Genomic DNA, 111739 nt, shown 5'->3' with positions numbered 1-111739 from the left:
TCTTCTTCGTGGTCATGGCCATGCTGCTGGCGATATTCTCCAGCCTGATCGATTATCGGGAACGAGGGCTGGCGTGAAAGGAGCGAAGGGCAAGTGAGCGTCGACATCGAATGCGTAGTGGTCGGGACCGGAGTGGTCGGGCTGGCGGTCGCCAGGGCCCTGGCCCGGAGCGGGCGGGAAGTGATCCTGGTCGAGGCGGGCGAGGGCATTGGCGTGGGGATCAGTTCGCGCAATTCGGAAGTGATCCACGCCGGCATTTACTACCCGAGCGGCAGCCTCAAGGCGCAATTGTGTGTGGAGGGCAAACAACGCCTTTACGCCTTTTGCGATGAGCGCGGCGTCGATTACCAGCGCTTGGGCAAGCTGATCGTGGCCACCGATGACCCGCAGCGTGAGGCTTTGCGCAGCTTGCTGAAGCAAGGCCAGCGCAACGGCGTCGATGACCTGCAATGGCTGGACGCCGAACAGGCGCGCGAACTTGAACCGGCAGTGTCCTGCGTCGCAGCGCTCTGGTCGCCTTCCACCGGGATTGTCGATTCCCATGCCTTAATGCTGGCGCTTCAGGCGGATGCTGAGGCCAGCGGCACTTCGCTAGCCTTTCATACGCCGCTGGCGTCGGCCCGTTGCACCGAGCAAGGTTTCGAACTGCAGATGGGCGGCGCCCAACCGATGACCTTGAGCTGCCGTGAGTTGATCAATTGCGCCGGACTGTCCGCGCCTGAGGTGGCGAGCCGGATTGAAGGTCTGCCAACTCAGTACGTTCCCGAGGCACGATTGTGCAAGGGCAGCTATTTCAGTTTCAGCGGCCGGGCGCCGTTCCGGCATTTGGTGTATCCGGCCCCGGAAAGTGCGGGGCTGGGCGTGCACATGACGCTGGATCTGGGCGGCCAGGCGCGCTTCGGGCCGGACGTCGAATGGGTCGAACACGTTGATTATCGTGTTGATCCACGCCGAGCCGACGGGTTCTACGGGGCGATCCGGCGCTACTGGCCGGCGTTGCCCGATGACAGCCTGCAACCGGCCTACAGCGGCATCCGCCCGAAAATCACCGGGCCGACCGAACCGGCTGCCGACTTCGTCATCAGTGGCCCGGCCGAGCATGGTGTGCCGGGGCTGGTGAACCTGTTCGGTATCGAATCACCGGGTTTGACCAGTTGCCTGGCGCTGGCCGATCGGGTGGTGCAGCGGCTTTCCACAATTTAAATCGCTACGCGATCTGTGTAATTGGATGGACTCGCCCAAGCCGAGGCGTCAATGCGCCACGATGGCAGTCTAAACAGCCAACGACAGCGAGGGCGAGTTCATGAAAAAGCATACTTCGATTGATCAATCCCTGTCTTCTTCCGATTTGTCGGCCTGCACAACCGTGGCGGTCGATCTGGCCAAGCAGGTCTTTCAGGTCGCCGGTGAAGACGTCCTCGGCCAGGTGCACTACGAGCAACGGATCAAGTCGCGCGAGGCGTTTTATGAGTTTCTACGCCAGTTGCCGCCTCATGTCGTGGTTCTGATGGAGACCGGTCCGGGTGCTCAAGCCTGGGCCCGGCAGCTGCAAGACCAAGGCAATCTGGCGCGGATTCTTCCAGCCGGTTTGGTGGCCACACATCGCAGCGGGCCTAAAAATGATCGCAACGATGCGCTGGCGATTCTGCGGGCTGGTCGCGATGAAAAGATCTACGCAGTGCCGGTCAAAAGCGTTGCGGCGCTGGCAATGCAGGCGTTGCATCGCGCCCGCCAAGGCTATGTGCGTCGACGCACGGCGGTGAGTAATCAGATGCGCGGCCTGCTGCTCGAGCATGGCGTGGCCTTGGCGCAGGGCGATGTTGCGATCAGCCAGAAAATTCCGCGGGTACTGGAAGATGCCACCCAGCCGGTGCCGGGCCTGCTGCGTGAACTGATCGACGAACTGTTGGCCGAGTGGCGCCATTTGGGCGAACGCATCAGCGTGCTGACGGGGCGCCTGGAAGTGGCCGCCAACGCCGACATGACGGCGAAGCGACTGATGACTGTGCGCGGCATCGGCCCAGTCACTGCCACGGCACTGGTGGCCAAGGAAACCAAGCCTGAGCGATTTCCCAATGCCCGCAAGTTTGCCGCGTACTTTGGCATGGTGCCTGACCAGCACAGCAGCGGGCAGACGGTCCGGCTGGGGGACATGACCAAGCGCGGCGATGTTTATTTACGCAGCCTGATGATCCAGGGAGCCCATGCGGTACTGCAACAACTACGACCTGATTCCCAGCAACCCGATGACCGCCGCTTGTTGCGCTGGATGAGCCGACTGGGCCGTAAGGAGGCTGCGGTCAGGTTAGCCAACCGCAACCTGCGAATCGTCTGGGTGCTTCTACAGAATGACCAGACTTATCGTCGCCAGGCTGGTGATGGCCAGCAAGCGACGATGAGCCACTGAGCGACAGAGTTCTGCCACCGAGGTACTAACTGTCCGGCCCTTTGCTGAAAAAAATTGACCCCAGGTAAGACCGGCGTGGATTGATGCCTTAGCTGCTACTGGCCTTCGAGGCCTGACTGTAATCGGCATACCACGAGCTCTTCCAATTTTGGCCAGAAGCCGAAGACGGCTTCCTCGAATAGGCCTAATACATAGATGCAACGGGGCGGCGGTTTTTCAAAAGCGGGTAGACAGTGGGGGCGAGTCCATACATAGCAGCTGCCGAGCCTGCGAGGCTGCGTTCGGCGGCGTAGCCGTCGTAAAACCTGCGCACTCGGTTTATCTGACACACCGCAGCGTATGGTTTAGCGACTGCTTCGCAGCCGAACGCAGCCTCGCAGGCTCGGCAGCTGCTACACAGGTCGCGTTACGGCTTAAGTACCGGTAATCAGCGTTTGCAATGCCGCTCCCTGTGAGGGGTATGCTTGGAATTACGCCCATTGCAATGGGGGACCTCTGATGATCAACGTACGCACTGCCCGCATGCTTGCCGATTACAAACGCTGGGCCAATCAGCGCCTCTTTGATAGCCTGGCCGCGCTGCCGCCGGGTGAGGTCAACAAAGAGCGCGTGTCGGTGTTCAAGAACATGATCGGCACCCTGAACCACATCTACGTGGTGGACTGCATTTGGAAGGCCCACCTCGAAGGCCGAGGGCACGGCTTCAAGACGTCACACGATCTGCTGCATCCCGACCTCGCTGAGCTGCGCATGGCGCAAAAGGACATCGATCGCTGGTACTGCGACTGGAGCGCCCGGCAGACCGATGCCTCGCTGGATAAACCCGTCGAGTTCACCTTTGTCTCAGGGGAAAGCGGCACCATGAGCGCCGGCGCGATACTGATGCATGTGGCCAATCACTCCAGTTATCACCGCGGCTGGGTGATCCAGATGTATTTCGAGATTCCGGCCATGCCGCCGGTCACTGACCTGCCGGTATACCTGCGCGAAACCGACCCCGAGTCTTTCAAATCGATTAATGCCCCGGCAGTGGCGCCGACATGTGTTGGGCTATTCGCGAGCGCAACCAACGTTCTGCCGGATCGTTATCGTTGACGCCGTTCCAGACCATGGACAGTTCGGACAGCACGATGTCAAACGGCGCGTCGTCGGCACGCAGCTGGCTGCTGCCTTCGATCAGCGCGCACGCCGCGTAATCCGGCACGGTGGCGAGCATGTCGGTGCCCGCCAACAAGGCACGCAGGCCGGCGAACTGCGGCACTGCCAGCACCACCCGACGCGAACGACCGATGCGCGCGAGGTCATTGTCGATGGCCCCAGTCAAATCCCCGGAAAATGACACCAGCGCGTGAGGTCGTTCGCAGTATTCATCCAGGGTCAGGGTGCCGGGCCGGTTATCGCCGCGCAGGATCTTGACGCTCAGGTCCCGCAGCTTCTTGCGCTTGGCGTTGGCCGGCAGTTCCGTGGTGTAGCTGATCCCGACGGAAATCTCCCCGCTGGCCAGCATCGACGACATCAGCAGGAAATTCACCCGACGCACCACCACCACGACGTTCTGCGCCTCTTCGCGTATTTGCTTGAGCAGCGGGGGAAACAGGCCGAACTCGGCGTCGTCGGAGAGGCCGATGCGAAACACGTCGCGGCTGGTGGACGGGTCGAAATCCTTGGCCCGGCTGACCGCGCCGGAGATGGTGTCCATCGCCGGCTGCAATTCCTTGAGGATCGCCAGGGCTCGATGGGTCGGTTCCAGGACACGACCGTTACGCACCAGCAGCGGGTCGTCGAACAGATCGCGCAACTTGGCCAGGGAGGCACTGACGGCGGGCTGGCCGAGGAACAGTTTCTCCCCGGCCCGGGTCAGGTTCCTTTCGAACATCAAGGTTTCGAAAATCACCAGCAGGTTCATGTCGACGCGGCGCAGGTCGTTGCGGTTCATCCTGGCTTCTCGCTGGGTTTCGGGATCTTTTCAGTAAAGCACCAAACGTGTGGCGAGGGAGCTTACCCCCCCCCACGCAGAGCGTGGGAACGATCATGCTCGGGGGGTGTTGGCGCGTCTGGAGTGAAAGATCGAGATCAGACCGAATAACGCAAACAACGCACCAACCACCGCCAGACCTGGCCAACCGTAATACTCGGCAGCGCTGGAACCAAGCGCCGATCCCAGCGCGCCGCCGGTGAAGTAGGTGACCATGAACACCGTGTTCAAGCGGCTGACCGCCTCCGGGGCCAGTGCCAGAATGCGTGCCTGATTGGCCAGTTGGTTGGCCCGGTTGCCGATGTCCAGCGCAGTGGCGCACGCGAGAATCAACCACCAGGCACCGGCCGCACCGCCCAGGTACAAGGCAATGAAAGCCAACAGCACCGCGCCGGTTCCCAGGTAACTGAGCTTGATGCCGTAATGCTGGGTGAGTCGACCGAGCGAGGAGGCGGCTAATATCCCGACAATCGCCGAGAGCCCGAACAGTCCGGCCTGACCACTGGAATAGTGATAAGGCTCCAGCGCCAGCAACGACGCCATCGATCCCCAGAACACATTCAACGCCCCAAAGATCAGGCCACCGCTGACTGAGGAACGACGCAGCGTCGGGTGGTCGCGCACCAGTTTCCACATCGACTTGATCAGGTCCAGATAGGGCAGTGTGCTGGACGGCGCGGTGACCGGCATGCGCATCAGGATCGCGACAAACAGCAGCACGTTCATCGCCGCTGCGGCGAAGAACATCCCGCGCCATCCGATCCCGGTACTGACGGCACCACTCAGGGCCCGAGCCAACAGGCCACCCGCGGACAAGCCACTGACCATCATGCCCAACACGCTGCCCCGTTGGTCCGGGTGCGCGAGGGCGGTGGCGGCGGGAATAATGATCTGTGCACTGACCGCCGACAGGCCCAGCACCACGCTCGCCAGCAGCAACAATGAGTAGGTCGGCGCGACGGCGGAAGCAATCAGGCTGAGGAAGTTCAGGCTCAACATGCCGAGGATCAGCGAGCGACGCGTCACCCTGTCACCCAACGGCACAAACAGCAACAGGCCGAGGGCGTAGCCGAGTTGGGTGAGCATGGCGATCTGGCCGACATGGGCGCCCGAGATACTGAACGTGGCGCCAATCAACGGCAGCATGGTTTGGTTGTAGTAGATGGTTGCTACCGAAAAGCCGCAACACAGCGCCAGTGTTATCGCCAGGCTGGCGGGCAATCCGGTTTTGCTGTCGGGCATGTGAGGTTTCCCTGAAAAATGACCTGCGAATGGCTGTTGTAGTCGGCAGAAGGGAAACGAGTCAAAGCATAAAACTGCAGGCCCGCTTGATCAAACCTCACTCGTTGGATTTGATCGTTCCCATGCTCTGCGTGGGAATGCCTCAAGGGACGCTCCGCGTTCCAGCTTTCGAAAGGGACGCGGAGCGTCCCGGGCTGCATTCCCACGCAGAGCGTGGGAACGATCATGTGGCCGGCTCTGATTCTGTAAGCACTTTCCTGAACGTCTCCACCAGCGGTCGCAAATTGATCCGGTGCCACGCGGCCCACAGCGGTGTGGTGAAGGAAATCCACGGCACTTCCCGCAGCACCACGCCCGGCGGTGCGTTGCGGCTCAGGCCTTTCTGAATCATCGCGATACCGAGCCCCGACGCCACCAGCCCCAACGCGGTGAAAGGTTCGGTGGCTTCCATGCGGATGTCCGGGGTGAAACCGGCGCGGATGCAGGCGCTGACAAAATCGTCGCGGCTGGCGGCGTCCTGGCGCGGTTGCACGCCGATCCATTCCTGGTCGGCCAGGTCTGCCGGGGTCAGTGTTGTGTTGTTCGCCAAAGGATGATGCTCGGGCAGGGCCAGCAACATTGGATCGTCCAGTACCTGGAAACCCAGCAGGTCCGGGTCATCGGCGACGGGCGGTTCGCTGACCAGTGCGATGTCCAGACTACGCTGACGCAAGCCTTCGAGCTGTTCGGCAGAATTCAGGTTGTACAGCGCGACGTGTACGTTCGGTCGGTCGACGCGCAGCACCCGCAGGGCATTCGGCAGCACGCCGGCGTGCATGGCGTTTTCGATGTAGCCGATGCACAACCCGCCTTCTTCGCCGCGACCGAGGCGCTTGCCCAGGGACTCAAGTCGATTGGCATGGGTCAGCAGGGCACGGGTTTCAGCGAGGAAGGTCTGGCCATCGCGGGTCAGGCGAATGCGTTGCTGGCTGCGTTCGAACAGGGTCAAGCCCAGGCGTTCTTCGAGCTGGGCGATCTGTCGACTCAGGGGCGACTGGGAAATGTGCAGGCGTTCGGCGGCGCGACCGACGTGTTCTTCTTCGGCGACGGCGACGAAGTAGCGCAATTGGCGGATGTCGATCATGTCAGACCTCTGGGGACTCAAGTGCTGCGCATTATGTCTTGGACGGTCCGATCATCGCAATCTAGGATCTACTCAACGGTCACCTCTGCTGACCCCTGACACTCAAGAGGAATCACCCATGAGCTTGAAAGATAAACTGCCTGGCACCCTCGGTTTCGGTACCGCCCCATTGGGCAACATGTTCCGCGCCATTCCCGAAGAAGAAGCGATGGCCACCGTCCACGCTGCCTGGGATGCCGGCGTGCGCTACTTCGACACCGCGCCGTTTTACGGTTCGGGCCTGTCGGAAATTCGTCTGGGCGCCGCGCTGTCCCGGTACAACCGCGACGACTATGTACTCAGCAGCAAGGTCGGCCGAGTCATTCTCGATGAAGTCGAAGACGCGGCGGCCCGTGACTTGGGCGAAAAAAGCGGTGTGTTCGAACACGGTCGCCCGAACAAGATCGTCAACGACTACAGCGCCGACGCGACGATGCGCTCCATCGAAGACAGCCTCAAGCGTCTGCAAACCGATCGTCTGGACATCGTCTGGGTGCATGACATCGCTCAGGACTTTTACGGCGATCAATGGCTGGAATACTTCAACCAGGCCCGCACCGGCGCCTTCAAAGTGCTGACCCGCCTGCGCGAAGAAGGCGTGATCAAGGGCTGGGGCCTGGGCGTGAACAAGGTCGAACCTTGCGAATTGACCCTTGATCTGACCGAAGCCCAGCCGGACGGTTTTCTGCTGGCGGGTCGCTACACTCTTCTCGACCACGATCGTGCCTTGCAACGTCTGATGGACGCCGCGCTGGCGCAGAACGTCGAGATCGTGGTCGGTGGTCCTTACAGTTCGGGCATTTTGGCCGGTGGCACACACTTCGAATACCAGAAGGCCAGCCCGGCGATTATCAATAAAGTCGAGCAGATCAAACGCATCGCAGCCGCTCATGGTGTCGACATCAAGGCTGCCGCATTGCAATTCTCGTTGGCTAACCCGGCCGTGGCGGCGGTGATTCCAGGTTCCAGCCGTCCAGACCGGATCGCTGAAGACGTTGCCGCGATGTCCGCCGTCATTCCCGCTGCTTTCTGGCAGGCGATGCGCGACGCGAAACTGGTGTCCGAACGTGCGCCATTGCCGATCATTGGAGGTTGAGCATGAAGATCGATCTGACTGGAAAACTCGCCATTGTCAGCGGCAGCACCGCTGGCATTGGCCTGGGCATCAGCAAGGCGCTGGCCGAGTCGGGCGCCACGGTGGTGGTGATCGGCCGCGAGACGGCCAAGGTCGAACAGGCACTGGCGAGCATTCGCCAGAGCGTGCCGGACGCGAAGTTGCGTGGCCTGACCGCAGACCTCGGCACCGCTGAAGGCGCCGAACAGTTGTTCGCTGCCGAACCACGGGCGGACATCCTGGTGAACAACCTCGGGATCTTCAACGACGTGGATTTCTTCGACACGCCGGACAGCGAGTGGACGCGCTTCTATGAGGTCAACGTGATCTCCGGCGTGCGCCTGTCACGGCATTACGTGCCGGACATGGTCAAGCAGGGCTGGGGCCGGGTGATTTTCCTGTCCTCGGAATCCGGCATCGCCATCCCGGCCGACATGCTCAATTATGGCGTGACCAAAAGCGCCAACCTTGCGGTGTCCCATGGTCTGGCCAAACGGCTGGCGGGCACCGGGGTGACGGTCAACGCGATCCTGCCCGGTCCGACCTTCACCGACGGCCTGGAGCAGATGCTCAAGGACGCCACCGCCGCATCGGGTCGTAGCGCCCGCGAAGAAGCCGACGCCTTCGTGCGCAAGGCCCGGCCGACCTCTATCATCCAGCGCGTGGCGGATGTCGAGGAAGTCGCCAACCTGGTGGCCTACATTGCCTCGCCGCTGTCTTCGGCCACTACCGGCGCGGCGTTGCGGGTCGACGGTGGTGTTGTCGACAGCATGGCGATTTGAACCTTATTGATTGAGAGAGGGCATTACATGGCTACTGCAACAGCGTTTATTGATATCCCGGCTTCGGCCGATGAGGTTTGGCAATTGATCGGAGGCTTCGACACGCTGCCGGACTGGCTGCCGTTCATTCCGAAAAGCGAACTGAGTGAAGGCGGACGGGTGCGTAGCCTGCAAACGGCGGATGGGGCGGTGGTGGTTGAGCGGCTAGAGGCGTTTGATAACGCTGGGAAGACTTACAGCTATTCGATCCTACAGGCTCCGTTTCCGGCCACTGACTATCTGGCGACTATCAGGGTTGAAGCGCAAGGGCAGGGGGCTCGGGTGACGTGGTCGGGGCGGTTTACCGCTAAAGGTGTGACTGACGAAGAAGTGGTGGCGCTGTTCACTGGTATTTATCAGGGCGGTCTTGAAGCTCTGCGGGCCAACTATCCGGCCTGACCCTGGACTGATCGTTCCCACGCTCCGCGCTCATCGTTCTACATAACTCTGTTTTCAAGTATTTTTGAAACTCGAAGAAATGGAGAACGAAGATTGAATTGGGCACAGGACGAAATGAAAACCGCCGACTTGGGTGATGGCCGTTTAAATGCCAGGCTCGCCAGCTTTTTAGGACGCCTAGCCGATCATCCCGGCAACAGCATCCCGACCGCTTGTCGAGGGCTGGCAGAAACCACGGCGGCTTATCGATTTCTTGATAATGAGAAAGTCACGTTCCAGAAGGTGTTGCGGCCCCATCAGGACGCGACCCTGCAACGGATGCAAAGCAGTCCCGTGGTGCTGTTGGCGCAAGACACGACCGAGATGGACAAATGGGTCAATCTCGGTCCCAAAGGGATGGGCACGATCAAGGCGCAGAAGAAGTTTTCTCGACGTCTGCACCCAACCATTGCCTTTACCCCCGAACGTATTTGTCTGGGCGTCGTCGATGCTCAGTGGTGGAGCCGCGATAAACCGAGCCCCCGCCATGAGCGCCGAGATAAAGGGATTGATGAGAAAGAGAGTCAGCGCTGGATTGACAGTTATCAAACCAGTTGCGCGATTCAGGGGCAGCTACCGCAGACCCTGGTGGTCAACCTCGCCGATGCTGAGGGCGATCTGTACGAATGGTTTGTTGATCATCAAGAGTTCAGTCCAGACACCCGGGCCCAATGGATCGTGCGGGCGGCTCAAGACAGGCGCTTGCTGGGGGCTGACAACGGGAAGTTGTGGTCGGCACTGGATCAGGCACCGTCCTTGGGAACACTCAAGGTTGAAGTCAAAGCTCGTCCCCAGCGCCCCGCCCGACTGGCTGATGTCACCTTGCGCGCGGCAACCGTGACCCTGCGTGCCCCCGACAGGCCGGGTTATAAATTGCCCAGCGTCTCGATCAATGCTGTGTTGGCCCGTGAAGAAAACGCCATAGACGGTGTTGAACCTCTGGAGTGGCTGCTGCTGACCAGTCTGCCGGTCACTAGCCTGGAGCAGGCGAGCACCGTGGTTGAGTGGTACGGGGTACGCTGGTCTATCGAAGTGTTTTTCAATGTGCTGAAGAATGGTTGTCAGGTCAGTCGATTGCAGCTGGAGACCGAGGAACGGTTGTTGCCCTGCATTGGTTTGTACCTGATCACGACCTGGCGTGTGCTGTACAGCCTGATGCTGGGACGTGCTTGTCCCGATCTAAGCTGCGAGATGGTGTTTGAGGCTTCGGAGTGGAAAGCAGCCTATATCGTGGTCAAACGGTGCCAACCGCCCACTGCGCCCCCTTCTTTAGGAGAAATGGTTTTACTGGTCACGAGCCTGGGAGGCTACTTGGGGCGTAAAAATGACGGACCTCCCGGCCCCAAGGCCATGTGGATAGGGATGCAACGAATACGTGAGTTTGTTATCGCATTAGACGCCCAGCGTGCGCTCATCGAGAGTTGTGTAGAACGATGAGCGCTCCGCGTGGGAACGCAGCCCGGGACGCTCCGCGTCCCTTTCTAGAGCTGGAACGCGGAGCGTCCCTTGAGGCATTCCCACGCGGAGCGTGGGAACGATCAAGCGGGGGGGATCAAGCTTTGCTGGCAATCCAGCACCAACCGCGCTCCTCCAAGCTCACTGGTGCCCACCTCAAGCGTAAACCCATGCAAGCTCACAATCGCCGCAACGATCGACAGCCCCAACCCAAACCCGCTTTTCTGATTACCGCCGTCGGCGCGGTAGAACCGTTGAAACACCGCCTCTCGCTCAGCCACCGGAATACCAGGCCCTGAGTCGAGCACTTCGATCCGCGTATGCCCACCGTCACTGATCCCACGCAAAATCACCTCGCCACCCGGCGGTGTGAATTTGATCGAGTTGCTCAATAAATTCGCCACCGCCTCAAACAACAGCGCTCGATCACCGTTCAACGCAGGCAACGACTCCGGTAATTGCAGTTGAAAAACCAGCTCACCTTCCTCCGCCAACGGCAGGTAAAAGTCATGCAGCTCTCGCAACAGCGGCACCGGGTCCAGCTGCACAAAACCCGAGCGGCGCTGGCGATCTTCCAACTCGGAAATCCGCAGCAACCCTCGAAAACGCGCCATCAAGGTATCCGCCTCACCGAGCACTGAATCCAGTTGCACGGCCAGCGTCGAACCGTCGTCAGCCTGCTGCTGAATCCGGTACAGCTGCGCCCGCAGGCGGGTCAGCGGCGTGCGCAAGTCATGGGCGATGTTGTCGCAGACGCCCTTGACCTCGTTCATCAAGCGCTCGATGCGCTCAAGCATGGCGTTGACGATGGCGGCGAGCATGTCCAGCTCATCGCGGCGATTGGACAGTGGCAGTCGCCGGGTCAGGTCGCCGGCGACGATGGCCTCGGCGCTGGCCTGAATCCCGCGTATTCGCCGCAGTGGCCGGCGGCGCAGCAAGTGCCAACCGGCGATGCCCGGAAGGATCGTCAACGTCACGCCCCAGAACAACGCATGCAGGATGATCCGGGTCACGGCGAACAACGAACCGTTGTCCCGCACCAGCACCAGCCAGCGTCCGTCCTTGGTCTGGGTCGCCACCGCGTCGCAGCTGTCGGCGGGCAAGGTCGGGTCGTCGGAATCGGCGCAGTCGCTGAGCATGTGGATCTTGCCGTCCAGCGGCAGGCCTTCGGGAATATGCTGCAGAGCACCGCTGAGGTAGCGATGCTGGTTATCGAACAGGCCATAGGCGTCGATGCCGCGAATGTCGAAGGTCATGCTGACGGCGAGCGCGTCTGCCAGTTGTTCACCCGAAAAGCGAGAAAACAGATGCTGACGTTGCATCAGCGAGTGTTTGGCCAGGTTGTCCAGGTAAGCGGAAACCTCGTAGTACATGACCCCCATGAGGATCCCGCTCCAGAGCACGAACAGCGAACTGTAGAGCGCCAGCAAACGGCTGCTGGAAGAGCGCCAGCCGTTAGAGGGGTTCAGCAATGACATAACCCGAGCCTCGCACGGTCCGAATCAGTGGGGCATTGCCTGGCGGGTCGATTTTCTTGCGCAGCCGGCCGATGTGCACGTCGATCAGGTTGGTGCCGGGGTCGAAGTGGTAACCCCAGACCTCTTCGAAAATCATCATCCGCGACAGAATCTGCCCGGTGTTGCGCATCAGGAATTCCAGCAACTTGTATTCGGTGGGTAACAGCGTCAGCAGTTGACCGTCGCGACTGGCTTCATGGCTGATCAGGTTCAGCTCCAGATCCGCCACCCGCAACGTGGTGGCTTGGGCGGTCACCGTGTTCTGCCGGCGCAGCAGGACTTCGACCCGGGCGGCCATTTCATCGGTGGCAAACGGTTTGGTCAGGTAGTCGTCACCGCCAGCGCGCAAGCCGCGCACACGCTCATCGACGTCGGAGAGGGCGCTGATCATCAGGATCGGCGTGGCCACGCCCATGGTCCGCAGCGTGGTGACAATCGCCAGACCATCGAGCTCGGGCAGCATGCGGTCGAGGGTGATCAGGTCGTAGTTGCCACTGACCGCGCGCGCAAGACCTTCGCGGCCGTTGTCGACCCAATCCACGTCGAGGCCGTGGCTGCTCAATTCGGCGACGATTTCCCGGGCAGTCACGGCGTCGTCTTCGATGGTCAAGATGCGGGTCATAGGGCGGGCCTGATTAAGAGTTCACAACGTTGCGCGGCATTTTGCCAAGAAATGAGTGCAGGCTTTCTAAATAAAACTTCATGCAGGTACCTTTTTGTTCAATGCATAAAACCCGCTGCTATGACCGGTTCCTTGCAAATTGCATGGCCATGGGAAGTTCAAACTTTATAAGTAATTGAAATACAGCGATTTATTAAAAGTAGGCGACTGGCACGGTGACTGCACTTCCTTCATTGAAGAGTTGTAACACCATCTTTCCTGCCTGGAGCGATATAACAATGAATAGATCCCCTGATGGTTTCTATCCTGCCGCAGAAGAATCAAGCACGCTCTCTGGCGTGTCTTGGGGCGCTATTTTCGCCGGGGCCGCTGCGGCGGCGGCGTTGTCACTGATTTTGGTGCTACTCGGTTTTGGCCTGGGGTTTTCGGCGGTTTCGCCGTGGGCCAACGAAGGGGTGAGCGCCAAGGGCTTGGGGATTTCAACAATCGTCTGGCTGGCCGCGACTCAAATCGTGGCGTCCGGGCTCGGCGGTTACATCGCTGGTCGCCTGCGGGTGAAGTGGGCGAACATGCATGGCGATGAGGTTTATTTCCGTGACACCGCCCATGGTTTTCTGGCCTGGTGCGTGGCGACGTTGGTGACCGCGACATTGGTCGTTGGCTCGGTCAGCAGCATTGTCAGCGGTGGCGTGCAAGCCGGGGCGAGTGTGGTCGGTGGTGCGGCGAATGCAGCGACTCAGGCTGCTAGTACCGCGGCCGGCAAGACCGACAGTGACCAATATGGTTACTTCATCGACAGCCTGTTCCGCGATGATCGTCCGGCCGCCGTCAGCGATGAGGCCGCCCGTGGCACCGTGACCCGCATCTTTGTGCGCAGTCTGAGCAATAACGGTCAACTGGCAGCCGAAGATCGTACCTATCTGGCGCAACTGGTGGCTCAACGGACCAACCTTACTCAAGCCGACGCTGAACGTCGCGTTGATGAAGTGTATGCCCGCACCCAGAAGGCCGTGGCCGACGCCAAACTCGCCGCCCAACAAGCCGCTGACACCGCCGCCAAGGTCGCTGCGTGGACCTCGTTGTGGATGTTCATTGCGCTGCTGATCGGTGCGTTTTTCGCCAGCCTCGCTGCAACCTTTGGTGGCCGTCGTCGGGATGCCGTGGTGTATCTGGAAACCGACGATTACGTGACCACCACTCCACTGCCTGTTCGCTAACCCAGGAGAACTCTCATGCGCTCATTACTGCTGTTCTTTCTCGGCGTACCGATCCCGATCATCATCCTGATCGCCCTGTTCATGCACTGATTTACGCTGGGGCCTCTGCCGCTTCTGCCTTTGGTAGAAGCGGCGTTTTAGATCAAAAGATCGCAGCCTTCGGCAGCTCCTACGGGTGTATGCGGATCCCTATAGGAGCTGGCGCAGCCTGCGATCTTTTGATCTTCAAACCATCACTCGATCGGTGTACTGACTAACACCTCAAGCCCCTCGGCATACGCGGTAAACGCGCTGATCAGCGGAAACCGCGCAGCCTCAACCTGATCCGGCACCACCAGGTTGGTAAAACTCCAGGCCACCGCCAAGGTAATTCCGTCCTGATCAATCGAACCGTCAGTCTTGAGCGGCTGCTTTTCCAACTCCCGCTCCAGCGCCGAATACGCCGCCGCCAATTGCTCTTCGACCCGTTCCACCCACGGTTCGAATTGGATTTCCGCCGGGCGCAGGTTGCGTTCGTAGTAGAGCTGCACGGATTTCTCGCAGGCCACCAATCCCAGACCGATCAGGCGCAACGCGCGCAGTCGTTGATCGAGATCACCCGGCATCAAACTCTTGCAGGGACTGGCCAGCGCTTCCAGGTAATCGATGATCAGCGTCGAGTCCATCAACACTTCACCGTCGTCCAGCACCAGGGTAGGGGCCTTGACCACCGGGTTGATCTGCTGGAATTGCTCGAAATGCCGAAACACCGAAACCGACTGGTGTTCCAGAGGGATGCCAAGGCGTTTGGCAGAGATGGCGACGCGCCGCACGTACGGTGAATCCAGCATGCCGATTAGCTTCATTGAACCGCTCCTTCAGATGTCCATTTCGGGATGGACAACCTTAGTTTAGCTTCAGCGAGCTGCAAACGGCGTGGGCGCTAATCTTCGAAGCCGACCTGTTCGTGAATCTCATCGACCTTCAATTCCAGCCGATACGCCACGGCGATAAACAGCGCCTGGCACAGGCACAGCGTCGCACTCAACGAACGGAAGGCAAACGAGCTACCTTCGTTGACCAGCAGCACGGTGTTGGCGCGCTTGGCCAGGGGCGAGAGGTTGCTGTCGGTGATGATCAGGGTTTTTGCCTGATGGTGCTGGGCAATGCGCAGGCAATGCTGGGTTTCCTTGCCGTAGGGCGTGAAGCTGATGGCGATCACCAAGTCATTGGCGCGCACGCTGCGCATCTGCTCGCGGTAGCTGCCGCCGAGCCCCGAGACCAAATGGATGCGCTTGTTGGTGTGTTGCAGGTTGTAGACCAGGTAGTCGGCCACCGCGAACGAACGACGCACCCCGACCACGTAGATGTTGTCGGCATTCACCACCAGGTCTACGGCTTTGTCGAAGGCCTGGTCATCCAGTTCGAGTCCCAGCCGTTCGATGCCTGAGAGGGTCGCATTGATGCACTCGCGCGCCAGGTCGCCGCCGCTGGCCTTCTGCGACTTGTTGGCGATCATGCTGCGAATGCGCTGCTGGTAGTTCTGAACCGGCGTGGTCTTGTGGGTATAGGCCTCGCGGAACAGCGCTTGCATTTCGCTGAAGCCGCTGAACCCGAAGCGCTGGGAAAACCGCACGATCGCCGAGGGGTGCACTTCGCACTCGCGGGCGATGTCGCTGATGCGGTCAACCATGATCCGGTCGCTCTGCTGGCTCATGTAACTGGCGATGCGCTTGAGCTGGCGCGGCAGGCTTTCGTACTCGTTGGTGATCAGCTGCAGCAGACGTTCGGCATTGATCGGGGGGCTGGCGAGATCGCTGTCGGGCGTGCTCTCGGTCGTCGCCGGCTGATCGGTGCGGGTCATAAGGAATCCTTCTGGCTTGTTCTTATAGGGACGACAGAGAACGTCATCCCCTGACAATAGGTTGGCTGTGCGCAGTCTACAGGGTAGGCCGGAATAAAATCTTGAGCTTGCAGTCAGTACGAGGTGTGCTGAAACGATGCACTGTCTCTGGAACGCTTGTACCAAAGCTTATTGGAAAAAATATTCCACGTAAAAAATATTTGGAATAATTATTGATTATTCGGTCCCGGACGTTTTAGTCTGCATCCACCAAGAGTGTTCGGCGCGACCATCGCCCCGAACAGGCTGATAAAAATAACAGGAGCCAGCATGGGCCAGACTCGTTTTGCCAGTGGGCGTCAATTGGATCTGATTTGCCTGGGGCGCCTTGGCGTCGACCTCTATGCGCAGCAAGTCGGAGCGCGGTTGGAAGATGTTTCAAGCTTCGCCAAATACCTCGGTGGATCGTCCGCCAACATCGCTTTCGGCACGGCTCGGCTGGGTCTGAAATCGGCGATGCTGAGCCGGGTAGGGGACGACCACATGGGCCGCTTCCTCGTTGAATCCCTGACCCGCGAAGGCTGCGAGGTCAGCGGCATCAAGGTCGATCCGGAACGCCTGACCGCCATGGTTCTGCTGGGCCTCAAGGATCGCGAAACCTTTCCTTTGGTCTTCTACCGCGAAAACTGCGCCGACATGGCGCTGCGGGCAGAAGACATCAGTGAAGCCTTTATTGCCTCCAGCAAAGCCTTGCTGATCACCGGCACCCATTTCTCCACCGACGGCGTCTACAAGGCGAGCATCCAGGCGCTGGATTACGCCGAGAAGCACAACGTCAAGCGCGTGCTGGACATCGACTATCGCCCGGTACTCTGGGGCCTGGCCGGAAAGGCCGACGGCGAAACCCGTTTCGTCGCCGACCAGAACGTCAGCCAGCACGTGCAGAAAATCCTGCCGCGTTTCGACCTGATCGTCGGCACCGAGGAAGAGTTTCTGATTGCCGGCGGTTCCGAGGATCTGCTCACCGCGCTGCGCAATGTGCGGCGCGTGAGCGCTGCGACCCTGGTGGTCAAGCTCGGCCCGCAAGGCTGCACGGTGATTCACGGAGTCATTCCGGAGCGTCTCGAAGACGGCGCCATTTATCCCGGCGTTCGGGTGGAAGTCTTGAATGTGCTGGGGGCCGGCGATGCCTTCATGTCGGGTTTCCTCAGCGGTTGGCTGGAGGATGAGAGCGACGAGCGTTGCTGCCAGTTGGCCAATGCCTGCGGCGGGCTGGTGGTGTCGCGCCATGCCTGCGCCCCGGCCATGCCGACCCGCGCCGAACTCGACTATCTGTTTAACAGCCCGGTGCCGATTACCCGGCCGGATCAGGACGCGGTGTTGCAGCGTCTGCATCAGGTCAGCGTGCCGCGCAAACAGTGGAAGCAACTGTTCATTTTTGCCTTCGACCATCGCGGGCAACTGGTGGAACTGGCGCACAAGGGCGGTCGCGACCTGAACGCCATCTGCGAACTCAAACAACTCTTTATCAAGGCCGTGGAGCGGGTCGAAGCCGATTTGCGCAAGCAAGGCGTCGAGGCCGATGTCGGGCTGCTGGCCGATCAGCGCTTCGGGCAGGACTCGCTGAACGCGGCCACCGGTCGTGGCTGGTGGGTGGCGCGGCCGGTGGAAGTGCAGGGTTCGCGGCCATTGGCTTTCGAACATGGGCGCTCCATTGGCAGCAACTTGATCGCCTGGCCGCAGGAACAAATCATCAAGTGCCTGGTGCAATTCCACCCCGACGACGAGCCGCTGTTGCGACTTGAACAGGAAGCGCAGATCAAGGGTTTGTATCAAGCCTCCCAGGTCAGTGGTCATGAGCTGCTGCTGGAAATCATCCCGCCCAAGGATCATCCATCGACCCATCCGGACGTGCTGTATCGCGCCCTCAAACGCCTCTACAACCTGGGCATTTACCCGGCGTGGTGGAAGATCGAAGCGCAGAGCGCCGAGGAGTGGAAACAACTCGACGAGCTGATTCAGGAGCGTGATCCGTACTGCCGTGGCGTGGTGTTGCTGGGGCTGAATGCACCGGCAGCGGCACTGGCCGAAGGGTTTCAACAGGCGAGCCAGAGCCAGACTTGCCGTGGTTTCGCCGTGGGCCGGACGATTTTCCAGGAGCCGAGCCGAGCGTGGCTGGCCGGTGAAATCGATGACGAAGCGTTGATCCGTCAGGTGCAGGGTACGTTCGTCGAATTGATCGATGCCTGGCGTACGGCCCGGGCCTGACGAAACACCGCGTTATCGTTCTTCGCGGGCAAGCCTCGCTCCTACAGGGTTTTGTGGCGTACACACAACGCATGAACATGCACAACCGAATGTAGGAGCGAGGCTTGCCCGCGAAGGCGGCCTCAGACTCAACGGTAATTTAGAAAACAAAAATAAAGGTGCAGCCATGCCCGCTATTCGAATTGGCATCAACCCGATCTCCTGGAGCAACGACGACCTGCCGTCCCTCGGTGGGGAGACGCCGCTGAGCACCGCCCTGAGCGAAGGCAAGGAAATCGGCTACGAAGGTTTCGAACTCAACGGCAAATTCCCCAAGGACGCCAAGGGTGTCGGCGATGTACTGCGCCCCTATGATCTGGCGCTGGTGTCCGGCTGGTATTCCAGCCGTCTGGCCCGCCGCTCGGTGGCCGAAGAAATCGACGCCATCGGCAGCCATGTCGAGCTGTTGGCGAAGAACGGCGCCAAGGTGCTGGTGTACGGTGAAGTCGCCGACTCCATTCAAGGCCAGCGCATTCCGCTGGTTGAGCGCCCGCGTTTCCACACCGAACACGCCTGGCAGGAATACGCCGACAAGCTCACTGAGCTGGCACGCTTCACCCTGTCCCAAGGCGTGCGCCTGGCGTATCACCACCATATGGGCGCCTACGTCGAATCCCCGGCGGACATCGACAAGTTGATGGCGTTGACCGGCAGTGAAGTCGGTCTGCTGTTCGATTCGGGCCATTGCTACATGGGCGGCGGCGAACCGTTGCAGGTGCTGCGCAAACACATCGAACGCGTCTGCCACGTGCATTTCAAGGACGTGCGCAAACCGGTGGTGCAACTGGCACGCAACCATCTGTGGAGCTTCCCGGACTGCATCATCAACGGCACGTTCACCGTGCCCGGCGATGGCGATATCGACTTCGGCGCCTTGCTCGACGTGCTGCTGGCGGCCGATTACCACGGCTGGCTGGTGGTCGAAGCCGAACAGGACCCAGCAGTCGCACCGAGTTACGTCTACGCCAAAAAAGGCTATGACACCCTGCGTGCGCTGCTCGACGAGAGGACTAAGTGATGAGCCTGCTGGTCAAAAGCAATGCCCGTGGCCGGACCATGGTCGAGCTGGGTAAAGGTGAGCTGGAATACGTCGGCTTCGCCGCTTACCGCTTGAGCCTGGGCGAAACCCTGCCGGTGTCGGCCGGTGATAAAGAACTGTGCCTGGTGCTGCTCAGCGGCCGGGTCAGCATCAAGGGCGAAGCGCCAGGGCAGGGCGCGTTCGACTGGGACAACATCGGCGATCGTCAGTCGGTGTTCGAAGACAAATCACCCTTCGCCGCTTACCTGCCGCCTGGCAGTCAGGCGCAAGTGGTGGCGCTCAGCGACGTGCAGATCGCTGTGTGCGCCGCACCCGGTTCGACGAGCAATGGCCTCGGCCCGCGGCTGATCAAACCCGACACCATGAAACGCAGCGTGCGCGGCAAAGGCGCCAACACCCGTTACGTCTGCGACATTCTGCCGGACACCGAACCGGCCCATTCGCTGCTGGTGGTGGAAGTGCGCACGCCGTCGGGTCACTCGTCGAGCTACCCGCCGCACAAACACGACACCGACGATTTGCCGCACCAGAGCTTTCTTGAAGAAACCTATTACCACCAGATCAATCCGCCCCAGGGCTTCGTGTTCCAGCGGGTGTACACCGACGATCGCAGCATCGATGAGGCCATGGTCGTGGAAAACAGCGACCTCGTGGTCGTGCCCAAGGGCTACCACCCGGTCAGCGTGCCGTACGGCTACGAGTCGTATTACCTGAACGTGATGGCCGGCCCGAAACGAGTCTGGCAGTTCCATAACGATCCGCAGCACAGTTGGCTGCTTGATCTCTGAACTAAAAAGCCTGAATTCCTACCTTTGCACGGAGAACACGATCAATGAGCAACGCCCCGGTAATCGGCCATTACATCCACGGTCAAGTGCAAGACAGCAGCAGCGAGCGGTTCAGCAACGTCTTCAACCCGGCCACCGGCAGCGTTCAGGCGCGCGTCGGGCTGGCCAGCCAGAAGACCGTAGACGAAGCCGTCGCCTCGGCCCTGAAAGCCTTCCCGGAGTGGTCCGAGCAATCGTCCCTGCGCCGTTCGCGGGTGATGTTCAAGTTCAAGGAATTGCTCGACCTTCATCACGATGAGCTGGCAGAAATCATCAGCCGCGAACACGGCAAGGTGTTTTCGGACGCCAAGGGCGAAGTCACCCGTGGCATTGAAATCGTCGAGTACGCCTGCGGGGCGCCGAACCTGCTGAAAACCGATTTCAGCGACAACATCGGCGGCGGCATCGATAACTGGAACCTGCGTCAGCCGCTGGGCGTGTGTGCCGGCGTTACGCCGTTCAACTTCCCGGTGATGGTGCCGCTGTGGATGATCCCGCTGGCACTGATCACCGGTAACTGCTTCATCCTCAAGCCGTCCGAGCGCGATCCGTCCGCCAGTTTGCTGATGGCCCGTCTGTTGAGCGAAGCCGGTTTGCCGGACGGTGTGTTCAACGTGGTTCAGGGTGACAAGACCGCGGTCGACGCGTTGCTGCAACACCCGGACATTGAGGCGATTTCCTTTGTCGGCTCGACGCCGATTGCCGAGTACATCCACCAGCAAGCCACCTCGCGCGGCAAGCGCGTGCAGGCACTGGGCGGGGCGAAGAATCACATGATCGTCATGCCCGACGCGGATCTGGATCAAGCCGCCGATGCCTTGATCGGTGCCGCTTACGGCTCGGCCGGCGAGCGCTGCATGGCGATTTCGATTGCCGTGGTGGTGGGCGATGTCGGCGACCCACTGATTGCCAAACTGCTGCCGCGTATCGATCAACTGAAAGTCGGCAACGGCCTGAAGGGCGACAGCGACATGGGGCCGTTGGTGACAGCCGAGCACAAGGCCAAAGTCGAAGGCTTCATCGACGAAGGCGTGGCCCAGGGCGCGCAGTTGATCGTCGACGGCCGCAACTTCAAGGTGCCGGGGGCCGAGAACGGCTTCTTCGTCGGTGCGACGCTGTTTGATAACGTGACGACTGAAATGAGCATCTACCAACAGGAAATTTTCGGCCCGGTGCTGGGCATCGTTCGGGTACCGGACTTCGCCAGCGCCGTCGCGTTGATCAACGCCCACGAATTCGGCAACGGTGTGTCCTGTTTCACCCGCGACGGCGGCATCGCCCGAGCCTTCGCCCGCACAATCAAGGTCGGCATGGTCGGCATCAACGTGCCGATTCCGGTGCCGATGGCCTGGCACTCCTTCGGCGGCTGGAAGCGTTCGCTGTTCGGCGATCACCACGCTTACGGCGAAGAAGGCATCCGCTTCTACAGCCGCTACAAAAGCGTGATGCAGCGCTGGCCTGACAGCATCGCCAAGGGCCCTGAATTCAGTATGCCGACGGCCAAATAATTCACCTGAGCGGAGAACAACAAAAATGAGTAAACCCCTGCGTTTCGCCCTGAACCGTATGGTCGCCCCACGTTTGTCCCTGCCCGCGTTCATCGAGCTGGCGGTGACCCTCAAGGCCGACGCCATCGAAATTCGCAACGACCTTAGAGGGGTCGAGATCGAAGACGGCACCGCACCCGAGCGCGTCCGTGAGTTGTGTGCCGCCAACGGCATTACCGTGCTGTCGATCAACGCGCTGTATCCGTTTGATGTGTGGAATGACGAGCGCCGCGCACACGCCTTGAAGCTCGCCGCTTATGCCCGGGATTGCGGCGCTCAAGGTTTGGTCATGTGTCCGCTCAACGACCGTGCCGACCCGCGTGACGAGGCCGCACGGGCTTCAGGTCTGCGCACGGCGTTGAGTGAACTGGCGCCGATCCTGCGCGAACACGGCATTCTCGGTTTCATCGAGCCGCTGGGTTTTGAAGAGTGCTCGCTGCGCCGTAAACGCACGGCGGTGGAGGCGATCAAGGCCGTCGGCGGGCTGGATGTGTTTCGTCTGGTTCACGACACCTTTCACCATCACCTGGCCGGCGAGCATGAATTCTTCCCCGAGCTGACCGGGTTGGTGCACATCTCCGGTGTCGAGGATGCCGAGGCACCGTTGGCGACCATCCGCGACGGCCACCGGGTGCTGGTGGGCGAGGGCGACATCCTCGGCAACGCGGCGCAAATCGACACCTTGCTCAGCAGCGGTTACAGCGGCTATCTGTCGTTCGAACCGTTCGCCGACAGTGTCCACGGCCTGGTGGATATCCAGCAGGCGATCGGCGCGAGCATGGATCACCTGAAGAACTCTTTGGCCTGAAAGGTGCGGTTATGACCACAACAAGACTGACCATGGCCCAGGCCCTGGTGAAATTCCTCGATAACCAGTACATCGAGGTCGATGGGGTTCAAAGCAAATTCGTCGCCGGGATCTTTACCATTTTCGGTCACGGCAACGTGCTGGGCCTGGGCCAGGCCCTGGAGCAGGACAGTGGTGACCTGATCGTCCATCAGGGCCGCAACGAGCAAGGCATGGCCCACGCCGCCATCGGTTTCGCCAAGCAACACCTGCGGCGCAAGATCTACGCTTGTTCTTCATCAGTAGGGCCGGGCGCGGCGAACATGCTGACCGCCGCCGCGACGGCGACCGCCAACCGCATTCCCTTGCTGCTGTTGCCCGGCGATGTCTACGCCTGCCGCCAACCGGACCCGGTGCTGCAACAGATCGAGCAGTTCCACGACCTGAGCATCAGCACCAACGACGCGTTCAAGGCCGTGAGCAAATACTGGGACCGCATCAACCGTCCCGAGCAACTCATGACGGCGGCGATCCACGCCATGCGTGTGCTCACCGACCCTGCCGAAACCGGCGCGGTGACCCTGGCCTTGCCACAAGATGTGCAAGCCGAGGCCTACGACTACCCCGATTATTTCCTGCAAAAACGCGTGCACCGCATCGAGCGTCGTCCGGCCACCGAAGCGATGCTCGGCGATGCCTTGGCGCTGTTCAAAGGCAAGCGCAAACCGCTGATCATTTGCGGTGGCGGGGTCAAATACTCCGGCGCCAATGCCGCCCTGCAAGCGTTTGCCGAGCGCTTCGATATTCCCTTCGCCGAAACCCAGGCCGGCAAAAGTGCAGTGGTGTCCAGTCACCCGCTGAACGTCGGCGGGATGGGTGAAACCGGTTGTCTGGCGGCGAATCTGTTGGCCAAGGATGCGGATCTGATCATCGGTGTCGGCACGCGCTACAGCGATTTCACCACCGCATCAAAGTCCTTGTTCCAGCATCCGGACGTGCAATTTCTCAACCTGAACATCAGCCCCTGCGATGCCCTGAAGCTCGATGGCGTGCAACTGCTGGCGGACGCCAACGTCGGGTTGCAAGCCTTGGCTGAAGCCTTGGGCGATTACCGTTCTGCGTGGGGCGATCAACCGCGTCAGGCCAAGGCGAAACTGGACGAGGAAGTCGACCGCCTCTCTCAGGTCGAATACCAGAGCAAAGACTTCATCCCGGAAATCAACGACCACATGGACCCGGCGGTGCTGCGCGAATTCATCGAGCTGACCGGTTCTTGCCTGACCCAGAGCCGAGTGCTCGGTGTGCTCAATGAAACCCTCGCCGATGACGCAGTGATCGTCGCCGCCGCCGGCAGTCTGCCCGGTGACTTGCAGCGCAGCTGGCGCAGCAAGGGGGTGAACACCTATCACGTCGAGTACGGCTATTCCTGCATGGGTTACGAGGTGAACGCCGCGTTGGGTGTGAAGCTCGCCGAGCCTGAGCGCGAGGTCTATGCGCTGGTCGGCGACGGCTCTTACATGATGCTGCATTCCGAGCTGGCGACCTCGATTCAGGAGCGACGCAAAATCAACGTGGTGTTGCTGGACAACATGACGTTCGGTTGCATCAACAACTTGCAGATGGAACACGGCATGGACAGCTTCGGCACCGAGTTCCGCTTCCGTAACCCGGAAACCGGCAAGCTGGATGGCGGTTTCGTGCCGGTGGATTTCGCCATGAGTGCGGCGGCCTATGGCTGCAAAACTTACAAAGTGAACACGGTCGCAGAACTGAAAGCGGCATTGGCCGATGCGCGATTGCAGACGGTGTCGACGCTGATCGACATCAAGGTTCTGCCCAAAACCATGATTCACAAATACCTGTCGTGGTGGCGGGTCGGCGTCGCGCAAGTCTCCACCAGCGCTCGCACCGATGCGGTGGCCAAGACCCTGAATGAACGACTGGCCAAGGCCCGTCAGTACTGATTGCCCCTGAAACGAACAACTAAAAATTTAGGAGTCTCTACATGTCTTTGCTTTCTAATTCGTTGCGAATCGGCGTCATCGGTACCGGGGCCATCGGCCAGGATCACATTCGTCGTTGCAGCCAGACCTTGCTCAACAGCCAGGTGGTCGCGGTCACCGACATCAACTTGCAACAAGCAGCGAACGTCGTTTCCGACCTGAAGCTGACCGCCGAGGTCTATCCCGACGGCCACGCGCTGATCAAGGCGCCCGAGGTCGAAGCGATCCTCGTCACCTCCTGGGGCCCGAGCCACGAAGAGTTTGTGCTGGCCGCGATTGCCGCCGGCAAACCGGTGTTTTGCGAGAAGCCGCTGGCGGTCACCGCTGAAGGCTGCCGCAAGATCGTCGAAGCCGAAGTGGCCCATGGCAAGCGCCTGGTGCAGGTCGGCTTCATGCGTCCGTATGACCAAGGTTATCGGGCACTTAAAGCAGTGATCGACAGCGGTCAGATTGGTGAGCCGTTGATGTTGCACTGCGCGCACCGCAACCCGACCGTGGGTGAAAACTACAAGACCGACATGGCGATCACCGACACGCTGATCCATGAACTGGACGTGTTGCGCTGGTTGCTCGACGACGATTACGTGTCGGTGCAAGTGGTGTTCCCGCGCAAGAGCAGCAAGGCGCTCGCGCATTTGAAAGACCCGCAGATCGTGCTGCTGGAAACCGCCAAAGGCACGCGCATCGACGTGGAAGTGTTCGTTAACTGCCAATACGGCTACGACATCCAGTGCGAAGTCGTGGGGGAGACCGGCATCGCCAAACTGCCGGAGCCGTCGCAGGTTCAGTTGCGCAGCGGGGCGAAGTTGTCCAACGCGATTCTGATGGACTGGAAGGATCGCTTCATCGCGGCGTACGACGTCGAGTTGCAAGCGTTCATCGATGGTGTGCGGGCAGGGCAGGTGGGTGGGCCTTCGGCATGGGATGGGTTTGCGGCGGCGGTGGCGGCGGATGCGTGTATCGAAGCGCAGAATAGTGGGCAGATTGTCAAAGTTGGGCTGCCTAAGCGCCCCCACTTTTACGGCTAACACATGATCGTTCCCACGCTCCGCGTGGGAATGCCGCCCGGGACGCTCCGCGTCCCAAAAGCGGACGCAGAGCGTCCATTGATGCATTCCCACGCAGAGCGTGGGAACGATCAGCGTCGGATGAAGGAGAACAAGAACATGCGCATCGCACTAGACCCCTACATGTACCGCACCCTGTCCCTGGGCAAGATGGTCGATAAAGTCGCCGAACTCGGTTACGAACACATCGAACTCTCGCCCCGGGAAGATTTCCTGCCGTTCTACAAAGCCCCGCGAGTCGACAAGGCGCGGATCAAGGAATTTCGCAAAGCCCTGAGCGACACCGGCGTCAAACTTTCTTCCTTATTACCGATGTACCACTGGGCCGCTGCCGACGAAGGTTTGCGAGTTGCCGCCGTACGCAACTGGAAGCGGGCGATCCAGATTGCCGTGGAGATGGACTGCGAGCTGGTCAACACCGAGTTCACCGGCCAGTCGGACAACCCGCTGGTCTGCGAGAACCAGTTCATGCGCTCGATGGACGAGCTGATCCCGGAGTTCGAGCGCGAAGGCATCAAGCTTGATATCCAGGCCCACCCTTACGACTTCTGCGAGCGCAACAACGAGTCGGTGGACATCATTCGCGGTCTGGATCGCGAGTGGATCAACTACCTCTACGCGGCGCCGCACACCTTCTTCTATGACGATGGCAAAGGCGATATCGCTTCGATGCTCAAGTACGCTGGCTCCAAACTGAGCCACTTGATCATCGCCGATACCTACAACCACAAGGCGTCTTCAGGGTTGCGCTACATCGTCAACCCGCCGGGTGTCGTCGCCACCGTGCACCAGCATCTGGACATCGGTCAGGGCGAAGTCGATTGGGACGCGTTTTTCGGCACCTTGCGCGAGATTCAGTTCGACGGTATTGCGACAGTTTCGGTGTTTGCCTGGGAAGACCGGCCGGATGAGTCCAACCGGATGATGCTCGAGCGTGTGACCCGCGAACTGTGCCAGTAACCAGTAACTGATCGTTCCCACGCTCTGCGTGGGAATGCATCCCGTGACGCTCTGCGTCACATAACGGCGGACGCAGAGCGTCCATGGCGGCATTCCCACGCAGAGCGTGGGAACGATCATAAGGAGAATTCTTTCATGCGTATCGGACTTGTCGGTTACGGCCATGGTGGCCGGTTTTTCCATGCTCCGCTGATCAGCAGTTTGCCGGCGGCGAAGTTCGTGGGTGTGGTCACCCGTTCACCTGAGCGCCGACAGTTGCTGGCGGCCGAGCACCCAGGGGTGCCCGCGTTCGACAGCATCGGCCAACTGGTTGAGGCCGGGATCGATGTGCTGGTGGTGTCCACTCCGCTCAAGGGCCGCCCGGCGCTGGTGCTCGATGGCATCGAACACGGTGTGGCGGTGGTCAGCGACAAACCGTTCGCCGCTGACGCGCAGCAGGCGCAAACCCTGATCACCATGGCCGAGCGCCAGGGCGTGCAGCTCAGTGTCTACCAGAACCGTCGCTGGGACTCGGACTTCCTTACCGTGCGCAAACTCATCGAATCCGGTGCGCTTGGCCAGATCACCCGTTTCGAATCGCGGATCGAGCGTTACTCACCGCAAGCGGTGAACAACGGCAGTGGCGGTGGCTTCCTGCGAGATCTCGGTAGTCATCTGGTGGATCAGGCGTTGCTTTTATTCGGTCCGGTGACACGGGTCTACGCCGAACTGGATTATCTGGAAAAAGGCCAGGTCTTCGATAACGGCTTCTTTATGTCCCTGACCCATGCCAGTGGCGTGACCTCCCACCTGGGCGGCAGTTGCCTGCAAAACACCCCCGGCCCGCGCTTTCGGGTGACCGGCACCCAAGGCTGTTATAGCGTCGATGGTCTGGACGGGCAGGAAGCCTCGGCGCTCGCCGGGCTCTCGCCCAAATCCGAAGGTGAACGCTGGGGCGTTGAAGAGCATCGCCGATGGGGCTGGTTCGAACAGGGCGAAGTGCGCGAACGAGTTCCCTCCGAGCGCGGTTGCTGGAATCAGTTCTATTTACAGCTGCAAGCCGCGTTGCAGAGCGGTGGCCCACTGCCTGTGGACGCCCGTGATGCACTGGCGACCACTCGCGTGCTAGACGCTGCGCGACTGAGCTTCGAGCGTCATCAAGTGGTGGCATTGAGCCCGTTCGAAAGCCATGGAATAAAATCAGAATAAAATTCTAAAATTAGTTGATATAGAAATTATTTTCCAATAAAGTCATTTTCAACGACCTGCCTCACAGCCTGTTTAAATCCGTTTCCCGCTTGCCTGCTTACTGAAATCGTCACGCCTCATCCATAAAACCAACAAGAATGTGGAGAAAGACTTTTCATGAAGACCAAGATCCGTTTCGCCTCACTTGCCTTGTCCCTGATGTTCGCCAGCGGCGCTGCACTCGCCGATATGAAGATCGGCGTCAGCATGTCGCAGTTCGATGACACCTGGCTGACCTACCTGCGCGAATCCATGGACAAGAAAGCCAAGTCCTATCCCGAGGGCATCCAGCTGCAATTCGAAGACGCCCGCAGCGACGTGGTCAAGCAGTTGAGCCAGGTCGAAAACTTCATCAGCCAGAAAGTCGATGCCATCGTGGTCAACCCGGTGGATACCGCCGCCACCAAAAAAATCACCGAAGCCGCCGTCAAGGCCGGTATCCCGCTGGTCTACGTCAATCGCCGCCCCGATGACCTGAAATTGCCCAAAGGCGTGGTCACTGTAGCCTCCAACGATCTGGAGGCCGGTGAAATGCAGATGCAGTACCTGGCCGACAAAATGGGTGGCAAGGGCGATATCGTGATTCTGCTGGGCGACCTCGCGAACAACTCCACCACCAACCGCACCAAGGGCGTCAAAGACGTGCTGGCCAAATACCCGAACATCAAGATCGAGCAAGAGCAGACCGGGATCTGGTCACGGGATAAAGGCATGACCCTGGTCAACGACTGGCTGACCCAGGGCCGCAAGTTTGACGCGGTGGTGTCCAACAACGACGAAATGGCCATTGGTGCCGCGATGGCCTTGCAACAGGCCGGCGTCGACAAGGGCAGTGTACTGATCGCGGGTGTCGACGGTACGCCGGACGGCTTGAACGCGATCAAGAAAGGCAACATGACGGTGTCGGTGTTCCAGGACGCCAAGGGTCAGGCGGACGGTTCGATCGACACTGCAGTGAAAATGGCCAAAAACGAGCCGGTTGAACAGGCCGTGTGGGTGCCATACCGCTTGATCACCCCGCAAAACGTCGACACGTTCAAATAGCCTGTCCGTTCAATAACAACAATAAATACGCAAGGTTGCGACCGCGACCTTGCTGATGGAGTACCTGATCATGTTCGCTTCAGCGACTGCTTCGAGCACCCCGTTGGTGGGTATCCAGCCAACTGCAACACCTGTCGATGAGCCGTACCTGCTGGAGATCATCAACGTCAGCAAGGGATTTCCCGGTGTGGTGGCCTTGTCCGATGTACAGCTTCGGGTACGCCCCGGTTCCGTGCTGGCCCTGATGGGCGAAAACGGCGCCGGCAAATCCACCCTGATGAAAATCATTGCCGGCATCTATCAGCCGGACGCCGGTGAACTGCGCCTGAGGGGCAAACCGGTGGTCTTCGAAACGCCACTGGCAGCGCTCCAGGCCGGGATCGCGATGATCCACCAGGAACTCAACCTGATGCCGCACATGAGCATCGCCGAGAACATCTGGATCGGCCGTGAGCAGCTCAATGGCCTGCACATGATCGATCACCGCGAAATGCACCGTTGCACGGCGCAACTGCTGGAACGCCTACGGATCAACCTCGATCCGGAAGAGCAGGTCGGCAACCTGAGCATCGCCGAACGGCAGATGGTCGAGATCGCCAAAGCGGTGTCCTACGATTCCGACATCCTGATCATGGACGAGCCGACCTCGGCCATTACCGACAAGGAGGTCGCCCATCTGTTCTCGATCATTGCCGACCTCAAGCGTCAGGGCAAAGGCATCATTTACATCACCCACAAAATGAACGAAGTGTTCAGCATCGCCGATGAAGTGGCGGTGTTCCGTGACGGTGCCTACATCGGCCTGCAGCGGGCCGACAGTATGGACGGCGACAGCCTGATTTCGATGATGGTCGGCCGCGAGCTGAGCCAGTTGTTCCCGGTGCGCGAGCAGCCGATCGGTGATCTGCTGCTGTCGGTGCGCGACCTTAAACTGGACGGCATTTTCAAAGGCGTGTCCTTCGATCTGCATGCGGGCGAGATCCTCGGCATCGCCGGGTTGATGGGCTCGGGGCGGACCAACGTCGCCGAAGCGATTTTCGGTATCACGCCGAGCGACGGTGGCGAGATTCGTCTCGACGGCGAAGTGGTGCGCATCAGCGATCCGCACATGGCGATCGAGAAGGGCTTCGCATTGCTGACCGAGGATCGCAAGCTCAGCGGCCTGTTCCCGTGCCTGTCGGTGCTGGAGAACATGGAAATGGCGGTGTTGCCGCATTACGCCGGCCACGGTTTCATCCAGCAAAAAGCCCTGCGCACCTTGTGCGAAGACATGTGCAAGAAGCTGCGGGTCAAAACCCCGTCGCTGGAGCAGTGCATCGACACCTTGTCCGGCGGGAATCAGCAAAAGGCTTTGTTGGCGCGCTGGCTGATGACCAACCCACGGATCCTGATTCTCGACGAACCGACCCGCGGTATCGACGTCGGCGCCAAGGTCGAGATCTACCGGCTCATTTCCTACCTCGCCAGCGAAGGCATGGCGGTGATCATGATTTCCTCGGAATTGCCGGAAGTGCTCGGCATGAGCGACCGGGTGATGGTCATGCACGAGGGCGACCTGATGGGCACCCTCGACCGCAGCGAAGCGACCCAGGAACGAGTGATGCAATTGGCCTCGGGCATGTCCGCGGTTCACTAATGGATGCCGGCGGTGGCGGTGGCCAACGTCGGCGACGCGATAGAAGGGTGAGTGTTTATGAACGCGATACTGGAAAACAAGCCAGCAACGGCACCGGTCAAGAGTCGCCGGCGCTTTCCGACCGAGTTGAGTATTTTCCTGGTGCTGATTGGCATCGGCCTGGTCTTTGAAGTGTTTGGCTGGATCGTGCGCGACCAGAGCTTCCTGATGAACTCCCAGCGTCTGGTGCTGATGATCCTGCAGGTGTCGATCATTGGCCTGCTGGCCATCGGCGTGACCCAGGTCATCATCACCACCGGCATTGACCTGTCGTCCGGCTCGGTGCTGGCGCTGTCGGCGATGATCGCTGCCAGCCTGGCCCAGACGTCGGACTTCGCCCGGGCGGTGTTCCCGTCGCTGACTGACTTGCCGGTATGGATTCCGGTGATTACCGGGCTTGGGGTGGGACTGCTGGCGGGGGCCATCAACGGCAGCATCATTGCTATTACCGGTATCCCGCCGTTCATTGCCACCCTCGGCATGATGGTCTCGGCTCGTGGCCTCGCGCGTTACTACACCGAAGGCCAGCCGGTGAGCATGCTCTCGGATTCCTACACCGCTATCGGACACGGCGCGATGCCGGTGATCATTTTCCTGGTGGTCGCGGTGATCTTTCACATCGCCCTGCGTTACACCAAGTACGGCAAGTACACCTACGCCATCGGCGGCAACATGCAGGCGGCGCGTACCTCGGGGATCAACGTCAAGCGGCATCTGGTGATCGTCTACAGCATCGCCGGTTTGCTGGCAGGCCTGGCGGGTGTGGTGGCTTCGGCACGGGCCGCGACCGGGCAGGCCGGGATGGGCATGTCTTACGAGCTGGACGCGATTGCCGCGGCAGTGATCGGCGGCACCAGCCTGGCCGGTGGCGTAGGACGCATTACCGGCACGGTCATCGGCGCACTGATCCTCGGGGTCATGGCCAGCGGTTTCACCTTTGTTGGCGTCGATGCTTACATTCAGGACATCATCAAAGGCCTGATCATCGTGGTGGCAGTGGTCATCGATCAGTACCGCAACAAGCGCAAACTCAAGCGCTGAGCCGCCGATAAAACAACCAATGCGCCACGCCTGACCCGCGTGGCGCAGCCGTTTGTCTTCTATATACAGCCGCTCGATTGAATTTCTTGCTATAAACGCACTCCGATAACCATCGCAAAGGTTGCCATAGAGCACTTTCTGGGCTTTGTCGGACAAATTCGCTGTCTTTTCAGTTGCTGAGGCCTCAAGTCGGCCTTAGACTGCCGCCCCTCGTAAATTGAGTGCCGGGTGGCGCTTGGAATAAACGGCGCCTTTCCGATGGCCAGACCAGGTCCGCCGGAACGCTCCCTAATTCGCCTTAATGCACGTTTTTTTATAGAGATATCAATGACAAAGGACAAGTTGCTGGCCATGCCGGCGGATGACTACATGAATGCCGAGCAACATGCTTTTTTCTCTGAGCTGTTGCAGAACATGAAAGTCGAAACCCATGAGCGCATCGAACAGAACCGCATCGCCATCGAAAGCCTGGACACCCCGGCCGATCCGGCTGACGCTGCTTCTGTTGAAGAAGAGCGCACCTGGCTGGTGAACGCGATCGATCGCGACCAGCGCATGCTGCCTCAGTTGGAACAGGCTCTGGAACGCATCAAGGAAGACAGCTTTGGCTGGTGCGACGACAGCGGCGAGGCCATTGGCCTGAAGCGCCTGCTGATCAGCCCGACCACCAAGTACTGCATCGAAGCTCAAGAGCGTCACGAACAGATCGACAAGCACCAGCGTCAGGCCTGATTTCGTAACGCCCGCATCGCGGGCAAGCCTCACTCCTGTAGGAGCAAGGTTTGCCCGCGATGCTTTTTTTCGTCTGCAGAAATCCCGCGCACTTCTATTGATCTGCTGCAACGCCCACTACTAATGGACCATAGATAATGGCCTTGTAGTGGCGTTTAATGCCGATACAACAATTAGAATGATGGGTGGGGTGACGAAGATGACGCGAGACGGATCGCTGGTTGCGGCGGTGCCTGCACCCGTGCTTTTGCCAAAAAACCTTTGGCTGACGCCGACCCTGCAAAGCATCGCCCTGATGCTCTTGTTGTGCGGCATGACGCTGGGAGGCTGGTCGCTTTACCTTGGCCTGCCATTGGCCATGCTGGTTATCTGGCTACCTCGTTTGCGCTCGCGCGCCATCCCTGAGGCAACCCCCGCCGACAGCTCCAGCGCAATTGCCGAGTTGACTCGCGATCTTTCCTATACAACCAGTCATAACGCTTTGTCTGCCGCCGGTGTGGCCTTTTCGGTCAAGCAACTGGCCGACAAACTGCAATCGCAGCTCGGTGCCGCGGCGCAGATCGTCAGCAACGCCGAGGTGATGATCGCCACCGAACAATCCACCTCGAAACTCAGTCGGGAAGCCCTCAGTGCGGCCAGCGAGGCTCATCAGAGCAGCGCGGCAGGGCGTACGGAGTTGATCAAGTCCATCGCTCGTATGCATCAACTCAGTCAGCGCGCCAGTAACAGCCGTGAACTGATCGAAGCCCTGAGCCTGCGCAGTGACGATATCCAACGGGTCACCCTGGTGATCCAGTCCATCGCCAGCCAGACCAATCTGCTGGCATTGAACGCTGCTATCGAGGCCGCTCGGGCCGGGGAGCATGGTCGCGGATTTGCGGTGGTGGCCGATGAGGTTCGCGGTCTGGCCGCGCGTACGGCGACGGCTACCGGTGAAGTGGGGGAAATGGTCGCTGATATTCAGCAACGCACCGCGCAAGTGGTGGAGCAGATCCGTCAACTGTCCAGCGACCTCGATACCGGCGTCAAGCAGGTCGAGCACACGGGTCAGCACCTGGAGAACATTGCACGTCTGGCCGCTGGCGTCGAAAGCCAGGTCGGGGAAATCGCCAGGGGCGCTGACACCAACCGCGAACAACTCGATAGCCTGTTTCACGCCATCGAACAGATGCGCAGCGACCTGGCGATCAGTGATCAACAGACCCAGCGCCTGGCCCAGGCCGCGGTGCAAATGGAAGGTCAGGCCGAAACCATCAGCGAACGCCTCGCGGAAGTCGGGCTGGATGACTATCACCAGCGGGTTTATGACCTGGCCCGCGAAGGCGCGAGTCAGATTGCGGCGCGCTTTGAAGCGGATATCGACGAGGGCCGCGTCAGCCTCGATGACCTGTTTGATCGCAATTACCAGGCCATTCCCAACACCAGCCCCGCCAAATACCAGACTCGCTTTGATCGCTATGCCGATCAGGTCTTGCCGGCGATCCAGGAACCGTTGTTGCCGCGCCATGAAGGCCTGGTGTTCGCCATCGCCTGCACGCAGCAGGGTTATGTGCCGACCCACAACAAAGCCTTCAGCCAACCACTGACCGGTGATGCGCAGGTCGATACCTTGCAAAACCGCACCAAACGCAAATTCGCCGACCGCACCGGGATCCGCTGTGGCAGCCATCAGCAGGCCGTACTGCTGCAAACCTACACCCGCGACACCGGTGAGCTGATGCACGACCTCTCGGTGCCGATCATGCTCAAGGGCCGGCATTGGGGTGGTTTGCGATTGGGTTACAAGCCGGAAAATCCTCGTTGAGCCGTTTTGCATACACCCCTCCTACAGGGGAATGCGTGCACTCGTCGCGATGAAGCTGAGGAATGCAGGGCTGTCTGGTTGGCGCAACTGAACGCCGAATCCCCCGACAGCCTGCACGGAATCAGAGGCTAGTGGATCTGATGCATACGCAGGTTCAGGTCGTCGACCACCCGTGCCCAATCGGCGTCTTCACGCAATTGTTCTTTCAGGAAGCCGGCTTGCTGCGGGGTCCAGAACTCGGCATCGATGAGTTTCTTGTCATCGGCCAGGGGGGAATGACTGGCAATAAAATCGTCGATGGCCTTCTCGTTGGAGTCCAGACCGAGTTGGTCGAACAAGCCTTTCAAGTCGTGTGTAGGTGAATCCATGTTCATCTCCTTGCGGGTCGCGTCGAGTGCGAGATCTGAGGTGCGGCTTCAACACATCTGAGGGAGCCGCGCTTCAGGAGTTCGATGGCGATGTTCGAAAGCAGGAGTGAGCATAGACTGCAAACCGACTATCAGGCTTTCAATGCACCTTCATCGACTGCAAGTTTCAGCGCCTTGGCGGCTTCCTGGGCAGCAACGGCGGCGACGTCCGACGTCTTGAACCAGCGATCCTTCTCGACCTGGTGATACGTCACGGTGGTCAGCGGTGGTTTGGCGCGCATGATAATGACTGCCTGGAATTCGCCTTCGACCTCTCTGGCTTCGCCCCGGATAAAAAATTCGCCGATATCAAATTCCGTCACGTTGCAGCCTTCCCTTGGAAATATTCTGTTGTTTTGAACGCCGCCCGCCCGGGGACGGGTTTCATTGGTTGGGCAGTATGGCAGTAGTTGCATGCCGGCGGCTGAGATAAGTCGCCGGCATGACGAAGCGTCTATGGAAATGAATGCGGCGGGACCGTCAACTGCGTAGCTCGAGAGAGCGGGCAAGGGCGCAGGCTTCGTTATGTTTGCTGCGGAAACCTCTGACGCGGCCGGTGGTAATTTCCTTGATATGGAAGAAGGCATTGCCAGCCAACACCACCTGAAAGCGTGGCCGGGCAAGCTCTTCAGGATAGTATTCATGCGATTGAAACATCACCGAGTGCAGGGTCAGCGAGCTGTTTGTGTAAGGTGCCGGGGGGTGAGCGAAGTGTGTCAGCGTGCACATATGAAGTCCTTTTCGTTGTTTTACCGACGTGTGTTCGTCGTTTTGGGTAGTCTCAGTGAGCATCGCTGCTCTAGAATCACCACCACTGGTTGGCGATTGATGCTCATCTAAAGCAATTTTCTGCAGGCGATATGTAGGAAAAGTGCTTTTTTTAAAGAGTTTGTTCCCTAAGGTTGGTAGTCCAGTTTTATCTGGCCGTTAGAAGGGCGTTTTCCTTCAACCTCTGACGAATGCCAGGCAAGACGACGTGAGTGACGTTCCAGTAGTCTTCTGAAACCTCGCGATGAATGAGCGCTCTGCTTGTTTCAGGATTTCAACCCGGGTCATTTGGCTACACCTTCGGCATTGCCGCCTTTTTCTGCTGTGCGCTATTTTCCTGCGTGCAGCATCATTTTCAGATGTGGGGATGTTTCCTTGGCAGTAAGTAATCTCGATATGCATGCTTTGTTCGTGCTGGGTGATTTGCGCGCAAAGCTGGTTAAACAGTTCCAGTCACGTTTTGTTTACATCACCGAACAGAACGCTGAAGGCATTTATATTGCCGAGATCGACACCGAAGAGGCGCTGGTGGTTGATGACAAACCTGGACTTAAACTCAAGGTTGGCGATCATTTCAGCGCCTCTGTATTGCCCAGTCGCGAAGGCGGCAAGCTGGACATCAAGTTCCGTGAAATCAAACTCACGGTTTACGGCTTGGGTGATTACGCGTTCGTCACCACCGCTGATGGCCACGGGATCGTGTTCAAGGAAGGTCATAGCGTGGTGATGGTGTTCGCCGCTCACCAACAGTTGCAGGAAGGCCTGACCAAAACCCTGAAAGCCGTTACCGCCAAGGCAGCCAAGTGGCGCAAAGGTGAACTGATCACCTTCAAGGCCAGCGAGTAATGACCCTGACCCGCGCCGACTTCCACGTACAGAACCAGGCCAGTGCGCAAGTCGAGGCCCAGCGGTTGTTCGACCAGAAGGCTGTTTTGCAAGGTGCATGGCTGGGTTGGGTGGCGTCACAGATCTATACGTTGCGTCCGGCGGAGTACGCCAGCATGGTACGAAGAGAGCTGGCGCGCTTGCAGGAAACTTCCGAAAATTAGTTGACACCCCTCGAAAGCAGGAACCTCTACTACAGTCAGTTGACTGAGTATTCAGAGGCTTTGCGGTCTTCTGCCAGGCCATCCTGCTATTGCTGTGAACAGCACGAGGTGCAAAAGCATGAACGGATTTCGACGGTTGCTGGCCGCTACCCTGGCCACTTTCGGTTTGCTGGCTTCACCCGTTCCGGTGTTCGCTGCCCAGGCGCCGATCCACTTCGCTGACCTGAACTGGGAAAGCGGCAGCCTGATCACCGATATCCTGCGGATCATTGTCGAGAAGGGCTACGGGCTGCCGACCGATACCTTGCCGGGGACGACCATCACCCTGGAGACCGCACTGGCCAACAATGACATTCAGGTGATTGGCGAAGAGTGGGCCGGTCGCAGTCCGGTCTGGGTCAAGGCTGAGGCCGAAGGCAAAGTCGCAAGCCTCGGCGATACGGTCAAGGGCGCCACCGAAGGCTGGTGGGTGCCCGACTATGTGATCAAGGGCGATTCGGCGAAAGGCATCAAGCCACTGGCGCCGGACCTGCGCAGTGTCAGCGACCTGCCGCGCTACAAGGGGGTATTCAGCGATCCGGAAACCCCGGGCAAGGGGCGCTTTCTCAACAGCCCGATCGGCTGGACGTCGGAGGTGGTCAACAAACAGAAGCTCAAGGCGTATGGGCTGGACGACAGCTATGTGAACTTCCGCAGTGGTTCGGGGGCGGCACTGGATGCGGAGATCAGTTCTTCGATTCGTCGCGGCAAACCGGTGCTGTTCTATTACTGGTCGCCTACGCCATTGCTCGGCCGCTTCAAGCTTATTCAGCTCGAAGAGCCGCCGTTCGACGCCGAAGCCTGGAAGACCCTGACCGACGCCGACAACCCGAATCCGAAACCGACGCGCTCACTGGCCTCGAAGCTCTCCATCGGCGTGTCCACGCCATTCAAGAAACAGTATCCACAGATTGTCGAGTTCTTCAGCAAGGTCGACTTGCCGATCGATCCATTGAACAAGGCGCTGGCGGAAATGAGCGAAAAACACACCCCGCCACGGCAGGCGGCGGAGGCGTTCATGAAAGCGCACCCGGACGTGTGGCGTGCCTGGGTGCCCAAGGATGTGGCGGATAAAGTCTCTGCCGAGTTGAAGTGATGTGGTGAGGCAGCTCGCGAAGCTTTTAGAATCGAGTTTGCACCGCCAACTCGAAGGTGCGCGGTGTGCCGAGGTAATACGCCGGTGACACATGGGCAAACTCGGCATACACCTCATTGGTCAGATTGCGTACCCGGCCGGTGACGGTGGTGTGTTGATCGACCTTGTAGCTGAGGAACGTACCGTAGAGCGTGTACGACGGCACGGTCAGGGTGTTGGCGCTGTCGGCAAACACCGAGGCCACATAACGCGCGTCGACACCGCCCTGCCATTGCGGCGTGAAGTCATAGGTCAGCCACAGATTACCGACCCGGTCCGGCACGTTGGTCGGTGTGTTGCCTTTGCGTGAAACCACTGCACCCGCCGCATTCTTCTCGTTGAATTCGTCGTACTGCGCATCGACCCAGGCGAAGTTGCCTTCGGCCAACAGCTTGTCGGTGATTCGCAACGAACTGGCCAGTTCGATCCCTCTGGATGTTTGTTGACCCACTGGAATGCTGCTGGCCGGATCCAGCGGATCGGTCACCGCGAAGTCCTTTCGCTCGATCGTGTAAGCCGCCACCGTCGCCGAGCCGCGACCGTCCAGATAGTCGAATTTGCTGCCGACCTCCCACTGCTTGCCGGTGGACACGTCGAAATCCTGAGTGCCGTTGGGCTGCTCGGCGGCGGTGCTGTATTGCACGTAGACGTTGGCTTCGGGGATGAATTGGTAAGTCAGGCCGACCCGACCGGTCACCGGCTCCCAACTGCGCTTGAGGTGCCGGGGATTGCTGGCGGTCACGACTCGGTGGTTGGTCACGTCCAGGTCGATGTCGTCGTAGCGCAGCCCGGTGAGCAACGCCAGGTTGTCGGTGAGCGCCAAACGGTTTTCGGCAAACAGGGCTTTGGTGGTGACTTCGTTGGTCTTGTCGCTAACAAAACCCGGTTTGGTGCCGGGGATGTCATAGAAGTGACCCGGCTGAAAGTTATTCGGGTCGACGGTGCTGGCACCTTTGACATTCAGCGGTGAGTTGGTGGTCTGGTTGACCTTGTACTCAAAGCCTGCGGACCACGTGGTGTCGAGACCGAACAACGTGTTGTCGTGGCGCAGCTCGAACTGGTTGCCATTCTGCTCGCCCTGATGCCGGACCTGATACGCGGTGGAGCGATTCACCGCACTGTTGTCGGCGTTGTACTGGTAGGTTTCCAGGTTGCGGTAATCCCGCTGGCTGTCGAGGTGGTAGAGGGTGTTGCGCAGGGTGGTGCTGTCGTTGATCCGGTAGTCGATGATCGAGCGGACCCAAATCGTGCGCTGCTCGTAGCGGCCGTCCTCGACGTTGTAGTTGTTGAAACGGTTGTGCGTGTCGATCTTCAATTCGCCAGCCTTGGGGTTGAGCACCGGCGTGCCCCAGTAAGGGCTGTCTTCGTGTTCGTCCTGATATTCCAGGGCCAGGGTGTGGGACAGGTTGGGCGTCAGGTCGCTGAGCAGAGAGAACGCCACGCTCCACGCATCACGCTCCTGACGGTCGATGTAGCCGTTGCTGGTGTTGTGGCTGACGTCGAGCCGCGCGTAGTGCTGCACGTCTGCGCTGGCATCGCTCAGGGCGTGATTGAGGCCGAAGGCGGTCTCGGTGGTGTCGTAACTGCCGTAGCTGACCCGGCCTTCGACGGCTTGCTCTTCACGCGTCGCCAGTTTGGTCAAGTAGTTCAGCGAACCGCCCACGGAGCCGGCGCCATTGATCAACGATGACGGGCCGCCCACCAACTCCACCCGATCATAAATCCACGCATCCACCGGCCGGGCGAGGCCGCCGGCGACATTGATGCCGTTGAACATTTGGGTGATCTGGCTGCTGGTGAAACCGCGGTAGGAGACGAACCCACCGAAACCCGGCGGTGCGCTGGCATTGACACCCGGTAAGGTATTGGCGGCATCTTGAAAGTTCTGCGCGCCGTGGCGCTCGATGTCGTTGCGGTTGGCCACGGCCACCGAGGCCGGGGTTTCGCGCACGCTCAGGCCAAGCCGCGATGCCATGCCGCTGGACTGATCCAGACTCAGACCTGGCTCAGCCGTAGCGTCGCCATCAATGGTGATGGGCGCGAGGTCGATTGTGGATTGCGCCCAGGTGTTAACAGACAGGCAGCCGAACAGGCTTGCCAGCAAAGGAATGCGTTTCATCGATGAATCCTGAATGCTTGACTAGGAAGCAGCGCACAGGCAAACGCCACGCGTTGGCGAGGTGGGCTGATCAGAAAAGGCGAAAAAATTCAGGCGACAGGCGGAGCACGAGGATTGGCTGAGGGCCAGGTGAAGCGGGCAGGGAGGTCAGCATTGGCGACGACGGCCAGTGGCGGACTGTGTTGCTGCGGGAGGATCGCCAGGGTCAGGCTGGAGTTGAGCGCCGGGCCCATGCCGCCGGTGGAGCACAACGGGCAGCCGAAGGCCTTGGACAGGGTCGGCAGTTTGTCTTCGGAGGTGTTCGACGAGGCCGGCGCCTGGGTGGCGGGGTCGACTGTACAGAACTGGCCGCCGATGCCGTTGAGCTGCATCCCGACCATTTGCCCGTGACCGATACTGCAGGCGAACACGTTGAACAGGACGCAGCAATAAAGCATCCAGGCCATCAATGTGCGATCAGTTCGGGCGAGTTTCATGGGGCGGCACTTTATCATTGCCGATGACGAATACCCTTACAAAATCGTTCAAGGAAGTTCATCCTGCTGCGACATTTCACGCTGGAAGTCTGAACATGAGCCTATTGATCGCGCAATGGATGGCTGCCATCTTCCTGTTGATCAGCCTGATCCATCTGTACTGGGCGGCAGGTGGCAAGTTGGGTAGCGAGGCGGCGGTCCCGCGAATATCCGCAGAGGGCGGCGGGGAATCCAGGCCGGCCTTCAAACCTTCAGGCTTTGCCACGTTATTGGTGGCGGTCGGGTTGCTGCTGATTGCGATGCTGGTGTGCTTGCGGGTCGGCCTGTATTTGCCGACGGTGCATCACTCGTCGCTGCAATGGGTCATCAGCGCCATTGCGATGCTGATGTTTGCCAGGGCGATCGGCGATTCGAATTTGATTGGGTTCTTCAAACAGGTGAAGGATTCGAAGTTTGCGCGGCTCGACACCTGGGCCTATTCGCCGCTGTGTGTGGTGTTGGGGGCGGGGTTGTTGGCAGTCGCCTGGATCTGAGTCGTGGCTGAAAAGCTTCGCGGGCAAGCCTCGCTCCTACAGGATTGTGTGAAATCACACAATCCTGTAGGAGCGAGGCTTGCCCGCGAAGAGGCCCTGTCAATCAACACAAAACCTAATCTTAACTCCCGCTCTCGGTGCGCCGACTACTCACCTCAGCCGGCACATCATCCCCCGCCATGCGCTTGCGAAACAGCGCCGCCCGCGCCAGCAGCAACGTGGTCACCGGCACCGTAATCGACAACAAGATCGGAATCAGCCAGGCATGCAACACCGGCCCGGACTTGAGCGCCGAAAAGTAAATGATCGAGGCCAAGGCCACGCACCAGGCACCCAATGTCGACGCCAGCGCCGGCGGGTGCATGCGCTGGAAGTAATCTTTCATCCGTACCAGCCCAACGGCGCCGATCAGTGCAAACAGACTGCTGAGCACCAGCAGGACCGCCACCGGAATTTCCACCCACAGAGACAGTTCAGCGCTCATTCGATCACCTCGCCACGCAATAGGAATTTCGCCAGGGCAAACGAGCCGACGAAACCGAACAACGCAATCAGCAGCGCTGCCTCGAAGTAAGTGTCACTGGAATAACGTATGCCCAGCGCCAGCATCATCAGCATCGCGATGATGTACAGGTAATCCAGCGCCAGAACCCGGTCCTGGGCCGACGGCCCCTTGAACAGCCGGATCAGCGTCAGAATCATCGCCAGCGAAAAGATGAACAGACTCAGCAGGATTGCGTTCGACAGCAAGGCGCTCATTCGAAGATCTCCATCAAGGGGCGCTCATAGGTCACCTTGAAGTGCTGGATAAACAGCGCTTCGTCATCCAGATCGAAGACGTGCAGCAACAGAATGCTGCGGTCCAGCGCCAGTTCCGACCACACGGTGCCGGGAATCACCGTGCAGATCATCGACAACGCGGCCAGGCCGTTGGCGTCACGCAAGTCCAGCGGCACCTTGATGAAGCGCGAACGCGGCGGACGGCGACCGGCGTTGAGCACGCCCCAGGCCACGGCGAGGTTGGACACCACCACATCGCGACCGACAAGAAAGAACAAACGCACCATCACGCCCGGACGACGGATGCGGATCGGCAGCGGTCGCAGCTTGCGCATCATCAACGGCGCGCAGAACCCCAGCACCGCGCCCAGCAGCAGATTGCCGGGGCTCATCGACAGGTTCAGCACCAGCCACAACAACCACAGCGCCAGCGACAACCACGGTGCCGGAAACAGACGCTTCATGGTTTGACCTCCGCTATCGCGGCTTTGGCTTCCGGGCTTGGAATCGCACGGGTGCCGAGTACCGCCATCACGTATTGCTGCGGGTTGTTCAAGGCTTGGGCGGCCGCCTGGGTGTAGCGCAGCAGCGGTTCAGCCTTGAAAGTGAGCGCAATGCTCAGGCCCAGCAACGCGATGATCGGCACGCATTCGAAACGTCGCAACAAGGGCGACGGCCGCTCCTCGGGTGTCCAGAAGCGCTGGATGCCCAAGCGCGAGAAGGCAATCAACGACGCCAGCCCGGAGAGGATCAACAACGCGAGCAAGCCCCACGCCGCGTTCGAAACCGGCTCATCGCTGCCATTGCCCAGGCCCAACGGATTGAGCAGGGCGCTGAGCAGGCCGAGTTTGCCAATGAATCCCGAAAGCGGTGGCATGCCGATGATCAACAGCGCGCAAGCAATAAAGCTCAGCCCGAGGAACGCCATGGTCCAGGGAATCACTTGGCCGACCACGGCTTTCTGCTCGTCATCGAGGTTGATGCCTTTGGGCGGCTGCAAGGATTCCATCGGTCGTGGGAGCAGATCGCCGTCATCGAACAATGGCATTTCATTGGCCGAACGCGAACGCTCGATCAGCTCGGCCAACAGGAACAGCGCGCTCAACGCCAGGGTCGAGCTGACCAGATAGAACAATGCCGCGCCGATCAGGTTCGGCTGGGCGAAACCGATGGCCGACAGCAGAATCCCGGCGGACACCAGAATGCTCAGGCTGGCCAGGCGCTCCAGTCGTTGTGCGGCCAGGATCGCGACGGCGGCGCAGACGATGGTCGCCATGCCGCCGTAGATCAGCCAGTCGCCGCCAAAATACGCCGAGGCACCGGCCTGGCCAGAGAACAGCAGAGTCCACAAGCGCAGCAAGGTGTAGACGCCGACCTTGGTCATGATCGCGAACATCGCCGCCACCGGCGCGCTCGCCGAGGAATACGCCGGCACCAGCCAGAAGTTCAGCGGCCACATCCCGGCCTTGGCCAGGAACGCCACGGCCAGAATCCCTGCGCCGGCATGTAGCAGGCCGCGATCGGCTTCCGGCACCAGCGGGATTTTCAGCGCCAGGTCGGCCATGTTCAGGGTGCCGGTGACGCCGTAGATCAGCGCCGCGCCGATCAAGAACAGCGACGAGGCCAGCAGGTTGATCGAGATGTAATGCAGCCCCGACGACACCCGCGACCGACCCGAACCGTGGAGCATCAGGCCGTAAGAGGCCGCCAGCAGCACCTCAAAAAACACAAACAGGTTGAACAGGTCCGCCGTCAGGAACGCGCCGTAAAGCCCCATCATCTGGATCTGGAACAGCGCGTGGAAACTCGAACCGGCGCCGTCCCAACGGGCCATGGCGAACAGCAGGGCGCTGACGCCGATGATCCCGGTCAGCACCAGCATCAGCGCCGACAGTCGATCGACCACCAGCACGATACCGAACGGCACCTGCCAGTTGCCCGGCAGGTACACGCCGACGGAGCCGGGGACGCCAGTCTCCTGAGTCCATTGCAGCAACAGCACGGCAATGCCCAGCCCCACCAGACTGGAAAGCAGGTTGATCTTGGCTTTTAACGGCCGGTGTTTCTCGCCCAGCATCAGCATCACGGCGGCGGTCAGCAGCGGCAGCAGAATCGGTGCAGCGATCAGGTGCGGCATCAGATTCATTCTTTAGGCTCCCGGCCATCCACATGGTCGGTACCGGTCAGGCCCCGGGAGGCCAGCAGCACCACCAGAAACAGCGCGGTCATGGCGAAGCTGATGACAATCGCGGTCAGCACCAGCGCTTGCGGCAGCGGATCGGTGTAGTGCAACAGGTCTTGCGGCACGCCGTCCTTGATGATCGGCTCCTTGCCGATAAACAGGCTGCCCATGCTGAAGATGAACAGGTTGACGCCGTAGGACAGCAGGCACAGGCCCATCACCACCTGAAACGTCCGTGGCCGCAGGATCAGCCAGACCCCGGACGCCGCCAATACGCCGATGGCGATTGCGATGACTTCTTCCATCAGACGGCTCCTTGCGTGGCGACGGATCTAGGCAGGGCAGCGGTCTTGTGACCGCGTACCGATTGGTGAGCGAGGGCGGTGAGGATCAACAGCGTCGAACCGACCACCACGGCGTACACGCCGATGTCGAAGAACAGCGCACTGGCGATGTGAATATCGCCCAACACCGGCAGATCCAGGTGCCAGGTGTGGGTGGTCAGGAACGGATAACCGACCGCCATCGCCCCAAGCCCGGTGACCGTGGCGAACAGCAACCCGGTGCCCATCCAGCGCAGGGGTCGCAGGCTCATTTGCGCCTCGACCCACTGGGTGCCGGCGACCATGTATTGCAGGATGAACGCCACCGACATCACCAAACCTGCGACAAAGCCGCCGCCCGGTTGATTGTGGCCGCGCATGAACAGGTAGACCGATACCACAAACGCAATCGGCAACAGCAGGCGCACCAGCACCGCCGGCACCATCATGAAACCGAGCGCGGTGTCGCTGGCGTGACGCGGGTTGACCAGGTCGGTGACCACGTCGGGCGCGAGCAAACGCTGTTGGGCCGGCAATTGGAGGCTTTCTTTTGGCGGGCGGAAGCGTCGGAGCAGGGCGAATACGGTCAGGGCCACGGCCACCAGTACGGTAATTTCACCGAGGGTGTCGAAGCCGCGAAAGTCCACCAGCATCACGTTGACCACGTTGCTGCCGCCGCCTTCGGGCAGGGCACGGCTGAGGTAGAACGAAGAAATGTCGTTCGGCGTCTGGCGCGTCAGCATCGCGTAGGCCAGCAGCGCCATGCCGCCACCGACCACGGTCGACAACAGCAAGTCGCGGATACGACGGATGCGTGCTTTGCGCAGGGTACTCGGCAGTGGCGACACCTCTTCGATCCGGCGCGGCAACCAACGCAGACCGAGGAGGATCAGCACCGTGGTCACCACTTCGACCACCAGTTGCGTCAGCGCAAGATCGGGCGCCGAGAACCAGACGAAGGTGATGCAGGTCATCAGGCCGCAGACGCTGACCATGGTCAGGGCCGCGAGCCGGTGATACTTGGCCTGCCACGCCGCGCCGAGGGCACAGGCAATCGCCAGCAGCCAGAGGGTCACGAACACGATCGAGCCGGGAATCTTCGGCCGGTCGCCCCAGCTCAAGCTGCTGTGGAGCATCGGGATCAACCCGGCCAGCACCGCCGCCAATACCACCAGGAACAATTGGGTTTGCAGGCGCTTGGTGCTGATTCGCCGCTCGAGACGACGGGCCAGGCGCATCATGATCACCAGGCTGCGCTCGAACAGGCGCTTGCCGTTGAACCGGCCAATGATCGGCGGGTACTTGAAACGCCCGCGCTTGAGCTGATTACGTAGCAGCAGATAAAGCACGATGCCGCCGGACATGGCGATCAGGCTCATGATCATCGGTGCGTTCCAGCCGTGCCAGATCGCCAGGCTGTATTCAGGCAAGGTTCCGCCCACCACCGGCAGGGCAGCCGCCGCCAGCAACGAGCCGACCACCTGTGCCGGGAAAATCCCCACGACCAGGCAGGTGAACACCAGCAGTTCCACCGGTGCGCGCATCCAGCGTGGAGGTTCGTGCGGGGTGTGCGGCAGGTCGGTGGCGGTCGGGCCGAAGAACACGTCGACGGTAAAGCGCAGCGAGTAGGCGACGCTGAACGTCCCGGCAATGGTCGCGACGATCGGCAGGGTCATCTCGATCCACGCTGTCGCATTGATGAACACCGTTTCGGCGAAGAACATCTCTTTCGAGAGGAAGCCGTTGAGCAACGGCACACCGGCCATCGAGGCGCTGGCGACCATGGCCAGGGTGGCGGTGAACGGGATCAGCTTGATCAGGCCGCTGAGCTTGCGAATGTCCCGGGTGCCGCTTTCGTGGTCGATGATTCCGGCGGCCATGAACAGCGAGGCCTTGAATGTCGCATGGTTGAGAATGTGGAACACCGCAGCCACGGCGGCCAGCGGACTGTTCAGGCCCAGCAGCAGGGTGATCAGGCCCAGGTGACTGATGGTCGAGTAGGCCAGCAAACCCTTGAGATCGTTCTGGAACATCGCGCAGTACGCGCCGAGCAACAGGGTGCAGGCGCCGGCGCCGCTGACGATGTAGAACCATTCTTCACTGCCGGACAGCGACGGCCACAGTCGTGCGAGTAGAAACACTCCGGCCTTGACCATGGTCGCCGAGTGCAGATAGGCCGAAACCGGTGTCGGCGCCGCCATCGCGTGGGGCAGCCAGAAGTGGAAGGGGAATTGTGCGCTTTTGCTCAGGGCGCCGATCAGGATCAGGGGCAGCAGAATAGGGTAGAGGGCGTGTGCGCGAATCAGATCGCCGGCGGCCAGGACCTTGTCCAGGTCATAGCTGCCGACCACATGGCCGAGCAGCATGACCCCCGCCAGCAGACACAAACCGCCTGCGCCGGTGACCATCAGCGCCATATAAGCACCGCGTCGTGCATCGGCGCGGTGGTGCCAGTAGCCGATCAACAGGAACGAGAAGAGGCTGGTCAGCTCCCAGAAAAACACGATCTGGATCAGGTTGCCGGAGATCACCAGGCCGAGCATGGCCCCCATGAACGCCAGGAAAAACGCGAAGAACCGCGGCACCGGATCGTCCGGCGACATGTAGTAGCGAGCGTACAACGAAACCAGCGTGCCGATGCCCAGCACCAGCATCGAGAACAGCCAGGCGAACCCGTCCATGCGCAGGACAAAGTTCAAACCCAGGCTGGGCAACCAGAAGAATTCTTCGCGGATCACGCCGCCATGGGCGATTTGCGGGTACAAGAGAGCGACCTGAACGGTGCCAATCAAGGCAACCAGACCCGCCAGCAGAGATTCGGTGTTACGCGCGTTGTGTGGCAGCAAGGCTGCCAGACAGCTGCCGATAAAAGGCAGAAGCAGTAGAACTATCAGGGACATAGGCTTCTAATCTGCGGAAGTTTGTGAAGCATCATACGTGCCAGCTCCCGGATCGCCAAACGCCAAGCTGTCGCAGAATCCTACAAGGTAGACGGAAAAAACCTGATTCACATTGTTTCAAAGAGCTGATGGATCGTTCCCACGCTCTGCGTGGGAATGCAGCCCGGGACGCTCCGCGTCCCAAGAGCGGACGCAGAGCGTCCATTGAGGCATTCCCACGCAGAGCGCTCATCGTTCTACACAACTCTCGATGAGCGCACGCTGGGCGTCTAATGCGATAACAAACTCACGTATTCGTTGCATCCCTATCCACATGGCCTTGGGGCCGGGAGGTCCGTCATTTTTACGCCCCAAGTAGCCTCCCAGGCTCGTGACCAGTAAAACCATTTCTCCTAAAGAAGGGGGCGCAGTGGGCGGTTGGCACCGTTTGACCACGATATAGGCTGCTTTCCACTCCGAAGCCTCAAACACCATCTCGCAGCTTAGATCGGGACAAGCACGTCCCAGCATCAGGCTGTACAGCACACGCCAGGTCGTGATCAGGTACAAACCAATGCAGGGCAACAACCGTTCCTCGGTCTCCAGCTGCAATCGACTGACCTGACAACCATTCTTCAGCACATTGAAAAACACTTCGATAGACCAGCGTACCCCGTACCACTCAACCACGGTGCTCGCCTGCTCCAGGCTAGTGACCGGCAGACTGGTCAGCAGCAGCCACTCCAGAGGTTCAACACCGTCTATGGCGTTTTCTTCACGGGCCAACACAGCATTGATCGAGACGCTGGGCAATTTATAACCCGGCCTGTCGGGGGCACGCAGGGTCACGGTTGCCGCGCGCAAGGTGACATCAGCCAGTCGGGCGGGGCGCTGGGGACGAGCTTTGACTTCAACCTTGAGTGTTCCCAAGGACGGTGCCTGATCCAGTGCCGACCACAACTTCCCGTTGTCAGCCCCCAGCAAGCGCCTGTCTTGAGCCGCCCGCACGATCCATTGGGCCCGGGTGTCTGGACTGAACTCTTGATGATCAACAAACCATTCGTACAGATCGCCCTCAGCATCGGCGAGGTTGACCACCAGGGTCTGCGGTAGCTGCCCCTGAATCGCGCAACTGGTTTGATAACTGTCAATCCAGCGCTGACTCTCTTTCTCATCAATCCCTTTATCTCGGCGCTCATGGCGGGGGCTCGGTTTATCGCGGCTCCACCACTGAGCATCGACGACGCCCAGACAAATACGTTCGGGGGTAAAGGCAATGGTTGGGTGCAGACGTCGAGAAAACTTCTTCTGCGCCTTGATCGTGCCCATTCCTTTGGGACCGAGATTGACCCATTTGTCCATCTCGGTCGTGTCTTGCGCCAACAGCACCACGGGACTGCTTTGCATCCGTTGCAGGGTCGCGTCCTGATGGGGCCGCAACACCTTCTGGAACGTGACTTTCTCATTATCAAGAAATCGATAGGCCGCCGTGGTTTCTGCCAGCCCTCGACAAGCGGTCGGGATGCTGTTGCCGGGATGATCGGCTAGGCGTCCTAAAAAGCTGGCGAGCCTGGCATTTAAACGGCCATCACCCAAGTCGGCGGTTTTCATTTCGTCCTGTGCCCAATTCAATCTTCGTTCTCCATTTCTTCGAGTTTCAAAAATACTTGAAAACAGAGTTATGTAGAACGATGAGCGCAGAGCGTGGGAACGATCAGCGCTCGGCTTCGCCTTCCGGGTCGCCCTCGACCTCAGGCGCAACCTTACCCTTGGTCTTCAACTCACTGACAATCACCGCCGCCACAATCAACCCCGCCCCAACCAACGCAATCGCCGGCAACCGCTCTCCGGCAATCCGCCCGACAATCCCGGCCCACACTGGCTCACCGGCATAGATCAACGTCGCCCGTGTCGGCGAAACGCTTTTTTGCGCCCAGTTCATCGCCACTTGAATCGCCGCACTGGCCGCGCCCAACCCCAACGCGCTGCACAACAACAGCCACGAGAAGTCGGGAATCACTTCCTGAGTCGGCACCACCATCAAAAACGCCAGCACCGAAGTGACCGCCAATTGCACCACCGTCACCCGTCGCACATCGACCTGGCCGGCATAAGTGCTGATCAAGATGATCTCCGCCGCAATCGCCACGGCGCTGATCAGCGTGGCGATTTCACCGGGGCTGAAATTGAACGAAGCGCCGGCCGGTCCCGACAGCAGCATCAACCCGGTAAACGCCAACATGATCCCGATGCTCGGCATCAGACCCGGACGCCGGCCCAGCACCAGCCATTGCAGCAACGGCACGAACGGCACGTACAACGCGGTAATAAACGCCGACTGACTGCTGGGAATGCTCTGTAACCCGACGGTCTGCAAACCATAACCGAGCATGATCGCCACGCCGATAAAGGCCCCGGCCTTCAATTCGAACAACGTCAGTTCACGCAGGTGACGCCAGGAGAACAGCGCAACAATGATCGCCGCCGCGGCAAAACGCAGACCGACAAAAAACATCGGCCCGCTGACCGTCATCGCATGCTGCACCAGCAAGAAGGTGCCGCCCCAGACCATGGTGATCAGCACCAGCACGCACTCGGCCTTGCTGAATCGCGAGAAACGGGAGGAAGTGTGAGGGGAGTTCACCGACGTCATGACCTTGCGCGCTACCTGAGGGGGACGCACAATGCGCCGAATGTTGCGCAGTATACTGCCCAACCCCACCAAGTGAGCAATATAGTGCACAAAGATTCTACCCAGCGGGCTTCGGTCCTTCAGCACGTCAGCCAGAACGTTAGACGCCTGCGCCATGCCGCCGACATGAGCCAAACCGCGCTGGCCGAAAAGTCCGGGGTCAGCCGCCGGATGCTGGTAGCCATCGAGGCCGGCGAGAAGAACGTCAGCCTGACCACCCTCGACCGGGTGGCCGAAGCGCTGGACGTGGCGTTCAGCGACCTGATCCAGGCCCCGGATGCCCGTGATCCAAGCCGCATCAACGAACTCGCCTGGGCCGGGACGATTCCCGGCAGCAAAGCCGTTTTACTGTCCAAAGCCACCGCCACCCGTGAAGTGGAACAGTGGGAATGGTGCCTACAACCGGGGGAAATTTACCCGTCGCAACCGGACGCTGAGGGCTGGAGTGAACAAATCTACGTCTTTGAAGGTTGCCTGACGTTGATGCTGGGCGACGTGCCGCATGAGATAGTCGCCGGCGAGTTCTACATGTTTGCCAGCAACCAGCCCCATGCCTATCGCAACGATGGGCCGGTGGCGGCGCGGTTTGTGCGAAACGTGGTGATCTAACTGTTTGCCGATCAACACTGGATAGACACTTTGCTGTTTTGAAGCTGCAAGTCTTTCTCGGATAATTCCTTAACCTATTGAAAATAAAGTTATTTAGTTTCAGGCACGACTCCTGCAAAAGCGCTGGTGTATTCACCCAGATCCCGGAGTCGGCCCATGACAGCCTCTGCCCAACCCCCTCGCACCGCCCATGTGATCCGCTCGGACGCCGAGGCGATCGCCGTCGCCCACAAGCTCGCCGCACGCTTCGCCATCGGGGCCAGCGTGCGCGATCGCGAGCGACGCCTGCCGGTCGCCGAGCTTGACGAGTTTTCCGCCAGCGGCCTGTGGGGTATCACTGTTCCCAAGGAATACGGCGGCGCCGGCGTTTCCTACGTGACCGTCAGCGACGTGATCAAGATCATTTCCGCCGCCGACTCATCCCTCGGCCAGATCCCGCAAAACCATCTCGGCGTGCTCGACATCCTGCTGCAAACCGCCACCGAAGAGCAGAAGCATTACTACTTTGGCAAAGTCCTGCAGGGCTACCGTTTCGGCAACGCCTTCTCCGAATCCAACAGTAAAAATGCCGGTGCCTTTGAAACCCGTATCCGTTTCGATAAAGACACCGCGCAAATTGACGGCGAGAAGTTCTACTGCACCGGCGCCCTGTTCGCGCACATCGTGCCAGCGGTGGCGGTCAATGAAGAGAACAAGGCTTTCATCGCGTTCATCGAGCGCGACAATCCCGGCTTGAGCGTCATCGACAGCTGGGACGGTTTCGGCCAGCGCACCACGGCCAGCGGCGGCGTCACCTTGAACGCGGTGAACGTCCCGCTCAGCGCGGTAATCCCGGCCCACAAAGCCTTCGACGAACCCACCGCCGATGGACCGATTTCACAAATCATTCAGGCCGCCGTGGACACCGGCATCGCCGTCGGTGCCCTGGAAGAAACCAAACGCTACGCCCGCGAAGCCCGGCCATGGATCGACAGCGGACAGGATCACGGCTGGCAGGACCCGTTCAGTATTGCCGCGATCGGTGACCTCGAATGGCGGGTCCACGGCACCGAAGCGATCCTCAAAAAGGCCGGCCAGGCCATCGACGCCGCATTGCTCAAACCCAATGAAGACACCGTGGCCCACGCCTCGGTGGTGGTCGCCCAAGCCAAAGTGCTGTCCGCCGAGATCGCCTTGCTCACCAGCAGCAAACTCTTCGAACTGGCCGGCACTCGCTCGGTGCTCGGCAAGTACAACCTCGACCGCCACTGGCGCAACGCCCGGACTCACACCCTGCACGATCCGGCACGCTGGAAATACCACCTGATCGGCAACTACCTGCTCAACGGCGTGAAGCCTGCGCGCCACGCCTGGAACTGAGGAGCCCACCATGAACGTTTTGACCCAACCCATCGTTGCCGGGCAGCCCCTGACCAAAAGTCAGCATGACCTGCACAACGCTCGCACTTTGCTCGATGCAACCCTGCGTTTCGTCCGTCAGCAGACCCAAGCCACGGATGATCCTTACGTCATCAGCCGCTTCGGCGACTTGCAGATCCGCATCGAAGTCGCCGCCGCGCTGCTCGAACGCGCCGAAGATTTTCTCAACAGCGTTGATGACGATACGGAAATCAGCGTCGCCATCGCCGAATCGCATCTGGCCAGTGCAGACGCGCTAAGCGCCGTCAGCAACGCTGAATTCGAACTCACCGGCCAACGCACCGTGTTGCCCGGATCGCTGCATGACCCGCTGCGCTGGAAACTCCACCTCATCGGCAATTTCCGCCTCAACGGCATCCATCCTCCAAGCTTTCGGAGTGCTATTTGATGGCCCGTGAAATTCGTCTCAACGCCTTTGACATGAACTGCGTCGGCCACCAGTCGCCAGGTTTGTGGGCGCATCCGCGAGATCGGTCATGGCAATACAAGGATCTGGAGTACTGGGCCGATCTGGCGAAAATCCTCGAGCGCGGCAAGTTTGACGGCTTGTTCATTGCCGACGTGTTGGGCATCTACGACGTCTACAACGGCAATGGTGACGCGGCGATCCGTCAGGCCGCGCAAGTGCCGGTCAACGATCCGCTGCAATTGATTCCACCCATGGCGCTGGTCACCGAGCATCTGGGTTTCGGCCTGACCGCCTCGCTGTCCTTCGAACACCCGTATCCGTTCGCCCGACGCTTGTCGACGCTCGACCACCTGACCAAGGGCCGAGCCGGCTGGAACATCGTCACCTCTTATCTGGAAAGCGGTGCGAAGAACCTCGGCCAGAAAAACCAGACCGAACACGACGCCCGTTACGACTTCGCCGAAGAGTACCTGGAGGTTTGCTACAAGCTTTGGGAAGGCAGCTGGGAAGAGGGCGCGATTCTGCGGGACCGCGAGCGACGGATCTTCAGTGACCCGAGCAAAATCCACGAAATCCAGCACGTCGGCAAACACTTCCAGGTGCCGGGGATTCACCTCTGCGAACCCTCGCCGCAACGGACTCCGGTGCTGTACCAGGCAGGCGCCTCCAGTCGCGGCAAGCAATTCGCCGCCGAGCACGCCGAGTGCGTGTTCGTCGCCGCGCCGTCGAAGGTGCTGCTGAAGAAAACCGTTTCCGACATCCGCCGCCGCGCTGCCGAGGCCGGGCGCGATCCGTCGAAGATCCTCATCTTCAACCTGCAAACGGTGATCCTCGGCGAGACCGATGCCAAGGCCAAAGCCAAGTTTGAAGAATACAAAACCTGGGTCAGCTACGAAGGGGCGATGGCCCTGATTTCTGGCTGGACCGGAATTGATTTCAGCCAGTTCAAACCGGATGAACCGCTCAAACACGTGCACACCAACGCCATTCAATCGGCGGTGGAAGCGTTTTCCACGGCGGACCCGAACAAGGTCTGGACGCCCAATGAACTGGCTGACTGGGTGGGCATCGGCGGTTTTGGCCCGTTGTTCGTCGGCAGTCCGGAGACCGTCGCCGACTTGTTGCAGGAGTGGGTCGAGGAGACCGATGTGGACGGCTTTAACCTGGCCTATGCGCTGACTCACGAAACCTTCATCGACGCCGTGGAATTACTGGTGCCGGAGTTGCAGAAGCGTGGGGTGTACAAGACCGAATACGCGCCAGGGACTTTGCGCGAGAAGTTGTTCGGCGAAGGGCCGCGATTGCCGGACATTCATCCGGGGAGCGGTTATCGGGATCTGGCGGCGTTGCGGCAGCAGGAGAAGAAAGTCGCATCCGCCTAGACCCTGTGATGATCGTTCCCACGCTCTGCGTGGGAATGCATCTCGGGACGCTCCGCGTCCCAGCGTCCAAAGCGGACGCGGAGCGTCCATGGCGGCATTCCCACGCGGACGGTTCGACGCCTCGACGTGGGAACGATCAGGATAAGAGGTAAGCCAATGAGCGTGCACGAACTCAAACGTCCGCCGATCGCGGACACCGCCGAGTGGCGGGTCAAGGCGCCCCTGGCCCTGGAGCAATTGCGCCACTGGGCCCAGGTCAGTCCGTTGCAACCGGCCTTGCGGCACAAGCGCCACGGTCAATGGTTTGTCTGGCGCTGGATCGATGCCTTGCGCGATGTCGAGCGATTGGCCGATGGCTTGCGCCAACAAGGTTTCACCGAAGCATCGCGTCTGGCGTTGAGCGGCGCCTTCGAACCGAATCTGTTGCTACTGGCCCTGGCCGCGCAGCACATCGGCGGTGAACTGCTGACGCTGCCGGACAACCTCGACCCTGAGTCACTGCATAAAACCCTGTGTCGCAGCCGTCCCACTCACGCGTTTGTCCAAGGCCGACAGCCCCAACAACTCTGGCTCAACCAAGGCCAATCGCTGCTGAACTTCGCTGATCTGCTCGGCCCGGTCGAACCCCCGCAACGCTTCAACCGTTGGGCGCATGGCAAGCCATTGTGGAGCGAAGAGGGCACCCAATGGCAGGCCGGCCTCAGCGTTTTATTCGAACAATGGCTGAGCCGCGGCCAAACCCTGGCCTTCCCGGAAAGCCCCGGCAGCGCCAGCCGCGACCGTCGTGAAGTGGCGCCCTCGGGGTTGCTGTTATCGGCCGAGCGCTTGCAACTGCTGGCCGCCGAGATCGACAGCCGCCTCGCGCCCCAAGGCACCTGGCGTCGACGCCTCTGCGATTGGGCCATCGCCCACCCGGAAAAAGGCCTGCAACGGCTGATCAAGAACCGCGTTCGCCGACTGCTGGGCTTCCACAACCTGCATTTCATCTGGCAAGCCACGCGCCCCCCCGAGGCCCAACCAATGCCTGCCTGGCTATCCGAATTCAAACGGGACACCGCATGAGCTCGACTGATTTCATCCTGCAAGTCAGATGTTTACCTGGAGCTTCCTGATTGCCGAGCAAAACATTAATGTGACGAAATACTGACCAGTGAGAGCGCCATGACTGAAATCCAAAGCGGCCAGGCGACCGACGCCATCCGCCACGCAGACATCCTGATCGTCGGCGGTGGCCTCAGCGGCGCAATGCTGGCGGCGCAGTTGCTACGCCTACCGGGCAAACGCCAGGTGCTGGTGATCGAACCCCGCGCCGAACTGGGACGGGGCGAGGCTTACAGCGCGGTCGAGTTGAGCCATACGCTCAACGGCAATGCGGCGCGCATGAGCGTCGACCCGGACAACGCCGACGACCTGACCCAATGGCTGACCGAGTACATCGCGGCCGGCGGCTGGCCGGAGTCTGACGAGCAACATGTGCCGGTCAGCGAATTGTTCCCACCGCGGGGGATTTTCGGTCTGTACGTTCAGCAGCGCCTGTCTGAAGCGCAAGCGGTGGGGGCGGTGAACGGGTCAACGGTCGAGCATGTCCAGGCCGAGGTGGTTGACCTGCAAACCCGGGACGATTCGGTGCTGCTGACGTTGAGTGACGGGCAGTGCTTGCAGGGCGCTTATGCGGTGTTGGCGACGGGGATGTTTCCCGCTGCGCGCACGCCACAGACCGAGTCCAGCGGCTTGAACGCCGCTGCGCTTGATCCGTGGGATGTCGCCGCCATGCAACAACTCGATCCGCAGTCGACCGTGCTGATCATCGGTTCGGGCCTGACCATGGTCGATGCCGTGGTGTCGCTGGAACAGGCCGGGCATCGCGGGCCGATCGAAGTGTTTTCCCGTCATGGCTTGCTGCCTCACGTGCGTCGACAGCCACCGGCCTGGGTAGATTTTCTTGCCGAGGATCAGAGCATTCGTACCCCACGTCAGCTGGTGCGCGAACTGCGTCGGCATTGCCGGGACGCCATCGCTCAAGGCATCGACTGGCAGGCGCCGCTCGACACCGTGCGGGCGCATATCGGCCGCTTGTGGAATCAGGCGACGGACGTGCAGCGTCGGCAGTTTGTGCGACATGTGCGGCCGTGGTGGGAAAGTCACCACCACCGCTCGCCGCCGTTGAGTGCAGAGTTGGTGGAACGCTTGCACAAGGAAGGGCGGTTGCGGATTCAGGCGGCGTCGTTCAAAGGGCTGGAACCTTCAGTGGGCGGAGCAGTGAGCATTCGCATTCGGCGTCGTGGTGAATCAGAAATCACCATTGTCAGTGGCGCGGCGTTGATCAACTCCAGTGGCATCGAATATGACTGGCGACGGGTAGCGCGGCCGTTGCCACAGCAATTGCTGGCGCGCGGACTTGTCCGGCCGGGGCCGTTAGCGCTGGGGATTGCGGCGGCCATCGACGGTGGGGTGCTGGGCGCCGATGGACATATCGCTAGTCGATTGTTTGCGATGGGACCACCGTTGCGTGGGATGTGGTGGGAAAGCACGGCGGTGACCGATGTGGCGAGTCAGGCCAAGGCGTTGGCGGCTCGCCTGGTAACATCGCTGCTTTTGCGGTGATGGTTGTTTGGGTTTGGGTTTGGGTTGGGGTACATATCCGTTGCTGGGGTAACGGCTTTTACAGCGACTCACTTTTCCAGACGCCGAAAAGTAAGCAAAAGGCTTCGCCCCGGCGTACGGCACTTCGCTAAGGCTCAGTGTTCCCTCGCTACGGTGTCCATCAGGGGGCATCGCCTCCGGTCTGCTTCGCGACGACCTCCTCTCGATGTGTGCGGCTTCGCCGCACGGCGCTACGTGCCTAACCCCCTGATGAACACCTTCACTCGGCCTGCCGAAGGGGCGGGCAGATCAAAAGCCAAAGCAACGGCAACGGCAACGGCAAGATCAAAAGCTTCGCGAGCAGGCTCGCTCCCACATAAAGCAGATCGGCGTCCAACTTTCGCTCTTCACCACTTAACTGGCCGAGTGTTAGCTCGCCTGCAGTTTTTGATCTTGATGCACCGCCCCCTCACGCCCTGAGCCTGTCCGTCAACCTGTGACTACCTCCATCGGCCCCTCACCAAAAACAAGAAACCCCGGATAGATCAGATCTACCCGGGGTTTCCTGTTTCAAGCAGCTCAAAGCCGTTGATCAATAACGCTGATACTTCGAACCGAACTCAGGGCGGTTTTCAGCGACGTAGAGTTTGCTCGCCTGGCTGTCTTTGTGATCAACGCCGACGGTGTTCACGTTCAGTGTGGCGGGTTGGCTGACTTTAGCCGCAGCAACGACTTGCGAGGTGGCATGTGGGGCGGCGATGGCGGATGTAGCGCCAAGAACCGACAGGGCGAAACCAAGACCAAGGATGCTTTTCATGATGTTGCTCCAGAGAGTGGGGAGAAGATGTGGCCACTGTAGAGCTGGAGCGTCGTGATGAAAAAACACCCTGACACATAGTTGTTATCGAGAGCGTTGATCCGCCGTCAGCGGGGTGTGCTGTCGTTGAGCCAGCGCTGCTTGAGTTGTTCCAGACGATCGGGCTTTTGCGTCAGATCTCAGGAATTATGGGTATCGGCGTGCGCAGCAAAAAAAGCCCGGGGGGCGGGCTTTTGGGGGTGTCAGTCTACGGGCAATCAATACCGCTGATATTTCGAACCGAATTCAGGACGGTTTTCAGCTACGACCACACCGCCGCGTACTGCATTGCTCGGGCTGACCGAGGCCACACGTTCGCGCAGTTCTTGCAGACGGTCGGCACCGCCTTCAGCCACGCGGTTCTGTTGCAGCCGATCCGAACCACCTTCCACCAGCAGTTGCCGGGTCTGGCTGTGGGATACAGCGCTAACGGGTTTGGCCGACGCCAGGTTCGACAGGCCGAGACCACCTACCAGCGCCAGACCGAGTGCCAGGGACGAGACTTTCGAGAAGTTGAACATGGGTGATTCTCCGTGCGTTTAGTTTGAGTGGGTCGGTAGCTGCTGCTATCCGGTGATCACAGTTAAACGCTCGGGTGTATCGGTGATGTGTGCTCGAACACGCCGAAATCGGGGTCTGCGTATCTGTCGCGGGTTCTTATACAGAGGGATACAAAACCCTATGAAAAACGCTCCTCAGGTTCTGCTGAGGGAAAGCTTCATGATTCTGCGCCGAGCAATTCCACCGGGTAGGAGAACACGTAGCCTTCGCTGCGCACGGTTTTGATGTAGGTCGATTCCCGCGAGTCATCCTTCAGCCGTTGGCGCAGACGGCTCACCAGCAAATCAATCGAGCGGTCGAACAGGTCGGCGTCGCGGCCTTGGGTCAGGTTGAGCAACTGGTCACGGCTGAGCACCCGTTGCGGGTGATCGAGGAACACGCGCAGTAAGCGGTATTCGGCACCACTGAGGGCCACCATCGTGCCGTCTTCGTCGAGCAAGTGCCGGGCGGTGGTGTCCAGGCGCCAGCGACCGAAACCCAGCAATCGGCCAGTTTCGGTGATCAGCAGGTTGGGCGGCAGCATCCGCGTACGGCGCAGCACGGCGTTGATCCGTGCCAGCAACTCGCGGGCGGCGAAGGGTTTGGTCAGGTAGTCGTCGGCGCCCATTTCCAGGCCGAGGATGCGATCGGTTTCGTCATTGCGTGCGGTGAGCATCAGGATTGGTGTGGCTTTGTGTTTGCCCGAGCGCAATTCGCGGCACAGCAGCAAGCCGTCATCGCCGGGCATCATGATGTCCAGCACGATCAGGTCCACCTGATTGGTTTCCAGAAAACTGCGCATCTGCCGGCCATCGGCGACCACGGTGGTGCGCAGCCCGTTCTTTTTCAGGTAATTGCCGACCAGCTCGCGAATCTCCCGGTCGTCGTCGACGATCAGGATGTGGTTCACATGGTCCATCGCTCAAGCCTCTTGTTATTCGCTTTGTATCGCACTGTATCTGGCGCCCTTTGTGACACCTTATGCCTTAATACGCCTGGTTTTACGACACATGGCAGATACCTCGGGCCGATTAAATGGGTTCCATCGAGACAAGACGACTTGCCTCGCCGCCACCGCCCATTGCAACCCTGAGGAAATCACCATGAACTGGAACACACTGATTGCCGCCAGCTTCTTCGCGGTCCTGAACGTTGCAGCGTTTTCGGCCCATGCCGATGTTCAAACGCCGTCGCAGACAACTTCTCACGGCACCCACCTGGATATCAAGAAAGTGGTTTCCATCGTCGACAACGGCGGCGGCAATTGCGGCATTGTCGACGCCCGCCTGACCTACCTCGATTCCAGCGGCACGCAAAAAGTCGTCGATTACAGCAAGTTCGCAGAGTGCGGCAATCAGGGCGGTTGATCTTTTCACTACGCTCATCGCTGCCGAAACCGACGAACGCGCAGTCTGCTCACCCACCCGCGATGGCTGACTCTCATCGTCCAAAACACCCGGCCAATGACTTCCAGGGAAATCACCATGAAGATGAATGTGTTGAGCAAAAAAAACGACTCACGTCGTCGTTTCTTTGGCCCTTCGGTCCTCGCTTTCGCGCTGATGCAGTTGGGTGCCCTGGGGGCTGCCAATGCGCAAACCGCGACGCCAGAGCCCGCGGTGGCCAGCGCCGGCACCCTGAAGGCGGACTCGTTCGGTCCGCTGAAACATGTCAACGCCGGGTTGCTGAACGTGGCTTACGCCGAAGTCGGCCCCGCCGATGGCCCGGTGGTGATTCTTTTGCACGGTTGGCCCTACGACATTCACAGCTATAGCGACGTGGCGCCTTTGTTGGCGGCCAAGGGTTACCGGGTGCTGATCCCGTATGCACGGGGCTACGGCGACACGCATTTCCTGTCCGACAAGACTGTTCGCAACGGCCAGCCCGCCGCGCTGGCCAGTGACGTCATCGACTTCATGGATGCGCTCAAGATCAAGAAGGCGGTGCTCGGCGGTTACGATTGGGGCGCGCGCTCGGCGGACATCGTCTCGGCGCTCTGGCCGGAGCGGGTAGAGGCGCTGGTCTCCGTCAGCGGTTACCTCATCGGCAATCAGGCCGCCGGCAAGAATCCGTTGCCGCCCAAGGCCGAGCTGCAATGGTGGTACCAGTTCTACTTCGCTACCGAACGCGGCCAGACCGGTTACGAAAAAAACCGCCACGACTTCGCCAAGTTGATCTGGGAGCTGGCCTCCCCGAAATGGACCTTCGACGACGCCACTTTCGACCGCAGTGCTGCCGCCCTGGAAAACCCTGACCATGTCGCAATCACCATCTTCAACTATCGCTGGCGGTTGGGCATGGTTCAGGGCGAGCCTCAATACGAAGCGCTGGAACAGCGGCTGGCCAAGGCCCCGGCCATAACGGTGCCGACCATCACGATGGAAGGTGACGCTAACGGGGCGCCGCATCCGGCTGCCGAGGATTATGCCAAGCGCTTCACCGGCAAATATGAGTACCGACTGATCAACGGCGGCATCGGCCACAACTTGCCGCAGGAAGATCCGCAGGCCTTTGCCAAGGCAGTGATCGACGCGGATCACCTCTGAGATTTTGAGGCATGATCGTTCCCACGCGGGAGCGTGGGAACGATCTTTATTAGATTTTTGTTACTCATCTGGCACTGGTCAGGCCTGCTCCATCATTTGGATCAGGTTTTCTGGCCAGACTGTTTCAGCGGTTTCTTTCAACTCGGCGATTGACCACCATTTGTGTTCAGTCATCACCTGGGCTTCATCGGCCGTCCAGCCATCACGCGTCAGTTGTTCTCCATCGGTGCGGATGACGAAGTAGCGTTCCACGGACAAGACGGTTTCGCCGCTGGGCAACATCATCGTAAAGCTGCGCTCTGCCACGCTAGTGCCCACCGCACCGACAAGCAGTCCGGTTTCTTCATGCAATTCGCGTATGGCGGCGGCTTCAAAGCTTTCACCTTCCTCAAGACCGCCACCCGGTGTGGCCCAATAGTCGCGTCCGTCCAAGGCATCGCCCTTGTGCTGGAAGCGAAACAGCAAGACCTGACGGGCGGGATTGATCACAAGAAGTCGTGCTGCGTTACGTTGGCGCATCAAAAATTCTCTTTCCATAGAAGGCAGCGAGCCGAAGCTGATCGTTCCCACGCTCTGCGTGGGAATGCAGCCCGGGACGCTCCGCGTCCCTTCCGAAGCCGAACGCAGAGCGTCCGTTGAGGCATTCCCACGCGGGAGCGTGGGAACGATCTTTACAGTGTTTACTTGAACAATGTTACGCAACCACCTGATAACAAGGCACATAAGCCGCGCCACCCGGCAGTTTCATCCGGTGTTGGGCGACGAAGGCTTTGAGCAGTTGATCCAGCGGCTGCATGACGGCTGCATCACCACGGATCTGGTACGGCCCGTGCTCTTCGATCAGGCGGATGCCCTTGTCCTTGACGTTGCCGGCGACGATGCCGGAGAACGCACGGCGCAGGTTGGCGGCCAGTTCGTGGGCCGGCAGGTTGCGGCTCAGTTTCAGGTTGGCCATGTTTTCGTGGGTCGGATCGAACGGGCGCTGGAAGCCTTCGTCGATCTTCAGCAGCCAGTTGAAATGGAACGCGTCGTTGCGCTCGCGGCGGAACTGTTTGACCGCTTTAAGGCCTTGAGTCATTTGACGCGCGACTTCAGCCGGGTCGTCGATGATGATCTCGTAATGTTGTTTTGCGGCTTCACCCAACGTGGCGCCGACAAACGCGTCCAGTTGCTCCAGATACGGTGCGGCATGTTTCGGTCCGGTGAGGACCACGGGGAAGGGCAGGCCGGCATTGTCCGGGTGCATCAGGATGCCGAGCAGGTACAGGAACTCTTCGGCCGTGCCGGCGCCGCCCGGGAAAATGATGATGCCGTGGCCGACGCGGACGAAGGCTTCCAGACGTTTTTCGATGTCCGGCAGGATCACCAGTTCGTTGACGATCGGGTTTGGCGCTTCGGCGGCGATGATGCCTGGCTCGGTCAAACCGAGGTAGCGGCCGCCGTGGATACGCTGCTTGGCGTGGGCGATGGTCGCGCCTTTCATCGGGCCTTTCATCACGCCGGGGCCGCAACCGGTGCAGATGTCGAGGCTGCGCAGGCCCAGTTCGTGGCCGACTTTCTTGGTGTATTTGTATTCTTCGGTGTTGATCGAGTGGCCGCCCCAGCACACCACGATCTTCGGCTCGACGCCGGGGCGCAGGGTGCGGGCGTTGCGCAGCAGGTGGAAGACGTAGTCGCTGATGCCCTGAGAGGAGCTCAGGTCGATGCGCTGGGCGTCGAGTTCGTTTTCGGTGTAGACGATGTCGCGCAGGGCGCTGAAGAGCATTTCCCGGGTGCTGGCGATCATTTCGCCATCGACGAAAGCGTCGGCCGGGGCGTTCAGCAGTTCCAGGCGTACGCCGCGGTCCTGCTGGTGAATGCGGATTTCGAAGTCCTTGTAGGCTTCGAGGATGGTTTTGGCGTTATCAACATGGGCGCCGGTATTGAGGATGGCCAGGGCGCACTGGCGGAATAAGGTGTAGGTGCTGCCGGATCCGGCTTCGCTCAGTTGCTGTACTTCACGTTGAGAAAGGGTTTCCAGGCTGCCTTTTGGGCTGACCGAGGCGTTGATTACTTGTCGTTGGGTCATTCAATGATCCTTAAAACGATGCCATTCATACAGTCAACTGGCATCCGAATAGTATGTATCCATGAAAGAAGATGGCACGAACTGCGCTGTATCGCCATTTCCCCGTTTGACGATGAAAAGATGAAAAGCAGCCCCAGCATAGCTAAATCCCCTGCAGAGGCGATAATGCCCCGCAGTCTTTTTACCCATGCCCTCAAGGAAACCCGTCGCGATGTTCGAAATACAGCCGCAGAACCCCGAACACTATCGAAGCCAGACGCGACGCAGCACAGTGATCATAGCCCTGATTTTCCTGGCCCTGGCGATGGTGCTCTCCACCGTGGCGGTGGCGCTGTTCGGTGAGCCCGACGGCGACAATCTGCGATTTAACGTCGGTGGCGTGTTTGTGGCGGTGCTGCTGATGGCCGCACTGATGCGCGGCACGTTCTGGACCCAGCCATGGATGGCCCCGGCGGTTTACGGCTGGCAGCTCAAGCGCAGTTTGATGAGCATTACCAACGTCATGCATCAGGTGACGGCGGCGGTGGAGAAGGAGGATCCGACGGCCATGAAGCTGCTGCGTTTCTATCATCTGGGGTTGAGCCAGATGCACGAGTTGGACGGCAACTCCAGTGATTACAGCCAATTGAACCGCGAGATGGATCAGCACAAGACGCGGATGGAAGCGCTGGGCATCGACACCGAACAGACGCAATTGAATCCGGCCTGGATCGAGGCCGTGAAGCAAGTGCGCGCCTGACCGTTTCAAACCCTTAGACGCAGGGTTTCAAAGAGTTCCCTGTCTTCCTTTTTGGCCGAGCGGGCATGGCGCCGAATGACCTGCAACAGGCAATCGGTAAAGCACAGTGCCGGATTGCTCAGCGAGCCATTGCGTCGTGTCACGATGCTCAGCTGCCGGGGTTCGAACTGCTCGACCAGGTCCAGGGCAACCACGCGGCCGAGGAAGGGCGGGGCGATGCTCACGATGGACGGGCCCCAGGTACACATGTCGGCCCGCTCGACCATCATCTGCAAAATGGCCAGTGAATGGGCGCGAACAATTCGGTTCTCATCGATCTGCGCGCCGTGTTTCCAGAACAATTCCTGCATCAGCCCATCGTGTCCATCGGGCGCGTAGTTCAGCGTCCAGTTCTGCTCCAGCAACTCATGGATTGACCGAGCGCCCTGCCGAGCATGGCCCTGACGGACCAGCACCGACGTCTGGTAATCGAGCAAGGTTTGGCAGGCAAACTCCTGGGTTGATTGCGCGGGGTGCAGCTGGCCGATCGCAAAATCCATGCTGCCATCGCGCAACAACGGCTGGGCCACGGCCATCAGGCTTTCGTACAGCTCCAGGCGGATCTCCGGCATTCGCTCGCGAAACGCCAGAACCACGTCGGGCAAGAAAGTCAGGGCGATCCAGGGCGTAACCCCGACACAGAGCCGCCCCTGGGCCTTGCCACGCAGGTGATCGAGCTCGGTTTGCGCATGCTCGAGTTGCTTGATCACGAGCCGGGCGTGGGTCAGCAAGACTTTTCCGTATTCGGTGAAGTTAAGGCCGCTGGGGGTTCGGGTGAACAGCGGTAACTGCTGACTGGTTTCCAGTTCGCGCAGCGCTTTGGTCACGGCGGCCTGGGAGATGTCCAGCGAACGCGCGGCGGCGCGGATGCTGCCGGTTTCGGCGCTGGCAATCAGTGCTTGTAATTGATGGAGTTTCATCCGCTCACCCTAGTGACAACCGATGGTTGTCATCATAACCAAACTGGGCCTCCCCAGCCCAGAGCCCGTTCCCTAAGATCCGACTCAGCAACCGCTCAGGTCTTATCGAAGGAATACAACAATGATCGCCGACCCCGTCCTGCCTGGTATTGCAGCGATGCAAGAAGAAATGATCGCGTTGCGTCACAGCATCCATGCGCACCCTGAGTTGGGCTTTGAAGAATTCGCCACCAGCGAGCGGGTTGCAGCGTGTTTGACGCAGTGGGGGTTTGAGGTCAGCACGGGTGTAGGCAAGACCGGCGTCGTCGCTACCCTGAAAAATGGCAAGGGGCGGTCCATCGGTTTGCGCGCCGACATGGATGCACTGCCGATTCAGGAAACCACCGGTTTGCCCTACGCCAGCCGGATCGAGGGCGTCATGCACGCCTGCGGTCACGATGGCCATACGGCAACGCTGCTGACGGCCGCTAAATACCTGGCGCAGACCCGGGCGTTCAACGGCACTGTGAACCTGATTTTTCAACCGGCCGAAGAGGGGCTGGGCGGGGCCCGGAAAATGCTTGAGGAGGGCTTGCTCGAACGGTTCCCGTGTGACGCGATCTTTGCCATGCACAACGTGCCTGGTTATCCCGTCGGGCATCTGGGGTTCTACAGCGGCCCGTTCATGGCGTCTGCCGACACGGTGAACATCAAAATCATCGGCAACGGGGGGCATGGCGCGGTGCCGCACAAGGCGATCGATCCGGTGGTGGTCTGTTCGTCGATCGTGATCGCCCTGCAAAGCATTGTGTCGCGCAACGTCAATCCACAGGAAATGGCGATTATCACGGTGGGCTCCCTTCATGCCGGAAGTGCTTCGAACGTCATTCCGTCCAGCGCCGAGATGAGCCTGAGCGTGCGCGCACTGACGCCCGAGGTTCGCCGCTTGCTCGAAGTCAGAATTACCGAATTGGTCAACGGCCAGGCGGCCAGTTTCGGCGCTCGGGCTCAAATCGATTACCAGCATTGTCATCCGGTGTTGATTAACCACCCCGAGCCCACCGCGTTTGCCCGAGAGGTCGCGCGTGAATGGTTGGGAGAAGGGCGGCTGATCGACGACCTGCGGCCCTTCACCGCGAGTGAGGACTTTGCGTTCATCCTCGAAAAATGCCCCGGCAGTTACTTGGTGATCGGCAACGGCGACGGGGACAGCGGGTGTCTGTTGCACAACCCCGGCTACGACTTCAATGATGCTTGCCTGCCGATCGGGGCGAGTTACTGGGTCAAGTTGGTCGAGGGTTTTCTGAGTTGAGGCGTCGTGTTTTCGAGCGTCATGCGGGTAAAAAATCTGCGGTCTGAGAGGAAGAAAATAATGAACAAGATGATTGCGGCTGTTTCTCTGGTGGTGTTGACGGCCACGGGGCTGGCCGGCGCGGCCGATTGGTCTGGCAAAGTCCTGAAACTGGGGGTCGACCCCACGTATCCACCGCTGGAATACAAGAATCAGGATGGCACGCTGACCGGCTTCGGTGTCGACATCGCCGAGGCGCTCTGTGCCGAGCTGAAGGCCCGGTGCATTTGGGTGGAAAGCAGCTGGGACGGCATGATCCCGGCGCTGCTGGCGCGCAAGTTCGATGCGGTGGCGTCGTCGATGACCGTGACGCCCAAGCGTCTGGAGCAGATTGCGTTCACCGACAAGGTCTCCAATGCACCGGCCCGGTTGGTCGTCAAGCGTGGATCGGGCCTGCTGCCCACCCTCGAATCGCTCAAGGGCAAACGCATTGGCGTCGAGCAGGGTTCGACTCAGGAGGCGTATGCCAAAGCCGTCTGGGGTTCGAAGGGCATCGATGTTCTCTCTTATCAAAATCAGGACCAGGTGTATGCGGACCTGGTGGTGGGCCGACTCGATGCCTCGTTGCAGGGCGCCATCCAGGCAAGCTACGGGTTCCTCAACACAGCGCAGGGCAAGGACTATGAATTTGCCGGCGCGACCCTGGATGACCCGGCCTTTTTCGGCGTGGGTGACGGCATTGGCTTGCGCAAAAGCGATGTCGAGTTGCGCGAAGACTTGAACAAGGCCCTGGCGACGATTCTGGCCAACGGCACTTACGCGCGGATCAATAAAAAGTACTTCGATTTCGACGTCTACGGTGCGAAGTAACGCCCCCTTCGATCACTGAAACCGAGCGCTCGCCTGACCGCTCGGTTGCAGCATCCCCCTTCACCTCAACCTAATAAGAACAAGGAGAGTGAAATGCTTCTGGAAGGCTTTGGCCCGCAGATTCTGCTGGGCACCCTGGCCACAATCAAACTGGCGTTATGGTCACTGTTGATCGCGGTCCTGGCAGGGCTGATCGGCGCCAGTTCCAAGTTGTCCTCCAACCGCATGTTGCGAACGCTGGCCACCGGTTATACGACGGTGATTCGCAGCATGCCGGACCTGGTGATCATGCTGTTGCTGTTCTTCAGCCTGCAAATGCTGCTCAACCGGATGACCGACTGGCTGGGCATCGCTCAGATCGACATCGATCCGTTTCTGGCCGGTGTCATTACCCTGGCATTCATCTACGGGGCTTACTTTACCGAGACGTTTCGCGGCGCCTTCCAGGCGGTCCCGGCCGGCCAGATCGAGGCGGCGAGGGCCCACGGTATGAGTCGGGGGAAAACCTTTCGCAAAGTCCTGTTTCCGCAAATGCTCCGTCACGCACTGCCGGGCATTGGCAACAACTGGCAGGTGTTGATCAAGTCGACCGCGCTGGTATCGATCATCGGCCTGACCGATGTCATCAAAGCCACGCAGGATGCGGGCAAGGGCTCGATGCAGTTCTTCTATTTCACGCTGGTCGGCGGCCTGATCTACCTCGCCATTACCACGGTTTCCAACGTTGTCTTGATGTGGCTTGAGCACCGCTACTCGGTGGGTGTCAGGAAGGCTGCGCTATGACCGACATTCTCGAAAACTACTGGCAGGCTTATTTGTGGAGTGACGGGCCACACTTTTCCGGGTTGGCGGTGACCTTGTGGCTGCTCATTCTGTCGGTGGTGATGGGCTTCCTGCTCGCGGTGCCGTTGTCGATTGCCCGCGTCAGCCGCAACCCGCTGATTCGTTTGCCGGTCTGGTGCTACACCTACGTGTTTCGCGGCACCCCGTTGTACATCCAGCTGCTGTTTTTCTACACCGGCGTGTACAGCTTGCATGTGGTTCGATCCCAGGATTTTCTCAACGCGTTTTTCCGTGACGGGTTCAACTGCACGGTGTTGGCGTTCGGGCTCAATACCTGTGCCTACATGACCGAAATTTTTGCCGGCTCCATCAGAGCGACCCCTCACGGCGAAATCGAGGCCGCCAGGGCCTACGGAATGAGTCGGTTCACCCTCTATCGCCGAATTGTTTTGCCGTCGGCGTTGCGCCGGGCCGTGCCATTTTTCAGCAACGAAGTGATTCTGATGCTGCATTCCACCTCGGTGGCGTTTACCGCCACGGTCCCCGATTTGCTGAAGATTGCCCGGGACGTCAATTCGGCCACCTATGCCTCCTTTGCCGCGTTCGGAATCGCCGGGGTGTTGTATGCCGGCAGCGCGTTTTTCCTGATCTGGCTGTTTCGTCGCGGTGAACTGCATTGGCTGGCCTACCTCAAACCGCGGACGCACTGACCCCTCACTGGACATGCTCGAATGTATAAATTGATCGTTGAAGATGTGCATAAGAACTACGGCAGCCATGAAGTCTTGAAGGGGGTTTCACTCAAGGCCAGGGCGGGTGACGTGATCAGCATCATCGGCTCTTCGGGGTCGGGGAAAAGTACCTTCCTGCGCTGTATCAATCATCTCGAACAACCGTCAGCCGGGCGCATCATCGTGAATGCCGAAGAACTGCTCACCCGCAAGAATTCACGGGGCGATTTGTGTGCGGTCGATCCCGGGCAGTTGCAGGGCATGCGCAGCAAGCTGTCGATGGTGTTCCAGCACTTCAATCTGTGGAGCCACATGACGGTGCTGGAAAACATCATCGAGTGTCCGATGAGCGTGCTGGGTGTCGGTCGGTCGGAGGCGCTGGAGCGGGCGCGTCACTACCTCTCGAAGGTGGGTTTGCCGGCAAAAGTCGAGGCCCAGTATCCGGTCCATCTGTCCGGCGGCCAGCAGCAGCGCGTCGCCATTGCTCGCGCGCTGGCCATGGAGCCGCAAGTGATGCTGTTCGACGAACCGACTTCCGCCCTGGACCCCGAGCTGGTGGGCGAGGTACTCAAAGTCATGCAGCAGCTGGCCGAAGAGGGCCGGACGATGGTGGTGGTCACCCATGAAATGGCGTTTGCCCGACAGGTGTCGAACCACGTCATGTTTTTGCATCAGGGGCGGGTTGAAGAACAAGGGGCACCGTCTACTGTTCTGGATAAGCCTGGCAGCGAGCGGCTGCAGCAGTTTCTGGCGGGAAGCCTCAAGTAGCGCAAAACACCCGCCCTTTTGTCGAGATAGCCGTGCGAATACTTCTCGCGTAGATCTACCCTATCGGGTGTTTGATGAGGCATAGTCGCCTGGCACCAGGCGGCTCATACCCGCCAGGGGTCATAAAAAGGGCGAACGGGAAGATTCGCCATGGGGTCAGGATTCAGGGAGCGTCATGGGTCATCCGTCCGTTAAAGATCGAATTGAACAAGCCCGCCACGGCATTCCTTTGGTAGCCGAGCAGGTCGGGGCAACGCTCAAGGTCCGTTCTGCGGTGTTTCTGCTGATTGCGGTGTGCCTGTCCATGACGGCTATCGTGATTTGGGAAGCCTGGAGCTCGCGCCAGTACCACCTGCGTGACAAGGAAGTGGTGATGTCCAACCTTGCGCAGACCCTGGCCTCGCAAGCGCAGGCGTCGATCAAGCAAGCCGATACGCTGCTGTTTACCCTGGTGGATCGCCTCGAAAACGACGGCATCGACCCGGCCCGGGTACCCCGGCTGGAGCGTTTGCTCAGTGCCCAGCGCAGCGAGCTGAGCCAGCTCCATGGGTTGTTCGTTTATGATGAAGAAGGGCGCTGGATTGCCAATTCCAACCACGCCGCCCTGCCCAATGCCAACAATGCCGACCGCGAATACTTCATCTTCCATCGTGATCATCCCGATCGTGGGCCTCACATTGGCCCGTCGATCAAGAGCCGTTCGAGCGGTGAATGGGTCATGACGGTTTCCCGCCGGATCAATCATCCGGATGGCAGCTTTGCCGGCGTGGCGCTGGCAAGCATCTATCTCAGCCACTTCCTTGCGCGCTACAACAGCATCGACATGGGTGGTAACGGCGTGATCAACCTGATCGCCGACGACGCCACTATCGTCGTTCGCCGGCCGTTCAAAGAAGCTGAAGTCGGCATCAGCATCGCCAAGGGGCCGCTGTTTACGAAACTGTTGCCCAAGGGCGATTCAGGTACGGCAACGGTCCCCTCCTATGTGGATGGGGTCGAGCGTGTGGTCGGATTTCGCAGGGTCGACGGTTATCCGCTGATCGTCTTTGCTGCGCTGAACAAAGATGAAGTCCTGGCCAGCTGGCGAGAGGAAGTCATGCTGAGTGCCGGCATCGTCTCGTTGTTTCTGGGGTTTCTGGGAATAGTCGGTTATCGCCTCATTCGCCTCATGACGCAGCAGAATCACGTGCAGAGCGTATTGCTGGATACGCAGGAAAAACTGATCGAGGTCAACCGCAGTCTTGAGTTGCTGGCCCTGGAGGATGCCCTGACCGGGCTTTCCAACCGGCGTCAGTTCGATCTGTTCATCCTTGCCGAAATGGGCCGCGCCAGGCGCAACCAGACCCACCTCGCGCTGCTGATGCTCGATGTCGATCACTTCAAGAGCTTTAATGATCTTTACGGCCATGTGGCCGGCGATGTGTGTTTGCGCAACATCAGCACGATCATCAGGGACAACATCAAGCGCCCCGGTGACCTGGCTGCACGCTATGGCGGCGAAGAGTTTGCGGTGGTACTGCCGGGGACCGACTACGTGGGGGCGTTTATGGTGGCGGAAAAAATCCGTCGCGCGGTTCAGCTGGCCGGCATCGAGCACAGTCAAGGGGCTGAAGGCACGGTGACGGTCAGCCTGGGGGTCGCCGCTTATGATCCGGCGTCCCAGGCCCAGCCCGATGACTTGGTGGGGGCCGCCGACAAGGCGCTTTACGTGGCCAAGGCCAGCGGCCGGAACATGAGCGTTATTGCCAACTGAATTCAAACAAATCGGTCACTGGGTAATTTGTTGATCGTGTACATATCCGTTTCTGCGGTCTCGGCGACTGACGGTTCCGCTTTTACAGCGGGTCACTTGGAAGAGCCCCAAGTAACCAAGGGCTCTTGCCCCTGACGCTCGGCCTCTCGAGGGGCGTGCACCGCAAACGCCAAAGCGAGGCGGCCAACCGGCCGGCCTGGCTTCAAGTAAACGCATTTCCCTGTAGGAGCTGTCGAGCGAAGCGAGGCTGCGATCTTTTGATCTTGCCGTTGCTGTTGCTTTGGCTTCAGATCTGCCGCCCCCGGCCATGGATGGCTAATGGCGGCGGGCCCCCGGAGCAATGCCTTCGTTACGGCGTGCTCAAATCGGGCCAACCATTTGACCCGAAACTTGCGCTTGCCCGGTGAGGTTCAAGACGGTATCTACGCGCCCGTTGGGCGCTGCCACAGCCTGATCAACCGAAGGTAGACCAGCACGTTGATCGTCAGCACCACGCTGCCCAGTCCCAGCTGAATCGCCGGCGTCAGGCTTGCCGGGTAAATGACCGGCCACACGTAATGTTCGATGAAACCGCCGCCATAGCCGGTTTGCCCGGCCGCGTGGCGCATCAGGTTTTCCCACTCGGTCAGCGGGCAGCTCAGGTGGAAGACTTCCACCGACACCCCCCACGCAGCCGCGGGCAGGTGCCACCAGATCAGGGGGCGCCATTTGAGCACCAGCAGCCCGCCGAACAGCACGAACAGAATGAACAACAGATGAAACAGCACCAGCCCGTCGGCGGCGATTCGGTACAGCATGTCGACTCCCTGACGCGTTATGCGAATCGCTCCATGGTACTCGGGCTGGTTGCTGGCGCTCTATCGATTGTTGCTGTTCAACGCTGAGAGCACTTCCTTCAGACGCACCACCATGGCTTCGCCGCTGCGTTGCATCGGCGCGCGCAGTTCGTCGCCGATCAAGCCTTCGAGGGCCAGGGCGGTTTTCACCGGGGCGGGATTGGGTTCGATGAACAGGCTGTGAATCAGCGGCAGCAGTTGGAAGAATGTCGCTCGACCGGCCGCTAACTGGTTGTCGCGGATCTGTTGATACAACGCCACGAACAGCTCGGGATGAACGTGCGCCGAAGCGGCAATCGCGCCTTTTGCGCCCAGACACAAGGCGCTGAAGATCTGGTTATCTTCGCCGCACAGCACATCGACTTTGCCACTGGCGAGCAGTGCCAGGGTGCTGGCCTGATTACCGCCGCAATCCTTGATCGCGACGATTCGCTCATGGGCGACGATATTGAGCAGGGTTGCCTGCTCGAACGCCACGCCGGTGCGGTAAGGGATGTCGTAAAGAATGAGCGGAACGCTGGAGGCATCGGCGACGGTTTTGTAAAACGCTTCGAGGCCCGCCTGGGAAGGGCGGATGTAATACGGCGGCGGTACCAGTAAACCGGCCAGTGGACGTTTCAGGATTTCGCTCTGAAATTGCAGCAGCTCGGTCATATTGTTGCCGGCCAGGCCCATGACCACCCGTTCCGCCGGCACCTGCGCCAGCACCGCATCGAGCACCGCCAGTTGCTCATGTTTGCTCAGTGCCGCCGCTTCCGCCGTGGTGCCGCAGACCACAACGCCATCGACGCCTTTTTCCAGCAGATGACTGACCAGCCGGCGCAAGCCGACGAAATCGATCGCACCGTTGCGAAACGGCGTAACGAGAGGAACCCAGATACCTTGAAACGATGACATGCACGTACTCCTGAAGGTTGACCGATTTCGTCACCGTCAGAAGCGTAGAAGGCAGTAAGCAAGGGGAGGGTGTCCGTCGCGCTCAATGTCCTGTCAGCTCATCTGACGGGACAGCGCGCCCCGGTCACATGAGCGACTGTTTCTTCGATTTGAGGGCGTGCGCAACGCAACCTTGCGCCTTGGCATTCAAGCCAATGACGACACTGTTGAGGTTGAAGGTTGCGGACATACTTGCTTACACCCTGAATGAGGCGCTCAGTTTTAAAAGCTGGCGCGGTTTTTGTCAATCGCGAAAATCAGCGAGCTCCGCACGCATCCTGCCGTTGTGCTTGATGAATGGAACACATTCGCGGAACAAGTTCGCAGAACAAGTGCGCAAGATTGTTCAAGCCTTCGGTCATGACTGCTGGCACAGTCAGAGGTCTTTCCCTGGTTGTAGAGCGTTATGTCCAATTCACTCATGCCGCGCAGTGCTTTTCTTCGCGGCGCTGCGGCGATCATGCCGTTGTCCCTGGCGACCGCGCCTTGGGGACTGTTGGCTGGCTCCATGGCCATCGAGGCCAATCTCACGCCCCTGCAAGGCCAGGGTTTGTCGAGCATCGTGTTTGCCGGGGCGGCGCAACTGGTGGCTATCGGCATGCTCAAGGGTGGTGCCGGGATCTTTTCGATTCTGCTCACCACGTTGTTGCTGACCTCCCAGCATTTGCTTTACGGCATGAGCATGCGCTCGGTGATTTCGCCGTTGCCGGGTCGCTGGCGTGTGGGGTTGGGCTTTTTGCTCACCGACGAGCTGTTCGCCCTGACCAGTCAGCATGACAAACAGCAGTTCAACCGCTGGTACGCGTTGGGTGTCGGCCTGACGTTTTACATTGCCTGGAACCTCTTCACGTTGGCCGGCATCGTGCTGGGCAGCAGCATTCCGGGGCTTGAACATCTGGGGCTGGACTTCTCCATCGCGGCGACATTTATCGCCTTGATCACCCCGGTGGTGCGAAACGTGCCAACCGTGGTGTGCGTGGCGGTGTCGCTGTTCTGTTCGGTGCTGTTCAGCTACTGGCAATGGGGCTCGGCGCTGGTGCTGTCGGGGTTGGCGGGCATGACCGCAGGCTTTATCTGCAACAAATTCTACGGTGGACGCACATGATGGTCTGGGCGGTTATTGTCGGCATGGGGCTATTGGTATTCCTCAACCGCTATGTGTTTCTGGAGCCTCGGCTGCCCGTGCGCTTGAGCAGTAATGCGCGGCAGTTCCTGGGGTTTGCGGTACCGGGCATGCTGACCGCGATCTGCGGGCCGATCGTGTTCATGCCCGACAAGCAGCTGAATCTGCAGTGGGACAACCCGTATCTGATCAGTTCGCTGGTGGCGGTGGGGCTGGTGCTCTACACCCGCAATACCTTGCTCAGCATGTTGTTGAGCATGGGGTTTTTCTTTTTGCTGCGCTGGTGGCTCTAAATCGCTCCCGTCGAAACTGTTCTACGCTTAAAGAAGATCCCTTCAGGAAGAGAGGTGAGCATGGCTAATGATCCAAAGCGTCCGGACCCGGATGAAGATGTGGATGACGAACCCACGGAAGAAGAGATTGAGCGGCAGAGGCGTTCGACGCCGGACTGGAAGCACCCCGACGACGGTAAAGAGCTGTCAGATCGCGACCAGGAACGTCCGCTGAAACCTTGACCGCGCTGCACATACAAAAAAGCCCCGCTATCAAAGCGGGGCTTTTCATTGGGCGATTATTAAATCAGATCGCTTCATTCCAGCGAATGTGCGTAATGCCCAATTGCGTGTCGTTTCAAGCGTCTTCCAACTGCAGAAAATCGGGGTGGGAGGCCCGAAAACCTAACGTTTTGTCGACCCATGCGTTCAGCTCGTTGACCATTACCGGAGGTTTGCCCGGATAGCTGTCGAGGGTTGAACGAAGGAGGTTACTGATGGTGGGGATTGAACCCAGGTCGCGGGTCTTTATGTATTGCCCGATAAAACAGTCGAGCGGGCAGTGTTCTGTCTTCGAAAGATAAACACACGCCAGACCACCGACTTGATTAATTGTAAAATCGTCGCGCAATTTGATTCTCTGCAAGGCTTGTTGTTGTAGGGATTTTCTAGGTTTATTGACTCTTTGGTCAATTGAGGAGTGCCGAGGGAAACGCGGCGCGCATGCTATCCATAGTTATTCTGAATGTATCGAAGTGTCAGACAAGCGGTTGATACTTTAAATCACCAAACTAAGGCAAGTGTTTCTAAGATGAAACAACATATGTAACGATCAAGTGTTCAATAGGTATATATAACTGTTACTTATGCCTGCTTTTATGTCCGTATTGATACGTTCAGGGCGTTTCATCAATCAGTGCCGCGCCTTGATTTCTTGAATTGCCAACCGCTTTGTCCACCTTGTACCACTCGAAAACTTCGCTGATTTCACCCTGCAACAGCGCCATGTGTTCAGCGCGCTCTTTGGGGGTGGCTGGGTCAAGCCATTCCCGCGCCAGTTGCGCAGACAACACCACGGGACGCCGGTCATGAATGTCGAGCATGCCGCCCACGCTGTCGGCAGTGATGATCACAAAACCGTCGTCGGCCCGCGGCTCACCTCCCGCGCCGGGAAACTGTCCGATCGCCGCGCATAAAATCGGCGCCTGGTCCCGTCGGCGGATGAGCCACGGTTGCCTCGTCGAATCCCCGGCGTCGACCCATTCGAACCAGTTGTCGATCGGCACAATCGCGCGATGCGGCCAGATCGTCCGGAAGAACGGGCCGTGGGCGACTTTTTCGACCCGCGCATTGATCGGTGCCGCACGATCCTTCGCCCAGTGTGGCCGCCATCCCCAGCGCTGAAAATCGGCGTGCAGGCCGTTGCTCTCCAAATGCAGGAGGGCGAGTTGCGTGGTGGGCGCCGCGTTATAGCGGGCCAACGGTTCATCACCGACGTGGTTGATCAACGCGTCGGGGATGCTCAGCGCCGCGACAAAATCGTGAATGCCACGGTACTGCGACAGGCGTCCGCACATAGGCTGATCCTGTGATTGAAGAGCCCTGATTGAAGCGCTCCGGCTGGAGATTTCAGCTTAGTCGCTCAGATCACATGGGCGCGCTGCAACTCGGTCAACGACAAGGCCTTGAGGCGCGCCAGCAGCGGGTCTCGCCGGTCACGGGGATGGACCAGTTGCACTGCAAGCTCCTGACGAATGCTGCTGGGGCGATTGTCCATCACCAGCACCCGATCACTGAGGTACAGCGCTTCATCCACGTCGTGGGTCACCAGCAGCAGGGCGATGGCGTGACGTTCGGCCAGTTGCAGCAGCAGGTCCTGCAATTTCATGCGGGTGAAGGCGTCCACCGCGCTGAAAGGTTCGTCGAGCAGCAGCACGTGCGGTCGCGAGTAAAGGCCACGAGCGATCGCCACCCGTTGCGCCATGCCGCCGGACAGCGCTTTGGGCAGGGCTTGAGCAAAACCCCCGAGGCCGACTTCGTCGATCAGTTGCGCGACCCAGGCTTTGTCGTAGTGGTTGTCGGCGCTGAAACCGATGTTCTGTTCGACCGTCAGCCAAGGCATCAGTCGTGGCTCCTGGAACACAAAAGCGACTTCCCCGGCGCTGCTGCGCAGTTCGCCCTCAAAGTCCTTTTCCAGGCCGGCGATGATCCGCAACAACGTGCTTTTCCCGCAGCCGCTGGGACCCAGCAGGCTGACGGCTTCCCGGGGCTGCAATTGCAGATGGATGTTCTTGAGGACGGTGGTGGTGGCGAAGGTTTTGCGCTCGACGCGAATGTCCAGCAGGTGGTCGGTCATGGCTCAATCCTCTGCGCTTTGGCCGTTGAAGGTGTCGCGCCAGGCGAGGAAACGCTTCTCCAGGCCGGCGAGGAGGCCGTCGCTGAGTTTGCCCAGCAGCGCCAGCACGATGATTGCCGCCAGCACGATGTCCGGGCGTGAAGTCTCGCGACCGTCGCTGAGCAGATAACCCAGGCCTTTGGTCGCGGCGATCAGTTCGGCGGCGACCAAAAACATCCAGGCCAGGCTCATGCCGCTGCGCAACCCGGTGAACAGGCCGGGCAGGGCCGCGGGCAGCAGAATTCGGCGGACCAGTCGCGTTCGGCTGAAACCGTACATCTGCCCGACTTCTACCATTTTGCGGTCGATGTCGCGGATCGCCGCGACGCCATTGAGGTACACCGGGAAGAAGGCGCCGATGGCGATCAAGACGATTTTCGAGGTCTCGTCGATGCCCAGCCACAGCAGCAACAGCGGCACCCAGGCCAGGCTCGGAATCGAACGCAGGCCGGCGAACGTCGGCTCCAGCCAGGCTTCGGCTTCGCGGCTCAAACCGACCCACGCGGCGAACACCAAGGCCAGACTGGCACCGATGGCAAAACCCAACAGCACCCGCAACAGGCTGGCGCTGATGTGCTTCCACAGCGCACCTTCGGCGAGGTCTCTCAAGGTCAGCGCGATCTCGCTGGGGGCCGGCATTTGGTAGGACGGCAACCAGCCGATGCGCACGACGATTTCCAGCAGCAGGATGATCAGCACCGGTAGGGCGAGGGCCTTGAGGCGGAGTTTCCAGGCGTTGTTGGGGCGTCGGAGTGCGGGTAATGCCAGCGGGGCGGACAGGTGTTTGCTTTTGCTGGTCATTGGGTTCTCCGGTCACGACGAATCAAGATCAAGAGATCGCAGCCTCGTTTCACTCGACAGCTCCTACACGAGCCACGGTTTCTTTGAAACCGGTGTCGATCAGTTGATCGATCACTTGATCGACATTCACCCCACGACGAACCAGTTCTTCGGAAACCAGAATCGGAGCGGCAGCCTTGGATGCGATCACATCCTTGGCGGTCAGTTGCGGGCTGCTCAGGTCGGTGCGCGACAATTGCAGCTTGGCCACTTCCAGCGGCAGACCGGATTCGGTGGCGAGCAGTTTCGCCAGTTCGTCAGGGTTTTTTACCGCCCAGTCGCGGGCCTTTTCGTACGCTTTCAGGACGATTTCGATGGTCTGCGGGTGCTCTTTCGCATAGGTGTCGGTGACGCTGACCACCCCGTAGCTGTTGAAGTCGGTGTTGCGATAGAGCAACCGCGAACCGGCCTGAACCTGGCTCGCGGCCATGTGCGGGTCGAGTCCGGCCCAGGCGTCGACGTCACCTTTTTCCAACGCGGTGCGACCGTCCGGGTGCTGCAAATGCACCAGTTCCACGTCGTCTTTGCCGAGGCCTGCGTGTTGCAGGCTGCGCAGGGTAAACAGGTACGGATCGGTGCCCTTGGTGGCGGCGATTTTTTTGCCTTTCAGATCGGCCACGGTCTTGTAGGGTGAATCCTTGCGCACCACCAATGCCGTCCATTCGGCGCGGCTGTAGACGTAAACCGATTTGATCGGGCTGCCATTGGCGCGGCTCAGCACGGCGGCGAGGCTGGCGGAGGAGGCAAAGTCGACGCCGCCGCTGTTGAGGTATTCCAGCGAGCGGTTGCTGCCCTGGCTCAGCACCCAGCTGACTTTAGTCTGGGGCAGGGCTTTTTCCAGATAGCCGAAGTGTTTGAGCACCAGGCTCACGGGCGAGTAATAGGCGTAATCCAGATGCACTTCGGCCGGTGGCGCTTCAGCGGCCTGGGCAAGCGGTTGCAGGCTTAGAGCCAGGGCGCAGGCGCTGAGCAGGTACCTGACGTGGGGAAAACGGAAGGTGGGTTTCATGTGAGAGCTCCAGGCAAGGCGGCGAGGTTCTTATTTCCAAAAAATCATTTTTTATAAATGCTTCCTGCATTAAAGGAATATTGCAGGCTCTGTGCCATGTTTTGCGTGACGAGTGTTTTCAAGGCCTTGGCGCCGGCGCCGGGGCAGAGAAATGTTCGCGGGAAAACAGTCTGTTGAGGCGCTGTTGCTGGGCAAACACTGTCGGTCGCTGGTCATTAGCTTATGCATAAATAGAATTTAAATAGCTTGTCGTAAGAGCGTTATGGTCTATCGCAATAACTCTCAAGGAGCCCCTGATGAACCTGTCCCGATTCATGCGCGGTCTACTGGCCAGCGCACTGTTTGCCGCGCCACTGACCTACGCCGCCGAGCCCGTCGTCCTGCACGTCGGTGATCAGAACTACTACAACGTTCGCGCTTCGCTGGAGGCTTCCGGGGTACTGAAAGACGCGCCGTATACCGTCGACTGGAAGCACTTCCAGGCTGCCGCGCCGCTGGCCGAAGCGCTGAACACCGGCGCACTGGATCTGGGTTTCCTCGGCGATTCGGGCTTCCTGTTCCTCGCCGCCAAGCAGGCGCCGGTGAAGCTGATTGGCGTGTCGCGGCAGAACCCCGACACCATCGCCTTGCTGGTGCCCAAGGATTCGCCGGTCAAAACCATCGTCGATTTGAAGGGTAAGAAAGTCGCCTACTGGCCCGGTGCCTGGAGCCAGCAACTGACCCTGCGCGCCCTGGAAAAAGCCGACTTGCCGGAAGACTACGTCGACTTCATCAAACTGATGCCGATCGATGCCGCCGCCGCGCTGCCTCAGGGCAGCATCGACGCATTCCCGGTCTGGGAACCTTACATCTCTCAGCAGATTCTGTTCTCTGGCGCTCGGCCGATCCTCACCGCCAAGAACCTGATGCCCGGCCTGAGCGCCATCGCTGCGTCAACGCCTTCGATCGACAGCAAGCGTGAAGCCATTGCCGACTTTCTGGTGCGCCTGAAAAAGGCCCGGGCCTGGGTCGACAACCACACCGACGAGTACGCCGATCTCTGGGCGAAGAAAGCCAACCTTGACCAGAACGTTTCGCGCCATTGGTTGCGTCAGGCCCACATGACCGTCGGCCCGGTGGATGCGCAGGCAGCCAAGGATCTGCAAAGCACCGCGGACTTCCTGTTCAAGGTAAAAGCGCTGCCGGCAGCGCTGGCGACTGCGCCGATTATCGACAGCTCGTTTCAGCAGGCGTTTGCCCAGTAACCTACGATGCCGGGCAGCACTGGAACCAAACACTGTGTACCCTGTTCGAACCTGCGCCCGCAGAGATGTGCGGGCTCAACGGTCCGGCCAAGGTACATCATGAAACAGCTGTTCAAGGTTCTATCTGCACTCGCCATCGCCGTCGGGCTGGTGGGTTGCATTGCTTCTCCCATCGAAATGACGCCGCAGACCGAACAGCGTCTGAGTGCGCAACCACCGATCCGTTTTCTGCTGACCTTTGACGACGGTCCCAGCGCATCGAGTTTCTGGAATCCGACGATGACCGTGCTCGACAGCCTGGCCAGTAACCCGGTGCAACCGAACATCAAAGCGGTGTTCTTCGTGCAGACGGGTGCGCCACGTGCCGGCGACAGCGATATCGGTCGCGAGGTCATGCGCCGCGAACAGGCAGAAGGACAGATTCTGGGCTTTCACACGGCCACCCATTCGCACACCAATCACCGCTCCCTGACCCCGGAAGAACTGGAGCAGGCGCTGAACAAAGGCAGCGCCGACATCGCCGCGATCACCGGCGCGCCGCCGACGCTGGTGCGCCCGCCATTCTGGAACTACGACAAACGCACTTTCGCCGCCTATCAGCAACACGGCATGCATGTGCTGCTGACGGACCTGAGCGCCAATGACGGCAAGATCTGGGGTTTCAACGCCAGCCCCCGGCGACGGGCCCACTTCCTGCGCACAATGTCCGAAGTGCGCGAGCGCATCGCTCTTGGAGAGTTACCGGTGGTGGACGGGGTGATTCCGGTGGTGGTGACCTTCCACGATCTCAATCGCTACACCGCCCGGCATACTCGCGAATACCTGCAAATCCTGCTCGACTGTGCACAGGCTACCGGTGTGAAAACCGCAGAAAAGCCGTTTTACGACGATACGGCAGCACTGCAACGGGCGGCCATGGCGCGCACGGTCGAGGACAGTTCAGAGCCGGTCAAATTGCCGGGAATCTGGAACTGGTTCTGGGACCGGAATGCCCATTGAATGGCATGTAGCAGCCTTCGGCACCTGCTACGGATCGCGTTATAGCTGCAATTGTGGTTGCAGCTCATCAATCATCCGCAAACAATGATTCAACCCCGGCGATACATCGCCCACGCGCCGGCTGAGAATAATCGGCGAGGTCGCGTTGTCTTCCAGCAGCGGCGTGAAACCAATGTCGTCGCGGTGCAGCAATTGCACCGAGGCCGGCACCAGCGTGACGCCAATTCCTGCCCCCACCAACCCGATGGCTGTTTGCAGCTCGTTGGTCCATTGCGCCACATGGATGCTCACGCCGTAGGACTCGAACAACGCGATCACATGATCGGCGTAGCTGGGCCGCGGATTGCCGGGGTACAGCACAAAAGGTTCTTTCGCCAGGTCGCGAAGGCTGATCGGCCCGGCCAGTAATGGGTGGCCCGCGGGCAGGGCGGCGACCAGCCGATCTTCGGTCAACACAGTCTGGATGATGGCCGGGTCGTCGATACGGATTCGGCCAAAACCGATGTCGATGCGCCCGGCCTTGAGCGCCTGAACTTGCTGCAACGTGGTCATTTCCGAGAGCCCCAGTTCAAGTTCCAGGGGCTCGCCGCTGCGCAAACGGCGAATCAGTTCCGGTAGCACGCCGTAAAGCGTCGACGGTGCGAAACCGATGCCCAGCCAGGTCTTTTCACCCAGACCGATCCGTCGCGTGTTGTCGCACACTTTGCTCAGTTGCTCGAGCAGCGCGGTGGAGTGTTCATGGAAAAACCGACCGGCGTCGGTCAGCTTCAGCGGTCGCCCGCGTTCCAGCAACAACACCCCGAGTTCATCCTCCAGTTGCTGCATCTGCCGGCTCAGGGGCGGTTGGGCGATGTGCAAAAGCTCGGCGGCACGGGTGAAGTTGAGGGTTTGAGCCAACACCTGAAAATAACGCAGGTGACGCAGTTCCATGGGACCTCCAGACACAAGTCGGTTGCATACCTTAAAGGTATCAAGTCAGACCAATTCTATATTGGCTTCCCGAAAAAAGCCGTACGAGAATCGGTTCCAGAACTTTAAGAACCTGACGGGTATCGACATGCTTGCAACAGCCATTGAATCGATCGAGACGATCATCGTCGATCTGCCGACCATCCGCCCGCACAAACTGGCGATGCACACCATGCAGAACCAGACCCTGGTGATCATTCGCGTGCGCTGCGCCGATGGCATCGAAGGTATCGGCGAATCCACCACCATCGGTGGCCTGGCCTACGGCAACGAAAGCCCTGACAGCATCAAGACCAACATCGACCGACACTTCGCGCCGCTGCTGCTGGGCCAGGACAGCACCAACGTGAATGCCGCGATGTTGCGCCTGGAGCGCAGCATCCGTGGCAACACCTTCGCTAAATCAGGTATCGAAACCGCCTTGCTCGACGCTCAGGGCAAACGCCTTGGGCTGCCGGTCAGCGAGTTGCTGGGCGGCCGCGTTCGCGATGCCTTGCCAGTGGCGTGGACCCTGGCCAGTGGCGACACCGACAAGGACATCGCCGAAGCGGAAAAAATGCTCGACCTGCGCCGCCATCGGATCTTCAAGCTGAAAATCGGTGCGGGTGAGGTCAATCGCGATTTGGCCCATGTCATCGCGATCAAAAAAGCGCTGGGCGATCGCGCCAGCGTGCGGGTCGATGTCAATCAGGCCTGGGATGAAGCGGTTGCGCTGCGCGCCTGCCGGATCCTGGGAACCAACGGCATCGACCTGATCGAACAGCCGATCTCGCGCAATAACCGCGCCGGCATGGTACGCCTGAACGCGATGAGCCCGGCGCCGATCATGGCCGATGAATCCATCGAATGCGTGGAAGATGCCTTCAATCTGGCGCGAGAGGGCGCGGCGTCGGTGTTCGCCCTGAAAATCGCCAAGAACGGCGGCCCGCGCGCCGTGCTGCGAACCGCTGCCATCGCCGAAGCCGCCGGTATCGGCCTGTATGGCGGCACCATGCTTGAAGGTGGCATCGGCACCCTGGCCTCGGCTCATGCCTTCATCACGCTGAATAAATTGGCGTGGGACACCGAGCTGTTCGGCCCGTTGCTGCTGACTGAAGACATTCTCAGCGAGCCATTGGTCTATCGCGATTTTGAGCTGCACGTTCCGAAAACACCGGGCCTGGGTTTCAGCCTGGATGAAGAGCGCCTGGCGTTTTTCCGTCGCGATAAGACATCCACTTCCGTTCATCAAGCCTGAGGAGAGCATCATGCTATTCCACGTAAAAATGACCGTGAATCTGCCGGTCGACATGAATCCGGAAACAGCCACAACGCTTAAGACCGACGAGAAAGCCCTGGCCCAGCGCCTGCAAGAGCAGGGCAAGTGGCGTCACTTGTGGCGCATCGCCGGGCACTATGCCAATTACAGCGTTTTCGACGTCGACAGCGTTCAGGAACTGCACGACCTGCTCATGCAATTGCCGCTGTTTCCGTACATGGCGATCGAGGTCGACGCGATGTGCCGGCATCCTTCTTCCATTCGCGAGGATGACCGCTGAACCCAGCCTGTTCAATTCGCTACGCTAATAATTACAAGATGAGGAACCACCATGAACGTCAAGATTTCCCACACTGCCAGTGTCCAGAAGTTTCTCGAAGAGGCCAGCGGCCTGCACAACGATGCCGGCGATGCGCGGACCAAGGCACTGATCTACCGCATCCTGCGTGATTCGGTGAACATCATTGAAGACCTGGCCGTGACCCCGGAAGAGTTCTGGAAAGCCGTCAACTACCTCAACGTGCTGGGTGCGCGTCAAGAGGCCGGATTGGTGGTGGCCGGGCTCGGCCTGGAACATTACCTCGACCTGCTGATGGACGCCGAAGACGAGCAGGCCGGCAAGGCTGGCGGCACGCCACGGACGATTGAAGGCCCGCTGTATGTGGCGGGTGCGCCGTTGTCGGAGGGTGAGGCGCGACTGGATGACGGTGTCGATCCAGGTGTGGTGCTGTTCATGCAGGGCCAGGTCAAGAACACCGCCGGCGAACCGTTGGCCGGCGCGGTGGTGGATGTCTGGCACGCCAACACCGGCGGCACTTACTCCTACTTTGATACCACCCAGTCGGAATTCAACCTGCGTCGTCGTATCGTCACCGATGCCGAAGGCCGTTATCGCTTCCGCAGCATCGTCCCGTCGGGCTATGGCTGCCCGCCGGATGGTCCGACCCAGCAATTGCTTGATCAACTGGGCCGTCATGGTCAACGGCCGGCGCACATTCACTTCTTTATTTCCGCGCCGGATCATCGGCACCTGACCACCCAGATCAACCTCGATGGCGATCAATACCTGCACGATGATTTCGCCTATGCCACCCGGGATGAGCTGATCGCGAAAATCACGTTCAGCGACGATCAAGCGCGTGCGGCGGCCCATGGTGTGAGCGGTCGTTTTGCCGAAATCGACTTCGATTTCACCTTGCAGACCTCCGCGCAACCCGACGAGCAGCAGCGCAACGAACGGGTCCGCGCGCTCGAGGACTGATATCCTCGAACAGCGGAACCGGGCCACGTGATAACCGACCGTTTATCGCGTGGCCTTCTGCTTTCGATCACCGCCCTGGACTGGCCCGACGCAACCGATAACAACAATGAGAGTGCCCCGATGATGCAAGCGCAATTGTTGAGTCAGCGCAGCACCGTATTCGACCACGCCGATCCTTACGCGGTGTCGGGCTACGTCAATCAGCATGTCGGTAACCATTGCATTCTGATGCCCCGGGCCGGGCGACCGCTGGCCAGCCTCAATCACCGCAAATTTGCCAGCCTCGACCTGTGCCGCATCAGCTATGGCGGCAGCGTACGGGTCACCTCCGGTGCGCTGGAAAGCATCTATCACCTGCAAGTCTTACTGCGCGGCAACTGCCTGTGGCGCGGCCACGGCCAGGAACACTACTTCGCCCCCGGCGAGTTGCTGCTGATCAATCCCGACGATCCGGTGGACCTGACCTATTCCGACGATTGCGAAAAATTCATCCTCAAAGTCCCCACGCCGTTGCTGGAGTCCGTGTGCGATGAACAGCGCTGGCGGTATCCGGGGCAGGGCGTGCGGTTTCTGGAAAACCGTTATCAGCTCGATGAGCTGGAAGGCTTTGTCGGTCTGTTGGCGATGATTTGCCAGGAGGCCGAGGCCACCGAGCAGATTCCCAAGGTGCAGGAGCACTACGCACAGATCATCGTCAGCAAGATGCTCAGCCTGATGAAGACCAATGTCAGCCGTATCAGTCTCGGCTCACAGACGGCTACGTTCGAGGGGATTGCCGACTACATCGCGGGCCACCTCAAACAGGACATCGACAGCGAAGAACTGGCTCGCCAGGCGCGGATGAGTCTGCGGTCGCTGTACGGATTGTTTGAACGCAATGCCGGCACCACGCCGAAAAGCTACATCCGGCAAAAACGCCTTGAGCGCATCAACGCCTGCCTGAGCGACCCGACCTGCAACGTGCGCAACGTCACGGAAGTCGCCATGGATTACGGCTTCCTGCACCTGGGCCGGTTCTCCGACAGCTACCGCAAACAGTTTGGCGAATTGCCGTCCGACACCCTCAAACGCCGCCACTGAAACACCGCAAATCACCTGTTGATCGTTCCCACGCTCCGCGTGGGAATGCAGCCCGGGACGCTCTGCGTCCCAAAAGCGGACGCGGAGCGTCCGTTGAGGCATTCCCACGCAGAGCGTGGGAACGATCATAAAAAACCCCATTGCACAAAACGGATACAGGTCTGCACCCATCGGATAGTCCGCCCCATCCCCCCGTCCTAGCATGGCCCTGCCTGAATAAAAACAATGGAGGCGGCGGCCATGACCCTGCGACCCGAATACCTTCACTCCCTGCTCGAAGATGACAAAGAACAGGGCATCTATCGCTGCAAGCGCGAGATGTTCACCGACCCGCGGCTGTTCGATCTCGAGATGCAGCACATCTTCGAAGGCAACTGGCTGTACCTGGCTCACGAAAGCCAGATCCCCAACAAAAACGACTTCTACACCACCACCATGGGGCGTCAGTCGATCTTCATTGCGCGCAACAAGGACGGTGAGCTCAACGCGTTCCTCAACGCCTGCAGCCATCGTGGCGCGACGCTGTGCCGGCACAAGTCCGGCAACAAGAGTTCGTACACCTGCCCATTCCACGGCTGGACCTTCAACAACTCCGGCAAGCTGCTCAAGGTCAAGGATCCGGCTGAAGCGGGCTACCCGGCGAGCTTCAACTGCGAAGGCTCCCACGACCTGACCAAGGTTGCGCGTTTCGAATCCTACCGTGGCTTCCTGTTTGGCAGCCTGAAGGCTGATGTTGTGCCGCTGGTTGAACACCTGGGCGAGTCGGCAAAGATCATCGACATGATCGTCGACCAGTCCGCTGATGGCCTGGAAGTGCTGCGCGGTTCCTCCAGCTACATCTACGAAGGCAACTGGAAACTCACCGCCGAAAACGGCGCCGACGGCTATCACGTCAGCTCGGTGCACTGGAACTACGCTGCCACCCAGAGCCAGCGCAAGCAGCGCGAGGCCGGCGATTGTAATCCGACCATGAGTGCCGGCAGTTGGGCCAAGCAGGGCGGGGGTTTCTACTCCTTCGACAAGGGCCACATGCTGCTCTGGACCCGCTGGTCCAACCCCGAGGATCGTCCGCTGTACGAGCGTCGCGATGAATTGGCCCAGGACTTCGGCAAGGCTCGCGCCGACTGGATGATCGAGAACTCGCGCAACCTGTGCCTGTACCCGAACGTGTACCTGATGGACCAGTTCAGTTCGCAGATCCGTATCGCCCGGCCGATCTCGGTCAACCGCACGGAAATCACCATTTACTGCATCGCCCCCAAAGGCGAAAGCGACACCGCGCGTTCGAGCCGGATTCGTCAGTACGAAGACTTCTTCAACGTCAGCGGCATGGCCACTCCGGACGATCTGGAAGAGTTTCGCTCCTGCCAGACCAGTTATCAGGGCAGCGTGACCGCCTGGAACGACATGTCCCGTGGCGCCGAACACTGGGTCGAAGGCGCCGATGAGGCGGCCAAAGAAATCGACCTGCATCCATTGCTCAGCGGCGTGCGCACCGAAGACGAAGGCCTGTTCGTGCTGCAACACAAGTATTGGCAGCAAACGATGCTCAAGGCGTTGGCTGCTGAACAGTCCGAACTGATTCCTGTGGAGGCCGTGCAATGACCATCACTTATGACAACCTGCGCGATTTTCTCTACCGCGAAGCGCGCTACCTCGATGACCGGCAATGGGACGAATGGCTGGAGTTGTACGCCCCTGACGCGACGTTCTGGATGCCGTCCTGGGACGACAACGACGAGCTGACCGAAGACCCTCAGCGGGAAATCTCGCTGATCTGGTACGGCAACCGCACCGGTCTGGAAGACCGCGTCTTCCGGATCAAGACCGAACGCTCCAGCGCGAGCATTCCGGACACCCGCACCTCGCACAACATCAGCAACATCGAGCTGCTCGAACAGGCCGACGGACTGTGCAAGGTGCGCTTCAACTGGCACACCCTGAGCTTTCGCTACAAGACCGTCGACAGCTATTTCGGCAGCAGTTTCTACACCCTCGATGTGCGCGGTGAAAACCCGCTGATCAAGGCCAAGAAAGTGATCCTGAAGAACGATTACGTTCGCCAGGTCATCGATGTCTACCACCTCTGAGGCGGCCGTCATGACTCATTCCATTGCATTCAATTTCGAAGACGGCGTCACCCGATTCATCGACGCCAACGCCGGCGAAACCGTGGCCGATGCCGCGTACCGCCAGGGCATCAATATTCCGCTGGATTGCCGCGACGGCGCCTGCGGTACCTGCAAATGCTTCGCCGAGGCCGGCCGTTATGATTTGGGCGAGGAGTACATCGAAGACGCCCTCAGCGCGGAAGAAGCCGAGCAAGGTTTCGTCCTGACCTGCCAGATGCGCGCCCAGAGCGATTGCGTGATTCGCGTGCCGACCTCCTCGCAGGTTTGCCGCACCCGCCAGGCCAGCTATGACGCCACCATCAGCGCCGTGCGCCAGTTGTCCGACAGCACCATCGCATTGTCGATCAAGGGCGAGGCGCTGAGCAAACTGGCGTTCCTGCCGGGGCAATACGTGAACCTCGGGATTCCCGGCAGCGAGCAGACCCGCGCCTATTCGTTCAGCTCATTGCAGCGCGACGGCGAGGTCAGTTTCCTGATCCGCAACGTGCCCGGCGGCTTGATGAGCAGCTTTCTCACCGGCATGGCCAAGGCGGGTGACAGCATGAGCCTGGCCGGGCCGTTGGGCAGTTTCTATCTGCGCGATATTCGCCGTCCGTTGTTGCTGCTGGCCGGTGGTACGGGGCTGGCACCGTTCACGGCGATGCTGGAAAAAATCGCCGAGCAGGGCAGTGAGCATCCGCTGCATTTGATCTACGGCGTGACCAACGATTTCGACCTGGTGGAACTCGATCGACTCGAAGCCTTTGCCGCACGAATCCCGAACTTCAGCTTCAGTGCGTGCGTGGCCAACCCGGACAGTCAGCACCCGCTCAAGGGCTACGTGACCCAACACATCGAGCCGCAGCATTTGAACGAAGGCGATGTCGATGTCTACCTGTGCGGCCCGCCGCCGATGGTCGAAGCCGTCAGCCAATTCATCCGTGAGAAAGGCATCGCGCCGACAAACTTTTACTACGAGAAATTTGCCGCCAGCGCGGCCTGAGCCGCGCTGTTGTGGGAGAGAGACATGAACAGATTTCACGAAAAAGTCGCGCTGATTACCGGAGCCGCCCAAGGCATCGGTCGGCGCGTTGCTGAACGCATGGCGGCAGAAGGTGCGCGGTTGATTCTGGTCGACCGCTCCGAGCTGGTGTTCGACGTACAAAAGCAATTGGGGCAGAGCAGCCAAGTGCTGGCGCTGACCGCCGATCTTGAGCAATACAGCGAATGCAGCCGCGTGATGCAAACCGCCGTCGAACGTTTCGGGCGTCTGGATGTGCTGGTCAACAACGTCGGCGGGACGATCTGGGCCAAGCCGTTTGAGCATTACGAAGCGCCGCAGATCGAGGCTGAAGTTCGCCGTTCGCTGTTCCCGACGCTGTGGTGCTGTCATGCCGCGCTGCCGTTCATGCTTGAACAGGGGAGCGGCGCCATCGTCAACGTTTCGTCCATCGCTACTCGCAGCGTCAATCGCGTGCCGTACGGTGCGGCAAAGGGCGGGGTCAACGCGCTGACCGCTTGCCTGGCATTCGAAACCGCCGGTCGTGGGATTCGGGTCAATGCCACCGCACCCGGTGGCACCGAAGCGCCGCCGCGGGCCATTCCGCGCAACAGCGCCGATCAGAGCGCGCAAGAGAAGGTCTGGTATCAGCAGATTGTCGACCAGACGCTCGACAGCAGTTTGATGAAGCGCTACGGCACGCTGGATGAACAGGCCAGCGCTATTCTGTTTCTGGCCAGCGATGAAGCGTCTTATATCACCGGCATGATCATGCCGGTCGGTGGCGGCGACCAGGGCTGACACGCAAACAACCCATCCATGAATGGAGCCCCCGTGGTATCAGGTTTCTACGGATACCCTCCTGGCGCGACGTCTGGTTGGCACTTCAATGAAGGTCGGGTGTAAGGTATTCAAGTGAATCCAGGATTATCACTGCCGAAATGGAGGTGACTATGAGCGTTCCGATGCTGACCAAAATGCACATGAACGGTTATGACGTACTCAGCGTGAACAACGGGCCATGGCGGGTGTGCACCAAAGGTGACCGGCTTGGAGCCTTTGGCAGTAGAGAGGAAGCACTGGCCTTTGCCGCCTCTCTTCCCGGCTACACGGCCAGATCAAGTCGGCCTGCACGCAGCCAGAAGTCAGATTGATAGTGCGCTTGCAGCCCCGGTTCGCCGGGGCTTTTCTTCGCGTGGCGTTAAGTTCTTGGGCTAATAACCGCCGCCACCGCTGCTGTGGGAAGGCTCTCGGGCTTTTTGCTGCACGTGACTCCATTCCGCGCAGGTCATGAAGCTTTTATGGTCGACCTTGCCCCTGCCATCGAAACTGACGTTGTAGTTTTGCTGATGGCCGGTCTGCGTCAGCTTGTAGTCAAAGCAGCTGCCTGGCTCAACAGTGCGATCCGTTATCGATAAAGGCTGGCCGCCGATCTGCTGGACTTGATCCTTGCTCATGCCGGTCTCGACCTTTGCGACCAACGGCTGATCCCGATAGACACGCGACTCGGTGCTGCAGCCACCCAACGCTGCCAGTACGACGACCAGCGCGCATAGAGGCTTGTTCATGGCAGCGCTCCTGCTAATGAGTTTTCGTTCGAGTGATAATCTTGGCTTTCACTTCCTCGGCATAACCCTTCAGTCGTTCCTCATCTCCCTGAAACAAATCGCACAGCTTTTGGGCTGCTTGCGCATCCACATCATTGCCGGCCAGGCGTAGCTGCTCTGCGATGCGCAAAAGCTCTACCGCTGACCATCTCAAGTCCGACGCAACGCCTTGCAGGTCACGCCGAAGTTCGTTTTCAGATTCGTTAAGCCACATGATGACCTCCTGAAAGTCTCTGCTACGAAATTTTAGTCCCATTTCCCAAGTCAGGTCGTTTTGTTCGTCTGGGCCGTTGGCGTAGCCTTTTGTCGGGAAAATGAACGCGAACGAGCAGATCTGATGTCGTAGTGAGGTAGTGAATTTTCGCCAGGGCGAGGCAACTTCAAATGACGACCACCGATGACTTTCGATTTCACGCTCATGAGCTGATGGTTGATCTGGACGCGGCCACCACGGAAATGATGAAACTGATTTCCGCACATCAGCTGAGTGGCCCGGAATGGGAGCGGGTCACTCAATGGCAGCATGAAGCGTACGAAAGATGGATGACCTATCTCAACGAGAGGTCATATCCGGATCCGGGCGATAACAATGTCCCTCGCTGAGTGCTGTTCAGCGGATGGATGTCTGGACAGCGACGCGCTACATTCCTCTTTTCGGGATAAGGAAGCGTCATGCGCAAGTTGATTGGGGGGGCAGGGTTGGCGTTGCTGGCGGGCTGTTCGTTGCCCGCTTCCTTGGTGCCTGGTGAGCCCAATGTCAGCAAGTACAGCAACAAGGCGCCAAAAGACTATGCTGCGTGCGTTCTGCCGGCGTGGCAGCAGGAAATACCCAACACGACCCAATCGGCGATTTCCAACGGCTACAGGATCACGGCGCCGAGCATCATCACGGCCGACGAGATCGTGGATATCGTGAAATCGAAGGATGGCAGTCACGTATCGCTTTATCAGGGGCCGCCGTGGGCGAAATCAGGGGCGTTGCGTCAGGCAGTGCGTGATTGCCTGTAAGGTTTAGCCGGTGATATCGGTCACCTGGATGATCTGATCGTCGCTGGCCTGAGTGCTCGCGCTGATTTTCTTTTCCCGACGTTCGTTCATCCAGTTGTCCACCTGAGCATTGAATTGCGCCGGCGCTTTTCGTCCGACCTTCCTGGCGAGATCAAGAATGGTCTGCTGGGCGAGGGCGTCTTCCATGCGTTTCTGCGCGATCATCATGGCGGCATGCACCGAGCAGGGACCTGCCAGCGCCCACGCCGGCGCGGAACCTTCGAACAAGGCGCAACGCCCCCGAATCTCTCGGCAATCGAAGATCAGCTTCTGACCGTCGATGGCATTGACGATATCCAGAATGCTGATTTCGTCAGAAGGCCGGGCCAGCTTGAACCCACCGCGCACGCCTTCAGTGGCGACCACCAGTTTTGCCTTGGCCAGTTTGGTGAAAATTTTTGCCAGATAGTCCTGAGGTACGCCTTGCAGCTCAGCAAGGTCGCGCACGCTCGCCTCACGGGTGTCGCCGCAATTGCCCACCAAAAAAATCAGGCAATGAATGCCGTACTCAACGCCAGCGCTGTAAAGAGACATATCGATCTCCGACTAAAGTAGTCGTAAATTTTAGCAGCGGCAAGTGAGCTAAGCAATGAATCCGATCCTGTATTCACTGCGTCTTCTCTATCGTTGCGTTGCTGATTTGGCGGTTTACTGCTCTCCTGCGGACAAATCAAAATTTTCGATAGTAACCATCAGTAATTTCGTTTTGTGCCAAATAACTGGGATCAATATAGTCGTAGTTGTCAGGTCAGCAGTGGTAAGCATCCGCTACCGAAGAGCGTGACCTTCAACGAACTCATCACTTGGTCTTCTCCCCGGAGTTAAAAATGAAACAGCACATCTTGGTTATCGGCGCAGGTTTCGGTGGCATGTGGACGGCATTGAGCGCCACGCGTCTGTTCGACATTCATGGTCACAACGACGTTGAAGTGACCGTTCTGGCCCCTCAGGCTGAGCTGCGTGTGCGTCCGCGCTTCTACGAGCCGAATGCGCACCAACTGGCTGCGCCGATTGGCGAACTGTTTGATGCGGTCGGCGTGAAGTTCATCAAGGGTGCCGCGGAGACCATCGACGTTGCGCAAAAACGCGTCGGTTACGTCGATGCATCGGGCAATCAGCAAGTGTGCAGCTACGACAAACTCGTTCTGGCGACCGGCAGCCGCCTGGCACTGCCGAACACTCCAGGTGTGGCCGAACACGCCTTCGACGTCGACCAGATCGAACAGGCCGTACGCCTGGAAAATCACCTCAAATCCTTGGTCAACCTTCCAGAAAGCACAGCACGCAACACCGTAGTGGTGGCCGGTGGTGGCTTCACCGGGATTGAAACGGCGACTGAAATGCCTGCGCGTCTGCGTGCCATCCTGGGTGATCGTGCCGACATCGAAGTGATCATCGTTGATCGTGGCGAGAAAGTTGGCGGGTCCATGGGTGCCGAGATCGCCAAGTCGATCGCTGAAGCCAGTATTGAAACCGGCGTGAAATGGCGCTTGAAATCGTCGGTGGTCGCCGTCGATGAAAACGGCGTGACTCTCGCCGATGGTCAGCGCATTGATGCCAAAACCGTGGTCTGGACCACCGGTGTGCGCGCCAGCTCGCTGACCGAGCAGATTCCAGCCGAACGCGATCACCTGGGCCGTCTGCACGTCGACGCGCACCTGAAAGTCATTGGCCAGGAAGACATCTTCGCCACCGGCGACGTCGCCTACGCCGCCAGCGATGACATCGGCAACTTCGCATTGATGACCTGTCAGCACGCCATCTCGCTGGGTCGTCATGCCGGCAACAACGTTGCCGCACAGCTCCTGGGCGTGGATCCGACTCCGTATAGCCAGCCTAAATACGTGACCTGTCTGGATCTGGGCGCCTGGGGAGCGGTCTACACGGAGGGCTGGGACCGCCAGGTCAAGTTGATCAAGGAGGAAGCCAAGGCGCTGAAAACCCAGATCAACACGATGTGGATATACCCACCCGCGGCTGACCGTGTCACTGCGCTGGCTTCAGCGGATCCGATGATTCCTGCCGCCTGAAACGTTGGTAGCGTTGCTTTAATAACGCTGTCTGTTTGAAAAAAATCCCGCCCGGGTTCTCTTGGGCGGGATTTTTTTTGCGCCTTGAACGGTTGCGACTGTGAAATTTAACGTGTACTTTTTCATGAAATTATAAGTATAAAATTTCATGAGGCCCGCATGTTTCAGCAATCTACCCAGCACGTCGCCAGCTATTACGCCCACACCTGCGCGGATCGTCTGTTGGATCGAGCCCCTTTGCAGGGCGATCAGGACACCGAAGTGTTGATCATCGGGGCCGGCTTCAGTGGATTGCATACGGCGTTGCGTCTGGCCCTGGCCGGCAAACGCGTAACGTTGCTGGAAGCCAGTCGGGTGGCCTGGGCAGCCTCGGGCCGCAATGGCGGTCAGGCCATTCTCGGTTGGTCGTGTGATATGCCGCCGTTGGTGGCGGCGCTGGGTTATGAGCGTGCGCGCCGGTTATGGGACAGCATGCGCTGGGCTGCACGGGAGTTGCGAGACTTGCCCGCACGCCATGATTTCGATTGTGACTATCGGCCTGGCCACCTCTGGACGTCGGTGATGCCGCGACGGGTGAGTCTGCTGACAGAATGGCAGCACGAGGCCAGCCACAAGTGGGGCCACGATGGTTTGCAGTTCATTGCGCGCGAGGCGTTGCCGGAATGGGTCGCCAGTGAACGCTATCAGGCGGGCCTGTTTGATCCTGAAGGCGGGCATTTGAATCCGCTGAAACTGGCGCTCGGGCTGGCTGCGGCGATTGAACGTGCCGGTGGATGCATTCATGAACAGAGCAAGGCGCTGAGTTATCGCGAAGAAGGTGATCGTTATGTGGTCACCACTGAGCGCGGTCGCATTCATGCGGACGTGTTGGTGCTGGCGTGCAACGCCTATCTGGATCGGCTTGATCCGAAACTGTCGAGTTGCGTGTTGCCGGTCGGGACCTATCAGGTGGCCACCGCGGCACTTTCAGAGGAGCAGGCGAGCGCGTTGCTGCCGAGCAATGTGTGCGTCACCGACAATCAGTTTGTCCTCGATTATTTCCGCCGTACGCCGGACAACCGCCTGCTGTTCGGCGGTGGTTGCACCTATCTGGGTGGCATGCCGAAGGACATAGCGGCCGCGACGCGGCCTTATCTGGAGCGCGTATTTCCCCAGCTCAAGGGCGTCGAGCTGGATTTTGCCTGGGGAGGGCATATCGACCTCACCCTCAAGCGCACGCCTGACATCGGTCGACGTGGTGATCTCTACTGGCTACAGGGTTACTCCGGGCACGGCGTGCTGCCGACATTGGCCGGGGCCCGCGCCGTGTCCGACGCGATACTTGGCCAGCCGGATGAGCTGGCGTTGTACCAGGGTTTGATCAACGGCAGTTTTCCCGGTGGAAAGTATTTGGCAGCACCGCTGGAAGCCATCGGAAAGGCCTGGTATCGGCTGCGCGACAGCCTTTGAAGCATCAATTTCTGGAAGCCTTTAGATGGACATGCAAGAAGAAATCTCGGCGCTGGCGATCCTGATCCAGGACCTGCGCAAACACAAAAAATACACGCTGAAAGACTTGGCGGACAAAATCGGTCGTTCGGTGGGTTTTCTCTCGCAAGTCGAGCGGGGGCTGTCACGTCCCACGGTGGCGGACTTGACCGCCATCAGCGAAACCCTTGGCGTGCCGACCACTTATTTCTACAGCTTGCCCAAACCCATGGCATTGCCTTGGGTAACCCGCCCGGATGAGCGACGCACGCTGTATTACGCCGACGGGATTACCGACATCCTCGTTTCTCCAAAGATGAGGGCGTCCTTTTCAATGCTTGAAAGCCAACTGGAGCCCGGCGCCAGCAGTGGTGATCGGCACATGAATGACAGCTCGGAGCAGGGGGGCTATGTCCTCGAGGGGGAGCTGACGCTGTGGCTGGATGACGATCAACCAGTGACATTACGTGCCGGCGACAGTTTTCAGCTGGCCAGTCACACGCATTGTCGCTACGGCAACCTCACGGATCAGCTCACCCGAGTGCTTTGGGTTTACACCTGATAAAAACAACAAGGAACACTAACGATGGATGCTGTCTGCTCTGATCTGGTTGCTGAGGTTCGCGCGTTTCGTCAGCGCTTCCCACAGGTGCGTTACGTTGACCTGATTTCCCTGGATATTCCCGGGCATTTTTACGGTAAGCGCTACCCGATAGAAATGCTCGAGAAGGTCGCCGCGGGCAGCGTGCTCAAGCTGCCGCAAAACTGTGTGTTGCTGGGCACGCAGGGCGGTCTGTTCAAAATCGGCGACTACTGTTTTAACGACGGCGATCCGGATGCTCCCCGCCGACTGGTGCCCGGTACGCTCAAGCCTGTGAGCTGGGAAAAACAATTGCTGGGTCAGATGCTGATTACCTCAAGCGGTACCGAAAAGCCTATCGTCTTCGAGCCGCGCGAAGTGTTGGCGCAGGTGCTTGAGCGCCTTGGCCGAAAAGGGATTTTCCCCGTGGTCGCGTTCGAGCTGGAGTTCTATCTGTTCGATCGCCAGCTACGTGACGGCTTGCCACAGTTCCCTCGCGATCAGCTGACGGACGATGCCGATGATCAGCCGAATATGCACATCGAACGGCTGTCGAGATTTTCACCGGTACTCGATGAAATGGTCGAGACCACGCGGGCGCAAGGCATTGACACCACGGTGATCACTGCGGAGCTGGGCCCGGGCCAGTTCGAGATCAATTTTGGTCACCTTGACGACGGCCTGCGTGCGGCCGACTGGGCGGCGCTGTTTTGCCGCAGCACACGGGGAGTGGCCCTCAAGCACAATCACCGTGCCAGCTTCATGGCCAAACCCTACTTGCAGCACCCCGGTAGCGGCATGCATGTGCATGTGAGCCTTTATGACGAGGCCGGAAATAACCTGTTGGCCGCTAACGATCAGCAGGCGCTGCGCCATGCGGTGGCCGGTTGCCTTGAAGTGTTGCCGCATTGCATGCCGATCTTTGCGCCGAATCACAACGCAATGCGTCGCTTGAGTGGCACGGTGAACGTCGCGACGCGCGCCAGTTGGGGGTTTGAAGATCGTGACGCCTGCCTGCGGGTGCCTGAGTCGGACGCTAAAAATCTGCGCATCGAACATCGCCTGGCTGGCGCGGATGCCAATCCATATCTCGTGTTGGCGGCGATTCTAGTTGGGCTGGAGCAAGGTCTGGAAATCGGTCGTGAACCGATTGCATCCCTCAACGAAGATCGTGGCAGCGGTATCGACTTCCCGCTGGAGATGCTGGAGGCCGTGCGTTCGATGCAAAACAATGCGCAGCTGCGCGAAGGTTTGGGTGCGGAATTTGTGGATGTCTACTGCGAAAACAAGCGTCAGGACCATTTGGCATTCCTGCAGGACATCAGTGCGCGGGAGTATCGCTGGTACCTCTAAATCAGGCCTTGTTTCGATGCTCGTCCATAAAAATTGTGTGGATATTTAATGAGTTAGGCGTTTTAGTAACTGGACAGTGAATAAAAATATCTTGTTACAGGAAGAAATATTAAGTAATATTCGCCCCGCGTTCACCACCACGGTTTATGCATTTTGAGTCCCAGGCGTCCATCAGCTGCCTGGGATTTTTTTTGCCTGAAATTCGGCACTTGCTCAATTTCAGTGGACCGCCGAGGATCTCGGAACAGGCACGCGCTCATACCTGGAAACCGCTTTGATCCAGAAACGCCTATAAGTTGTTTTATCTGGGGCCAACGGCTTGTGGCTGGACCATACATGCTCGGCTTTTAAGCTGGCGCGATACGCCTCCCACTCCTTCTCCTCGGCGACTTCCTTAGCCTTGCGTTCATCATCGAACCAACCCAGTACATACACTTCGCCCTGATCGATGCCGTGCTCGATCAGTAGATAGATATCTTTCATCAGCTTTAACCCGCTGCTACTCATTCCAGGATCCCCAGACGATGGGGCATTGTCCTGACTATCGGCAAGTATTTTCGATTGTTGAGTTTTATCGATGAATGGCAAGGCACAGCACCGGCCTTGACCGGCGCTATGCCCTTCAGTGATCTACGGCAGCGCTTCACCCACGATCGGCGCACGCTTGGCGAGTTTCATCAGCCAGTAGTAGCTCAGGGCGGGCACCAGCAACCCGACGATCCAGGCCAGGTCTACGCCATCCAGGGCGTTGGCTACCGGGCCCACATACAACGTGGTGTTCATGAAAGGGATTTCCAGGGCGATCGCCAGCAGGAAACTGCCACAGGCGATCCAGTTGATGCGCCCGTAGATCCCGTCCATGTCGAAGATGTCATCGATCCGGTACTGACCTTTGCGCAGGCAGTAGTAGTCCACCAGATTGATGGCCGTCCATGGGATCAGGAAATAGCTCATGAAGAATATGAAGTTGAGGAAGAAGGTGATGAAGTCGTCCTGACTGATGGTGCACAAGGCTGTGGCCACCAGGCTGATCACCAGCATGAACAGGCCGCGCACCCGAGGCGTCACCTTGAGCCGGGCAAAGGGTTCGATCACGGTGATGGTCGACATGAAGGCGCCGTACAGGTTGAAGACGTTGATCGACACCTGGCCATAGAGGATGAAGACGAATAGCAGCAGCGCGCCGCCACCAAACAGCCCGGCGACATGGCTGCCGACGTTGCTGGAAAAGTCGCTGATACCGACGCTGAGGATCGCCCCGAGAATCATCATCCAGGCACCACCGCTGACCGTGCCGGCGTAGCTGTACCAGAACACTTTTGCGGTCGGCGTGCTGCTCGGCAGGTAACGCGAGTAGTCAGCCACGTAAGGCGCGTAGGACAGTTGCCAGGTCACGGCAATGCTCACCGCCACCAGAAATTTCGACAACGAGAAGCCCGTTGGCAGCCATTGTTCGGCCGGGATCGGCAGATGCAAGGCGAGCACCGTAGCGGCGATGAACACCAGCAGCGAAAGCAGCGACAGACATTTCTGCAGACGATGAATCAGTCGCCCCCAACAGCGAGCCGATGATGATTGCCAACGCACTCCAGAACAGATTCAGCCCCATCACCACCGGCAACACGCCGGAAGCAATAGTGGTGATGTTCATGTTGGCGCCGAACCAGATGAAGAACAGCGAGCCGGGTTGGCCATGGCGTTCAGCCTCGGGGATGAAATCGATGCTTCTTTTTTCGACTTGCATGGCGATCACTCCTGAGTCCGGACGAGGTGGGTGTGCAGACGGGCGATGGTGCTTTCCAGCTCATGGGGCTGGTGGGCAAACAGGTCCGGGCGCTCGGGGATCAGGCTGAGATAGTCGCGGTTTTCCAGGGCTCGCAGGCATTGGGCGCAGGTCAGGATTTCCAGGGCGTAGACCCAGTTGGCCATGATCAACAGCGCCGAGTAATGTCCTGCGAGGGTGGTCGTGGTGCAGGCGTCGTTGACCAGACGAATGTGATAACCCAGGGCGAAGGCATCGAACACCGTGCTGAGCACACAGACATCGGTCAGCACGCCGCAGACGATCAGGGTATCGACCCCGAATGCCTTGAGTCGGACATCCAGGTCAGTGCGGTGGAAGGCACTGTAGCGGCCCTTGTCGACAATGAGTTCATCAGGCCGCGGTGCCAGACGTTCGATGATTTTCACTTGCCGGGTACCGGCGCGGTAACTGCTTGGGCCACCATCGGGCGCTCGCGGTTCGCCGCGCGGCAAGTCACTGCCGTCGGCCTGATTGATGTGGCGGGTATAGATGACAGGCACCCGCTGACGACGGGCGGTCTCCAGCAGAGCGGCGGTATGGGCTACCACCGTGTCGACGTTTTCCAGGACGAAACCGTCCTCCTGCTGCATGTCGATGATCAACAGCGCGTTTTTATTGTTCATTGAGCAAACCTGATCATGGGCGAAGCACAATGCACCGGACACGCCTCGCGATGACGAGACGTGGGTGCGTGAATTCCAGTTCGGGTGGGCTCAGTGAATTATTTGCCAGAAGCCGTTCTGCTTGGCGGTAACGCTGGCGCGCAGGCGCTTGAAATGGAGATGCGAAGCGGTCCATTCGCCGCGCAGATAAGCCTGCTTGGCGCCGGAGGGAAGGGCGAGTGATGGGAGACGACCGTTCAGCATTGGAATCGACCCTACACGTCAGTCAGCCCCCCGGCTTCGCGTCCGAGGGGCAGGGTGGCGGGCTCAGCGAAACGCTGGCACCACGTGTTTGATAAACAGCTCCAGGGATTTTTTCTTCTCCGCGTGGGGCAGGCTGTTATCGCACCAGAAGCTGAACTCGTCGACCCCCAGTTCCTGGTAATACTTGATGCGCGGGATGATTTCTTCCGGGGTGCCGATCATGGCGGTCTTGTGCAGACTCTCCAGTTCGAACTCCGGACGAGCGGCGAATTTTTCTTCCGGGCTCGGCGCCAGGAAGCCGTTAACCGGCACTTCCTTGTTGCCGAACCAGGCATCAAAGGTGCGATAGAACTTCGAGATCGCCTTGGCCCCGACTTTCCAGCCTTCCGGGTCATCGACCGCGTGGACGTGGGTGTGACGCAGCACCATCAGTTGCGGGCGCGGCACGTCCGGGTTGTTGTCCAGGGCGGCCTGGAATTTGTTCTTCAGGTCGAGGACTTCTTCGTCGCCCTTCATCAGCGGCGTGACCATGACGTTGCAGCCGTTGGCCACCGCGAAGTTGTGCGAGTCCGGGTCGCGAGCGGCGATCCACATCGGCGGATTAGGCTTCTGGATCGGCTTCGGCACGCTGGTGGAGGTCGGGAATTTCCAGATATCGCCATCGTGAGCGTAGTCGCCTTGCCACAGGGCGCGCACCACCGGGACCATCTCGCGCAGCGCTTGACCGCCGGAAGAGGCGGGCATGCCGCCGGCCATGCGGTCGAACTCCACCTGATAGGCACCACGGGCCAGACCGACTTCCATGCGGCCGTTACTGATAACGTCCAGCAGTGCGCATTCACCGGCGACCCGCAACGGGTGCCAGAACGGCGCGATGATAGTGCCGGCGCCGAGGTGAATGGTAGTGGTCTTGGCGGCCAAGTAGGCCAGCAGCGGCATCGGGCTCGGCGAGATGGTGTATTCCATGGCGTGGTGTTCGCCGATCCAGACGGTGCTGAAACCGCCGGCTTCGGCCATCAGGGTTAGTTCGGTCAAGTCTTCGAACAACTGACGGTGGCTGACGCTTTCGTCCCAACGTTCCATGTGCACGAACAGGGAAAACTTCATGACGCTTACCTCGGATCTTTTGTTGTTGGCCGGTCGATCGGGAGTCGGCAGGCTGATTATTGGAGTATCGAAATTCGCAATGTACGCAAAATATTTCTGAGTAGTGTCGAATCAGGCGAACACGGGCAGGGCGCCCATCTTGCCGTGGCAATACACGAGTGGCCCGGCGTTCTGCTGGGGCACGATCAGATTCTTCACCGCGCCGACCATGATTGCGTGGTCGCCCCCTTCATATTCGCGCCACAACTCGCATTCAATGACCGCCGTGGCATTGGCCAGAATCGGGTTGCCCAGTTCACTCAAGGTCCATTCGATGCCTTGCGCCTTGTCTTTGCCTTTGCGCGCGAAGGCATAGGCTTCGCTCTGCTGGCCGCCGGACAGGACGTGAATGGCAAAGCGTTTGTTCTTGATCAGGACCGGATAGGAATCGGAGCTGTAGTTGGGGCAGAACAGCACCAGGGCCGGGTCCATGGACAGCGAGCTGAAGGCGCTGGCGGTCAGGCCGACGATTTGGCCGTCGTCATCCAGCGTGGTAATCACAGTCACCCCGGAAGGAAACGAACCCATCACTTGTTTGTAGATGGCGGCATCGATCATGGGACGGTCCTCTGGCGGTGTAGTACGGGTTTTTATGTGTTTGTAGGTCTGATGGTATACCGTAATACATAGTTTGCAAGGGCTTTTTTTTCTGACCGATAAACGTGCGTATTTGGTCTTTTAGTCAATGTTTACTGGGCTTTTAGCCAGTCTTTGCGGGCGCTGAGGCACCAGGATTACGGGGCAGATGGACGCTAAAAGACCGGGTCAGTCTTGTTAAAAAGATGGAATACCATAATATGACAGGCATCTGAGGGGTGGCCAAAGAGCTCCCCCGGTTTGGCTTCGTACAACTATAAGATCAGACAAACTAGAGTTCATGCACATGTCCCAGATGTCCCGGCAAGACCCCCTGATCGAGAATCACACGGTCGATTACGTCCCACTCGCGGAACGCCACGGGAAGGCCCGCGACCTTTTCACTTTATGGTTCAGTACCAACATCGCGCCGTTGCCCATCGTGACCGGCGCCATGGTGGTTCAAGTGTTCCACCTCGACCTGTTCTGGGGTCTGCTGGCGATTGCTCTCGGGCATATGGCTGGCGGTCTGGTGATTGCCCTCGCGTCGGCCCAGGGGCCGCGCATGGGGATTCCGCAGATGGTTCAGAGCCGCGGCCAGTTCGGCCGTTATGGTGCGCTACTGATCGTGTTCTTTGCGGCGATCATCTACATCGGCTTTTACATCTCCAACATCGTGTTGGCCGGCAAGTCGATTGTCGGCATCGCGCCTTCGGTTCCGGTGCCGGCGAGCATCCTCATCGGCGCCCTCAGCGCCACCGCGATCGGGGTGATCGGTTACCGCTTCATTCACACCCTCAATCGCATTGGCACCTGGGTCATGGGCAGTGCCTTGCTTGCCGGTTTTCTTTACATCTTCGCCCATGACCTGCCGGCAGACTTCTTCACTCGCGGCGGTTTCAACCTGTCGGGCTGGCTGGCAACGGTGTCGTTGGGAATCATCTGGCAGATCAGCTTCTCGCCTTATGTGTCGGATTACTCGCGTTACCTGCCGGCGGATATCGGCATTGCGCGGCCATTTTTCGCTACGTATCTGGGCGCGACATTGGGCACCATTCTGTCGTTTACCTTTGGCGCGGTGGCGGTCCTGGCAACCCCGGAAGGCACCGAGGCGATGGTCGCGGTGAAGCAATCCACCGGTTGGCTGGGGCCGATTTTGATGGTGTTGTTTCTGCTCAACATCATCAGCCACAACGCCTTGAATCTGTATGGCGCGGTGCTGTCGATCATCACCTCGATCCAGACCTTCGCCAGCCAGTGGACGCCGAGCATCAAGCTGCGAGTGGTGCTGTCGAGTGGGGTGCTGGCGGGTTGCTGTTTTATCGCATTGGGCGCTTCGGCGGATTTCATCTCGCAGTTCATCGGGTTGATTCTGGCGCTGTTGCTGGTGTTGGTGCCTTGGGCGTCGATCAACCTGATTGATTTCTACGTGATCAAGCGTGGCCATTACGATATCGCCTCGATCTTCCGTGCTGATGGCGGGATTTACGGGCGGTTCAATCTGCATGCGATTGTTGCGTATTTCATCGGGATTATCGTGCAGCTGCCGTTTGCCAATACGTCGTTGTATGTCGGGCCGTATGCCAATCTGGTGGAAGGTGCTGACCTGTCGTGGCTGGTGGGGCTGGTGGTGACTTGTCCGTTGTATTACTGCCTGGCGACGCGTGGGCAGGTGCAAGAGAGCAAGGCAGCGAAACTGGGTTACACAAACTAGCGCCCGACTTGAGTTCGTCTGGAATGCCCGGCCTCTGCCGGGCATTTTTATTTGCGGGATATGTACCCCAACTTTAGGTGAACAGCATCACGGCACCTGCCGGGCATTTTCACCTCTCACCGATTGACCAGCTTGGCGGGTACAAATACCAGGATGATCATTGCCGACACGAACACGCAGCCGGCGACGATCACAAGCCCGGTCGTCATCGATTGAGTCAGGTCCTTCAAGAATCCCAACAATGCAGGACCGGCAAAACTTGCCAGGTTACCTGTCGAATTGATCAGTGCAATGCCTGCTGCCGCCCCCGCACCACCCAGAAATGACGTTGGAAGCGCCCAGAACATCGGCAGCGAAGTGATGATCCCGGCGGTCGCGATGATCAGTCCGGTAATGGCCAACCACGGCGTCGAGGGGAAGAACGCGCAGATCAGAAACCCTGGTACCGCCACCAGCAGCGGAATAACCGCATGCCAACGACGCTCACGATGACGGTCGGAGCTTTTGCCCGCCAGATACATGCCGAGCAATGCTGCCAGATACGGCACTGCCGAAATGGCGCCGATCATCCTGGGGTCAGCGATACCTGAGTTGCTGATGATACTGGGCTGCCAGAAGCCGATGGTGCTGGTGCCCATGACCAATAAAAACAGGATTGCGCACATCAGCCAGACTCTGCCACCCAGCAATCCTTGGCGCACCGAACTGTGGGTCTTGGTGCTGTTGTCGTGTTTGATTTCTTCTGCCACCAATGTCCTTTCTGCTTCGCTCAGCCAATGAGCGTCGTCGACTTTGTCGGTGAGAAAGAACAGCACAACAACACCCAGTACCAGCGCGGGCGCAGCTTCAATAATGAACAGCCATTGCCAGCCCGCCAGACCCTGCACGGCATTCATGGTGTGCAGGATATAGCCTGATACCAGGCCGCTCAGTATTCCGGAAACCGGATTGCCCGCCATCAACAGCGCGACCATCTTGCCCCGTCGATGGGCCGGAAACCAAAGGGTGAGGTAGAGCACGATGCCAGGGAAAAAGCCTGCTTCAGCAATGCCCAGGAAAAATCGCGCGATGTAGAACTGCATGGGCGTCTGAACCAGCGCGGTAGCCGCCGAGATGAGCGACCAGGTGATCATGATCCGAGCGATCCAGCGTCGCGCGCCGACGCGGTGCAGGATCATGTTGCTGGGCACTTCGGCGAAGAAGTAGCCGATGAAGAAAACGCCGGCGCCAAGGCCGTAGACCGCATTGCTGAAGGACAGGTCGTTGAGCATGGTCAGCTTGGCAAAGCCGACGTTGATCCTGTCCAGGTAACTGACGACGTAGCAAAGAAACAGCAATGGCATGAATCGCCACATTATTTTCTTGAACGTTGATTCGGCGAGGGCAGGGCTCTGCACGCCGGCGTGTTGCTCTGCTGAATTGAGAATAGTCATCGCTGACTCCTTGTTATTGTTATGGAGTACTCGTGATACCAATGCCCTGTGATCGCCAGCGGAACAGTCGAAGGGATTATCCGTTGGCGATTGTGGCAGTTCTGAAGGCTTTCCAGATAAATCAGGTGCCGCTGAAGCGTGCCGGTCGTCGTTCTATGAAGTGCGCCACACCTTCCTTGAAGTCATCGCTCTGAATGCTCAGGAACATCTCGCGGTTAGCCTGCGCGATGGATTCCGTGAGTGCCTGGAAAGGCGATTCACCCAACTGCTGTTTGATCACTCGCACAGAGCGAGGCGAAACATTGAGTGCCAGTTCTTCGGCGTAGTTCAGCGTTTGATCCAACAGGGTGTCCGGCGAAAACAGTCGCTCGACCAGCCCCATGCTCAATGCCTCTTGCGCCGTGACCTTGCGTGAAGAGAACAACAAGTCAGCCGCGTGGCCCGGCCCGACAATGCGCGGCAGCAGCCAGGCAATGCCATGCTCTGCAATCAACCCGCGTTTGGCGAAGGCAGTGGAAAACACCGCGGACGCACTGGCGAAGCGCATGTCGCTATACAGCGCCAGCACCAATCCCAATCCCGCTGCGGCGCCGTTGATCGCGCTGATGACGGGTTTGCGTACCCCCGGAAAATACGAATAGCGGCTTTGATAGTCGGCACGACGGTTCATGTCGTAGGGTCGCATCCAGGCCATTTCGCTGATGTCGTCGGGTGGCAGCACCTCAAGTTCATCAATGTCCATGCCGGCGCAAAATGCTCGACCGCTGCCGGTCAGCACGATGACGCGAACGCTGTCGTCGCGGTCCATCCGGGCGAACGCTTCACGCAGTTCCGCCTCCATCACCTTGGTCAGCGCATTCATCTTGTCCGGGCGCATCAGCGTCACCAGTGCGACATGCTCCTGAGCCCCGAAGCGGCTCAGTTCGATCTGCTTAAAGGTCATGATTTTTCCCTCGTGCCTGCAACGGGCATTTGAATGGCCCGTATCTCCACAAACTCCTCGACTCCGTACGTCCCGCCTTCACGACCCAGACCCGAATCGCCGAAGCCGCCGAAAGGTGCTGCCGGGTTATACGGCGCGCCATTGACATCGACCTGACCCGCGCGTAATTGACGGGCGAGGCTCAGCGCATGGTCGGTATCGCCTGCCCACACAGCAGCGGCCAGGCCATAGGCCGTGCCGTTGGCAATGTCGACTGCCTGCTGTTCACTTTCGTAGGTGATGACGCTGAGCACCGGGCCAAACACTTCCTGCTGCGCGAGCGCCGATTGTGGCGAGACGCGACCGAAAATGGTCGGAGCAATGAAGTAACCGCTCGCAGGCACTGGCGCGCGGCTGCCGCCTGCAATCAGGTCAAAACCTTGAGATTCACTGTCTGTGATCATCGCGTGTACACGATCCCGATGCGCCGCTGACACCAGGGGGCCCATGCGCGTGGTTGAGTCCATGGGATCTCCTAATGTCAGGCGTGTCACAGCGTCGACCAGTAACGCGCGATAGGTGTCATACAGCTCAACGGGAACGATCAGGCGGGTCAGCGAGTTGCAGGATTGTCCTGAGTTGAGAAAACACGATCCAGCCACCTGACGAACCACGCTTTCAGCGGGGGCATCCGCAGTCGCGATACAGGCTGATTTACCTCCCAATTCCAGGGTCACACGCTTCAACGCCTGACCTGCCGAGGCTGCGATACGTCGGCCTACTGCTGTGGACCCGGTGAAGGACAGCAAGGCAATATCGGGATGATCGACGAGCGCCTGGCCCGTAGCCGCATCCCCCATGACAATGTTCAGCACGCCATCAGGCAAGCCCGCGGCCAGCGCGGCTTCACCGAGTGCGCGTGCCGTACAAGGTGCCAGCTCCGAAGGTTTGAGGACCACGGTGCAACCGGCGACCAATGCTGCCGCAACCTTGCCGGTGATCTGATGCAAGGCGTAGTTCCACGGCGTGATTGCACCGACGATTCCGACCGGAACCTGGGTGATGGTGGAGTGCCCGACTGAGGCATCCGCCAAACACTCGACGGCAAGATCAGCCGTCGCACGCCACGCCTGAATAGGCATCTGCACCTGTATCCGCTGTGACAGCTTGAGCGGCATGCCGACCTCAGCGGCGATCCCTTGCGCAAGCCGTTCAACCTGCTCTTCCAATTGATCGGCGATGCCGCGAACGTAGTCAGCTCGTGTGCGGACAGGTAACGCAGACCATGAGGCGAAGGCCGCTTTAGCCGCCTGAACCGCGAGGTTGATTTCTGCAGGGGTGCCGTGGGCTACCCGTCCAAGCTCAGCTTCGCTTGCAGAGTCGTAGACCCTTGTGTTGTCGGCAGATTGCGCCGCCGTCCAGGTTCCATTGATCAGGTGATGTTGATAGGCAGTCATGGCGTATTTCCTTTGCGTGCACGCGCGTCCAGAAACGCGCTCATCAAGGTCTGGGGCTCGCCGCTGGCGTAGCACTCAAGCTGCGCGCGAATGCCTGCGGTACAGGCGTCATCGAAGCCCGGCTGGGTCATCGCCCGGAAGCGTTGTTTGGATAACCGGATGGCTGTTGCTGGTTGTTGTGCCATTGAGCGGGCGCGAACGATTGCAGCGCCGAGGACGTCTGACGCATGCAGCTCTGTCACCAGCCCAATTTCATGAGCACGCTGTCCGTTGATCAGTTCGCCCGACAAAGACAGCTGCGTGTTATGGGTCAGGCTGACGTGCAGCGACAACAAGTAGGAGCCAACGATGCTGGCCAGGCCGGCTTTCACCTCAGGCTGACCAATCCGGGCATCCGGTGAGGCGATGCGCCAGTCGCCGCACAGTGCCAATTGCATCCCGGCGCCGGCCGCCACGCCGTTGATGGCGACCACACAAGGTTTGTCCAGGTCGCGCACAGCCTGGTACATGGCGCGTTGCGCGTTCAGCCAAGGGGCAATCTGTTTCCAGTCGACTGTGTTGGCTTCTTCCAGATCCTGTCCGGCACAAAACGCCCGGTCACCGGCACCGGTCAGTACAACGGCTTTTACCACCGGATCCTGGTTGAGCTGCTCCAGCGTCGCGATCAATGCGCTGCGCAGACTTTGATTGACAGCGTTCAGATTGGCGGGTCGATTGAGCGTGACCAGCGCAACCTGATCCTCGATCTCCACCAGGACGCTGCGTGGGTTGTCGCTGCTCATGGTGCCTCCCGGTATTCAATAACGGCGTCGACTGCCACAACCCCGTCGGCCATGACCATGACCGGATTGACGTCAACGCTCAGCAGATTCGCCTGGTGTTGCAGGGCAAAGTTGCCCAGTGCCACCGCCGCACGGGCCAGCGCAGGTGCGTCGAGCGCGGGCTGACCGCGTGCGCCGTCGAGCACCGGGGCGATGCGCAGTCGACGGATCGCGTCCAGCGCCTGCGCCTCAGTAAACGGGGCGAGCAACGAAACAGTGTCCTTGCGGATCTCGACCAGGGTGCCCCCTTCACCGATCACCACCAGCGGGCCGAACAGCGGGTCTACGACCACGCCTAGCATGAATTCATGCAGTCCTTTGACTGAGCGGGCCACGATCAGCCGCCCATGGGGAACACCCAGTGTGTCCAATGCAGCCAGGCAGAGGCGCGCCGCGTCAGAAGCTGCCTGCGGATCGGCGAGATTGAGATGCACCAGACCGTGTTCGCTCTTGTGCGGCACTTGTGCGGCGCAACCCTTGATCACGACGCGCCCGCCGAAATCAGCAGCGATACGCGCGGCGCTTTCGGGGTCATGGCACACCACGTGTTCGACCACCGGCACGCCGGCATCTGCCAGCAGGGCCAGGCTGTCAGCCTCGTCAAGCAGGCCGGCATACGAACCCGGCGCTGTAGCCGTGGGAGCGGGCAGGGGTGAACCTTGCCATTGGCAATGTTGGGCATACTGACGAAGCGCCGACACCGCATCGCTTTCGTTGCGAAAACTCGGCACGCCCACGTGTTGGAAATGTGCTCTGACATCCGCCTGAGGCGCCGTCATGACGACTGGTTTGCCGGTTCGCCGCATGAATCGCGCCGTCGTCTGAGCGAGTCCCGGCACGTCGTAGCCTGGGCCTGCGACCGGAATGCCGATGAGAAACATGTCAGCTTCCGCGTCTTCACCAAGGGCATCGAGAACGGCCGGGAACATCTCGCCGTTGCCGAGCAGGGCGGCCGTCAGGTCCAGTGGGTTGGCGGCGCAGGCGAAGTCGGGAATGAGGCCTTTCAGACGTTCTCGGGTATTGATAGCCAATTCGGTCAGTGGCAACCCGACACGCTCGGCGGCATCGGCGCACAGCACACCGACCGCGCCGCTGTGGCTCATCACGACTGTCCGGCCAGCACCCGGCGCAAAGCCATTCAGGTAAAGCGGTGCTGCGTTGACCAGCTCATGAATATCGTGGGCACGCCAGATGCCATGCTTGTCGAGAAAGGCATCAAGTGCCCCGTCCTGACCCACCATTGCGCCAGTGTGGGACGCTGCCGCTGCCGCGCCTTTATCGCTGACGCCACCTTTAAGCAGCACAATGTGACTACCGTTTTGACGGGCCACTTGCGCGGCTTGCGCCAGTAATTGCGGGTTGGAGACTGTTTCTACATACACCAGAATCAGGCGAATCTGTGGGTCGTCCACGAGCAGTCGAGTCAGCTCCGACACCCCCAAATCCGCATCATTACCGGTGGCTGCCAGATAGCGAACGCCATAGCCCTGTTCACGCAACATCGCGTAAGGCATGACACTCGCTGCACCGCTTTGGCTGACGATGGCGATGGGGCCGTCCGCCGGCATCACTTCCATGAACATGGTGCTGAAGTTCAGCACCGCGCCGTTGGCGAAATTGGCGATACCTTGAGCGTTGGGGCCGATCAAGCGCATTCCATGCAAGCGAGCGAAGTCCACCAGTTCATTCTGCAATTGGCGGCCGCTTTCGCCGGTCTCGGCAAAACCGGAGGCCATGACCACTGCGGTCGCGACGCCCAGTCGTGCGCACGCCTTGATCGCCTCCACTGCCGCCAGTCCAGAGACGGCGATGATGGCTGCCTGCGGGATAACGTCGAGTGCGCCGAGATCGGGATAGCACCGGATGCCTTGAACCGAATCGCGCTTGGGGTTGATGGGCAAGATGCGGCCGGTGTAACCGAACTTGCGCAGGTAGTGAATGGGCCGTCCGCCCACTTTGTTGGGGTCGTCAGACGCACCGATGATGGCGACGCTGGAGGGGTCGAACAGCGATAAAACTGCCGAGCCACTTTTATTGTTATGGGCCATGGGGCTTCTCGATTCTGAGGGTTGGCTTCAGGTCTGATTCGAGTCTAGGGAGCCCTAGCGCTATCTGGAAGTGTCATATCAGCGATATCAGATAGATCAAATAGAGATGGCTTGGGCGTGGCGTATGGCTTATGTTTTGACGACTGAAACAGCGTGAGAACCGGGCGTCGATGAACCTCAAACAACTGCAAAGCGTGCTTCTGATGGACGAGCTGGGTTCAATCTCCCGGACTGCCGTTGCGTTAGGCACGGCTCAATCGTTGGTCAGTCGCCAATTAGCGCAACTCGAGACCGAGTGGGGCGATCAACTGTTCGTGCGCACCGGGCGGGGGCTGGTCGTGTCGGATTTCGGGCGGCTTGTACTGCCGGAAATTCGTCTGCTTATGGAGCAGGCAGAGCGGCTTGAAACCCTGGTCAGAGAATCGGCAGGCATACCAGCAGGCACCGTACATATTGGTGTTCTGCCATCGATGTCGCGCAGGCTGCTGCCGTCGCTGTTCACGGAGTTACAGAAACATGCGCCTGCTGTACGCCTGCATGTGGTGGAAGGTTTCAGCGGCGATCTTGATGAAAAGCTGGCAGCGGGTGAGCTGGATTTGATTGTCGTTAACCGGTACGGGGTTTCCAACGCGCGCGATGAAGAGACGTTAGGTATTGTTGACACCTATCTGGTAGGCAAAGCCGGAAGCCTGGCGGGGCATGGGCAACAGATTGCGTTCGCCGCATTAGCGGATTTTCCGCTGATTCTGCCGTCTCGCCCTAACGGATTGAGGACCACTCTTGACCAGTTGGCGCGCAAGCATCAAGTCGCGTTGAATGTGGTCATCGAGGTCGACACGCTGAATGCAATGAAGGACGTTGCAGCGGGTGGAGGGGCGTTTACTATCCTGCCGTTTCTGGCCATACAGGAAGATGTCGAGCGTGGGTTGCTGGACGCGGTGCGGATCAAGAAACCGGAGATCAAGCGAACGATTGCGTTGGCTTTTACCCGACAACATCCACTGTCGAAGGCCGCCAGAGTGGTGGGTGGGTATGTGCGTGAGTCGGCTAAATCGCTGCTTGCGTAGCGGGTAATGTCGGGCAATGGGTTTCCGGCCGGGCTGTTTGATTGTGTACATATCCGTTACCAAAGCAACGGATATGTACCCCAACCCAAAAAGCAAAAAAAAGGCCGCCACAACCCGACGTTACGGCGACCCGAGGGTGACAGATGAATCACGGCCCACTGGCATGGGCCGGCGGGGAATCAATGAGCCCCAGCAGCCTTGTTCAAATCACTCTCAGCCCATTCGGTATAAACGCAAGCATCCGCAGTGGCCCAGCGCACGCGCACCGGGTCGCCAGTCTTCAGCGGCATGCCGGCGGCGGAGAGCGCCTTGACGGTCATCGAGGTGCCGCCGGAAGTCATCACGGTGCAGGTCTGGCTTTCACCCAGGAACAGCACTTCACCCACAATGGCCGACACTTCATTCCAGCCCGCCGCCAGCGGTTCCTGACGGGCTTGCTCAACGCTCAATGCCAAGGCTTTTTCCGGACGCACCATCAGCAGTACATCCTGATCGGTTTGCAATCCTGCGGTCAGTCGAATCGACAACGATTGCCCTTCAAACGTAGCGACCGCATTGCCCCGAGCCTTGAGCTTGAGGAAGTTCGAGTTGCCCAGGAACGAAGCAACAAAGGCATTCGGCGGGTTCTGGTACAGGTCGTAACCGCTGCCCAAACCGACGATCTTGCCGTGGCTGAAAATTGCGATGCGCTGGGACAGGCGCATCGCTTCTTCCTGGTCGTGGGTCACGTAGACAATGGTGATGCCCAAGCGCCGATGCAGCTGACGCAGTTCGTCTTGCAAGTCTTCACGCAGCTTTTTATCCAGGGCGCCAAGGGGTTCGTCCATCAGCAGGATGCGTGGCTCGTAGACCAGCGCCCGAGCGATGGCGACCCGTTGCTGCTGGCCGCCGGACAGTTGCGAAGGGCGGCGATGGGCGAACTGTTCCAGTTGCACCAGTTTGAGCATGGCGTCGACCCGGCGCTCGCGCTCGGCGCTGGCCAGTTTGCGGATCGCCAGCGGGAACGCGATGTTGTCGCGTACCGACAGGTGCGGGAACAGCGAATAACGCTGGAACACCATGCCGATGTCGCGTTTGTGCGGCGGCACGTTGACCAGCGATTGGCCATTGACCAGGATCTCGCCGCTGCTCGGCGTTTCGAATCCGGCGAGCATCGATAGCGTCGTACTTTTACCAGAGCCGCTGGAGCCGAGGAACGTGAGGAATTCACCGTCCTTGATGTCCAGCGAGATGTTGTCCACGGCGGCAAAATCGCCGTAGTACTTGTTCAGGTTACGCAGGCTCACCAACGGTTGGTCGTTCTGATGCTCGGATTCTTTGATCACTGCACTCATGTCGTACTCCTGGGCGCTCAGGCGCTGATTGGATTGCGCCGGCGAAGGGCGGCGGCGATCACCATGACCAGTACCGAGAGGCCGATCAGCAGCGTCGAGGCGACGGCGATCACGGGCGTCAGGTCCTGGCGCAGGGTGGTCCACATTTTCACGGGAAGGGTTTGCAGGGTCGGGCTGGCCATCATCACGCTCAGCACCACTTCATCCCAGGAAACCAGGAACGCAAACAGGGCGCCGGCCACCATGCCCGGACGAATCGCCGGAAAGGTCACCTTGAACACCGCTTGCAGACGTGAAGCGCCACAGATCACCGCTGCATCCTCGATCGACTGATCGAACAGCTTCAGCGAGTTGATGATCGAGATGATGGTGAACGGCAACGCAACAATGACGTGGCTGACCACGAAAGCGAACATCGTCCCGGTGTAACCCAGTTTGAGAAACAGCGCGTACACCGCCACCGCGATGATCACCAGCGGCACGATCATCGGCAGGGTGAACAGGCCGTAGAGCATTTCCCGTCCCGGGAAGCGTCCACGTACCAGCGCAAAAGCGGTCGGCAGGCCCAACGCCACAGCAAAAAAGGTGGTCAGTACCGCGACCTTGAGGCTGGCCATGGCCGCGTTCATCCAGTCGGGGTTGGAGAAGAACTGGCCGTACCATTTCAGTGTCCAGCCCGGCGGCGGGAACACCAGCCACTGGGAGGAACCGAAGGACAGCAGCACGATGAACACGATCGGCAGCAACAGGAACAGCGCGATCAATCCCGTCGTGAAGTACAGGCCGAAGCGCATGCGCCGGCTCATGGCATTGGGGGTCAGGAGCATGACGGCTTACCTCGCGTTGCTGGCGCCAACCGGGGATTCCGGCTGGAGCTTCAGGTAGAAGTAGAACAACACCAGCGTTATGACGATCAGCAACGCGGCGCCGGCGCTGGCCAGGCCCCAGTTGAGGAACGACTGCACCTGCTGAATGATGAACTCGGGCAGCATCATGTTCTGCGCACCGCCCAGCAATGCCGGGGTGACGTAGTAACCGAGCGACATCACGAACACCATCAGGCCACCGGAGAACAGCCCCGGCCGGCACAGCGGCAGGAACACCCGGAAGAAGTTGGTCCAAGGGCTCGCGCCGCAGATCGAACCGGCCTGCAGGATCATCGGGTCGATGGCCTGCATGGTCGCCTGCAGCGGCAGCACGACGAACGGGATCATGATGTAGCTCATGCCGATCACCACGCCGGTGAGGTTATGCACCATCTCCAGCGGCTGATCGATGATGCCCATCGCCATCAACGCCTTGTTGATCACCCCGGAGGCTTGCAACAGCACCAGCCAGGAATAGGTCCGGGCGAGGAGGCTGGTCCACATCGACAACAGCACGATGTTGAGGATCCAGCGACCCCAGCCACGGGGCACCAGGGTGATGGCCCACGCGAGTGGAAAGCCCAGCAGCAGGCTGAACAGGGTCACCAGTCCGGCCACCGAAAAGGTGTTGAGCAAGACCCGCGCATACGCTGAGTTGGCGAACAACTGCTCGTAGTTGCCCAGCCCCGGCACCGGTTCCAGCACGCCGCGCAGTAGCAGCCCAATCAACGGCGCCAGAAAAAACAAGC

General features: G+C 59.6%; 114 protein-coding genes and 1 pseudogene (2 of these 115 running past the window's edge). 64 read left to right on the top strand and 51 right to left on the bottom strand.

Features of this window, described 5'->3' with window-relative positions:
- The 4 genes from ACYZT5_RS12590 to ACYZT5_RS12575 all read left to right on the top strand — a co-directional run.
- Nucleotides 1-77 carry the end of an MFS transporter gene (locus ACYZT5_RS12590; RefSeq protein ID WP_462051385.1) on the top strand. Its footprint begins 1237 nt before the window's first position, so only the last 77 of its 1314 coding nucleotides appear in the window; the start codon falls outside the window, past its left edge; the stop codon is at nt 75-77.
- Nucleotides 78-93: 16 nt separating this feature from the next.
- Nucleotides 94-1203 (top strand): NAD(P)/FAD-dependent oxidoreductase, encoded by a 1110-nt coding sequence (locus ACYZT5_RS12585; RefSeq protein WP_462051384.1) that lies wholly within the window; start codon nt 94-96, stop codon nt 1201-1203.
- 145 nt (nt 1204-1348) lie between these two features.
- On the top strand, nt 1349-2407 hold the full coding sequence (locus ACYZT5_RS12580) for an IS110 family RNA-guided transposase (protein ID WP_462052202.1): 1059 nt from the start codon (nt 1349-1351) through the stop codon (nt 2405-2407).
- A gap of 498 nt (nt 2408-2905) precedes the next feature.
- Nucleotides 2906-3502, top strand: a complete 597-nt coding sequence (locus ACYZT5_RS12575; RefSeq protein ID WP_462051383.1) for a DinB family protein — start codon at nt 2906-2908, stop codon at nt 3500-3502.
- Here the strand turns inward: ACYZT5_RS12575 and ACYZT5_RS12570 are convergent.
- The 3 genes from ACYZT5_RS12570 to ACYZT5_RS12560 all read right to left on the bottom strand — a co-directional run bounded on the left by ACYZT5_RS12570 (nt 3423) and on the right by ACYZT5_RS12560 (nt 6747).
- The gene (locus tag ACYZT5_RS12570; RefSeq protein WP_462051382.1) at nt 3423-4343 is read right to left on the bottom strand and encodes a LysR substrate-binding domain-containing protein; all 921 of its coding nucleotides are present in this window, start codon (nt 4341-4343) and stop codon (nt 3423-3425) included. The two genes, ACYZT5_RS12575 and ACYZT5_RS12570, sit on opposite strands and share 80 nt — an antisense overlap.
- A gap of 93 nt (nt 4344-4436) precedes the next feature.
- Entirely contained in the window at nt 4437-5624 is a 1188-nt protein-coding gene (locus ACYZT5_RS12565) for an MFS transporter (protein WP_462051381.1), read from the bottom strand.
- A gap of 223 nt (nt 5625-5847) precedes the next feature.
- Nucleotides 5848-6747, bottom strand: a complete 900-nt coding sequence (locus ACYZT5_RS12560; protein WP_462051380.1) for a LysR substrate-binding domain-containing protein — start codon at nt 6745-6747, stop codon at nt 5848-5850.
- A 118-nt stretch (nt 6748-6865) separates the two neighbouring features.
- On the opposite strand from ACYZT5_RS12560, the gene ACYZT5_RS12555 reads away from it, so the two are divergent.
- The 4 genes from ACYZT5_RS12555 (at nt 6866) to ACYZT5_RS12540 (ending at nt 10596) form a co-directional block, all read left to right on the top strand.
- Nucleotides 6866-7882, top strand: coding sequence for an aldo/keto reductase (locus ACYZT5_RS12555; RefSeq protein ID WP_462051379.1), 1017 nt, complete (start codon nt 6866-6868; stop codon nt 7880-7882).
- 2 nt (nt 7883-7884) lie between these two features.
- Nucleotides 7885-8682 carry an SDR family NAD(P)-dependent oxidoreductase gene (locus tag ACYZT5_RS12550; protein ID WP_462051378.1) on the top strand — a complete coding sequence of 266 codons (798 nt, stop codon included), beginning with the start codon at nt 7885-7887 and terminating at the stop codon, nt 8680-8682.
- 27 nt (nt 8683-8709) lie between these two features.
- Entirely contained in the window at nt 8710-9120 is a 411-nt protein-coding gene (locus ACYZT5_RS12545) for an SRPBCC family protein (RefSeq protein WP_462051377.1), read from the top strand.
- A gap of 114 nt (nt 9121-9234) precedes the next feature.
- Nucleotides 9235-10596: an IS4 family transposase gene (locus ACYZT5_RS12540; RefSeq protein WP_462047420.1), complete on the top strand. Its 1362-nt coding sequence runs from the start codon at nt 9235-9237 to the stop codon at nt 10594-10596.
- Nucleotides 10597-10697: 101 nt separating this feature from the next.
- Here the strand turns inward: ACYZT5_RS12540 and ACYZT5_RS12535 are convergent, their stop codons facing one another.
- The gene (locus tag ACYZT5_RS12535) at nt 10698-12092 is read right to left on the bottom strand and encodes a sensor histidine kinase (RefSeq protein WP_462051376.1); all 1395 of its coding nucleotides are present in this window, start codon (nt 12090-12092) and stop codon (nt 10698-10700) included.
- Entirely contained in the window at nt 12070-12753 is a 684-nt protein-coding gene (locus tag ACYZT5_RS12530; protein WP_462051375.1) for a response regulator transcription factor, read from the bottom strand. The genes ACYZT5_RS12535 and ACYZT5_RS12530 overlap by 23 nt, the downstream gene beginning before the upstream one ends.
- A gap of 278 nt (nt 12754-13031) precedes the next feature.
- Here ACYZT5_RS12530 and ACYZT5_RS12525 point away from each other — a divergent pair, with 278 nt between their 5' ends.
- The gene (locus tag ACYZT5_RS12525) at nt 13032-13970 is read left to right on the top strand and encodes a hypothetical protein (protein WP_462051374.1); all 939 of its coding nucleotides are present in this window, start codon (nt 13032-13034) and stop codon (nt 13968-13970) included.
- Between the two features lie 233 nt (nt 13971-14203).
- On the opposite strand, the gene ACYZT5_RS12520 is transcribed toward ACYZT5_RS12525, so the two are convergent.
- The gene (locus ACYZT5_RS12520; protein WP_462051373.1) at nt 14204-14815 is read right to left on the bottom strand and encodes a glutathione S-transferase family protein; all 612 of its coding nucleotides are present in this window, start codon (nt 14813-14815) and stop codon (nt 14204-14206) included.
- A 77-nt stretch (nt 14816-14892) separates the two neighbouring features.
- Nucleotides 14893-15813 carry a MurR/RpiR family transcriptional regulator gene (locus ACYZT5_RS12515; RefSeq protein WP_033057626.1) on the bottom strand — a complete coding sequence of 307 codons (921 nt, stop codon included), beginning with the start codon at nt 15811-15813 and terminating at the stop codon, nt 14893-14895.
- A 309-nt stretch (nt 15814-16122) separates the two neighbouring features.
- Here ACYZT5_RS12515 and ACYZT5_RS12510 point away from each other — a divergent pair, with 309 nt between their 5' ends.
- The 14 genes from ACYZT5_RS12510 to ACYZT5_RS12445 all read left to right on the top strand — a co-directional run bounded on the left by ACYZT5_RS12510 (nt 16123) and on the right by ACYZT5_RS12445 (nt 33852).
- On the top strand, nt 16123-18060 hold the full coding sequence (locus ACYZT5_RS12510; RefSeq protein WP_462051372.1) for a bifunctional 5-dehydro-2-deoxygluconokinase/5-dehydro-2-deoxyphosphogluconate aldolase: 1938 nt from the start codon (nt 16123-16125) through the stop codon (nt 18058-18060).
- Between the two features lie 166 nt (nt 18061-18226).
- Complete coding sequence (iolE, locus tag ACYZT5_RS12505) at nt 18227-19117, top strand: myo-inosose-2 dehydratase (protein ID WP_462051371.1); 891 nt, start codon at nt 18227-18229, stop codon at nt 19115-19117.
- Complete coding sequence (iolB, locus tag ACYZT5_RS12500) at nt 19117-19926, top strand: 5-deoxy-glucuronate isomerase (protein ID WP_462051370.1); 810 nt, start codon at nt 19117-19119, stop codon at nt 19924-19926. Before iolE ends, iolB begins: the two co-directional genes overlap by 1 nt.
- A 44-nt stretch (nt 19927-19970) precedes the next feature.
- On the top strand, nt 19971-21473 hold the full coding sequence (locus ACYZT5_RS12495; RefSeq protein ID WP_462051369.1) for a CoA-acylating methylmalonate-semialdehyde dehydrogenase: 1503 nt from the start codon (nt 19971-19973) through the stop codon (nt 21471-21473).
- A 25-nt stretch (nt 21474-21498) separates the two neighbouring features.
- Nucleotides 21499-22320: a TIM barrel protein gene (locus ACYZT5_RS12490; protein ID WP_462051368.1), complete on the top strand. Its 822-nt coding sequence runs from the start codon at nt 21499-21501 to the stop codon at nt 22318-22320.
- A gap of 11 nt (nt 22321-22331) precedes the next feature.
- Entirely contained in the window at nt 22332-24263 is a 1932-nt protein-coding gene (gene iolD, locus ACYZT5_RS12485; RefSeq protein ID WP_462051367.1) for a 3D-(3,5/4)-trihydroxycyclohexane-1,2-dione acylhydrolase (decyclizing), read from the top strand.
- A 41-nt stretch (nt 24264-24304) separates the two neighbouring features.
- Complete coding sequence (gene iolG, locus ACYZT5_RS12480; RefSeq protein ID WP_462051366.1) at nt 24305-25330, top strand: bifunctional inositol 2-dehydrogenase/D-chiro-inositol 1-dehydrogenase; 1026 nt, start codon at nt 24305-24307, stop codon at nt 25328-25330.
- Between the two features lie 138 nt (nt 25331-25468).
- Complete coding sequence (locus ACYZT5_RS12475; RefSeq protein ID WP_462051365.1) at nt 25469-26329, top strand: sugar phosphate isomerase/epimerase family protein; 861 nt, start codon at nt 25469-25471, stop codon at nt 26327-26329.
- A gap of 135 nt (nt 26330-26464) precedes the next feature.
- Complete coding sequence (locus ACYZT5_RS12470) at nt 26465-27517, top strand: Gfo/Idh/MocA family protein (protein ID WP_462051364.1); 1053 nt, start codon at nt 26465-26467, stop codon at nt 27515-27517.
- A 156-nt stretch (nt 27518-27673) separates the two neighbouring features.
- The gene (locus ACYZT5_RS12465; RefSeq protein WP_462051363.1) at nt 27674-28600 is read left to right on the top strand and encodes a sugar ABC transporter substrate-binding protein; all 927 of its coding nucleotides are present in this window, start codon (nt 27674-27676) and stop codon (nt 28598-28600) included.
- Nucleotides 28601-28670: 70 nt separating this feature from the next.
- Nucleotides 28671-30236 carry a sugar ABC transporter ATP-binding protein gene (locus ACYZT5_RS12460; protein ID WP_462051362.1) on the top strand — a complete coding sequence of 522 codons (1566 nt, stop codon included), beginning with the start codon at nt 28671-28673 and terminating at the stop codon, nt 30234-30236.
- A 57-nt stretch (nt 30237-30293) separates the two neighbouring features.
- A complete protein-coding gene (locus ACYZT5_RS12455; RefSeq protein WP_282377835.1) occupies nt 30294-31316 on the top strand; it encodes an ABC transporter permease in 1023 nt (340 codons plus the stop codon).
- A gap of 327 nt (nt 31317-31643) precedes the next feature.
- A complete protein-coding gene (locus ACYZT5_RS12450; RefSeq protein ID WP_007907888.1) occupies nt 31644-32048 on the top strand; it encodes a TraR/DksA family transcriptional regulator in 405 nt (134 codons plus the stop codon).
- 178 nt (nt 32049-32226) lie between these two features.
- Entirely contained in the window at nt 32227-33852 is a 1626-nt protein-coding gene (locus ACYZT5_RS12445) for a methyl-accepting chemotaxis protein (RefSeq protein ID WP_462051361.1), read from the top strand.
- 128 nt (nt 33853-33980) lie between these two features.
- Here ACYZT5_RS12445 and ACYZT5_RS12440 read toward each other — a convergent pair whose 3' ends face one another.
- The 3 genes from ACYZT5_RS12440 to ACYZT5_RS12430 all read right to left on the bottom strand — a co-directional run bounded on the left by ACYZT5_RS12440 (nt 33981) and on the right by ACYZT5_RS12430 (nt 34988).
- Complete coding sequence (locus ACYZT5_RS12440; RefSeq protein ID WP_462045315.1) at nt 33981-34220, bottom strand: DUF2789 domain-containing protein; 240 nt, start codon at nt 34218-34220, stop codon at nt 33981-33983.
- A gap of 131 nt (nt 34221-34351) precedes the next feature.
- Complete coding sequence (locus ACYZT5_RS12435; RefSeq protein WP_145317060.1) at nt 34352-34582, bottom strand: hypothetical protein; 231 nt, start codon at nt 34580-34582, stop codon at nt 34352-34354.
- A 157-nt stretch (nt 34583-34739) separates the two neighbouring features.
- On the bottom strand, nt 34740-34988 hold the full coding sequence (locus ACYZT5_RS12430) for a hypothetical protein (RefSeq protein ID WP_462052242.1): 249 nt from the start codon (nt 34986-34988) through the stop codon (nt 34740-34742).
- A 414-nt stretch (nt 34989-35402) separates the two neighbouring features.
- Between ACYZT5_RS12430 and ACYZT5_RS12425 the strand changes: the two genes are divergently transcribed.
- From ACYZT5_RS12425 to ACYZT5_RS12415, 3 genes are all read left to right on the top strand, one after another.
- Complete coding sequence (locus tag ACYZT5_RS12425; protein WP_461979049.1) at nt 35403-35873, top strand: hypothetical protein; 471 nt, start codon at nt 35403-35405, stop codon at nt 35871-35873.
- Entirely contained in the window at nt 35873-36076 is a 204-nt protein-coding gene (locus tag ACYZT5_RS12420; protein WP_462051360.1) for a hypothetical protein, read from the top strand. The genes ACYZT5_RS12425 and ACYZT5_RS12420 overlap by 1 nt, the downstream gene beginning before the upstream one ends.
- Before the next feature lie 118 nt (nt 36077-36194).
- The gene (locus ACYZT5_RS12415; protein ID WP_462051359.1) at nt 36195-37211 is read left to right on the top strand and encodes an ABC transporter substrate-binding protein; all 1017 of its coding nucleotides are present in this window, start codon (nt 36195-36197) and stop codon (nt 37209-37211) included.
- Nucleotides 37212-37236: 25 nt separating this feature from the next.
- Here the strand turns inward: ACYZT5_RS12415 and ACYZT5_RS12410 are convergent, their stop codons facing one another.
- Nucleotides 37237-39369 (bottom strand): TonB-dependent receptor, encoded by a 2133-nt coding sequence (locus ACYZT5_RS12410; RefSeq protein ID WP_462051358.1) that lies wholly within the window; start codon nt 39367-39369, stop codon nt 37237-37239.
- An 89-nt stretch (nt 39370-39458) separates the two neighbouring features.
- On the bottom strand, nt 39459-39845 hold the full coding sequence (locus ACYZT5_RS12405; RefSeq protein WP_462051357.1) for a DUF2946 domain-containing protein: 387 nt from the start codon (nt 39843-39845) through the stop codon (nt 39459-39461).
- A gap of 95 nt (nt 39846-39940) precedes the next feature.
- Between ACYZT5_RS12405 and ACYZT5_RS12400 the strand changes: the two genes are divergently transcribed.
- A complete protein-coding gene (locus ACYZT5_RS12400; protein WP_462051356.1) occupies nt 39941-40378 on the top strand; it encodes a DUF3995 domain-containing protein in 438 nt (145 codons plus the stop codon).
- Between the two features lie 121 nt (nt 40379-40499).
- Here the strand turns inward: ACYZT5_RS12400 and ACYZT5_RS12395 are convergent, their stop codons facing one another.
- The 8 genes from ACYZT5_RS12395 to ACYZT5_RS12360 all read right to left on the bottom strand — a co-directional run bounded on the left by ACYZT5_RS12395 (nt 40500) and on the right by ACYZT5_RS12360 (nt 49285).
- Nucleotides 40500-40862: a Na+/H+ antiporter subunit G gene (locus tag ACYZT5_RS12395; RefSeq protein ID WP_462051355.1), complete on the bottom strand. Its 363-nt coding sequence runs from the start codon at nt 40860-40862 to the stop codon at nt 40500-40502.
- A complete protein-coding gene (locus tag ACYZT5_RS12390; protein WP_282377844.1) occupies nt 40859-41137 on the bottom strand; it encodes a K+/H+ antiporter subunit F in 279 nt (92 codons plus the stop codon). Before ACYZT5_RS12390 ends, ACYZT5_RS12395 begins: the two co-directional genes overlap by 4 nt.
- Nucleotides 41134-41622 (bottom strand): Na+/H+ antiporter subunit E, encoded by a 489-nt coding sequence (locus tag ACYZT5_RS12385; RefSeq protein ID WP_462051354.1) that lies wholly within the window; start codon nt 41620-41622, stop codon nt 41134-41136. The genes ACYZT5_RS12390 and ACYZT5_RS12385 overlap by 4 nt, the downstream gene beginning before the upstream one ends.
- Entirely contained in the window at nt 41619-43304 is a 1686-nt protein-coding gene (locus ACYZT5_RS12380; RefSeq protein ID WP_462051353.1) for a monovalent cation/H+ antiporter subunit D, read from the bottom strand. Before ACYZT5_RS12380 ends, ACYZT5_RS12385 begins: the two co-directional genes overlap by 4 nt.
- Complete coding sequence (locus ACYZT5_RS12375; protein ID WP_007986256.1) at nt 43301-43645, bottom strand: Na+/H+ antiporter subunit C; 345 nt, start codon at nt 43643-43645, stop codon at nt 43301-43303. The genes ACYZT5_RS12380 and ACYZT5_RS12375 overlap by 4 nt, the downstream gene beginning before the upstream one ends.
- Nucleotides 43645-46563, bottom strand: a complete 2919-nt coding sequence (locus ACYZT5_RS12370) for a monovalent cation/H+ antiporter subunit A (protein ID WP_462051352.1) — start codon at nt 46561-46563, stop codon at nt 43645-43647. The genes ACYZT5_RS12375 and ACYZT5_RS12370 overlap by 1 nt, the downstream gene beginning before the upstream one ends.
- 228 nt (nt 46564-46791) lie before the next feature.
- Nucleotides 46792-48153 (bottom strand): IS4 family transposase, encoded by a 1362-nt coding sequence (locus tag ACYZT5_RS12365; RefSeq protein ID WP_462047420.1) that lies wholly within the window; start codon nt 48151-48153, stop codon nt 46792-46794.
- Between the two features lie 103 nt (nt 48154-48256).
- A complete protein-coding gene (locus tag ACYZT5_RS12360; protein ID WP_462051351.1) occupies nt 48257-49285 on the bottom strand; it encodes a DMT family transporter in 1029 nt (342 codons plus the stop codon).
- Here ACYZT5_RS12360 and ACYZT5_RS12355 point away from each other — a divergent pair.
- The 6 genes from ACYZT5_RS12355 to ACYZT5_RS12330 all read left to right on the top strand — a co-directional run bounded on the left by ACYZT5_RS12355 (nt 49280) and on the right by ACYZT5_RS12330 (nt 55657).
- Nucleotides 49280-49843 (top strand): helix-turn-helix domain-containing protein, encoded by a 564-nt coding sequence (locus ACYZT5_RS12355; RefSeq protein WP_462051350.1) that lies wholly within the window; start codon nt 49280-49282, stop codon nt 49841-49843. The genes ACYZT5_RS12360 and ACYZT5_RS12355 overlap by 6 nt on opposite strands.
- 156 nt (nt 49844-49999) lie before the next feature.
- Complete coding sequence (locus tag ACYZT5_RS12350; protein WP_462051349.1) at nt 50000-51202, top strand: SfnB family sulfur acquisition oxidoreductase; 1203 nt, start codon at nt 50000-50002, stop codon at nt 51200-51202.
- Between the two features lie 10 nt (nt 51203-51212).
- A complete protein-coding gene (locus ACYZT5_RS12345; RefSeq protein WP_462051348.1) occupies nt 51213-51650 on the top strand; it encodes an acyl-CoA dehydrogenase in 438 nt (145 codons plus the stop codon).
- The gene (locus ACYZT5_RS12340) at nt 51650-53053 is read left to right on the top strand and encodes an LLM class flavin-dependent oxidoreductase (RefSeq protein ID WP_462051347.1); all 1404 of its coding nucleotides are present in this window, start codon (nt 51650-51652) and stop codon (nt 53051-53053) included. Before ACYZT5_RS12345 ends, ACYZT5_RS12340 begins: the two co-directional genes overlap by 1 nt.
- Before the next feature lie 156 nt (nt 53054-53209).
- Nucleotides 53210-54115 carry an AMP-binding protein gene (locus ACYZT5_RS12335; RefSeq protein WP_462051346.1) on the top strand — a complete coding sequence of 302 codons (906 nt, stop codon included), beginning with the start codon at nt 53210-53212 and terminating at the stop codon, nt 54113-54115.
- A 99-nt stretch (nt 54116-54214) separates the two neighbouring features.
- Complete coding sequence (locus tag ACYZT5_RS12330) at nt 54215-55657, top strand: FAD/NAD(P)-binding protein (RefSeq protein WP_462051345.1); 1443 nt, start codon at nt 54215-54217, stop codon at nt 55655-55657.
- Nucleotides 55658-56228: 571 nt separating this feature from the next.
- Here the strand turns inward: ACYZT5_RS12330 and ACYZT5_RS12325 are convergent.
- The 3 genes from ACYZT5_RS12325 to ACYZT5_RS12315 form a co-directional block, all read right to left on the bottom strand.
- Entirely contained in the window at nt 56229-56453 is a 225-nt protein-coding gene (locus tag ACYZT5_RS12325; protein ID WP_462051344.1) for a hypothetical protein, read from the bottom strand.
- A gap of 257 nt (nt 56454-56710) precedes the next feature.
- On the bottom strand, nt 56711-57013 hold the full coding sequence (locus ACYZT5_RS12320) for a phage infection protein (protein WP_462051343.1): 303 nt from the start codon (nt 57011-57013) through the stop codon (nt 56711-56713).
- Nucleotides 57014-57210: 197 nt separating this feature from the next.
- On the bottom strand, nt 57211-57951 hold the full coding sequence (locus tag ACYZT5_RS12315) for a response regulator (RefSeq protein WP_462051342.1): 741 nt from the start codon (nt 57949-57951) through the stop codon (nt 57211-57213).
- Between the two features lie 184 nt (nt 57952-58135).
- Here ACYZT5_RS12315 and ACYZT5_RS12310 point away from each other — a divergent pair, with 184 nt between their 5' ends.
- On the top strand, nt 58136-58399 hold the full coding sequence (locus ACYZT5_RS12310; protein ID WP_462051341.1) for a DUF2790 domain-containing protein: 264 nt from the start codon (nt 58136-58138) through the stop codon (nt 58397-58399).
- A gap of 117 nt (nt 58400-58516) precedes the next feature.
- Entirely contained in the window at nt 58517-59578 is a 1062-nt protein-coding gene (locus tag ACYZT5_RS12305) for an alpha/beta fold hydrolase (RefSeq protein ID WP_462051340.1), read from the top strand.
- Nucleotides 59579-59656: 78 nt separating this feature from the next.
- Here the strand turns inward: ACYZT5_RS12305 and ACYZT5_RS12300 are convergent, their stop codons facing one another.
- Together ACYZT5_RS12300 and ppnN are read right to left on the bottom strand one after the other, a co-directional pair.
- Nucleotides 59657-60097 carry an NUDIX hydrolase gene (locus ACYZT5_RS12300; RefSeq protein ID WP_462051339.1) on the bottom strand — a complete coding sequence of 147 codons (441 nt, stop codon included), beginning with the start codon at nt 60095-60097 and terminating at the stop codon, nt 59657-59659.
- A gap of 175 nt (nt 60098-60272) precedes the next feature.
- Nucleotides 60273-61646 carry a nucleotide 5'-monophosphate nucleosidase PpnN gene (gene ppnN / locus ACYZT5_RS12295; RefSeq protein ID WP_462051338.1) on the bottom strand — a complete coding sequence of 458 codons (1374 nt, stop codon included), beginning with the start codon at nt 61644-61646 and terminating at the stop codon, nt 60273-60275.
- Nucleotides 61647-61857: 211 nt separating this feature from the next.
- Between ppnN and ACYZT5_RS12290 the strand changes: the two genes are divergently transcribed.
- A complete protein-coding gene (locus ACYZT5_RS12290) occupies nt 61858-62385 on the top strand; it encodes a DUF3087 domain-containing protein (RefSeq protein ID WP_462051337.1) in 528 nt (175 codons plus the stop codon).
- Between the two features lie 5 nt (nt 62386-62390).
- On the opposite strand, the gene ACYZT5_RS12285 is transcribed toward ACYZT5_RS12290, so the two are convergent.
- Nucleotides 62391-63344, bottom strand: coding sequence for a LysR family transcriptional regulator (locus tag ACYZT5_RS12285; protein WP_462051336.1), 954 nt, complete (start codon nt 63342-63344; stop codon nt 62391-62393).
- A 121-nt stretch (nt 63345-63465) separates the two neighbouring features.
- Here ACYZT5_RS12285 and ACYZT5_RS12280 point away from each other — a divergent pair, with 121 nt between their 5' ends.
- From ACYZT5_RS12280 to ACYZT5_RS12255, 6 genes are all read left to right on the top strand, one after another.
- Nucleotides 63466-64635, top strand: coding sequence for a M20 aminoacylase family protein (locus ACYZT5_RS12280; RefSeq protein ID WP_462051335.1), 1170 nt, complete (start codon nt 63466-63468; stop codon nt 64633-64635).
- A gap of 60 nt (nt 64636-64695) precedes the next feature.
- Nucleotides 64696-65484, top strand: coding sequence for an ABC transporter substrate-binding protein (locus ACYZT5_RS12275; RefSeq protein WP_462051334.1), 789 nt, complete (start codon nt 64696-64698; stop codon nt 65482-65484).
- Nucleotides 65485-65577: 93 nt separating this feature from the next.
- Nucleotides 65578-66267, top strand: coding sequence for an ABC transporter permease (locus ACYZT5_RS12270; protein WP_462051333.1), 690 nt, complete (start codon nt 65578-65580; stop codon nt 66265-66267).
- Complete coding sequence (locus ACYZT5_RS12265) at nt 66264-66977, top strand: ABC transporter permease (RefSeq protein WP_462051332.1); 714 nt, start codon at nt 66264-66266, stop codon at nt 66975-66977. The genes ACYZT5_RS12270 and ACYZT5_RS12265 overlap by 4 nt, the downstream gene beginning before the upstream one ends.
- Before the next feature lie 21 nt (nt 66978-66998).
- Nucleotides 66999-67766 (top strand): ABC transporter ATP-binding protein, encoded by a 768-nt coding sequence (locus tag ACYZT5_RS12260; RefSeq protein ID WP_462051331.1) that lies wholly within the window; start codon nt 66999-67001, stop codon nt 67764-67766.
- 175 nt (nt 67767-67941) lie between these two features.
- Complete coding sequence (locus ACYZT5_RS12255) at nt 67942-69519, top strand: sensor domain-containing diguanylate cyclase (RefSeq protein WP_462051330.1); 1578 nt, start codon at nt 67942-67944, stop codon at nt 69517-69519.
- A gap of 422 nt (nt 69520-69941) precedes the next feature.
- Here the strand turns inward: ACYZT5_RS12255 and ACYZT5_RS12250 are convergent, their stop codons facing one another.
- Together ACYZT5_RS12250 and dapA are read right to left on the bottom strand one after the other, a co-directional pair.
- Entirely contained in the window at nt 69942-70316 is a 375-nt protein-coding gene (locus tag ACYZT5_RS12250) for a DUF2784 domain-containing protein (protein ID WP_462051329.1), read from the bottom strand.
- A 60-nt stretch (nt 70317-70376) separates the two neighbouring features.
- Entirely contained in the window at nt 70377-71252 is an 876-nt protein-coding gene (dapA, locus tag ACYZT5_RS12245; RefSeq protein ID WP_462051328.1) for a 4-hydroxy-tetrahydrodipicolinate synthase, read from the bottom strand.
- Between the two features lie 445 nt (nt 71253-71697).
- Between dapA and ACYZT5_RS12240 the strand changes: the two genes are divergently transcribed.
- Genes ACYZT5_RS12240 through ACYZT5_RS12230 form a run of 3 tightly spaced genes read left to right on the top strand, consistent with a single transcriptional unit; the run spans nt 71698 to nt 72929 of the window.
- A complete protein-coding gene (locus tag ACYZT5_RS12240) occupies nt 71698-72396 on the top strand; it encodes an AzlC family ABC transporter permease (protein WP_462051327.1) in 699 nt (232 codons plus the stop codon).
- Nucleotides 72396-72707: an AzlD domain-containing protein gene (locus ACYZT5_RS12235; protein ID WP_165934021.1), complete on the top strand. Its 312-nt coding sequence runs from the start codon at nt 72396-72398 to the stop codon at nt 72705-72707. The genes ACYZT5_RS12240 and ACYZT5_RS12235 overlap by 1 nt, the downstream gene beginning before the upstream one ends.
- Nucleotides 72708-72767: 60 nt before the next feature.
- Complete coding sequence (locus tag ACYZT5_RS12230) at nt 72768-72929, top strand: hypothetical protein (RefSeq protein WP_165353281.1); 162 nt, start codon at nt 72768-72770, stop codon at nt 72927-72929.
- A 115-nt stretch (nt 72930-73044) separates the two neighbouring features.
- Here the strand turns inward: ACYZT5_RS12230 and ACYZT5_RS12225 are convergent, their stop codons facing one another.
- From ACYZT5_RS12225 to ACYZT5_RS12205, 5 genes are all read right to left on the bottom strand, one after another.
- Nucleotides 73045-73317 carry a hypothetical protein gene (locus ACYZT5_RS12225; RefSeq protein ID WP_462051326.1) on the bottom strand — a complete coding sequence of 91 codons (273 nt, stop codon included), beginning with the start codon at nt 73315-73317 and terminating at the stop codon, nt 73045-73047.
- Between the two features lie 265 nt (nt 73318-73582).
- Complete coding sequence (locus ACYZT5_RS12220) at nt 73583-74263, bottom strand: SOS response-associated peptidase (RefSeq protein WP_462051325.1); 681 nt, start codon at nt 74261-74263, stop codon at nt 73583-73585.
- Between the two features lie 65 nt (nt 74264-74328).
- Nucleotides 74329-75042: an ABC transporter ATP-binding protein gene (locus tag ACYZT5_RS12215; protein ID WP_462051324.1), complete on the bottom strand. Its 714-nt coding sequence runs from the start codon at nt 75040-75042 to the stop codon at nt 74329-74331.
- Between the two features lie 3 nt (nt 75043-75045).
- On the bottom strand, nt 75046-75882 hold the full coding sequence (locus tag ACYZT5_RS12210) for an ABC transporter permease (protein WP_462051323.1): 837 nt from the start codon (nt 75880-75882) through the stop codon (nt 75046-75048).
- 49 nt (nt 75883-75931) lie between these two features.
- A complete protein-coding gene (locus ACYZT5_RS12205) occupies nt 75932-76930 on the bottom strand; it encodes an aliphatic sulfonate ABC transporter substrate-binding protein (RefSeq protein ID WP_462051322.1) in 999 nt (332 codons plus the stop codon).
- A gap of 296 nt (nt 76931-77226) precedes the next feature.
- On the opposite strand from ACYZT5_RS12205, the gene ACYZT5_RS12200 reads away from it, so the two are divergent.
- Both ACYZT5_RS12200 and ACYZT5_RS12195 read left to right on the top strand, forming a co-directional pair.
- Nucleotides 77227-78174: an ABC transporter substrate-binding protein gene (locus ACYZT5_RS12200; RefSeq protein WP_462051321.1), complete on the top strand. Its 948-nt coding sequence runs from the start codon at nt 77227-77229 to the stop codon at nt 78172-78174.
- A 99-nt stretch (nt 78175-78273) separates the two neighbouring features.
- The gene (locus ACYZT5_RS12195; protein WP_462051320.1) at nt 78274-79173 is read left to right on the top strand and encodes a polysaccharide deacetylase family protein; all 900 of its coding nucleotides are present in this window, start codon (nt 78274-78276) and stop codon (nt 79171-79173) included.
- A 39-nt stretch (nt 79174-79212) separates the two neighbouring features.
- Here ACYZT5_RS12195 and ACYZT5_RS12190 read toward each other — a convergent pair whose 3' ends face one another.
- Nucleotides 79213-80103 carry a LysR family transcriptional regulator gene (locus ACYZT5_RS12190; RefSeq protein WP_462051319.1) on the bottom strand — a complete coding sequence of 297 codons (891 nt, stop codon included), beginning with the start codon at nt 80101-80103 and terminating at the stop codon, nt 79213-79215.
- Nucleotides 80104-80230: 127 nt separating this feature from the next.
- On the opposite strand from ACYZT5_RS12190, the gene ACYZT5_RS12185 reads away from it, so the two are divergent.
- From ACYZT5_RS12185 to ACYZT5_RS12145, 9 genes are all read left to right on the top strand, one after another.
- Nucleotides 80231-81379, top strand: a complete 1149-nt coding sequence (locus tag ACYZT5_RS12185) for a muconate cycloisomerase family protein (RefSeq protein ID WP_462051318.1) — start codon at nt 80231-80233, stop codon at nt 81377-81379.
- Nucleotides 81380-81389: 10 nt separating this feature from the next.
- A complete protein-coding gene (gene catC / locus ACYZT5_RS12180) occupies nt 81390-81680 on the top strand; it encodes a muconolactone Delta-isomerase (RefSeq protein ID WP_462051317.1) in 291 nt (96 codons plus the stop codon).
- 51 nt (nt 81681-81731) lie between these two features.
- A complete protein-coding gene (gene catA, locus ACYZT5_RS12175) occupies nt 81732-82661 on the top strand; it encodes a catechol 1,2-dioxygenase (RefSeq protein ID WP_462051316.1) in 930 nt (309 codons plus the stop codon).
- 120 nt (nt 82662-82781) lie between these two features.
- Complete coding sequence (locus ACYZT5_RS12170) at nt 82782-83741, top strand: AraC family transcriptional regulator (protein WP_462051315.1); 960 nt, start codon at nt 82782-82784, stop codon at nt 83739-83741.
- A gap of 240 nt (nt 83742-83981) precedes the next feature.
- On the top strand, nt 83982-85346 hold the full coding sequence (gene benA / locus ACYZT5_RS12165; protein WP_462051314.1) for a benzoate 1,2-dioxygenase large subunit: 1365 nt from the start codon (nt 83982-83984) through the stop codon (nt 85344-85346).
- Nucleotides 85343-85831, top strand: a complete 489-nt coding sequence (gene benB / locus ACYZT5_RS12160) for a benzoate 1,2-dioxygenase small subunit (protein WP_283184035.1) — start codon at nt 85343-85345, stop codon at nt 85829-85831. Before benA ends, benB begins: the two co-directional genes overlap by 4 nt.
- 10 nt (nt 85832-85841) lie before the next feature.
- Nucleotides 85842-86855 (top strand): benzoate 1,2-dioxygenase electron transfer component BenC, encoded by a 1014-nt coding sequence (benC, locus tag ACYZT5_RS12155; RefSeq protein WP_462051313.1) that lies wholly within the window; start codon nt 85842-85844, stop codon nt 86853-86855.
- Between the two features lie 24 nt (nt 86856-86879).
- Nucleotides 86880-87653 (top strand): 1,6-dihydroxycyclohexa-2,4-diene-1-carboxylate dehydrogenase, encoded by a 774-nt coding sequence (locus ACYZT5_RS12150; RefSeq protein ID WP_462051312.1) that lies wholly within the window; start codon nt 86880-86882, stop codon nt 87651-87653.
- 152 nt (nt 87654-87805) lie between these two features.
- On the top strand, nt 87806-88006 hold the full coding sequence (locus ACYZT5_RS12145) for an SPOR domain-containing protein (RefSeq protein ID WP_462051311.1): 201 nt from the start codon (nt 87806-87808) through the stop codon (nt 88004-88006).
- Between the two features lie 60 nt (nt 88007-88066).
- Here the strand turns inward: ACYZT5_RS12145 and osmE are convergent, their stop codons facing one another.
- Nucleotides 88067-88420: an osmotically-inducible lipoprotein OsmE gene (gene osmE / locus ACYZT5_RS12140; protein ID WP_462051310.1), complete on the bottom strand. Its 354-nt coding sequence runs from the start codon at nt 88418-88420 to the stop codon at nt 88067-88069.
- 13 nt (nt 88421-88433) lie between these two features.
- Nucleotides 88434-88673 (bottom strand): hypothetical protein, encoded by a 240-nt coding sequence (locus ACYZT5_RS12135; protein WP_462051309.1) that lies wholly within the window; start codon nt 88671-88673, stop codon nt 88434-88436.
- A gap of 170 nt (nt 88674-88843) precedes the next feature.
- Between ACYZT5_RS12135 and ACYZT5_RS12130 the strand changes: the two genes are divergently transcribed.
- A complete protein-coding gene (locus tag ACYZT5_RS12130; RefSeq protein ID WP_462051308.1) occupies nt 88844-89062 on the top strand; it encodes a hypothetical protein in 219 nt (72 codons plus the stop codon).
- A 69-nt stretch (nt 89063-89131) separates the two neighbouring features.
- A complete protein-coding gene (locus ACYZT5_RS12125; RefSeq protein WP_462051307.1) occupies nt 89132-89467 on the top strand; it encodes a hypothetical protein in 336 nt (111 codons plus the stop codon).
- 3 nt (nt 89468-89470) lie between these two features.
- On the opposite strand, the gene ACYZT5_RS12120 is transcribed toward ACYZT5_RS12125, so the two are convergent.
- Nucleotides 89471-90040, bottom strand: a complete 570-nt coding sequence (locus tag ACYZT5_RS12120) for an RrF2 family transcriptional regulator (RefSeq protein ID WP_462051306.1) — start codon at nt 90038-90040, stop codon at nt 89471-89473.
- 293 nt (nt 90041-90333) lie between these two features.
- Between ACYZT5_RS12120 and ACYZT5_RS12115 the strand changes: the two genes are divergently transcribed.
- From ACYZT5_RS12115 to ACYZT5_RS12100, 4 genes are all read left to right on the top strand, one after another.
- Nucleotides 90334-91536, top strand: coding sequence for an NAD(P)/FAD-dependent oxidoreductase (locus ACYZT5_RS12115; RefSeq protein ID WP_462051305.1), 1203 nt, complete (start codon nt 90334-90336; stop codon nt 91534-91536).
- Between the two features lie 159 nt (nt 91537-91695).
- Nucleotides 91696-92985: an NAD(P)/FAD-dependent oxidoreductase gene (locus ACYZT5_RS12110; RefSeq protein WP_462051304.1), complete on the top strand. Its 1290-nt coding sequence runs from the start codon at nt 91696-91698 to the stop codon at nt 92983-92985.
- A gap of 25 nt (nt 92986-93010) precedes the next feature.
- The gene (locus ACYZT5_RS12105) at nt 93011-93565 is read left to right on the top strand and encodes a helix-turn-helix domain-containing protein (RefSeq protein WP_033057731.1); all 555 of its coding nucleotides are present in this window, start codon (nt 93011-93013) and stop codon (nt 93563-93565) included.
- 24 nt (nt 93566-93589) lie between these two features.
- Nucleotides 93590-94936: a glutamine synthetase family protein gene (locus tag ACYZT5_RS12100; RefSeq protein WP_462051303.1), complete on the top strand. Its 1347-nt coding sequence runs from the start codon at nt 93590-93592 to the stop codon at nt 94934-94936.
- 219 nt (nt 94937-95155) lie between these two features.
- On the opposite strand, the gene ACYZT5_RS12095 is transcribed toward ACYZT5_RS12100, so the two are convergent.
- From ACYZT5_RS12095 to ACYZT5_RS12070, 6 genes and pseudogenes are all read right to left on the bottom strand, one after another.
- Nucleotides 95156-95419 (bottom strand): hypothetical protein, encoded by a 264-nt coding sequence (locus ACYZT5_RS12095; RefSeq protein WP_462052241.1) that lies wholly within the window; start codon nt 95417-95419, stop codon nt 95156-95158.
- Between the two features lie 147 nt (nt 95420-95566).
- A pseudogene (locus ACYZT5_RS12090) lies at nt 95567-96680 on the bottom strand (purine-cytosine permease family protein).
- A gap of 5 nt (nt 96681-96685) precedes the next feature.
- On the bottom strand, nt 96686-97363 hold the full coding sequence (locus ACYZT5_RS12085) for a cysteine hydrolase family protein (protein WP_462051302.1): 678 nt from the start codon (nt 97361-97363) through the stop codon (nt 96686-96688).
- A 90-nt stretch (nt 97364-97453) separates the two neighbouring features.
- Nucleotides 97454-97606, bottom strand: coding sequence for a hypothetical protein (locus ACYZT5_RS12080; protein ID WP_462051301.1), 153 nt, complete (start codon nt 97604-97606; stop codon nt 97454-97456).
- A gap of 63 nt (nt 97607-97669) precedes the next feature.
- Nucleotides 97670-98713 (bottom strand): LLM class flavin-dependent oxidoreductase, encoded by a 1044-nt coding sequence (locus ACYZT5_RS12075; protein WP_462051300.1) that lies wholly within the window; start codon nt 98711-98713, stop codon nt 97670-97672.
- Nucleotides 98714-98824: 111 nt separating this feature from the next.
- Nucleotides 98825-99310 (bottom strand): flavin reductase family protein, encoded by a 486-nt coding sequence (locus ACYZT5_RS12070; protein ID WP_208667910.1) that lies wholly within the window; start codon nt 99308-99310, stop codon nt 98825-98827.
- 325 nt (nt 99311-99635) lie between these two features.
- On the opposite strand from ACYZT5_RS12070, the gene ACYZT5_RS12065 reads away from it, so the two are divergent.
- A complete protein-coding gene (locus ACYZT5_RS12065; protein ID WP_462051299.1) occupies nt 99636-101042 on the top strand; it encodes a purine-cytosine permease family protein in 1407 nt (468 codons plus the stop codon).
- Nucleotides 101043-101158: 116 nt separating this feature from the next.
- Here ACYZT5_RS12065 and ACYZT5_RS12060 read toward each other — a convergent pair whose 3' ends face one another.
- From ACYZT5_RS12060 to ACYZT5_RS12040, 5 genes are all read right to left on the bottom strand, one after another.
- On the bottom strand, nt 101159-102475 hold the full coding sequence (locus ACYZT5_RS12060; RefSeq protein WP_462051298.1) for an MFS transporter: 1317 nt from the start codon (nt 102473-102475) through the stop codon (nt 101159-101161).
- 121 nt (nt 102476-102596) lie between these two features.
- Nucleotides 102597-103418, bottom strand: a complete 822-nt coding sequence (locus ACYZT5_RS12055; RefSeq protein WP_462051297.1) for an enoyl-CoA hydratase — start codon at nt 103416-103418, stop codon at nt 102597-102599.
- On the bottom strand, nt 103415-104854 hold the full coding sequence (locus tag ACYZT5_RS12050; protein WP_462051296.1) for an aldehyde dehydrogenase family protein: 1440 nt from the start codon (nt 104852-104854) through the stop codon (nt 103415-103417). The genes ACYZT5_RS12055 and ACYZT5_RS12050 overlap by 4 nt, the downstream gene beginning before the upstream one ends.
- Nucleotides 104851-105636, bottom strand: a complete 786-nt coding sequence (locus ACYZT5_RS12045) for an enoyl-CoA hydratase/isomerase family protein (RefSeq protein WP_462051295.1) — start codon at nt 105634-105636, stop codon at nt 104851-104853. Before ACYZT5_RS12045 ends, ACYZT5_RS12050 begins: the two co-directional genes overlap by 4 nt.
- A complete protein-coding gene (locus ACYZT5_RS12040; RefSeq protein WP_462051294.1) occupies nt 105633-107723 on the bottom strand; it encodes an acetate--CoA ligase family protein in 2091 nt (696 codons plus the stop codon). The genes ACYZT5_RS12045 and ACYZT5_RS12040 overlap by 4 nt, the downstream gene beginning before the upstream one ends.
- 170 nt (nt 107724-107893) lie before the next feature.
- On the opposite strand from ACYZT5_RS12040, the gene ACYZT5_RS12035 reads away from it, so the two are divergent.
- On the top strand, nt 107894-108790 hold the full coding sequence (locus tag ACYZT5_RS12035; RefSeq protein ID WP_462051293.1) for a LysR family transcriptional regulator: 897 nt from the start codon (nt 107894-107896) through the stop codon (nt 108788-108790).
- A 179-nt stretch (nt 108791-108969) separates the two neighbouring features.
- Here ACYZT5_RS12035 and ACYZT5_RS12030 read toward each other — a convergent pair whose 3' ends face one another.
- The 3 genes in view from ACYZT5_RS12030 to ACYZT5_RS12020 are tightly spaced (at most 17 nt apart) and all read right to left on the bottom strand, a layout consistent with a single transcriptional unit that may run on beyond the window.
- Nucleotides 108970-110124 (bottom strand): ABC transporter ATP-binding protein, encoded by a 1155-nt coding sequence (locus ACYZT5_RS12030; protein WP_462051292.1) that lies wholly within the window; start codon nt 110122-110124, stop codon nt 108970-108972.
- Between the two features lie 17 nt (nt 110125-110141).
- Complete coding sequence (locus ACYZT5_RS12025; protein WP_462051291.1) at nt 110142-110951, bottom strand: ABC transporter permease; 810 nt, start codon at nt 110949-110951, stop codon at nt 110142-110144.
- Between the two features lie 6 nt (nt 110952-110957).
- Nucleotides 110958-111739, bottom strand: the 3' portion of a protein-coding gene (locus ACYZT5_RS12020) for an ABC transporter permease (RefSeq protein WP_462052240.1). The gene runs 163 nt beyond the window's last position; the window shows 782 of its 945 coding nt (coding positions 164-945); the start codon falls outside the window, past its right edge; its stop codon occupies nt 110958-110960.

This window comes from Pseudomonas sp. LB3P14 (genome assembly GCF_054898045.1).
This window is presented reverse-complemented; position numbering and strand designations above follow the sequence as displayed.

Bases quoted from the DNA above. Each gene is read 5' to 3' on its own strand.
- ACYZT5_RS12370 (WP_462051352.1), bottom strand. From the start codon at position 46,563: ATGTCCCTGATAGTTCTACTGCTTCTGCCTTTTATCGGCAGCTGTCTG.
- ACYZT5_RS12185 (WP_462051318.1), top strand. From the start codon at position 80,231: ATGCTTGCAACAGCCATTGAATCGATCGAGACGATCATCGTCGATCTG.
- ACYZT5_RS12110 (WP_462051304.1), top strand. From the start codon at position 91,696: ATGTTTCAGCAATCTACCCAGCACGTCGCCAGCTATTACGCCCACACC.
- benA (WP_462051314.1), top strand. From the start codon at position 83,982: ATGACCCTGCGACCCGAATACCTTCACTCCCTGCTCGAAGATGACAAA.
- ACYZT5_RS12050 (WP_462051296.1), bottom strand. From the start codon at position 104,854: ATGACTGCCTATCAACATCACCTGATCAATGGAACCTGGACGGCGGCG.
- ACYZT5_RS12495 (WP_462051369.1), top strand. From the start codon at position 19,971: ATGAGCAACGCCCCGGTAATCGGCCATTACATCCACGGTCAAGTGCAA.
- ACYZT5_RS12310 (WP_462051341.1), top strand. From the start codon at position 58,136: ATGAACTGGAACACACTGATTGCCGCCAGCTTCTTCGCGGTCCTGAAC.
- ACYZT5_RS12070 (WP_208667910.1), bottom strand. From the start codon at position 99,310: ATGATCGATGCCGCCATCTACAAACAAGTGATGGGTTCGTTTCCTTCC.
- ACYZT5_RS12085 (WP_462051302.1), bottom strand. From the start codon at position 97,363: ATGAACAATAAAAACGCGCTGTTGATCATCGACATGCAGCAGGAGGAC.
- iolE (WP_462051371.1), top strand. From the start codon at position 18,227: ATGCCCGCTATTCGAATTGGCATCAACCCGATCTCCTGGAGCAACGAC.
- ACYZT5_RS12305 (WP_462051340.1), top strand. From the start codon at position 58,517: ATGAAGATGAATGTGTTGAGCAAAAAAAACGACTCACGTCGTCGTTTC.
- ACYZT5_RS12095 (WP_462052241.1), bottom strand. From the start codon at position 95,419: ATGAAAGATATCTATCTACTGATCGAGCACGGCATCGATCAGGGCGAA.
- ACYZT5_RS12080 (WP_462051301.1), bottom strand. From the start codon at position 97,606: ATGCTGAACGGTCGTCTCCCATCACTCGCCCTTCCCTCCGGCGCCAAG.
- ACYZT5_RS12275 (WP_462051334.1), top strand. From the start codon at position 64,696: ATGAACAAGATGATTGCGGCTGTTTCTCTGGTGGTGTTGACGGCCACG.
- ACYZT5_RS12100 (WP_462051303.1), top strand. From the start codon at position 93,590: ATGGATGCTGTCTGCTCTGATCTGGTTGCTGAGGTTCGCGCGTTTCGT.
- ACYZT5_RS12345 (WP_462051348.1), top strand. From the start codon at position 51,213: ATGAACGTTTTGACCCAACCCATCGTTGCCGGGCAGCCCCTGACCAAA.
- ACYZT5_RS12215 (WP_462051324.1), bottom strand. From the start codon at position 75,042: ATGACCGACCACCTGCTGGACATTCGCGTCGAGCGCAAAACCTTCGCC.
- ACYZT5_RS12450 (WP_007907888.1), top strand. From the start codon at position 31,644: ATGACAAAGGACAAGTTGCTGGCCATGCCGGCGGATGACTACATGAAT.
- ACYZT5_RS12565 (WP_462051381.1), bottom strand. From the start codon at position 5,624: ATGCCCGACAGCAAAACCGGATTGCCCGCCAGCCTGGCGATAACACTG.
- ACYZT5_RS12470 (WP_462051364.1), top strand. From the start codon at position 26,465: ATGCGTATCGGACTTGTCGGTTACGGCCATGGTGGCCGGTTTTTCCAT.
- iolB (WP_462051370.1), top strand. From the start codon at position 19,117: ATGAGCCTGCTGGTCAAAAGCAATGCCCGTGGCCGGACCATGGTCGAG.
- ACYZT5_RS12190 (WP_462051319.1), bottom strand. From the start codon at position 80,103: ATGGAACTGCGTCACCTGCGTTATTTTCAGGTGTTGGCTCAAACCCTC.
- ACYZT5_RS12115 (WP_462051305.1), top strand. From the start codon at position 90,334: ATGAAACAGCACATCTTGGTTATCGGCGCAGGTTTCGGTGGCATGTGG.
- ACYZT5_RS12210 (WP_462051323.1), bottom strand. From the start codon at position 75,882: ATGACCAGCAAAAGCAAACACCTGTCCGCCCCGCTGGCATTACCCGCA.
- ACYZT5_RS12510 (WP_462051372.1), top strand. From the start codon at position 16,123: ATGGGCCAGACTCGTTTTGCCAGTGGGCGTCAATTGGATCTGATTTGC.
- ACYZT5_RS12150 (WP_462051312.1), top strand. From the start codon at position 86,880: ATGAACAGATTTCACGAAAAAGTCGCGCTGATTACCGGAGCCGCCCAA.
- ACYZT5_RS12325 (WP_462051344.1), bottom strand. From the start codon at position 56,453: ATGAAAAGCATCCTTGGTCTTGGTTTCGCCCTGTCGGTTCTTGGCGCT.
- ACYZT5_RS12535 (WP_462051376.1), bottom strand. From the start codon at position 12,092: ATGTCATTGCTGAACCCCTCTAACGGCTGGCGCTCTTCCAGCAGCCGT.
- ACYZT5_RS12390 (WP_282377844.1), bottom strand. From the start codon at position 41,137: ATGAGCGCCTTGCTGTCGAACGCAATCCTGCTGAGTCTGTTCATCTTT.
- ACYZT5_RS12220 (WP_462051325.1), bottom strand. From the start codon at position 74,263: ATGTGCGGACGCCTGTCGCAGTACCGTGGCATTCACGATTTTGTCGCG.
- ACYZT5_RS12570 (WP_462051382.1), bottom strand. From the start codon at position 4,343: ATGAACCGCAACGACCTGCGCCGCGTCGACATGAACCTGCTGGTGATT.
- ACYZT5_RS12315 (WP_462051342.1), bottom strand. From the start codon at position 57,951: ATGGACCATGTGAACCACATCCTGATCGTCGACGACGACCGGGAGATT.
- ACYZT5_RS12490 (WP_462051368.1), top strand. From the start codon at position 21,499: ATGAGTAAACCCCTGCGTTTCGCCCTGAACCGTATGGTCGCCCCACGT.
- benB (WP_283184035.1), top strand. From the start codon at position 85,343: ATGACCATCACTTATGACAACCTGCGCGATTTTCTCTACCGCGAAGCG.
- ACYZT5_RS12410 (WP_462051358.1), bottom strand. From the start codon at position 39,369: ATGAAACGCATTCCTTTGCTGGCAAGCCTGTTCGGCTGCCTGTCTGTT.
- ACYZT5_RS12520 (WP_462051373.1), bottom strand. From the start codon at position 14,815: ATGAAGCTAATCGGCATGCTGGATTCACCGTACGTGCGGCGCGTCGCC.
- ACYZT5_RS12255 (WP_462051330.1), top strand. From the start codon at position 67,942: ATGGGTCATCCGTCCGTTAAAGATCGAATTGAACAAGCCCGCCACGGC.
- ACYZT5_RS12545 (WP_462051377.1), top strand. From the start codon at position 8,710: ATGGCTACTGCAACAGCGTTTATTGATATCCCGGCTTCGGCCGATGAG.
- ACYZT5_RS12230 (WP_165353281.1), top strand. From the start codon at position 72,768: ATGGCTAATGATCCAAAGCGTCCGGACCCGGATGAAGATGTGGATGAC.
- ppnN (WP_462051338.1), bottom strand. From the start codon at position 61,646: ATGACCCAACGACAAGTAATCAACGCCTCGGTCAGCCCAAAAGGCAGC.
- benC (WP_462051313.1), top strand. From the start codon at position 85,842: ATGACTCATTCCATTGCATTCAATTTCGAAGACGGCGTCACCCGATTC.
- ACYZT5_RS12320 (WP_462051343.1), bottom strand. From the start codon at position 57,013: ATGTTCAACTTCTCGAAAGTCTCGTCCCTGGCACTCGGTCTGGCGCTG.
- ACYZT5_RS12300 (WP_462051339.1), bottom strand. From the start codon at position 60,097: ATGCGCCAACGTAACGCAGCACGACTTCTTGTGATCAATCCCGCCCGT.
- ACYZT5_RS12235 (WP_165934021.1), top strand. From the start codon at position 72,396: ATGGTCTGGGCGGTTATTGTCGGCATGGGGCTATTGGTATTCCTCAAC.
- ACYZT5_RS12030 (WP_462051292.1), bottom strand. From the start codon at position 110,124: ATGAGTGCAGTGATCAAAGAATCCGAGCATCAGAACGACCAACCGTTG.
- ACYZT5_RS12460 (WP_462051362.1), top strand. From the start codon at position 28,671: ATGTTCGCTTCAGCGACTGCTTCGAGCACCCCGTTGGTGGGTATCCAG.
- ACYZT5_RS12065 (WP_462051299.1), top strand. From the start codon at position 99,636: ATGTCCCAGATGTCCCGGCAAGACCCCCTGATCGAGAATCACACGGTC.
- ACYZT5_RS12555 (WP_462051379.1), top strand. From the start codon at position 6,866: ATGAGCTTGAAAGATAAACTGCCTGGCACCCTCGGTTTCGGTACCGCC.
- ACYZT5_RS12170 (WP_462051315.1), top strand. From the start codon at position 82,782: ATGATGCAAGCGCAATTGTTGAGTCAGCGCAGCACCGTATTCGACCAC.
- ACYZT5_RS12430 (WP_462052242.1), bottom strand. From the start codon at position 34,988: ATGTGCACGCTGACACACTTCGCTCACCCCCCGGCACCTTACACAAAC.
- ACYZT5_RS12270 (WP_462051333.1), top strand. From the start codon at position 65,578: ATGCTTCTGGAAGGCTTTGGCCCGCAGATTCTGCTGGGCACCCTGGCC.
- ACYZT5_RS12515 (WP_033057626.1), bottom strand. From the start codon at position 15,813: ATGACCCGCACCGATCAGCCGGCGACGACCGAGAGCACGCCCGACAGC.
- ACYZT5_RS12395 (WP_462051355.1), bottom strand. From the start codon at position 40,862: ATGAGCGCTGAACTGTCTCTGTGGGTGGAAATTCCGGTGGCGGTCCTG.
- ACYZT5_RS12340 (WP_462051347.1), top strand. From the start codon at position 51,650: ATGGCCCGTGAAATTCGTCTCAACGCCTTTGACATGAACTGCGTCGGC.
- ACYZT5_RS12415 (WP_462051359.1), top strand. From the start codon at position 36,195: ATGAACGGATTTCGACGGTTGCTGGCCGCTACCCTGGCCACTTTCGGT.
- ACYZT5_RS12420 (WP_462051360.1), top strand. From the start codon at position 35,873: ATGACCCTGACCCGCGCCGACTTCCACGTACAGAACCAGGCCAGTGCG.
- ACYZT5_RS12240 (WP_462051327.1), top strand. From the start codon at position 71,698: ATGTCCAATTCACTCATGCCGCGCAGTGCTTTTCTTCGCGGCGCTGCG.
- ACYZT5_RS12385 (WP_462051354.1), bottom strand. From the start codon at position 41,622: ATGAAGCGTCTGTTTCCGGCACCGTGGTTGTCGCTGGCGCTGTGGTTG.
- ACYZT5_RS12035 (WP_462051293.1), top strand. From the start codon at position 107,894: ATGAACCTCAAACAACTGCAAAGCGTGCTTCTGATGGACGAGCTGGGT.
- ACYZT5_RS12540 (WP_462047420.1), top strand. From the start codon at position 9,235: ATGAAAACCGCCGACTTGGGTGATGGCCGTTTAAATGCCAGGCTCGCC.
- ACYZT5_RS12120 (WP_462051306.1), bottom strand. From the start codon at position 90,040: ATGTCTCTTTACAGCGCTGGCGTTGAGTACGGCATTCATTGCCTGATT.
- ACYZT5_RS12350 (WP_462051349.1), top strand. From the start codon at position 50,000: ATGACAGCCTCTGCCCAACCCCCTCGCACCGCCCATGTGATCCGCTCG.
- iolG (WP_462051366.1), top strand. From the start codon at position 24,305: ATGTCTTTGCTTTCTAATTCGTTGCGAATCGGCGTCATCGGTACCGGG.
- ACYZT5_RS12260 (WP_462051331.1), top strand. From the start codon at position 66,999: ATGTATAAATTGATCGTTGAAGATGTGCATAAGAACTACGGCAGCCAT.
- ACYZT5_RS12045 (WP_462051295.1), bottom strand. From the start codon at position 105,636: ATGAGCAGCGACAACCCACGCAGCGTCCTGGTGGAGATCGAGGATCAG.
- ACYZT5_RS12145 (WP_462051311.1), top strand. From the start codon at position 87,806: ATGAGCGTTCCGATGCTGACCAAAATGCACATGAACGGTTATGACGTA.
- ACYZT5_RS12455 (WP_282377835.1), top strand. From the start codon at position 30,294: ATGAACGCGATACTGGAAAACAAGCCAGCAACGGCACCGGTCAAGAGT.
- ACYZT5_RS12280 (WP_462051335.1), top strand. From the start codon at position 63,466: ATGATCGCCGACCCCGTCCTGCCTGGTATTGCAGCGATGCAAGAAGAA.
- ACYZT5_RS12475 (WP_462051365.1), top strand. From the start codon at position 25,469: ATGCGCATCGCACTAGACCCCTACATGTACCGCACCCTGTCCCTGGGC.
- ACYZT5_RS12530 (WP_462051375.1), bottom strand. From the start codon at position 12,753: ATGACCCGCATCTTGACCATCGAAGACGACGCCGTGACTGCCCGGGAA.
- iolD (WP_462051367.1), top strand. From the start codon at position 22,332: ATGACCACAACAAGACTGACCATGGCCCAGGCCCTGGTGAAATTCCTC.
- ACYZT5_RS12200 (WP_462051321.1), top strand. From the start codon at position 77,227: ATGAACCTGTCCCGATTCATGCGCGGTCTACTGGCCAGCGCACTGTTT.
- ACYZT5_RS12205 (WP_462051322.1), bottom strand. From the start codon at position 76,930: ATGAAACCCACCTTCCGTTTTCCCCACGTCAGGTACCTGCTCAGCGCC.
- catA (WP_462051316.1), top strand. From the start codon at position 81,732: ATGAACGTCAAGATTTCCCACACTGCCAGTGTCCAGAAGTTTCTCGAA.
- ACYZT5_RS12575 (WP_462051383.1), top strand. From the start codon at position 2,906: ATGATCAACGTACGCACTGCCCGCATGCTTGCCGATTACAAACGCTGG.
- ACYZT5_RS12250 (WP_462051329.1), bottom strand. From the start codon at position 70,316: ATGCTGTACCGAATCGCCGCCGACGGGCTGGTGCTGTTTCATCTGTTG.
- ACYZT5_RS12445 (WP_462051361.1), top strand. From the start codon at position 32,227: ATGATGGGTGGGGTGACGAAGATGACGCGAGACGGATCGCTGGTTGCG.
- ACYZT5_RS12335 (WP_462051346.1), top strand. From the start codon at position 53,210: ATGAGCGTGCACGAACTCAAACGTCCGCCGATCGCGGACACCGCCGAG.
- ACYZT5_RS12040 (WP_462051294.1), bottom strand. From the start codon at position 107,723: ATGGCCCATAACAATAAAAGTGGCTCGGCAGTTTTATCGCTGTTCGAC.
- ACYZT5_RS12405 (WP_462051357.1), bottom strand. From the start codon at position 39,845: ATGAAACTCGCCCGAACTGATCGCACATTGATGGCCTGGATGCTTTAT.
- ACYZT5_RS12285 (WP_462051336.1), bottom strand. From the start codon at position 63,344: ATGAAACTCCATCAATTACAAGCACTGATTGCCAGCGCCGAAACCGGC.
- ACYZT5_RS12465 (WP_462051363.1), top strand. From the start codon at position 27,674: ATGAAGACCAAGATCCGTTTCGCCTCACTTGCCTTGTCCCTGATGTTC.
- ACYZT5_RS12380 (WP_462051353.1), bottom strand. From the start codon at position 43,304: ATGAATCTGATGCCGCACCTGATCGCTGCACCGATTCTGCTGCCGCTG.
- ACYZT5_RS12525 (WP_462051374.1), top strand. From the start codon at position 13,032: ATGAATAGATCCCCTGATGGTTTCTATCCTGCCGCAGAAGAATCAAGC.
- ACYZT5_RS12365 (WP_462047420.1), bottom strand. From the start codon at position 48,153: ATGAAAACCGCCGACTTGGGTGATGGCCGTTTAAATGCCAGGCTCGCC.
- ACYZT5_RS12290 (WP_462051337.1), top strand. From the start codon at position 61,858: ATGTTCGAAATACAGCCGCAGAACCCCGAACACTATCGAAGCCAGACG.
- ACYZT5_RS12075 (WP_462051300.1), bottom strand. From the start codon at position 98,713: ATGAAGTTTTCCCTGTTCGTGCACATGGAACGTTGGGACGAAAGCGTC.
- ACYZT5_RS12265 (WP_462051332.1), top strand. From the start codon at position 66,264: ATGACCGACATTCTCGAAAACTACTGGCAGGCTTATTTGTGGAGTGAC.
- ACYZT5_RS12055 (WP_462051297.1), bottom strand. From the start codon at position 103,418: ATGACCTTTAAGCAGATCGAACTGAGCCGCTTCGGGGCTCAGGAGCAT.
- ACYZT5_RS12375 (WP_007986256.1), bottom strand. From the start codon at position 43,645: ATGGAAGAAGTCATCGCAATCGCCATCGGCGTATTGGCGGCGTCCGGG.
- ACYZT5_RS12195 (WP_462051320.1), top strand. From the start codon at position 78,274: ATGAAACAGCTGTTCAAGGTTCTATCTGCACTCGCCATCGCCGTCGGG.
- ACYZT5_RS12560 (WP_462051380.1), bottom strand. From the start codon at position 6,747: ATGATCGACATCCGCCAATTGCGCTACTTCGTCGCCGTCGCCGAAGAA.
- ACYZT5_RS12550 (WP_462051378.1), top strand. From the start codon at position 7,885: ATGAAGATCGATCTGACTGGAAAACTCGCCATTGTCAGCGGCAGCACC.
- catC (WP_462051317.1), top strand. From the start codon at position 81,390: ATGCTATTCCACGTAAAAATGACCGTGAATCTGCCGGTCGACATGAAT.
- ACYZT5_RS12025 (WP_462051291.1), bottom strand. From the start codon at position 110,951: ATGCTCCTGACCCCCAATGCCATGAGCCGGCGCATGCGCTTCGGCCTG.
- ACYZT5_RS12135 (WP_462051309.1), bottom strand. From the start codon at position 88,673: ATGTGGCTTAACGAATCTGAAAACGAACTTCGGCGTGACCTGCAAGGC.
- ACYZT5_RS12400 (WP_462051356.1), top strand. From the start codon at position 39,941: ATGAGCCTATTGATCGCGCAATGGATGGCTGCCATCTTCCTGTTGATC.
- ACYZT5_RS12330 (WP_462051345.1), top strand. From the start codon at position 54,215: ATGACTGAAATCCAAAGCGGCCAGGCGACCGACGCCATCCGCCACGCA.
- ACYZT5_RS12125 (WP_462051307.1), top strand. From the start codon at position 89,132: ATGCGCAAGTTGATTGGGGGGGCAGGGTTGGCGTTGCTGGCGGGCTGT.
- osmE (WP_462051310.1), bottom strand. From the start codon at position 88,420: ATGAACAAGCCTCTATGCGCGCTGGTCGTCGTACTGGCAGCGTTGGGT.
- dapA (WP_462051328.1), bottom strand. From the start codon at position 71,252: ATGTCATCGTTTCAAGGTATCTGGGTTCCTCTCGTTACGCCGTTTCGC.
- ACYZT5_RS12130 (WP_462051308.1), top strand. From the start codon at position 88,844: ATGACGACCACCGATGACTTTCGATTTCACGCTCATGAGCTGATGGTT.
- ACYZT5_RS12105 (WP_033057731.1), top strand. From the start codon at position 93,011: ATGGACATGCAAGAAGAAATCTCGGCGCTGGCGATCCTGATCCAGGAC.
- ACYZT5_RS12440 (WP_462045315.1), bottom strand. From the start codon at position 34,220: ATGGATTCACCTACACACGACTTGAAAGGCTTGTTCGACCAACTCGGT.
- ACYZT5_RS12060 (WP_462051298.1), bottom strand. From the start codon at position 102,475: ATGACTATTCTCAATTCAGCAGAGCAACACGCCGGCGTGCAGAGCCCT.